The organism is Streptomyces megasporus (genome assembly GCF_000718985.1).
Taxonomy (GTDB): domain Bacteria; phylum Actinomycetota; class Actinomycetes; order Streptomycetales; family Streptomycetaceae; genus Streptomyces; species Streptomyces megasporus.
On the sequence record NZ_JODL01000030.1, the window covers coordinates 1 to 107,916 of the forward strand.

A 107,916-nucleotide genomic window follows, 5' to 3' on the forward strand; every position below is an offset into this window, starting at 1 on the left:
GTGTGGGGGTGGGTGTGGGGGTGGGGGGTTGTGGTGTGGGGGTTCACATCATGTCTTCGATTTCGGCGGCGATGGGGTCGGCGTCGGTGCCGATGACGACCTGGATGGCGGTTCCCATTTTGACGACGCCGTGGGCGCCGGCGGCTTTGAGGGCGGTTTCGTCGATGAGGGAGGGGTCTTCGACTTCGGTGCGGAGGCGGGTGATGCAGCCTTCGATTTCGATGATGTTGTCGATGCCTCCGAGTCCGGCGACGATGTTCTCCGCTTTGTCGGTCATCTTCGCTCCTCCGTTTTCCTGGTCGCCGCTGCTGTTCGTGCGATGTCTCGTGTGCCGTCTCGGCGACGGCTTCCCCTGTCCGACCGGAATGGCACATTAACCTACGGTATGCCCATCTCGCGAGAGGGCGTCCAGACGGGTTCGAACCGTTCCGACGGGTGGTTCGCGCGGCCCCACCGTTCCATGGCTCCACAGGAGGAAGCTGATGTCCACGGCCGATGTTCCGATGTCCACCGACAGTGGAAGTGGCGGTTCGGGCCGCGGTTCGAAGGCGATGGCGGTGGCTCAGCGCATCGGGCGGAGTCTGATGCTGCCGATCGCCACGTTGCCCGCGGCGGCTCTGATGGTCCGTTTGGGGCAGCAGGACATGCTCGGCCGGGAGGGTTTTCCGTCCGTGGCCAATCGGGTGGCCGAGTTTCTGGCGGCGGGTGGCGGGGCGTTGTTGGACAATCTGCCGCTGCTGTTCGCCGTCGGTATCGCGGTGGGGTTCGCCAAGCGGGCCGATGGGTCGACGGGGTTGGCGGCCGTGGTGGGTTATTTGGTCTTCCGGCAGGTGATGGCCACGTTCGTGGATCCCAATCTGCCGCCGGAGGAGGGTGTGCCGCGGCCCGCGGACGCGGGGGTCCTGGGTGGTGTGGTCATGGGGCTCGTGGTGGCCCTGTTGTATCAGCGGTACCACCGGAAGAAGCTGCCGGACTGGTTGGGGTTCTTCGGGGGGCGCCGGTTGGTGCCGATTCTGTCGTCGTTCGCGGGGTTGGGTCTGGGGGTCGTCTTCGGGTATGCCTGGCCGGTGCTGGGGGCCGGGATTCACGGTTTCGGCGAGTGGTTGGTGGGGTCCGGGGCGGTGGGCGCGGGGATTTTCGGGGTGGCGAACCGTGCGTTGATCCCGGTCGGCATGCACCACTTGCTGAATTCGTTCCCGTGGTTTCAGGCCGGTTCCTACGAGGACGACGGGGTGCGGTATCAGGGTGACATCGCCCGGTTTCTGCACGGGGATCCGACGGCGGGGCAGTTCATGACCGGTTTCTTTCCGATCATGATGTTCGCGCTTCCGGCGGCTTGTCTGGCGATCTACCACTGTGCTCGGCCGGAGCGTCGGAAGGTGGTGGGCGGGATGATGCTCTCCGTGGCGCTCACCGCCTTTGTCACCGGTGTGACCGAGCCGATCGAGTTCACGTTCATGTTCGTCGCGCCGGTGTTGTACGCGGTCCATGCGTTGTTGACGGGTGTGTCGATGGCGTTGAGTTGGGCGTTGGGGGCGCGGGACGGTTTCGGTTTCTCGGCCGGTGCGATCGATTTTCTGTTGAATCTGGGGATCGCGACCAGGCCCTGGTTGTTGGTGGTGTTGGGGTTGTGTTTCGCGGTGGTGTACTACGCCGTCTTCCGGTTCGCGATCGTCAGGTTCGATCTGCCGACGCCGGGTCGGGAGTCGCGGGAGGAGGCGGAGGAGCTGGAGAAGGCTCAGTACCGGGCGTAGGGGGTGTGGTGTGGGAGGACGTGCGACGGCCGCCCGCGGGGCGTGGGTTTCCGTGGGCGGCCGTCGTGTGTCCGGTTACCCGTTTCAGAGTTCGTACACGGCTCCGGGGCGGGCCAGTTCGATCGGGCCTTTGAAGGCGGTCCGGGCGTCGCGGAGGTTGACGTGGGGGTCGGTCCACGGCGGGATGTGGGTGAGGATCAGGCGTTTCGCTCCGGCTTTCTCGGCGAACTCTCCGGCTTCTCGTCCGTTGAGGTGGAGTTCGGGGAGGTCTTCCTTGCCGTGGGTGAAGGAGGCTTCGCAGAGGAAGAGGTCGGCGTGGCGGGCCAGGCCGGTGAGGGCTTCGGTGGGGCCGGTGTCGCCGGAGTAGGCGATGGTCTTGCCCTTGTGTTCGACGCGGAATCCGTAGGCTTCCACCGGGTGCCGGACGAGGTCGGCGTGGATGGTCAGCGGTCCGAGGCGGAAGGTGCTCGCGGGGGCCAGGTCGTGGAAGTCGAACACCTCGCTCATGGAGGTGTCGGACGGGGTGTCGGCGTAGGCGGCGGTCAGTCGCTGTTCGGTGCCTTTGGGGCCGTGGACGGGGATGGCCTCGCAGCGTCCTCCCTCGAAGCGGTAGTACCGAGCCACGAAGTACGCGCACATGTCGATGCAGTGGTCGGCGTGGAGGTGGCTGAGGAGGATGGCGTCGAGGTCGTAGAGGCCGCAGTGGCGTTGCAGTTCGCCGAGGGCACCGTTTCCCATGTCGATCAGGAGCCGGTAGCCGTCGGCCTCGACGAGGTAGCTCGAGCAGGCCGATTCCGCGGACGGGAACGATCCCGAGCAGCCGACGACGGTGAGCTTCATGGGGAAGGAACCTCCGTGGCCCGGGAAGAGGGGTTACCTGAGCGTAAGACGCGTGGGGGCCGGCGGCTCCTCCGTCGGGCTCCGTTGTGGGCGGAATCACCAGGGCGGGGTAGGGCCGCGTGGGTGTGGACGGTGCCGTGTCCGGGGTGTTGTGGCTGGTCGTTCCGGGGGTGTGCGGGCCGTGGAGGGTGGTGCCGTGGGTGGGGTGTTCCGGGTGTCGGTGGGTGGGGGCGCGCCGCCGCTCCCGGCCGCGCGGGGGCGGCGGGGAGCGTGGCGGTGGGGCGGGTGCGCCGTGCGGGGGTGGCGCGGTCGCTCGGGGTGCGCGGTCCTGTGTGGGGTGTCGCGCGGGTGTCGCGTGGGGGGTGTCGTCCGTGGGGCCGGGGGCGTCGTGCTCGGAGCTATGCCCAGAGCTGGCCTTGGAGTGCTTCGACGGCGGCTTCGGTGGAGGGTGCGGTGTAGATGCCGGTGGAGAGGTATTTCCAGCCGCCGTCGGCGACGATGAAGACGATGTCGGCGGTTTCGCCCGCTTTCATGGCCTTGCGGCCGACGCCGATGGCGGCGTGGAGGGCCGCTCCGGTGGAGACGCCCGCGAAGATGCCTTCTTGGGCGAGGAGTTCGCGGGTGCGGGTGACGGCGTCCTCGGAGCCGACGGAGTAGCGGGTGGTGAGGACGGTCTCGTCGTACAGTTCGGGCACGAAGCCTTCGTCGAGGTTGCGGAGGCCGTAGACGAGGTCGTCGTAGCGTGGTTCGGCGGCGACGATCTGGATGTCGGGGACCTTTTCGCGCAGGTAGCGGCCGGCGCCCATCAGGGTGCCGGTGGTGCCGAGGCCGGCGACGAAGTGGGTGATGGAGGGGAGGTCGGCGTAGATCTCGGGGCCGGTGCCGCTGTAGTGGGCGCCGGCGTTGTCGGGGTTGCCGTACTGGTAGAGCATGACCCAGTCGGGGTGCTCGGCGGCCAGTTCCTTGGCGACGCGCACGGCGGTGTTGGAGCCGCCGGCGGCCGGGGAGGAGATGATCTCGGCGCCCCACATGGCCAGCAGTTGGCGGCGTTCCTCGCTGGTGTTCTCCGGCATGACGCACACCATGCGGTAGCCCTTGAGTTTGGCCGCCATGGCCAGCGAGATGCCGGTGTTGCCGGAGGTGGGTTCGAGGATGGTGCGGCCGGGGGTGAGTCGGCCGTCCTTCTCCGCTTGCTCGATCATGTGGAGGGCCGGGCGGTCCTTGATCGAGCCGGTGGGGTTGCGGTCCTCCAGTTTGGCCCAGATGCGGACGTCTTCGGAGGGGGAGAGCCGCGGTAGGAGTACCAGGGGGGTGTTGCCCACCGCGGCGATCGGCGAGTCGTAGCGCATCAGCGCATGCCCTTCCGCTGTCCGACCGCCGTCTCGGTCGCTCCGCCGGCCACGGCGGGGAGGATGGTGACGCTGTCGCCGTCGCTGAGCTTGGTGGAGATGCCGTCGAGGAAGCGGACGTCTTCGTCGTTGAGGTAGACGTTGACGAAGCGGCGCAGTTCGCCGCCCTCGACCAGCCTTTCCCGGATGCCGTTGTGGCGGGTCTCCAGGTCCTCGATGAGTTCGGCGAGGGTGCCGCCGTTGCCCTCGACGACCTTCTGGCCGTCGGTGTGGGTGCGGAGGATGGTCGGGATGCGGACCTCGATGGCCATGGGTGTGCTCCTGTGGGAGTGGCGGGGTTTTGGAAAGTGTGTGCCGTGCGGACGTGCGCGGGTGCGGCCGGTGGGGCCGCGCGGGGGCGCCCGGTCAGTGGTGGGCGCGGTCGCGGCGCCGACAGGCGGCGCTGGTGAGGCGGCACAGGTCCACGTGTAGGCGTGCCACGAGCAGCGCGCCCGGGGCGTTGCCCGAGGAGTTTTCGCTCACATCGTGGTTAACCATGGGCTCATCGTAACGATTCCCCGTCCGGGACTCGGATGGGCGTGTCACGATGCGGACCGTGCCGTCTCACCTGTTGTCCCGCGCGGTTTTCACCGGCTGGTGTCAGTCGTCGTAGGCGGGGACGATCCTGACTTCTTCCTCCGTGACCTCGCCGTCGACGATGCGGAAGGAGCGGAAGGAGAAGGGGCCTTCGTCGTTGCCGCACTCGGCGGTGGAGACCAGCACGTAGTGGGCGCCGGGCTCGCTCGCGAGGTCGATGTCGGTGCGCGAGGGGTAGGCCTCGGTGGCCGTGTGCGAGTGGTAGATGACGACGGGTTCCTCGTCGCGGTCGTCCATCTCGCGGTAGAGCTTGAGGAGGTCGCCGGAGTCGAATTCGTAGAACGTCGGGGAGCGGGCGGCGTTCAGCATGGGGATGAAGCGTTCGGGCCGGCCGCTGCCGGCCGGGCCCGCGACGACGCCGCACGCCTCGTCGGGGTGGTCCTGTCGAGCGTGCGCGACGATCTTGTCGTGCAGCTCTTGGGTGATGGTCAGCATGAGCGACAGCATAGGCAGGCCGGGTGGGCGGGGCCCCGCCCGTACCGGTGTGCGGTACGGGCGGGGCCCCGGTGGTGCGGTGTGGGTCTCCTCGCCGGTGGGTGGGGGTCACTTGGCGAGTGAGGTGGCCTCTCCGGTGGGGTCGGCCTCGTCGGCTTCGATCTGCTCCTCGGTTTCGCCGGCGTCCCGGCGGCGGGTGTACTCCAGGACCTTCCGCAGTTCCTTCTTGACGACGGGGGCCAGCAGGTACAGGCCGATGATGTTGAACAGTGCCGCCAGGAAGAGGGCCGCGTCCGCCAGGTCGACCAGGACGCCCAGGGAGAGCAGGGCGCCGCTGATGATGACGGTGCAGAAGACGATCTTGTAGATGAGGTCCGTGGTCCTGTTGTGGCCGAAGAGGAAGCCCCAGCACTTGAGGCCGTAGTAGCCCCAGGTGATGACCGTGGAGAAGGCGAACAGGATCACCGCGATCGTCAGCAGGTAGGGGAACCAGGGCAGCGCGGTGTCGAAGGCGTCGGAGGTGATGGAGATGCCGGCGCTGGTGCTGGTGTCGATCGCCTCGCCCGTCATGGCCGCGTCGCGGGTCTGCTGGTAGAGGGGGCCGCCCGCGATGACGATGGTCAGGGCGGTCATGGTGCAGATGACGACGGTGTCGATGAAGGGTTCGAGCATCGCGACGACGCCTTCGGTGGCGGGGCGCTTGGTCTTCACCGCGGAGTGGGCGATGGGGGCGGAGCCGATGCCGGCCTCGTTGGAGAAGGTGGCTCGCCGGAAGCCCTGGATCAGGGCGCCGAGGAGGCCGCCGGCCACGCCTTCGGGGGCGAACGCCTCGGTGAAGATGGTGACGATGGCGTCCGGCACCGCGTCGATGTTGAAGCCGATGACGAGGAGGCAGGCGGTGACGTAGAGGATCGCCATGGACGGCACCAGTCGGCTGGTGACGGCGCCGATGGAGCGCATGCCGCCGATGAGGACCAAGGAGACCAGGACGGCGATCAGGACGCCGAAGAGGAGTGCGCCGCCGGAGGTGCTGAAGAAGCTGTTCTCCTTGCCGGTGACGGACTGGAGCTGTTCCAGGCTCTGGTTGACCTGGAAGAGGTTGCCGCCGAAGAAGGTGAAGAACAGCAGCATCACGGCGGACAGGACGGCGAGGACCTTGCCCAGGCCCGCCAGGCCGCGTTCCGCCAGGCCTTTGCGCAGGTAGAGCATCGGGCCGCCGGAGACGGTGCCGTCGGCGTGGATTTCGCGGTACTTCACGCCGAGGGTGCACTCGACGAACTTGGTGGCCATGCCGAGGAAGCCGCACAGGATCATCCAGAAGGTGGCTCCGGGGCCGCCGATGGAGATCGCGATGGCCACGCCGGCGATGTTGCCGAGGCCGACCGTGCCGGAGACGGCGGAGGTGAGGGCCTGGAAGTGGCTGACCTCGCCGGGTGCGTTCTTCTGCTCGTACTTTCCGCGGACCAGGCGCAGGGCCAGTCTGAAGTGTCTGACCTGGGCGAATCCGAAGTAGGCGGTGAAGATGGCGCCGGCTACGACCAGCCAGCCCACGATGAGGGGGAATTCCGTTCCGAGGACGTCGACGGTGTGGAAGACGATGTCGCCCAGGAATTCCGCCACCGGTTCGAAGACGCCGTTTACGGCTTCTTCCACCGAGTCGGTCCAAGAGGTTGCGGTGTCTGCCATGGGGTACCTCTGGCGGGTGCGGCTGCGGGGGCATGCGGCGACGGTGGTCGCCGGTGATGCGGTGGACGGGGTGGGGGGGGGTTGGTTGTCCAGAAGGCCGAGCACGATTCCGCCCGAGTTTCCGAGGGGGTCGCCCTCCTGACGGAAAATCGGGTTGGGTGTTCCTACCACGCTGCGCCATCAGCAGGGTGTGACCCACATCACACGCTCATATTACGGTCACATCACGGGGCTCGATACGCGAACAAACCGGATGCTTTCTCCGAGGAAAGAACGCGCGACTCCGATAATCGAACGCCGGCCGGCCACGGAACGTGATCGGCGTGCTCCGCTCAGGCCGTCAGCGTCTCCACCAGCGACTCCTGCAGGGCGCCCAACCACAGGTAGGCCATCGCCATCGGCTTGCGCGGATCGCCGTCCGGCAGGTCGTACAGCTTGTCGCCGTCCTTGTCGTCGGCGAGCTCCAGGCGCGCGCCGATCGCCAGCCGCAGGTCGTTGAGCGCGCCGAGCCACTGCCGTGACTGCTCGGGGGTGAGGGTGAGCACCGCGCCCCCGTCTCCGCCGGGGGTGAGGGCGTCCAGGGAACGCACCAGGGCGAGGCCGTCCTCGCGCTTGCGGGCGCGCAGTTCGTTCTCGGTGTAGCGGCGGAACTCCGCGGAGGCCGCCCGTGCCTGCTCGTCGGGTTCGGCTCCGGGGTCGCCGTAGGCGTCCGGGAAGAGGCGGGCCAGCGCCGGGTCGGCGGGGGGTTCGCTGGGGCCGTCGGCCATCAGCGCGGCCAGCGGGTCCCGTTCCGCGGCCTCGGCCGCGTCGCCGCCCGGTCCGGGGCCGATCAGTTCCAGCAGTTGGACGGCGAGGCTGCGCAGGATGGAGATCTCGACCTCGTCGAGCGCGACGGCGGCCCCTCCGGGCACGGTGGCTGCGGGTTCGAAGAGTCCGGGCATCAGCGGTCCTGCTGGAGTGTCGCCCACAGGCCGTAGCCGTGCATGGCCTGGACGTCGCGCTCCATCTCCTCGCGGGTGCCGCTGGAGACGACCGCGCGGCCCTTGTGGTGGACGTCCAGCATCAGCTTCCTGGCCTTCTCCTTGGGGTAACCGAAGTAGGTCTGGAACACGTAGGTCACATAACTCATCAGGTTCACCGGGTCGTTGTGGACGACCGTGACCCAGGGGACGTCCGGTTCGGACACCGCCCAGGGCGCCTCGTCGGACTCCGGGCGGGTGATCTCGGTGGGTTCGCTGGGGGCGACCGACACGAGGGCCCCGCGGGCGGCCCCGGTCGCCCTGCCCCGTCCGGCGGCGCGGCCCGCGGCGGGGTGCGCCACGGGCGCGACGAGGGGCATCGGTGTCCGGCGTGTGTCGTCGCTCACGGGTTCCATGCTGCCACCCGTACCGGGTGGACATGCAAACGGGCCGGCCGTGGGCGTCGCCACGCTCCTCGAACAGATATCGTCAGTTTGACGAGATTAGGGGTAGCATCCATCGTATGAACACAGCAGACCTGGGCCTGCCGGTCGCCGTGCCGTCGACTGCGCTCTTCACCGACCACTACGAACTCACCATGGTGCAGGCCGCGTTGCGCGGCGGGACCGCCAACCGGCGCTCCGTCTTCGAGGTCTTCACCCGCCGACTGCCCGAGGGCCGTCGCTACGGCGTGGTGGCGGGCACCGGACGGGTGCTGGACGCGGTGGAGAACTTCCGCTTCGAGCCGGAGATCCTGGAGTTCCTGCGCGAACGGGGCGTCGTCGACGAGCCCACCCTCGCCTGGCTGGCCGACTACCGCTTCCGCGGCGACATCAAGGGCTACCCCGAGGGGGAGGTGTACTTCCCCGGTTCGCCGATCATGCGCGTCACGGGCACCTTCGCCGAGTGCGTGCTGTTGGAGACCGTCATCCTGTCGATCCTCAACCACGACTCCGCCGTCGCCGCCGCCGCGTCCCGGATGGCCGTCGCCGCGCAGGGGCGTCCGCTGTTGGAGATGGGCGCCCGGCGCACCCACGAGCTGTCGGCGGTGGCCGCGGCGCGGGCCGCGTACGTCGGCGGCTTCTCCTCCACCTCCGACCTGGCCGCCGGATACCGCTACGACATCCCCACCGTCGGCACCAGCGCCCACGCCTTCACGCTGCTGCACGACACCGAGCGGGACGCCTTCACCGCGCAGGTGAAGTCCATGGGCCGCGACACCACCCTCCTGGTGGACACCTACGACGTGGCCGAGGCCGTGCGCGCCGCCGTGGAGGTGGCCGGGCCCGAGCTGGGCGCCGTCCGCATCGACTCCGGCGACCTGCTGCTGCTCGCCCACCGGGTGCGGCAGCAGCTCGACGAGCTGGGGGCGCGGGACACCAAGATCATCGTGACCAGCGACCTGGACGAGTACGCCATCGCCTCCCTCGCCGCCGCCCCGGTGGACGCCTACGGGGTGGGCACCCAGCTCGTCACCGGCAGCGGCCACCCGACCGCGTCGATGGTCTACAAGCTGGTGGCCCGCGCGGACTCCGAGGACCCCGACGCGCCGCTGCGGCCGGTGGCCAAGAAGTCCATGGGCGGGAAGATGTCGCTCGCCGGCGTCAAGTGGGCCGCGCGGCGGCCGGACGAGAGCGGCGTGGCGGAGGCCGAGGTCGTCGGCACCGGCGAGGTGCCCGAGGAGCTGCGGGACCGGCTGCTGCTGGTGGACCTGATCCGCGGTGGCGAGATCGTGGCCCGCGAACGGCTGGACGTGGCCCGCGAACGGCACGTCCGGGCCCGTGACGGGCTGCCGCTGTCGGCGACGCAGCTCTCGCGCGGCGAGCCGGTCCTGCCGACCGAGTACGTCTGAGCGGTGTGTCCGGGCGACTCCGGGTACCCCGTGGGGGAGGGGCACGGACCGTCCGCACGGTCCGCGGTCGTCCGGCGCGCCCGCGGGCCCCCGGGCGTTCCCGTGGCGGGCGCCGAGTGTCTAAGGTCGGACACGTTCCGCCCGCCCCCACCGGGCTCCCCGGCGTCCCCACGGATCCATCCTCGTTCCCACCACTCCGTCCCACCGTTCCGCTTCCACTGCTCCGTTCCATTTGCTCCGTTCCACCACTCCATCCGACTCCAGCCGAAAGGTGTGCACCATGCACCGGGCCCTGATCGTCGTAGACGTCCAGAACGACTTCTGCGAAGGCGGCAGTCTCGCGGTCGCGGGCGGTTCCGACGTGGCCGCGGCCATCACCGATCTGATCGGGCAGGCGACCGCCGGTTACGACCACGTCGTCGCCACCCGTGACCACCACGTCGCCCCGGGCGACCACTTCTCCGACCACCCGGACTTCCGCCGCTCCTGGCCCCCGCACTGCGTGGCCGGGACCGAGGGCGCGAGCTTCCACCCGAACTTCGCCCCCGCCGTCGCCTCCGGGGCGATCGACGCGGTCTTCGACAAGGGCGCGTACGCGGCGGCCTACAGCGGCTTCGAGGGGGTGGACGAGAACGGCGTCACGCCGGCCGAGTGGCTGCGCTCCCGCGAGGTGGCGGAGGTGGACGTGGTCGGCATCGCCACCGACCACTGCGTCCGCGCGACCGCCCTGGACGCGGTCCGTGAGGGTTTCCGCACGCGGGTGCTGCTGGGCCTGACGGCCGGGGTGGCGGCGGAGACGACCGAGAAGGCCCTCCGGGAGCTGCGTGAGGCCGGGGTGGAGCTGACCGGCGAGCCGGTGGTCCCGGGGGCCTGAGAGGGGCCCCCGAGGCCCCTCGGCGCTCCCCGGACGCCTGCCCGGGCGGCTCGGCGCCTCGGTGCGCCGGGGCCGCCGGGGCGGGACCGCGCGGGGCGATCCGGCCGTCGGGTCATCGGGGCGCCCCGGTCATCGGGGCGTCCCGGTCATCCGACGGCGGGCCGCCGGAGGAGGGCGCCCACCGGTCTCCACGGGTCGGCCCCGGTCTCGCAGGGCGTCGCCGGGCGCCAGACCAGGCCGTCGGGGTGGTGGAGCACCGCGCTGATCTCGTCGGGCGTGGGCGGCTCGGCGTTGCCGCGCAGGTAGACCGCGCGCAGGCCGAGGTTCCGCAGCCGGGTCAGGGCGCGGGCGCGGTTGGCGGAGTGGACCAGGAAGCGGACGCGCTGCCCGCCGGCCCCCGGCCCGGCCAGCGAGATCGCCACCACCACGCTGCCGTCCGGCAGCCGGGTCCAGCCACCACCTGCCATGCTCACCACTCCCCCGTTATACAACACGTCAGCAAAGGGTCTCGTCGACGCATTCTTGACACGATCGGCCGCCGCCCGCCAGGGGCGACGGCCGATCTTTCTCCGTCTTACCGCAGTGACCTGCGGAAACGTGGTGTCACTTCTTGCCGGAGGGTCCGACCTTGACGGTGATCGTCTTGCCGTTCAGCGGCTGGTTCACGATCGTGATGCGCGTGTTGGTGTCGGGCACCTTCACACTGCCGGTCGGGTTGGAAGCGTCCCAGTACGTACCCTTGCGGTCGTCGAAGACCGGGTTGCCCAGCTTCCAGCCGACCTTGGCGGATTCGCCGTTCTTGTGAAGGGTCATCCCCTTCGTCGGCCACCAACTGAAGGTGGAGTCGTAGGACTGGATGCGGTTGCGCATCAGCGTGCCGTCCGACCACTTCTCGGCCTTCGGGTGGGCGTCGATCGGCAGGATCAGGCCCTCGCCCGGGTGGACGCTGGTGTTGTTGTTCAACTGTGAGGTGTCCCACAGCCAGATCAGCAGACCGGTCTGGTACGGGTAGCGCTCGGTCCAGTCCGGGCGGCTGTTCTGCCAGCCGAAGTTGTACGGGCCGACCTTCAGGGTCTCGTCGTAGGAGACGTACTGCCGGTTCTCGGCGATGTAGAACTGCGGGTAGGAGCTGGTGAACGACCCCCCGATGCGGGAGAAGCCGTTCGCGGTCCACCCGTTGTCGTCACCCTCGGCACCGTCGGTGAGGAGCGTCTCGCCGTCGGCGGTGATGGTGATCTCGTCCGCCGCGAAGCCCTTCTCGGCGACACCACCGTCGGTGCGGTAGTGGAAGCGGAGCAGGACCTCCTGGCCCACGTACTCGTCCAGCGCGTAGGACAGGTCCACCCAGCCGCCGGACTCGCCGTCCAGCGCGGGGGTGTCGGAGGCGTCGCGGCCGATCGGCTCGCCGTTCCGCGTGCCGTCCAGGGCGGTCCAGGTGGCGCCGTCGTCGGTGGAGACCTGGGTGTAGAGGTAGTCGTAGCCGGTCTCGATCTCCCACCAGCCCTTGAGGTCGAGCGACGCGGTGGAGACACCGGTCAGGTCGACGGTACGGGTCAGGGAGTTGCGCAGGTCGTCACCGCTGCCGCTCCACCACTGCTTGTCGCCCGCGGCGGGGTCCACGATCGCGGTCGTGACCTCCTTCTCGGGCAGCTCGACGATCAGCGCCTGCGGGTTCTTGCCCTGCTTCGCCGAAACGCCCAGCTTGTGGGTGGAGTGGGTGGCGGCCTTGGCGGTGTCGTAGTCCAGCCAACCCATCATCAGCTTGTCCCAGGCGGTCATCTCGCCCGCGGAGTCGCCGATGGCGGTCTTGCCCTTGCTCAGCCAGGAGCCGGAGGACATCAGGGTCCAGAAACCGGTGGAGTTCTCGCCGCCGGAGGTGTCGTACAGGTCCGGCAGGCCGAGGTCGTGGCCGTACTCGTGGGCGAAGACGCCCAGGCCGCCGTTCTCGGGCTGCACGGTGTAGTCGCCGACCCAGATGCCGGTGTCGCCGATCTCGGTGCCGCCGGCCCTGTTGAACTCCGGACCGGTGCGGCCGTAGTCGGTGCCGTAGGCGTACCAGCGGTGGGCCCAGATGGCGTCCTCGCCCTGCGCGCCGCCGCCGGCCGACTCGTCCTCGCCGGCGTGGACGAACTGGAAGTGGTCGATGTAGCCGTCGGACTCGTTGAAGTCGCCGTCACCGTCGAAGTCGTAACGGTCCCACTGGTCGTACTCGGCCAGTTGGGCCTTGATCTCCTCGTTGGTGCGGCCGGCGGCCTTCTGGTCCTCGACCCACTGGTTCACACCGTCGCGGACGGCGTCCCAGACGGTGTTGCAGACGTTGTCGCCACAGGCGTTGGTGCCGTAACGGGCCTCGTTGTACTCGACCTTGACCCAGTCGGAGACCGTGCCGTCCACGGAGTACTTGCCGGAGGACTGCGTCTCGTAGTACGTCTTCAGCGAGTTCTCGCCGTCGCCGAAGTAGATGTCCTCGAAGTGCTCGCGGTTGAAGTCCTCCTCCCAGTAAGTGGAGTTGTCCTTCTTCCGGTCGGGCTCGGCTATCTGGTTGTGCAGCGGACCGGGCGTGCCGCCGTACCGCGGGTCGATCTTGTCGCCGAACTCCAGCAGGATCGTGAAGATCTTGTCGGTCTTGGTCTGCTCCATCTCGACGTACTTCTCGTCGTCGAGCTTCATGACCTTGGAGCCGTTCTTGGTCACGGGCTTCTCGCCCGAAGCCAGGCGCTCCAGGGCCGCGAGGCGCTGGGCGCGCTGCTTCTCGGTGAGAGGGCCCGGCAGATCGTGGGCCACGTGCTCACCGTGGCCGCCCTTGCCACCCTTGTGCCCCTTGCCCTTGACCTGGGCCGCGGCCGGGTCACGGCCGTCGGGCGCGGTGCCCTCGTGGGCGTAGGCGGCGCCGGCGGTCAGAAAGGTCGCCCCGATGACGGCGACCGTCGTGGCCAGTGCGGCGGATCTGATCGTCCTCCGTTGGCTCTTCACTAGGTATTGCCCTCCCCATGCATGGCCATGGCACGTGTGTGCACACGCGTGGAGGCATTCGACATGAGTGGCGGCCGAAAAAACAGACCTTGATTTGAACACGCCAGGCAAGTACGGTGCCCGACCATCGTGTCGCGGAATCCGGACAGTTGGGGCCGGCGGGGGCCGGGTGCCGGGGACGCGGCATGACTCCGTGCGCCCCTTGTGCATCGGCCTGGTGGCGACCGTGTGTCAGGTCACGCTTACCCCTCGCACCGCACGGGCATTCGGCATCGTAGAGTCGTTCGACGGATCGCGACCACCGTCGTGCGACACCGACTCCCGACACCCGAGGACGGATTCCGTCATGCCGCGTCCGAATCCCGCACAGCTCGCCTACGGTTCGGCCACCGTCATCCTCTCGGCGCTCGTGATGCTGCTCGTGACGCAGGCGCGTTCGGGAGCCGGGATCGTGGTCGTCGCGAGCGCGGCGCTCGCACTCGGGCTGACCGTCGCGGTCACGGTGCCCGCCAAACGCGCGGCGCACCGTGCCCGTCCGGTGGCGGCAGGGGTGCCCGGACGGCGCGGCGCGGAGGGCGCCGAGGCCGAACGGCGCCTCGCGCAGCCCTCGTTGCGCCGCTGACCCTCTCAACTCCTTTGCCCGCGGCCCCGGTTCGGGGCCGGCGCGCGCCCGGCCGCGGCGACCTCTTCGGCCGCCCTCGGCCCTTCGACCGCCGCGGGGAGCGCGGCGCGGCTGTCGCGTTCTCATGACCCGAGTGCACCGCGCCGCCGCGCGCCGCGCATCCGACGTGTGCCGTTCGGGCGACGGGCCGCCGGGGCCGGACGGGCCGCGCCGGGTCACTCCGAGGCGCCCGCCACGAAGGTGCGCGCCGCCTTGTCGTGCCAGCACTGCCGCCACGGCTTGTCGACGACGCACCAGAAGGCGTTCACCACCCCGACCCCCACCAGGGACAGCGGGCCGTACACCAGCCAGCGGCGCAGCGCGGCGCCGAACGACGGGGTGTCCTGCTCCTCGATGTCGAGCACCGTCAGGCCGAACAGCTTCTTGCCGAGCGTGCGGCCCCACCGGGCGGTGGGCAGCACCTCGTAGAGGAGGCCGAGGAGGAGGAAGGCGGCGAGCACGATCGCGAGGTAGACCCCGGTGGTGCCGTCGATCAGCCAGACCTGGCGGGTCACACCGGCCTGTTCGACCTCCTCGATCCGCCCCCTGATGTGGTCGACGCTCGGGCCGACGAACGGGAAGGCCACCGCGCCGGTCACCGCCGTGACGACGATCCCGTCGACGAGTCGGGCCGCCAGCCGCCGTCCGAGCCCGGCGGGGCGGGCCTGCCGCTGGGCGGCCTGGAGGAAGGGGTCGACGGTGGGCGGCTTCCAGGGCACGACCCGCTCGGGGCCGCCCGGTGTCCCGCCCGCGGGCTGCCGCGCCGGCACGGGGGAGGCCGGATTCGGCGCGGCGGCGTTCGGTGCGGAGGCGTTCGGTGCGGAGGTGTTGGGCGCGGGGATGTTGGGTGTTGGAGTGTTGGGCGCCGGGGCGGGCGCGGGGGCGCGTTGGGCCAGTTCCTGCACCTGCCGCGTCCAGGAGGGCTGTTCGGGCGCGGGAGCGGCAGGCTGCACGGGCGCGGGCGCGGCCGGCGCGGGCATGGGGGCGGCGGGCGCGGGCATCGGGGCGCTCGGCGCGGGCGCGGGAGCGGCCGGGGGCGTCGGCCGGGCGGCGACGGGGCCGCGCAGCCCGACGGTGTCCTGTCGTCCGGCGTTCGGGGCGCCGGCGCCCTCCGGGCGTACGGGCCGCATCCGCACGGTGCCCTCCGTGTGGGGCGGGGCCTCCTCGCCGCCCGTCGGCCCGGTCTCCACCCGCCTCCAGCCGCCGCGCGGGTCGGAGCCGGGCTCCAGCGCGTGCGGGGCGCGGCCCGCTCCCAGGGCCGGGGCGCCGCCCGCGGGGGGCGTGCCCCAGGAGACGCGGCCGTCCCGCTCCCCGTCGAAGCCGGACTGGCGGGAGGCGTCGGCCTGCCAGGCGGAGGCGGGCTCGGGCCGCCCCCCGTGCGGGCGGGACGGGTCGACCCGGGCGGTCGCCCGGTCGCCGGGGCGGATGTCCACCTCGCCGCGTCCGCGCACCTCCGGGAGCGCGCCGCCCCCGGACGGCGTCGAGGAGGCGGCGGCCCCATCACCCCCGGAGCCGTCCTCCTCGTCCAGGAAGACCGGGCCCGTCTCCTCGCGCGCCGACTCCTCCCGCGCGGCCGGAGCGGTGGGCTCGGCCTGCGCGGGCGGGGCGGCCTGCGTCGGGACGATCGCCGCTCCGGGGGGCGCGGCGGGCATCGGCTCGCCCTCGGGGGGCGCGGGCCGGCTGGTGCCGGGTACCCACGCGGCGCCGTTCCAGTAGCGGATGTACCCCGGGATGGACGGGTCCGGGTAGTAGCCCGGACCCGGGGTGCCGTGGGCGGATGCTGACGGAGGGGCGCTCATGTGTCCGGTCCCGTATCTGCTCGGCCGTTGCTTGGCGTGTGCCGCACCCCGCCCGCCGACGCGGCCGGGGAAACGCTGGGTCCACTATCTACCAGAGAGAGCCGACTCCTCGCCCCGAGCACCGCTGCCCGCCCCTCCATCCGGCGACGGGAGGACCGGCCCCACCGTGCCCGGAAGGACGTGAGGGAGGGGTGGGGGCGGACGAGGTCGCACGGGGGCGCGCGGACGCATCCGACGTGCCGGGAACGCCGAGGGGACGTCAGCCCGCTTCCCGGGCCGCCTGGCGCACCAGCGGGACGATCCGCAGCGGTACGGGGTTCTCCATGACGATGGTCGTCGAGGCCCGCACGATGCCCTCGAACCCCACCACCTTGTCGATCACCCGCTGGAGGTCGGCGTTGGAACGGGCCACCAGGCGGCAGAGCATGTCGCCGTGGCCGGTGATGGTGTGCAGTTCCAGCACCTCGGGAACGGATGCCAGGTGGGCCCGTACGTCGTTGCCCTGTCCCTGTCTGATCTCCAGTGTGGCGAAGGCGGTGACCGGGTAGCCGATGGCCGCCGGGTCCACGTCGGGGCCGAAGCCGCGGATCACCCCTCTGCTCCGGAGCCGGTCCAGCCGCGCCTGCACGGTGCCCCGGGCCACGCCGAGGCGGCGGGACGCCTCCAGCACCCCGATGCGGGGTTCCCCGGCGAGGAGTTCCAGCAACCGGCCGTCCAGTTCGTCGATGCCCACGCCCCTGCCTCCCCATGGTCAACCTGTACAGATCGCCCGGTGTGATCGGGCCTTCGCCGGGCACATTGCCCAGTGGATGCATGAACTATTGCGCACCTTGTGGTTCAGCGGGAGTCTGCCGCCATGACTGAGACCATCCACCACACCCCCGGCACCGCCCGGCAGGCCGATCCCTTCCCGGTGAAGGGGATGGATGCGGTCGTCTTCGCCGTGGGCAACGCCAAGCAGGCGGCGCACTACTACTCCACGGCCTTCGGCATGCGGCTCGTGGCCTACTCCGGCCCCGAGACCGGCAGTCGGGAGACCACCGGTTACGTCCTGGAGTCCGGTTCGGCCCGCTTCGTCCTCACCTCGGTCGTCAAGGCCACCACCGACCGCGGGCGGTGGCTGGCCGAGCACGTCGCAACGCACGGCGACGGCGTGATCGACCTCGCCATCGAGGTGCCGGACGCCCGGGCCGCCTACGAGTACGCCCTCGCCCACGGCGCCACCGGCCTGGAGGAGCCCCACGAGCTGAAGGACGAGCACGGCACAGTGGTGCTCGCCGCCATCGCCACCTACGGCCAGACCCGCCACACCCTGGTGGAGCGCTCCGGCTACGAGGGCCCCTACCTGCCCGGCTTCGTCGCCGCCTCCCCGATCGTCGAGCCCCCGGCCCACCGCTTCTTCCAGGCCATCGACCACTGCGTGGGCAACGTCGAGCTCGGGAAGATGGACGAGTGGGTGGCCTTCTACAACAAGGTCATGGGCTTCACCAACATGAAGGAGTTCGTCGGCGACGACATCGCCACCGAGTACTCCGCGCTGATGTCGAAGGTCGTCGCCGACGGCAAGCGCAAGGTGAAGTTCCCGCTCAACGAGCCCGCCATCGGCAAGAAGAAGTCGCAGATCGACGAGTACCTGGAGTTCTACGGCGGTCCGGGTGTGCAGCACATCGCGCTCGCCACCAACGACATCGTCGCCTCGGTGCGGGCCATGCGCGCCGCCGGTGTGGAGTTCCTGGACACCCCCGACTCCTACTACGACACCCTCGGCGACTGGGTCGGCGAGACCCGGGTGCCGATCGAGGAGCTGCGCGAGCTGAAGATCCTCGCCGACCGGGACGAGGACGGCTACCTGCTGCAGATCTTCACCAAGCCCGTGCAGGACCGGCCGACGGTGTTCTTCGAGATGATCGAGCGCCACGGCTCGATGGGCTTCGGCAAGGGCAACTTCAAGGCCCTGTTCGAGGCGATCGAGCGCGAGCAGGCCAAGCGCGGCAACCTCTGACCCACCTCCCCTCGACCGCCCGCCCCGCCACCGTGGCCCCGCCGCCCCGGTGGCGGGGCCACGGCCTGTTCCCGGCGCCGTCCGCCCCGTTGCCGGGGCGGCGCGCCGGTGCCAGGCTGACGCCATGAACGCGCTGATCGAACGGCTGCGAGACGGTCTGCCCGAGGACGCGGTCCTCACCGACCCCGACGTGACGGGCTCCTACGCCCACGACATGGCGAGCTTCTGCCCGGCGGGCACGCCGGCGGTCGTCGTCCTGCCGCGCACGGTCGAGCAGGTGCGGCACGTGATGCGCACCGCGACGGCGCTGCGGGTGCCCGTCGTGCCCCAGGGCGCCCGCACCGGACTGTCCGGCGGCGCCAACGCCGTCGACGGGTGCATCGTGCTGTCGCTGGTGCGCATGGACCGCGTCCTGGAGGTCGACCCGGTCGACCGGATCGCGGTCGTCGAGCCGGGCGTGGTCAACGCCGACCTCTCCCGGGCCGTCGCGGAGGCGGGTCTGTGCTACCCGCCGGACCCCTCCAGTTGGGAGCAGTGCACCATCGGCGGCAACATCGGCACGGCCTCCGGCGGCCTGTGCTGCGTGAAGTACGGGGTCACCGCCGAGTACGTCCTGGGCCTGGACGTGGTGCTGGCCGACGGGCGGCTGATGTCCACCGGGCGCCGGACCGCCAAGGGGGTGGCGGGCTACGACCTGACCCGGCTGTTCGTCGGCTCCGAGGGCACCCTGGGCGTCGTCGTCGGCGCCACCCTGGCCCTGCGTCCACGTCCGCCCCGGCAACTCGCGCTGGCCGCCGAGTTCCCCTCGGTCGCCGCCGCGGGCGACGCGGTGTGCCGGATCATGGCCGCCGGGCACACGCCGGCGCTGCTGGAGCTGATGGACCGCACCACGCTGCGCGCGGTCAACGAGCTGACGAGGATGGGGCTGCCGGAGAGCACCGAGGCGCTGCTGCTGGCCGCCTTCGACACCCCGGACCCGGCGGCCGACCTGGCCGCCGTCGGTGACCTGTGCTCGGCGGCCGGGGCGAGCGAGGTCGTCCCGGCCGAGGACGAGGCCGAGTCCGCGATGCTGCTCCAGGCGCGACGGTCGGCGCTGGTCGCCCTGGAGGCGATCAGGGGCACCATGCTGATCGACGACGTGTGCGTCCCCCGCAGCCGGCTCGCCGACATGCTCCAGGGCGTCGAGGCCATCGCCGAGAAGAACGACCTGACCATCGGGGTCTGCGCCCACGCGGGCGACGGCAACACCCACCCCGTGGTCTGTTTCGACGGGCGCGACCCACAGGAGGCGCGCCGGGCGCAGTCGTCGTTCGAGGAGATCATGGCGCTCGGTCTGGAGCTGGGCGGCACGATCACCGGCGAGCACGGGGTGGGCGTGCTCAAGAAGGAGTGGATGGCCCGCGAGCTGGGTCCGGTGGCCATGGAGGTGCAGCGCGGCATCAAGCAGGTCCTCGATCCGCTGGGCCTGCTCAATCCGGGGAAGCTGTTCTGACCGCCGGCCCCGGGGCTCGGGGCTCGGGGCTGTCCGGTCCGCCTGAGCCGGGGCCACCGGGCGCGGATCTCCACACCGGCTCCGCACACCGTCGCCGCGGGGTCCCGTCGTGCGCCGCCCGCGCGGACGCCGCGCGCACCCCGGTCAGGGCCGGCAGCTCGGCACCCGTCCGCCCTCCCGCAGCGCCTCGAGCGCGTCCAGGGCGCCGTCCAGGGTGGCGACGGGGACCAGGCGCAGCCCCTCGGGGAGTTCGGCCCGGGCCGCCTCGCACTCCGCCTCCGGGACCAGGAAGACGGTGGCGCCGTCGCGCTTGGCGGCCTGGGTCTTCAGCGGGACGCCACCGACCGGGCCGACCTTCCCGTCCGCGTCGATGGTCCCGGTGCCGGCGATCCTCCGGCCGCCGGTGAGGTCGTCGCCGTCGAGCTTGTCGACGATGCCGAGGGCGAAGAGCAGTCCGGCGCTGGGGCCTCCGACGTCCGCCAGCCGCAGGTTCACTTCCACGTCGTCCTCGGACAGGCCCAGTTCGCGCAGCGCGGCGGTGACGGCCACGTCCTGCGACTCCTCCATCTGGGCGGTGGTGTGCCGCTCGATCTCCTCCGGGTCGTCGCCGACCGGGTAGACCGCGTCGCGCGGCATCACCGCGCGGTCGGTGTCGAACCAACCGCCCAGCACGTCGCCCAGGCGCACGGTCGTCTCCGGGGCGGTCGCCGCGATCGTGGTCGCCAGCAGCGCGCCCTCGGAGGCGCCGTCGCCGCTCCTGGCGTCGCCGCCCTTGGAGTCACCGCCCTTGGAGTCGGCTCCCCCGGTGACGGTGATGACCGGCCTGCCCTTGTACTCGCCCAGGACGTTCGCGGTGACACCGGGCTGGGCGACCGAGAACGGCAACGGGGCGAGGGCGGCGACCGCGAGCAGCGCGGTGACGAGCGTCCCGCAGGCCGCGAGGGTCCGTGCGCGAGGGGTCGGAGCTGGCATGGGAGTGAATCTAGTTCACCGCGGCGACGGACGCGGCGGCGGCGCCCGGCCGTCCGGGTCGCGCGCCGTCCGGCACACGGGTGGTCACCGCAGGAAGTCGGCCACCTCCTGTGCCGCCTGGACGACCCTGGGCCCCACCTTCCGGGGCACCGACTCCGAGAGCATCACCACACCGACGCTGCCCTCGATGCCGTTCACCCCGAGCAGCGGGGCGGCGGCGCCGCAGGCGCCCGCCTCCAGTTCGCCGTGGGTGAGGACGTAGCCGTCGGTCAGCCCCTCCTCCGGGCGGCGGCCGGCGAGGATCGCGCGGCCGGCGGCCCCCCTGTCCAGGGGGTGACGGAAACCGGTGCGGTAGGCGACGTGGTAGTCGGTCCAGCTCGGTTCGACGACGGCGACGGCCAGGGCCTCGTTGCCGTCCACCAGGGTCAGGTGGGCGGTGGCGCCGACGTCCTCGGCCAGCGCCCGCAGCGCGGGCAGGGCCGCCTCCCGCACGAGCGGGTGCACCTGCCGGCCCAGCCGCAGCACGCCGAGTCCGACGCGGGCGCGGCCCCCCAGGTCCCGACGGACGAGGGAGTGCTGCTCCAGGGTGGCGAGCAGTCGGTAGACGACCGTGCGGTTGACCCCGAGCTTGTTGGACAGTTCGGTGACGGTCAGCCCGTGATCGGTGTCGGCGAGCAGCTTGAGGACGCGCAGCCCTCTGTCGAGCGTCTGAGAAGTCTCCGCGGTCACGACGCCCCCTCCTCGGGTGTGTCCCGTCGGTCCCGTCGACGGACACGAGTGCCTGGTTGCTCCCGGAAAGACCGCCGATTGGTCTGGCGGGTCGCACCGGCCGCGCTCCGGTGCGGGGATGCCACGGAGCGTGTGCGTGTCGGGAAACTTAGCGACCGTCAACACGCCTTCGAAAGACTCTGTCCAGAATCCGGTCATCGCTGCACTGGTTTATCCGCATTGCGTACACCAGCAGGTCACAGCGGTCCGGTCCATCCGGGTGACGCCGCTCGGCGTGTGGGTGTGCCGGCACGGTGGAACACGCGCCTCTCCCGTGTTCCACCGTGCCGCCGGGTCCGCGCCGTGAGGGGGGACGGCGGGCGGCCGCTCACCGCATCCGCGTCGCCCACTCCCGCACCTTGGCGATCCGCTGCTGCAACTGGCCGGCCGTGGCCTGCGCCGTGGGCGGGCCACCGCAGACCCGGCGCAGCTCGGTGTGGATCACGCCGTGCGGCTTGCCGCTCTGGTGGGCGTACGCGCCGACGAGCGAGTTGAGCTGCCGGCGCATCTCCAGCATCTCCTTGTGCGTGACCACCGGACGCCTCTCGGCGGGCGTCTCCAACAGGTCGGCCTCGCTGTCCGGCTTGCGGCGGCTGTGCGCGATCTGCCGCGCCTGCCGCTTCTGGAGCAGCAGTTGCACCTGGTCGGGCTCCAGCAGTCCGGGGATGCCCAGGTAGTCCTGCTCCTCCTGGCTGCCGGGGTGGGCCTGCATGCCGAACTCGGCGCCGTCGTACATCACCCGGTCGAAGACCGCCTCGGACTCCAGCGCCTCGAAGGGGAGTTGGTCCTGCTCCCCGGTGTCCTCGTCCTTCTGCTGCTCGGCCTCCTTCAGGAGGTCGGCCTCCTCCGCGTACGGGTCCTCGTCCTCCCCGCCCTTCTTGGGCTTGTCCAGGACGTGGTCGCGCTCGACCTCCATCTCGTGGGCGAACCCCAGCAGCATGGGGATGGTGGGCAGGAAGACGGACGCGGTCTCGCCGCGCCGTCTGGAGCGGACGAAGCGGCCGACGGCCTGGGCGAAGAACAGCGGCGTGGAGATCGTCGTGGCGTACACCCCGACCGCCAGGCGCGGCACGTCCACGCCCTCGGAGACCATCCGCACCGCCACCATCCAGCGGTCGTCGGACGCGCTGAACTCCTCGATCCGTTTGGAGGCGCCGGTGTCGTCGGAGAGCACGACGGTCGGCTTGGTGCCGGTGATCTCGCGGAGCAGCTTGGCGTAGGCCCGCGCCGAGTCCTGGTCGCTGGCGATGACCAGCCCGCCGGCGTCCGGGATCGACTTGCGGACCTCCGTCAGCCGGGTGTCGGCCGCGCGCAGCACGCTGGGCATCCAGTCGCCGCGCGGGTCGAGGGCGGTGCGCCACGCCTGGGAGATGGCGTCCTTGGTCATCGGCTCGCCGAGCTTGGCCTCCAGCTCGTCGCCGGCCTTGCTGCGCCACCGCATGTTGCCGCTGTAGGAGAGGAAGATCACCGGCCGCACGACGCCGTCGGCCAGTGCCTTGCCGTAGCCGTAGGTGTAGTCCGCCACCGAGCGGCGGATTCCCTCGGCGTCCTCGGCGTAGGTGACGAACGGGATCGGGTTGGTGTCGGAGCGGAACGGGGTGCCGGTCAGGGCCAGTCGGCGGGTGGCGGGCTCGAACGCCTCGAAGCACGCCTCGCCCCAGGACTTGGTGTCGCCGGCGTGGTGGATCTCGTCCAGGATGACCAGCGTCTTGCGCTGCTCGCAGCGGTTGCGGTGCAGCATCGGGCGCACGCCCACGCCCGCGTAGGTCACCGCGACCCCGTGGTACTCCCGCCCGAGGGGACCCGCGCTGTACTCGGGGTCCAGTCTGATGCCCACTCTCGCCGCGGCCTCGGCCCACTGCTTCTTCAGGTGCTCGGTCGGCGCGACGACGGTCACCTGCTGGACGACGTGGTGGTGCAGCAGCCAGGAGGCCAGCGTCAGCGCGAAGGTCGTCTTTCCCGCGCCCGGGGTCGCCACGGCGAGGAAGTCGCGCGGCTGCTTCTCCAGGTAGAGGTCCATCGCGGCCTGCTGCCAGGCGCGCAGCTTGCCCGCCGTGCCCCAGGGGGCACGGCCGGGGAAGGCCGGCGAGAGGTGGTGGGACGTGGTGGTGGTGGACACGGTCTCCGTCGTGCTGGGTCGGCGATGGGACCGCGTCAGCCTATCGGGACCGCCACCCCGCCATCCGGGGGACGCCCCGGAGCGCGGGGCGGGGTGCGATCAAGGTCACAGATCGGCGTGCAGAGCCCGCAGAGCACTCGCGATGAGGGGCACTTCCTCCACTACTCCCCCGGCCTTCGCAGCAGGTCCGCATGCTTGGACGCGTACTTGGCCCCCGGCTTGCGGACGGTCGCCCTGTCCGCCTCCTCCACCAGGTACCACTCGACGGCCTGGATCACCATGGCGCGCATGCTGCGCCCCTCCCCCTCGGCGCGCTGTTTGAGTGCCGCCTGAAGTTCCTCGGGCATGCGCAAGTTCATGGCCACACCAGGACGGAACCATCCATGGCCCCACAGCGGTACCGACTCACTTCGCGGCCGGCTCCTCCGGGCGCAGCCGTCCCGCCGCGAGGACGCCCACCAGGGCGACCGCCGCCGACGGGAGGTAGACGGCCAGGAACGCCGCCGGGTGGGAGGTGGCGGCCGCGGCCTCCCCCGCCTCGTGGCTCACGCTGACCGAGCCGCCGCCCAGGGCGGCGAAGATCGCGCCGCAGCCGGCGAGCAGCACGATGTTGGACAGGCCGTCGCTGAGCTGGAGGGCGGCGGAGTTGGCCCCCGCCTCCTCCGGCTTCGACAGCTTCAGCAGCAGCACGCTCGTGGAGGAGATCACCACGCCCATGCCGAAGCAGGCCGACGCCTGCGCGACGACCGCCATCCACACCGGCACCGTCTCCAGCAGCACCAGCGGGGTGGCCGCGATCCCGAGCGTCACCACCACCATGCCGATCCGCACCAACCGCTCGCGGTGCGGCTCCATGGCCGGACGGGACTGGACGAAGGAACCCAGCGCCCAGGTCGCGCCGCCGGCCGCGAGCGAGAGCCCGGCCATGGTCACCGACAACCCGCGCTGGGTGACGAGCATCAGCGGGATGAAACTCTCGGCGACGATGAACGAGCCGGCCGCGATACCGCGCATCAGCACCACCGTCGGCAGCCCGCGCGCCGCGCGGAACGTGCCGCGCGGCAGCAGCCCGAGCGCGGCCGGGACCATCAGGGCGGTGCCGATCACCGCCGGGACGAGCGAGAGCCAGCGCAGGTCCTGCCCGGCGTACTGGAGGAGTCCGGCGCCCAGCGCCACCCCCACCGCCAGCTTCATCCGCCGCCGGTCCACGGGCCGCACCTCGCCGGGCGGCGGGCCGGAGGCCGCGCGCCGCAGCGCCGGGAACATGACCGCGACCGGCAGGGCGACCAGGGCGGGGATGCCGAGGAACACCCAGCGCCAGCCGAACTGTTCGGTGACCGTCCCGGAGATCAGCGGGCCCACGACGGACGGGACCACCCAGGACGCGGCGAAGGCGGCCATCACCGTGGGCTGGAGGTGTCCCGGATAGGCGCGGCTGACGGTGACGTACAGCGCGACGATCACCAGCCCGCCGCCGACGCCCTGCACCGCGCGCCCGAGGATGAACACCCACATGGCCGTCGCCGTGCCCGACAGCAGCAGTCCCACCGCGAAGGACCCGATGCCGGCGGCGAGCGGCGGCAGGGGCCCGCTGCGGTCGCACCACTGGCCGGAGGCGACCATGCCCAGCAGGCTGGTGGTGAAGTACGCGGAGAAGGCGAACGCGTACAGCGCCACCCCGTCGAGCCGGTCGGCCGCGACGGGCATGGCCGTGCCGACGGCCGTCGCCTCGAAGGCGATCAGGAGGACGACGGTGACGATGCCCAGGGTCAGCGCCCGGTAGGAACGGCCGAGCACCCCGCCCTCATCCGCCGGGGACGCCGGAGGCGGGGGCGGGGGCGAAGACGGCGGTTCGGGGGCCGATGCGGCGGGGGCGACTCCGCCCGGGACGCCGCCGAGGTCGTCGTCGAGTGCGGTCATGCGGTTCAGCGTAAGGCCCGTCGCGGACACCGGCACCTGTCGCGAGTCGGTGCTCGGCTCGGCCGTCGGTCCTGGTTCTCCGGACGGATCGGCCGGCTCCGTCGCGTACGTGTCCGTGTTCACGGAGTGTGATGCGGCACCGAAGCGAGAAGCCTGGGCATACGGACCGATGAGGAGCCGGTGCGGGTGTGAGGGGGCACGGCATAGACGAACACGCTTGTGAAGGACGGGAGTCGGTGATGGTCGTCGAGTACGGCACCGAGCGGCACACGCACACGGGCATTCTGGCGGCGGCGGAGGCCGCGTCGCCGGTGGAGTCCGTGGACGTGGTCGCGCGCGAACTCAGGAGACGCTTCGGCGCCACCTCGGTGTCGTTTCTGATCACCGACATGACGGGACACGCCGTGGTGCGGCTGAGCACGACGGGCGAGGTCGGGTCCACCGAGAGCGCCGAGCGCGTCGAGCTGGCCGGCAGCGTCTACGGCGACGTGATCCGCACCCAACGGCTCCGGCTGGCGGACTCCGTGGACGGCGACGGCGGGCATCGGGTGATCGCCCCCGTCACCAACCGGGGCGACTCCATCGGTCTGCTGGAGGTCCGGGTGCCGGGCGGCCCCGACCCCAGGACGCTGCGGGAGATCAGCCGGGCCGCCCACACCCTGGCCTACATCGTCATCGCCAACCGCCGGTTCACCGACCTGTACCAGTGGGGACGGCGCACCACCCCGATGAGTCTGGCCGCCGAGATCCAGCACAACCTGTTGCCGTCGTCGCTGTCGTGCGAGGCCGCCCAGTTCGCGGTGGCCGGGGCCCTGGAGCCGGCGGGCAAGGTCGGCGGGGACACCTTCGACTACGCCCTGGACCGCGACGTCCTGCACCTGTCCGTCACCGACGCCATGGGGCACGACGTGCGGGCCGCCCTGATCGCCTCCGTGCTGATCGGCGCCCTGCGAGGGGCTCGACGCGCGCGCTGCGACCTGGCGGAGCAGGCCCGCCGCGCCCACCGGGCGATGCTCGACCACAGCGACAACGCGCTGGCGACCGGACTGCTGCTGCGCGTCCGGCTGCGCGACGGCCGGATCGAGCTGGTCAACGCCGGTCACCCCTGGCCCCTGTTGCTGCGGGACGGCGAGGTCCAGCAGATCCGGCCGGCCGTCGACCTGCCCTTCGGGGTGCGCTTCCCGCACGGCTACCGGGTCCAGCGGCTGGACCTCCTGCCGGGCGATCGGCTGGTCATCCTCACCGACGGCATGCTGGACCGCCACTCCGAGGTGGCCGACCTGCCCGCCCTGATCCGGGGCACCGAGGGACTCCACCCCCGCGAGACGGCCCAGGTCCTGACCACGGCGGTGCTGGACGCCAACGGCGGCGAGTTGGAGGACGACGCGACGGTGATGTGCCTGGACTGGTACGGGCCCCGGTCCGTGCGGCTGGACGCCGACACCGGCGCCGGTCTCGCCCAGGCCTCCCCCGCCACGCTCCCCTCCCGCCGACGCTGAGCCCGCCACACCGCGGAGCCCGCCCACCCACCGGGACGGCCCCGGCCCGACGGCCGCGCGCCCGGGTCGAGGACCCGGCGGCCGGGGCAGGGGCGACGGGACGCGGAGCGGCGGGACGGCGGACGGCGGGCCGCCGTCTAACGCCGGGTCATCACCGCGGCCTGGGGACGGATCGGCAGCCGGTTGACCGGGCGCCCGGTGGCCGCGCGCACCGCCGCGGCCACCGCCGCCGGGGAGACCACCACCGGGACCGCGCTCACCGACTTCGCCCCGAACGGGGCGACCACGTCACGCTCCTCGACCAGCTCGACGATCCGCACCTCCGGAGCGTCCAGCGCCGTCGGCAGTGGATAGGCCGTCAGGTCGGGGTGACGCACCACGCCCCTGGACACCCGCAGGTGCTCGGTGAGCGCCGCGCCCACGCCCTGGGTGACGCCCGCCTCGATCCGGGCGCGCACCTGCTGGGGGTTGAGGACGCGGCCCACGTCCTGGGCGACGGCCATCTCCACCACCCGGATCGCGCCCAGTTCCACGTCCACGTCCACCACGGCCCGGATCGCGGCGAAGGCCAGACCGACGAACGCGTCGCCCTGCCCGGTGTCGTCCAGCGGCTCGGTCGGGTGCGGGCGGCACTGGGCGGTGGCCCACAGTTCCTTGCCCTCCAGCGCCTCGGCCACGGTGGTGCTGAGCACCCCGTCATAGGAGGTGATCTTGCCGTCGGCGATGGTCAGCAGCTCGGTGGACATCCCGAACTTCGCGGCCAGCGGCTGGAGGAGCTGGGTGCGCACCATCTTCGCGGCCCGCTCCACCGCGCCGCCCGAGACCCAGGTGTGCCGGCCGCGCGCGCCGGGCCCGGCCGGGGGCTGGTCGGTGTCCACGGGAACGACGTGGACCTCCTCGACGCCCAGCACGTCCTGGACGATCTGCCGGGCGAGGGTGGAGAAGCCCTGACCGGTCTCCACCGCCGCGCACATCACCGTCGCCACGGGGCCGTTGACCTTCACCGTCGCCGTGGACACCTCGTCGGTGCCCTCCGCCCCCAGCATGTGGACCATGCCCAGCGCGTAGCCGACGCCGCGGCGCACCGCGCCCGGCTCCCCCGCGCCCTCCGGGCCGCCCGGCAGCAGCCACTCCTCCTCGGGGCTGTCCTTGGGCAGCGGCGGCAGCGGCGCGTCCCGCACGGCGGTCAGCAGTTCGGCCACGGGCGCCGGGCAGGTGACGGTCTGTCCGGTGGGCAGCAGGTCGCCGGTCGCCATGACGTTGCGCATCCGCAGCTCGACCGGGTCCATGCCCAGCTTCGCCGCGAGCTTGTCCATCTGGCCCTCGTAGGCCGCGCAGACCTGCATCGCGCCCTCGCCGCGCAGGTGGCCCGACGGGGGGTTGTTGGTGCGGACGGCCCAGCCGTCGACGACCGCGTGCGGCACGACGTAGGGGCCGGCGGCGAAGGCGACGGCGGCGGCCAGCGCGTCGGAGGAGTCGTCGGCGTAGGCGCCCGCGTCCAGCAGGATCTGCGCCTCGACCTTCACCAGCCGGCCCTCGGCGTCGGCGTGGTGCCGGTAGCGCAGCAGGGTGGGGTGGCGGTGGGCGTGGCCGAGGAAGGACTCCTCGCGGTTGGCGGCGAGCTTGACCGGGCAGCCCGTCCGCATCGCCAGCAGCCCGAGGGCGAGTTGGACGCTCAGGTCCTCGCGGTCGGCCATGGCGCCGGGGACGCCGGTGACGACGACCTTGACCTGCTCGGGGAGCAGGCCCAGGCAGGCGGCGGCCAGATCGCGGTCGGTGTGCGGGTCGGTGGAGGCGGTGTAGATCTCCACCCCGCCGTCGGTGCGCGGCACGGCGAGCCCGGCCTCGGCGCCGATGGGGGCCGGGTCCTGACGGCCGATCCGGTACAACCCCTCGACGATCACCTCGCCGGTGACGGTCTCGTCGCCGAAGCGCAGCGGGATGTGCCGGATCACGTTGCCGTCGGGGTGGATGGGCTCGGTCTCGAAGGCCTTCTCCGGGTCGGTGACCGGCTCCAGCACCTCGTACTCGACCGCGATGGCGGCGGCGGCCATCCGCGCGGTGTCGGGGTGGTCGGCGGCGACGGCGGCGATCGGCTCGCCGTGGTGGCGCACCACGTCACGGGCGAAGGCCGGCCGGTCGGCGACGCGGCGGCCGTGGGTGTCCTGGCCGGGCACGTCCTGGTGGGTGACGACCGTCCGGACACCGGGCATGGCCACGGCCTGCGAGGTGTCGATGGAGACGATGCGCGCGTGCGGGTGCGGGGAGCGCAGGACGGCGGCCCACAGCAGTCCCTCGGCCCACAGGTCGGCGGCGTACGGGAAGGTGCCCTGGGTCTTGGCGAGCGCGTCGGCGGGCGGGAGCGAGGAGCCCAGCCCGTGCTGCGGCTCGGCCGCGCTCGCCGGGTTCACCGTCCCCGTGGTGGTGCCGGTGAGGGGGACTCCCCCGGCCGGGGTGGCGGTCGCCGCGTCGCTGGTCACTGCGCGCCTCCGTCCTGCGGCAGGTGGTGGTCGTGGGGCGGCTGTCCTCCCGGCGCGTGGCCGCCCTGGTGGGGAATGCGGACCTGGGCGCCGCCCTCCTCCGGGCCCCGGTCCCCCGCCTCCCGGGACTCGGCGAGCGCGGTGGCCGCGGCCTCCCGCTCGGCGACGACCGTCCGCACGGCGTCGAGCACGCCCCGGTAGCCGGAGCAGCGGCAGAGGTTGCCGCTGATGGCCTGGCGGGCCTCCAACTCCGTCGGACTGTGGTTGCCTTCGAGCAGGTCGTGCAGGGTCATCGCCATGCCCGGGACGCAGAAGCCGCACTGCACGGCGCCGCAGGCGGTCAGCGCCCGCTGCACGTCGCAGGGCCTGCCGTCCTCGGCCAGCCCCTCGACGGTGCGGACCTCCGCCCCGGCGGTGGTCGCGGCGGGCACCAGGCAGGAGGCGACGAGCCGTCCGTCGACCTGGACGGAACAGGCGCCGCACTCCCCCTGCGAGCAGCCGTCCTTGGCCCCGGCCAGGCCGAGGCGCTCGCGCAGCACGTACAGCAGGGACTCGCCGATCCAGGCGTCCGTCACGGGCCGGTCGACCCCGTTGACGCGCAGGACGTACGAGACGTGCGGGTGTTCGCCGGCGACCGCGGAGGCCTCCGGGACGGACCCGTTCCCGGCGCCCGTGCCGGTCTCCTCGTCCTCCCCGGCGCCCCGGGCCGGGGCGTCCCCGGCGGGGGCGTCCGGCACGTCCACCGGGTCCGGCACGTCCACCGCGTCCGGCGCCTCGGGCTCCTGCGGGGGCGGCGGTTCGGGGGCCGGCTCGGGTGTCGGTGCGGGCGTCGGTCCGGCCGCGGGGGCCAGGTACTCGCCGGAGTCGTCCGGGCTCCCCGCCGCCGCGAACGGGATCGACCACTGGCCGGTCGTGCCGGGCGCGGGCGCCGCGTTCCAGTCCGCGCCGGAGGCGGACGGCGCCATGGGGTCGCCGTGCGTCCCCACGTGCGTCCCCTCGTATGTCCCCCTGTCGTCGGCCGGCTCCGGCCGCGCGGGACCGTCGCCCAACGGACGGCGCGCCCGGGCCTCGTGCGACCCCGCCAGGGCCGCGGCGGCGCCCTGTCCGAGGGCGGCGGCGACCGACGGCGAGCCGTCCGACGACTCCGACTGCTCGGGCGGCTCGGGCGCCGGGTCCGTCGGGCCGGAGGCGAACGGCATCGTCCACTGCCCCGGGACGGCCGGGTCGGTGGTGGCCGTCGGGGTCACGGGCGGCTGCGGTTCGATGGGGGGCGGGGCCCAGCCCTGCCCGGTGCCCGGCGCGGCGAGCGGGTCGTGGGCGCCGTCGGCCCCGGGGTGGAACTGCCCGGGCAACTCCCCGGGAAGCTGTATGAACGCGGTGGCGTCACCGTCGTACTCACCGCCCCAGCCGCCCTGCGGCGCGGGCGGTGGGACGGGCCGGTCCGGCTGGATCGGCTGCTGTTCGTTGCTCATGCGAGTGCCCTCCCGAGTCCCCGGCGGGCCAGTGTGGCAACCGTACGCCGCACATGCAGCGCCGCGGGCGGAAGTACGGGAGTTTCCCCCCCGTCCACCGGTGCCGGTGGGTCGGGGATGCAGGCCATGGCGACGTAGTCCCCGAAGGCGGTGAGGACCTCGGGGGCCAGGGCCCGCTGTCCGTCCCAGTCGATGAGCGAGGCCACCCACTGCTCGGCCTCCAGCGGGCGCAGCGGCATCGGGGCGACCGCGCCGACCGCGCAGCGGACCCCGCGCCGGGCGGGGTCGAGCACGACGGCGACGGACGCCAGGGCGCGCCCGGGGCCGGTCCGTCCGGTGGCCTTGAGGAAGGTCTGCGGGGCGTGCAGCAGCGGAACCCGGACATAGCCGACGAGTTCGCCCGGTCCGAGCATCTCCATGCCGGTGAGCAGGTGGCTCACCGGGACCTCGCGGCGCGCCCCTTTCGGTCCGGCGATCAGCAGCGTGGCCTCCAGCGCGGCCAGGACGGGCAGGGCGTCACCGGTCGGGGAGGCGGTGACGATGTTGCCGCCGAGCGTTCCGGCGTTGCGGATCTGCGGCGGGCCGGCGGCGCGCGCCGCCGCGGCGAGGGCGGGGATGAGGGCGGCGAAGTCGGGGCGGCCCATCCGGGCGTGGGTGAGGCCGGCGCCGAGCAGCGCGTGGCCGTCCTGGTACTCCCAGCCCCGGATCTCGCTGATCCGCCCCAGGCCGACGAGCGCGGCCGGTCTCAGCAGACCGGAGTTGACCTCCGTCATCAGGTCGGTGCCGCCCGCGACGGGCACGGCGGCAGGCGTGGCCTCCAGCGCGGCCACGGCCTCGTCGAGCGTGGCCGGCAGCATGACCGGCTGCGCCGCCCGTGGTGCGTGCGGTGCGTGCGTGCTCAATCCAGCGCCCCTTCCCCGGTCGTCCCGGCTGCCAGCCGTACCGTACGTGCTGGGAACCCGGACGTGGCAACTCTGGCACATCTCGGAGGGCCGTCGGTGCGGGGGCCCGGACGGGACGATCCGCCCCTGACCTGGCCGGTGGCCCGCTTTCGGCGGTGGTCACCGGCGAGAGCGGCGTGCCACCCCTGGGAGACCTCGTATTACTTTAAGCGCCCGCTCCGGGGGAATTCCCGCGTTCGCTCAGAGGTTCGCCCATCCCCCGCCGGAGGGACGTCCCGGGATGCCGGGGCGACGCTGCCAGGGGCGCGGACCGGACGGCGGACGGTAGGCCACCCCGAGCGCGTCGAGGCGGGCGTAGTGGGCGCCGGTCATCCGCCGCTCGAACCCCTCCCAGTCGCGCGCCTCCGGCGGCGACCACACCACCTCGGCGAAGGCGGCCAGCCGGGGGAACGCCTGGTAGTCGGCGCGCTGCCGGTCCTCCACGACCTCGGTCCACAGGTTGGCCTGCGCGCCCAGGACGTGCTTCTCCGCCTCGGTGCCCGCCAACTCCGCCGGCACGGGGTCGAAGTCGTGGACGTCGCGCAGGGTGCGCGGGTCCCCGATGGGGATCGGCTCGTCCTCGCCGGCGTCCTGGCGGTAGTCGAGGTAGACGTGTTCCTCGGGACACATCACCACGTCGTGTCCGGCCCGCGCGGCGGCGATCCCCCCGGCGTAGCCGCGCCAGGAGAAGACCACGGCTCCGGGGCTCGGCCGCGGCCCCCCGGCCGTGCCCTTCCCCGGGGTCTCGTCCAGGATCTCGTCCCAGCCGACGAGGCGTCGGCCGCGCTCGGCGAGCCACGTGTCGAAGTGCCGTGTGAACCAGGCCTGGAGCGCGTCCGCGCCGGCGAGGCCCAACTCCGCGGCCCGCGCCCGCGCGGTCGGGGAGCGCCGCCACTGGTCCGTGACGCACTCGTCGCCGCCGATGTGCACGAACTCGCCGGGGAAGAGTTCCAGCACCTCCTCGAAGACCCCCTCGTAGAACCGCAGGACGGCCTCGGTGGGGGCCAGGACGTGGGGGCTGATCCCCCAGTCCGTCCAGACCTCCGGAGGGTCGGTGTCCGCGGCGTCCCCGGGGAGGTCCGTGTTGCCCAGCTCCGGGTAGGCGGCGATGGCCGCCTGGGAGTGGCCGGGCACGTCGATCTCGGGGACGACGGTGATGTGCCGTTCGGCGGCGTACGCGACGATCTCGCGGACGTCGTCCTGGGTGTAGAAGCCGCCGTGCGGGCGCTCGTCCCACAGCGGGGAGGCGCGGTGGCCGAGCCGGCTCCGCCGACGCCAGGAGGCGACCTCGGTGAGCCGGGGGAAGCGCCGGATCTCCAGGCGCCAGCCCTGGTCGTCGGTGAGGTGCAGGTGCAGGACGTTCAGTTTGTGCGCGGCGAGCAGGTCGATCCAGCGCAGCACGTCGTCCTTGGGCGCGAAGTGCCGTGCCACGTCGAGCAGGAAGCCCCGCCAGGGGAAGCGGGGCGCGTCCTCGATCTCCACGTACGGCAGCGACCGGGCGCGGCCGGGCAGCGGGGCGCGCCGGTGGGCGTCGGGGCCGAGGAGCTGGCGGAGCGTCTGGGCGCCCCAGAAGACGCCGGGGGCCGCGCCGCCGGACAGGTCCACGCCGTCGGCGGTGACGCGCAGGCGGTAGCCCTCGGGCCCGAGTTCGGCGGCGACCCGGTCGTCCACGCGCAGCCGCAGGGTCCCGCCGTCCGTCCCGTCCCGTGCGGGGTCCGGCGGGAGCAGCGGCAGGCCGCAGGCGGCGCCGAGCGCGGCGCGCAGCCACCGCGCGGTCCCCTCGGTGCCGGGGCCGGCGTCGAGCGCCGTCGCGGGGCCGAGGTCGAACCGCGGGCCGGCGGCGGGGACGGTGACGGACCTCGGGGCGGGAACCAGGTTCGTCCCGCAGCCCGTTCCACGGCCGGGCTCGGACATGCTCAACCCCCCTGTCGGGCACGGGTGTCGGAGACGTCCTCCGTCCCCGCGACTCCGCAGGAGCGTAGGGACGGGCGCACACCCCGGCAAGGGGGCGCACCCCGGCCCGGGGAAGGCGCGCGACGGCCCCCGGAGCGCGTCGTGGCGCGTTCCGGAGGCCGTCGAGGAGAGGTCCGTGAGAGCCCTACGCGGGGGGATCGCAGCGGACCGGACGGTCGGTGGGCCTCGGGCGAGGCGGCGTCACTTCTTGCCGCCGTCCTTGCCCTTGTCGCCGCCGGCCCCCAGGGACTCGTAGATCTCCTTGCACATCGGGCAGACCGGGTACTTCTTGGGGTCGCGCCCCGGTACCCAGACCTTCCCGCACAGCGCGACGACGGGGGTGCCGTCGAGCGCGCTGGCCATGATCTTGTCCTTCTGGACGTAGTGGGCGAAGCGCTCGTGGTCGCCATCGCCGTGGGACACCTGCGGGGTGGGCTCGACGAGGGTGCCGGTGCCCGTCCCGCGCTCGGGCTCAGGAGTGCTCATGGGGCCAGCGTACTGCGGTACGCCTCCGAGCGACCCGCTGCCCGTTCCGTCCCCGTCGCCTCCCCGGTCAGTTCAGGGAAGGGTCGTCCGGGTACGTGGCCACCATCGCCAGTTCGTTGCGCTGGCGGCGCAACACGGCCCGCCACAGCCGCTGCGGCTCGGGCGCGTAGACGTCGCCGGGCTCGGACTCCACGACGTACCAGGCGCCCTCCTCCAGTTCGCTCTCCAACTGGCCGGGACCCCATCCGGAGTAACCGGCGAAGATCCGCAGCGAGCCCAGCTCGGCGGCGAGCAGTTCGGGAGGCGCCTCCAGGTCCACCAGACCGATCGCCCCGTGCACGCGTCTCCACCCCAGGGGGCCCTCGCCGCCGGGGACGACGGCGACGCCGAGCGCCGCGTCCAGCGAGACGGGACCGCCCTGGAAGACCACACCCGGCTCCCCGGCCAGGGCGGCCCAGGGCTCCAGGACGTCCTTGACGTCGACGGGGGTGGGACGGTTGAGGACGATGCCGAGTGAGCCCTCCTCGTCGTGGTCGAGGAGCAGCACCACCGCACGGTCGAAGTTCGGGTCGGTCAGTGCCGGCGTCGCGACGAGCAGCCGCCCGGTGAGCGAGGTCACCTCGGTCATGCCCCAATGATCCCGCACATCGGCCTCCGGCGGGGACCCAACCCCCCTATGACGTTGTGGAACGGCGCGAAGACGGTGTGTGCCGCGCGGCTCTCCGCGCGGGTCTCGGGAGCTCCCCAAAGGTCCCAGGCGGACACGGGGGCGGCTGAGCGGCCATTACCATTCCCAGTGCCCCTGCTCTTTTGATCCTGGAACGCGAGGCCCATGACCGGCACTGACGACGTACTCCTTGTCCACGGCGGGACCCCGCTGGAGGGCGAGATCAGAGTCCGCGGCGCGAAGAACCTCGTGCCCAAGGCCATGGTCGCCGCACTGCTCGGCAGCGAACCGAGCCGACTGCGCAACGTCCCCGACATCCGCGACGTCCGTGTCGTCCGCGGCCTGCTGGAACTGCACGGCGTCACCGTGCGCGGCGGCGAGGAGCCGGGGGAGCTGGTGCTCGACCCCTCGCACGTGGAGAGCGCCAACGTCGCCGACATCGACGCCCACGCGGGCTCGTCCCGCATCCCGATCCTCTTCTGCGGCCCGCTGCTGCACCGGCTGGGCCACGCCTTCATACCGGGCCTGGGCGGCTGCGACATCGGCGGGCGGCCGGTGAACTTCCACTTCGACGTGTTGCGCGAGTTCGGCGCCGTCATCGAGAAGCGCGCCGACGGCCAGTACCTGGAGGCCCCGCGGGGTCTGCGCGGCTGCAAGATCCGGCTGCCCTATCCGTCGGTCGGCTCCACCGAGCAGGTGCTGCTGACGGCCGTGCTGGCCGAGGGCGTGACCGAGCTGTCCAACGCCGCCGTCGAGCCGGAGATCGAGGACCTCATCTGCGTGCTGCAGAAGATGGGCGCGATCATCTCCATGGACACCGACCGCACGATCCGCGTCACCGGCGTGGAGAAGCTGAGCGGTTACAACCACCGCGCCCTGCCGGACCGCCTGGAGGCGGCCTCCTGGGCGAGCGCGGCGCTGGCGACCGAGGGCAGCGTGTACGTCCGCGGGGCCAGTCAGCGCGAGATGATGACGTTCCTCAACACCTACCGCAAGGTCGGCGGCGCGTTCGAGGTGGACGACGAGGGCATCCGCTTCTGGCACCCGGGCGGCGCGCTCAACGCCATCGCCCTGGAGACGGACGTCCACCCCGGCTTCCAGACCGACTGGCAGCAGCCGCTGGTCGTGGCGCTGACCCAGGCGTCGGGCCTGTCGATCGTGCACGAGACGGTGTACGAGTCCCGGCTGGGCTTCACGTCCGCCCTGAACCAGATGGGCGCGCACATCCAGCTCTACCGCGAGTGCCTGGGCGGCATGCCGTGCCGCTTCGGGCAGCGCAACTTCCTCCACTCCGCGGTCGTCTCCGGCCCGACGAAGCTCCAGGGCTCCGACCTGGTCATCCCCGACCTCCGCGGCGGCTTCTCGTACCTGATCGCGGCCCTGGCGGCCCAGGGCACCTCCCGGGTGCACGGCATCAGCCTGATCAACCGGGGTTACGAGAACTTCATGGAGAAGCTGCCCGCGCTGGGCGCGCGGGTGGACGTCCCCGCCTGAGCGCCCGAGAGCACCGCGCCACGGTCGTGGTGCGCCCCCGCGCGGGGGCGCACCACGACGAGAGGGCGGTCACCCCGGTCGGGGTGGCCGCCCTCGTGCGTGCGTCCGTGGTGCCGCGCGCCAGGGGGTCACTTCCCCTTGGCGGCCTCCTTCAGCTTGGAGCCCGCGGAGACCTTCACGCTGTACCCGGCCGGGATCTCGATGGGGTCGCCGGTCTGCGGGTTGCGCGCGGTGCGAGCCGCGCGGTGGGTGCGCTCGAAGGTCAGGAAGCCGGGGATGGTGACCTTCTCGTCGCCTTTGGCGACGACCTCGCCGACCGTCTCGGCGAACGCGGCCAGCACGGCGTCGGCGTCCTTGCGGGTCACCTGGGCGCGCTCGGCAAGCGCGGCGACCAGCTCACTGCGGTTCATATTTCGTACTCCCGTGTCTTTCTTGCCTGTGAGGCGTGAGATCGAAGCCGATGCTGCCAGGGCCCTCGGACAGTTCCCGGACCCGGGTCTGCTTCCAGACCCTCGCGCCCCTGGGGGCGCCCCAGGACGCGGTCCCCGGAGGAGCATCCTGCCTCCACACGTGGGGGTAAAGCCAATCCGGGGCCCTGTGACGTCACACGAAGAGCGCCCGTGACACGCTGCGATGACGCTCCGTAGCCACTCCCGGTGCTGTTTCCGCCACCCTAAGGGGCCATCCGGGTGCCGTGCCCCCGACGCGCCGATCGGCGTCCGCTACGCGGGCGTGGCGGACGTCACGGACTCGCCGGTCGCCTTGACGGCCTCCCGCACCGCGTCGGCGACGGCTCCCGCGACCCTGTCGTTGAAGACACTGGGGATGACGTAGTTCGCGTTCAGCTCGTCCTCGTGCACCACGTCGGCCAGCGCCCGCGCGGCGGCCAGCATCATCTCCTCGTTGACGGTGCGGGCCTGGGCGTCGAGGAGGCCGCGGAACACGCCGGGGAAGACCAGCACGTTGTTGATCTGGTTGGGGAAGTCCGAACGGCCGGTGGCCACGACCGCCGCGGTCTGGCGGGCGATCGCCGGGTCCACCTCCGGCTCCGGGTTGGCGAGCGCGAAGACGATCGCGCCCTCGGCCATCTCCGCCACGTCCTCGCCGGAGAGGACGTCCGGGGCGGAGACGCCGATGAAGACGTCGGCGCCGACGACGGCCTCCTTGAGGGTGCCGGTCAGGCCCTCGGGGTTGGTGTTCTCCGCGATCCAGCGCAGCGGCGAGTCGGGGGCGGTGTCCACCAGGTCGGGGCGCCCGGCGTGCACCACGCCGTGGATGTCGGCGACCACCGCGTGCTTGACGCCGGCGGCCAGCAGCAGTCTGAGGATGGCGGTGCCGGCCGCGCCCGCGCCGGACATCACGACCCGCACGTCGCCGATGTCCTTGCCGACCACGCGCAGCGCGTTGGTCAGGGCCGCGAGCACCACGATGGCGGTGCCGTGCTGGTCGTCGTGGAAGACGGGGATGTCCAGGGCCTCGCGCAGCCGCGCCTCGATCTCGAAGCAGCGGGGGGCGGAGATGTCCTCCAGGTTGATGCCCGCGAAGCCGGGGGCGACGGCCTTGACGATCTCGACGATGGCGTCGGTGTCCTGGGTGTCCAGGCACAGCGGCCAGGCGTCGATGCCCGCGAAGCGCTTGAAGAGGGCCGCCTTGCCCTCCATGACCGGCAGGGCGGCCTTCGGTCCGATGTTGCCCAGGCCCAGCACGGCCGAGCCGTCGGTGACGACGGCGACGGCGTTGCGTTTGATGGTCAGGCGGCGGGCGTCCTCGGGGTTGGCCGCGATCTGGGTGCAGACCCGGGCGACGCCCGGCGTGTAGATCATGGACAGGTCGTCACGGTTGCGAATGGGGTGCTTCGACGCCATTTCGATCTTGCCGCCGAGATGCATCAGGAAGGTCCGGTCGGAGACCTTGCCGATGGCGATGCCCTCGATGTTCCGCAGCTTGGCGACGATCTCGTCCGCGTGCCCGGTGGAGGACGCGGCGATGGTGACGTCGATGCGCAGGCGCTCGTGTCCGGAGGCGGTGACGTCGAGACCGATGACCGAGCCGCCGGAGGACTCCACGGCCGTGGTGAGCTGGCTGACCGCCGATCCTCCGGCGGGCACCTCCAGGCGGATGGTCATCGAGTACGAGACACTGGGCGCCGTTGCCATGTCCGGTTTCCTCTACTTTCCGTGGTGCAGTGACGTGGTTCCGACCACCGAGCCGGGTCACGTCACCCGATCGTCGCACTTACCGCCGGGTACGCGGTAACCGGTCTCCCAGGGCGGAAAGTGCTTTCCGTCATATGGGATCTCCTCCGGGGGCGGAAACGCGAGAAGGGTCCGCCCCGCCGGTCGGCGGGACGGACCCTTCCACTTCTCACGTCGTGCGACACCGACCCGCCATGCTCGCCTCGCGGCAAGTGGTCGCTCGAAGCGACGAAGGTTGGGCCCGGGGGCTTGGATCGGGCCGGTGCCACTGCCAGGCTAACAAACGATCGACGGTGGCGATTCCCCTCGACTCCCCCTCGACCGGGACCCGTCCGGGCGGCCCGCCCGGCCTCACTCCCTCAGCAGGTCCGGGACGCCGTCCGCGTCCGGCAGGTCCCTCTCCCCCGACAGGACCGTCAGCCGCTGTGTGGCCCTGGTCAGCGCCACGTAGAGCACCCGAAGCCCGGCCGGGGACTCGTCGGCGATCTCCGCGGGCGAGACCACGAGCGTCGCGTCGTACTCCAGGCCCTTGGCCTCCAGGCTGCCCAGCGGCACCACACGGTCCCCCAGCCCGGCCAGCCAGGCACGCGCCTCCTCGCGGCGGCTCATCGCCACCACCACGCCGACCGTGCCCTCCACCTCGTCCAGCAGCCGCCGCGCCTCCTCGCGCACGGCCCCGCCCGGGTCGCCGTCGGGCAGGACGGCGAAGCGCGGCACCAGGCCCGTGGAGCGCACCGCCGTGGGCGGACGCACGCCCGGCATGGCCAGGGCCAGCACCCGAGCGGACAGCTCGGCGACCTCGGCCGGGTTGCGGTAGTTCACGGTCAACTCGAAACGGCGGCGCGGACGGGTGCCCAGCGCCTCGTCGCGGGCAGCGGACGCCTCCTCCGGGTCGGACCAGGAGCTCTGCGCCGGATCGCCGACGACCGTCCACGTCGCCTGACGGCCCCGGCGGCCGACCATCCGCCACTGCATCGGGGTGAGGTCCTGGGCCTCGTCCACGATGACGTGCGCGTAGTCGGTGCGCTCCTCCTGCCCGGCGGTCGCGGCCCGCTCACCGCGGCCGGGACGGCCCGCGAGGCGGTCGGCGTAGGTGGTCAGCTCCTCCAGGCCGGTGAGCTGGTCCAGCGGGTCCGCCTCCCTCACCCGGGGACGGGCCGGCGCGCCGAGCAGCACCCGCAGCTCGTCCAGGAGCGCCACGTCGTGGACGGACAGCGGGCCGGCGCCGTCGGCGTCCAGCCGCGCCAGCGAGCGCGCCAGCCTGCGCGCCTCACGCGGCTGGAGGATCCGACGGGACCAGCGGCCGAGCCGCTTCTCGTCGCCCATCGCGGCGAGCACCCGCCGCGGGGTCAGCTCGGGCCACCAGGCGTCGAGGAAGTCGGTGAAGACGGTCTCGGTGGAGACGTCCTCGTCGAACCCCTGCCGCGCCTCGGCCGCCAGCTCGGGATCGGTGTACCGTCGGCCGGCGCCGGACTTCTGCCAGAGGGCGTCCAGCAGGAGCCGTCGGGCGCGCGGCCGGAGCAGGTTGACGGGCGCGGTGCCGCCCAGCGCCTGGGCGCGGATTCTTCGCAGGTCCTCGGCGTCCAGCTCGATCCGCGAGCCGAAGGCGACCACCCGCAGGCTCTCCGGCACCCCGTCCGCTCCCGGCGCGCCCAGGTCCAGCGCGCCGCGCACCGCGCGGCGCAGCACCTTCACCATGCGGGAGGAGCCCTTGATCCGGGCGACGGCCTGCTCGTCGTGGGTGTCGGCCTCGGCGCCCTCCACCAGGGAGCCCAGCGCGCGGACGGCGACCTGGCCCTCCTCGCCCAGGGAGGGCAGCACGCCCTCGGTGTACGACACCAGCAGCGGGGTGGGGCTGACGACCAGGATGCCGCCCGCGTACCGCCGCCGATCCTGGTAGAGCAGGTAGGCGGCACGGTGCAGGGCGACGGCCGTCTTGCCGGTGCCGGGGCCGCCCTCGACCTCGGTGACGGAGACGGCGGGGGCCCGGATGACCTCGTCCTGCTCGGCCTGGATGGAGGCCACGATGTCGCGCATGGAGTGGCCGCGGGCCCGGCCCAGCGCCGCCATCAGGGCGCCGTCGCCGACCACCGCCAGCTCCTCGCCGTCCAGGCGGGCGGTCAGCTCCGGGCGCAGCAGGTCGTCCTCCACGCTCAGCACCCTCCGGCCCTTGCTGCGGATCACCCGCCGCCGCACCACTCGACCGGGCGCCACCGGAGTGGCCCGGTAGAAGGGTGCGGCGGCGGGGGCCCGCCAGTCGATGACCAGGGGGGTGTAGTCGGCGTCGAGCACGCCGAGCCGCCCGATGTGCAGGGTCTCGGCGATGTCCGCCACGGCGCCGCCGGCGTCGTCGGTGCGCACCGCGTCGTCGGCGGGCTCCACGGAGGTGTACGCGCCGTCCGGTCCGCGCTCGCCGTCCTTGCCGAGCAGCAGGTCGACACGGCCGAAGAGGAAGTCCTCGAACTCGCTGTTGAGCCGGTTGAGGTGCACCCCGGCGCGGAAGACCTGCGCGTCCCGCTCGGCGAGCGCGCCGGGCGTGCCGACCTGGGCCCGCTTGGCGGCGTCGGCCATGAGGAACTCCGCCTCGTGGATCTTCTCCTCCAGGCGCCGGTAGACCGCGTCGAGGTGCCGCTGCTCCCCGCGGATCTCCCGCTCCCGGACGCCGTCGCGGCCGTCGCGGCCGCCGCGTCCCTCCTCGCCGCGGTCCTCGTCGGTGGTTCGCCGCACCGATGGCACTGTCTCCTGCGCTCCCAACGCACGGGCCCCCTTCTGGTGGACTCAGGGCAGCCGTCCACCGTACGCGACACGGGGTGTGCCGCGCACGCGGCGGCGCCTCACAGCCAGCCCCGTTCCAGGGCTATGCGGGCGGCGTCGAACCGGTTGCGTCCCTCCAGTTTCTTGATGGCCGCGGACGTCAGGTTGCGGACCGTTCCACTCGCCAGGTACAGCTCCTGGGCTATCTCCTTGATGGACGCGCCGGTCGCGGTCAGTCGCAGGATCTCCACCTCGCGCTCGTTGAGCGAGTGCTTGCCCCTCTTGTCGGGCCTGCTCACCAGTCCGGGGTCGACCGTCAGGCATCCGGCGGCGGCCCCGCGGATGGCGCCGATCAGGTAGGGCAGCTTGGAGTGCCGGGGGACGATGCCGAGCACCCCGGCCTCGATCGCGCGCGCCACGTGCGCCCGGGTGGGCTCGACGACGATGAGGGTGATCTTGCAGGTCGGGACGGACCGGATGAGTTCGGCGACCCGGCACAGTCCGCCGGGGCCGCTCACCCTCCCGCCCAGCACGGCCACGCACGGCGCCGCCTTCCGGGCCATGGGAAGGACCTGCTCGCCCTCGTGGGCGACTCCCACCACCTCGAAGTCCTCGACCCGATCGAGCGCCTCGGCGAGCGCTTCCGAGAACAGGACATGGTCGTCGGCGACCATGATGCGAATGGTCATTCGGTTTTCCCCCGCAGTGCATCCGACAGGATCGGAACGGAGGATCGCCCGCGTGGGGCCGGACGGTGGGTCCGGACGTTCCCCCTGGGCGGGCCACACTCGTCTCCGTGCCCGGCGCGACCGGCCCGAGGGCCGGCCGGCGGACGGAGCCGATCCCCGTTCCCGGCGTGAAGCGTGAAGAGTTGTTGCTGGTCGCGACTGCCTCTTCGGCGTGACGGCGGTGGTGCGGCGGCACCGGAGACGTCATTGATGCGCGCGCGACTGAATCCGGCGTATCGCCGGTAAACGCGGTATTCCCATGAGTTCCTCCCGGGCCCGGTTCACTGACCCGGAGTCAATCTTTGGTCGAGGAACGCGGGTTGTGAAGGACCGGCAAGGATTCGAGTCCTGTTCTTCACAACGGCCGTCCGCACCCGAGCATGGACGAGGGCTGGTCGGCGGGGCGAAGATCGGGTTGGCTGCTCCTCCATGAGCACGCGTGAGCACGTAACCCCCCATCGCGACGGCACCCGGGGCGCCGCCCTGATCATGACGGTTTTCGGCACGGTGTGGTGGCTGTCGGGCGCGACCGCCCTGAGCGGCGCCCCGGGGACCGCCGCCGTGGCAGGCGGCGCGGCGGCCGGCGCGGCGCTGCTGGTGCTCGCCCTGCGCCGGCTGAACGGTGTGGGCGAGCAGGAGGCGTACGAGCGGGCCGCACGCCGCTTCGGGGTGGTCAACCTGATTCAGGCGATCGCCGTCGCGGCAGTGATCGTGGTCGCGGTACGCGCCGGGGAACCCGCGTGGATACCCGGGCTGATCGCGGTGGTGGTGGGCGCACACTTCCTCCCTCTGGCACCGCTGTTCGCGATGCCCGAGTACCGGTGGGCCGGCGTCCTGCTGATCTGCGCGGGGCTCGCCGGCTGCGGGGCGGCACTGGCGGGTGCCGGCACGGACACCGTACGGGCCCTGGTGTGCCCGGCCTGTGCCGTGGTCCTGTGGGGGGTGGTGGCCCGCTTCCTGCGGGCCGGCGGCGCGGCCTCGGGATGAGACCGCGCCGCCGGCCCGTCCGTGCGGCGTCGTGGGCGTCGCGGGCGTCGCGACGGACGGTTCAGCGCACGACTTCCATCTGTCCCATCATCCCCATGTCCACGTGGTTCATCATGTGGCAGTGGTACATGAACAGCCCGGTGTAGTCGGTGAACTTCACCGCGAACCGGAGGGTCTCCCCCGGAGCCACCGTGACGGTGTCCTTCAGTCCCGCCTCGGTGGGGCCGGGGGGCCGCCCGTTGCGGTCGAGGATCCGGAACTGCGCCAGGTGCGGGTGCATGGAGTGCGGGAGGCCCATCTCCACGTCCTCGTTGACCACCCTCCACACCTCGGTCTTGCCGAGCCGGGACCGGAAGTCGACCCGGTGCATGTCGAAGACCCTGTCGTTGATCAGGTGCCGGCCCGTCTGCGGGTCGAACCGCATGCGGAACTCCCGCTCCAGCACGGGTGTTCCCAGGTCGGGCGCCGGACGCAGTTCGCCGGGCACCCTGCTGGGGTCGTCGGCCTTCCGCACCACGTCGAAGCGCATCACGTCCGGCGTCTCCCCGGGGAACGAGGCCAGGCTCTCCAGCACCACCTGTGAACCGACCGGGTAGTTCGAGAAGTCGACGACGACGTCGATGCGCTCGCCGGGCCACAGCGGCACCGCCCACACCTGGGCCGGGGCGGGGAGCAGGCCGCCGTCCGAGGCGATCTGCGTCATCGGGGCGCCGTCCCGCAGCCGCAGCAGGAAGAAGCGGTCGTTGGCGGTGTTCATCAGCCGCAGCCGGTACTTGCGGGCCGCGACCTCGAAGTACGGCCGGGGGCGTCCGTTGACCAGGAAGGTCGGGCGGTCGGCGAAGCCCTGCGGGTCGTAGCTCAGGGTGCCGTCGTCCTCGAACTTCGCGTCGCGGATCTGGAGCGGGACGTCGTAGCGGCCCTTGGGCAGCGGCAGGGCGTCCTCGAAGCCGTCGGTCAGCACGTAGGTGGCGGCCAGGCCGCGGTAGATGCTCTCCGCGCTGTCCGAGTGCTCGTGGCCGTGGCCGTCCCCGTGCGAGTGGTCGTGCAACCACAGCGTGGAGGCGCGTTGCTTGTTCGGGTAGTGGTAGTACCGGACGTCGCCCGGTTCGGCCTGGTACATCGGGTGGCCGTCGAACCGCTGCGGAACGTGCCCGCCGTGCAGGTGCATCGCGAACGGCACGTCCATCCGGTTCACCTGCCGGATGAGCACCGGGCGGCCCCGGCGGGCCACGATCAGCGGGGCGAACTGCCCGTTGTAGCCGCGTATCGGGGTGGGAGCGCCCGGCAGCAGCTCGACGCGGGACTCCGCGGTGGTCAGTTGGTGGAAGTCGTGGCCGATCATGCGGCGGGGGCGCAGCGGCACCGGGACGTGCAGCGGCACGGTGAAGGGCTCGGTGGCGGAGGTCCGCGGCGAGGGCGCCTTGCCCCGGCGCCGGGACGGGGCGGGCCGCTGCGGCGGCGGGGTGGCCGCCCAGGAGGAACCGGCCGCGGGCAGCACGGCGGCGGTGCCGAGCACGGCCGCGTTCCTGACGAGGTGTCTTCGGGAGAGGGTCACGATGGCGCTTTCCTTTTCGGTTCGGGGACGACGGGCCTGTGGCGGGCGGGCCGGTGTCAGACGCGAGTCATGGCGGCCTGCCAGGCCCGTACGGTGCCCGGGGAGAAGGCGACTTCGAGGTCGGCCGGTTCGAGGGAGTCGACACGCCAGCCGTCCGCGAAGGCGGTCCTGATGTCGCTCTCGGAGATCCGGTGGGGACCCCATTCACCGGGTTCGCGGTCGCTCCAGCACATCAGGAAGTACCGGCCGCCGGTCGGGACCACCGCGCCGAGGGACCTCACCAGCGCCGGACGGTCGTCCGGCGCGAAGCAGTGGAAGAAACCGACGTCGACGACGGTGTCGAACCGCTCCCCCAGTTCGGGCAGCCTCGTCCCGTCCCAGACCAGGAAGCGGACGTCCAGTCCGCGTTCGCGCGCCTTCCGCCGAGCGAGCTCGATGCCGCTCGGCGCGGCGTCGACCCCCGTGGTCTCCAGACCGTGCTCCGCGATCATCAGGGCGTTGTCCCCGCTGCCGCAGCCCACGTCCAGCACCCTGCCGCGCAGGGCTCCGTCACGTGCGAGCCGCACCAGAGCGCTCTGGGGACGGCCGATCTCCCAGCCCGCGCCGGGTTCACCGGCGTAGTGCGCCTCGAAGATCTCCACTCCGCTGCCCGTCGGCAAGCCCCCCGTGGGCGTCCGACCAGTTGTACCGGTCATATCTGCCTCCTGTCGGCCCGCCCATACGATCGGGACGGGCCCAGCCGAAGAACCACGGCTAAGTCGCCGTCACCTTACTCGCTCATTTGTCACGGACAGATATCAATGATCGATGTCACATGGATTCGTGACACATGTCAGGTAACCGTTCCACGCCCGTTGTCCCGGACGGATGAACCATGCAAGATGATCAGCAAATTCCACAGGGTCGGCAAATCTCTGGCCCGGCCCACCGAAGCCGCAGACGACCGAGCCGGCTTTTCTTCCGCTTTCCCGACCATTCCCGAGCACGCGCCTTCCGCCCACCGAACGGAGTCGGCGGGGCACGGCCGGACCTTCGACCGCGAACAGGTGGATGAGTGTGACCGTTGGTGCAGCGACCGCCACCGGGGCGGACACCGGTCAGGCGGCGGGGCTCCGCCTGTACACCCGGACCCCGGTGACCCCGCAGTGGCTGGCCCGCACGGTGGTGCCCGCCGCCCGCGCCCTCCGCGACGACCACGGGGCTTCCCTGGTGTACCTGCGGCGCGGCTGGCTGCACGGCCCCCACGTGGAACTCCACGGCCGGGCCGACCGGGGCGGCGAACTGCCCTGGGACATGATCGGCCGGCTCCTGGACGCCGGGCCGGAACCGCGGTCGGGCGCGCTCACCGAGGAGGAGTACCTGGCCCAGGCGCGTGAACTGGGGCGCCTGGAGCGGGTTCCCCCGCCCTACCTGCCGATGCGGCCGCACGGAACGGTCGAGCCGATCCCCGTCGACGACGCCGCTCGGTGGCCCCAGCCCCTGGACAGTCTGCGTGAAATGGCGCTGGGCCGGATGTGCGTACCACTGATGGACATGCTCGAAGAAATCACCCGGGATCGCTCGAAGGCCTCCCTGCGGCTGGCCGAGGCATTTACCGCACTGGCCGATTCGCATCATTCCGGGGCCGCTTACGGGACTTTCTCCCTGCGTTCCCATTCCGAGGCTTTCATGGCCTGGGCGTCCGCTCGGAAGGATCCACGCCCGGCGTTCAACAAACGTTTGAACAATGATTCCCCGCAGTTTCGCGAAACAGTGGGCAAGGCCCTCGCGGGCGAATACGGACCGCACGGCGCGGCCTGGCGCTCCGCGTTCGCGTACTGCATGGGCCTGTTCGACTCCGCGGTGGCCGCCGGAACGCTGACGCTGGCGGGGCTGGAGTCGCTGGGCGCCGGGTCCGACGACGCGCCGACGGGCCCGCCGGGCGCGGCCGACGGCTCCGAGGGCCGGCCCAGCGAGTTCCACCGCACCGTCGCCGCCACCGGGCTCGTCGACGACCCGCCCGAGTGGTTCGCCTCCTACCGCCTGTTGGTCAACCTCTTCTACCAGCAGCTCCCGCTGCTGGGGGTCTCCCCGATGCAGCGCTACTACATGTGCCACGCCATCGCCGAGACCGTGGACGAGGTCCTGGGCGCCTCCTGGCAGGAGCGGCTGCGTCGCATGCGGGACGGGGGCGGGGCACGATGAACACGACGGTGCCCGACGAGCCGGTGTGGATGCTCCGCGTCAACCCGCTGCGCCGCTCCCGCCTCGGCGACCGGCGGCTCACCGGTCTCCTCGCGGACCTGGTGGACGCCGAACGCGCGGTGCGGGCGGCGGCCGACACCTGCTCGGACGTCCTGTACGAACTGGTCGCCGCGGCCGACGACCCCGACGAGCGCGGGCGGCTCATCGCCCTGCGCCGCGACATCCACAACGACCGGCGCCCCCGTGCCGCGCTCGACCCCGAGCCCGCCGCCGTCGCCCACTGGCGGCAGGTCCGCGAGCACCGCGACGGGCTGCGGAGCCGGATCGCACAGGAGTACCCGGAGGCGGCCGACCGCGAGCGGACGCGCCTGGCCGAGGTGCTGGGCGACGACGACCTCCGGCGCGCGCTGGCCCTGGTCGCCCCCGAGGTGGCCGGGTCCGCCGAGCGCTACCGCAGGGCCGCCGCCGGACGGGTGCCGGCCCGGATCCGCAAGACCGAACGGGGCCTGCTCCAGTACGTCACCCGGGCCATGCTCCGCACCAGCCCGCTGTCCCGGTTCACCGCCGTCGGTCTCGCCCTGCCCGACGAGGACGGCATCGCCCCCGACGCGGTGCGGTTCGACGGCGCGACCGCCTTCATGGGCCTGGACCGGGTGATGCTCGACTACGTGCTGGGCGGTCTGGAGGCCCGGCCGGGCGACCTGGACCCGCGGACGTGGGTGCAACTGCCGCCCACCTCGACCGTCGACCCGGGCAGCGGCAGGCTGTACTTCCTCCGCACCACCGAGCAGGGCGTAAAACGCCTGGCCGCCCCCCTGAACGGTTCCGTCCGGCCGCTGGTCGAGGCCACCGCCCTGGGACCGCGCCGGGCCGCCGCGGTGGCGGCGGACTTCGCCGCCCGCGCCGGCTGCTCCCCCCAGGAGGCGCTGAGGGCGGTGGCGAAGTCCGTGAGCGCCGGAATCCTGTGCGTCTGTCACGGCCCCGAGGACGGCGGCGCCGACTTCGAGGACCTGCTCCACCGACCGGCGTCCGCCGCGGCTCCCCTCCTGGAGGAGATCCGCGGCCTGCTGCCGGCACCGGCGGACGCGCCGCCCGCCGACCGCGAACGCGACCTGGCCCGGCTGAACTCCGCCCTGAGCCGGCTGAGCCTGGCGGCGGGGCGTCCCGCGCAGATCCTGGTGGAGGAGGACTACGTCGTCCCGCCCGTCCGGGTCGCCACCTCGGCCTGGCGGACCCGGTTGGACGACCTGGCCGCCGGGGTCGGGCTCCTCTCCGTCTTCGACCGGATGCACGACGTGCGGGCGCTGCTGAGCGCGGTGTTCACCGAGCGGTTCGGCGCGGGCGCCGAGGTGTCCCTGATCGAACACGCGGCGGACCTCGTCGGCGAGGTGTACCGCAGGGGCGGCGACTACGACGGCACGGTCGCGGCCGGCACCGGCCCCGCCGACGGGTCCCTGGACCGGCTGCAGGACCTGCGGCGCCGGATCACCGAGGCCCTGGGCGCCGAACTGGACCGGGCCGCCGAGCGCGGCGAGGACCTCGTCCTCACCGCCGCCGACGCCGCCGACCTCACCGCCGGCCTGCCCGACCGCTTCCGGCAGGGTCCGCTGGCGTACGGCGTGCTGGTCCAGCCGTGGCGGGACCGGCTGGTCTTCAACGACGCGTACGCCGGGCACGGCATGCTCTACGGCCGGTTCCTCGGCTACGACCGCGCGCTCGGCGGCGACGCCCTGGACCACACGGCGCGGCGGCTCACCGCCCAGTACGGCGCGGACGGCGCCCGGGTCGCCGAGGACCTCGGTCTGCACCGGCTCAACGTCAACGCCCACGTCCCGGTCCTCGCCGACGGGCTCCGGCCGGACGACTGGTTCCCCCTCCGGCTGGCGCACGATCCCGACACCGACGGCCTCACCATCCGCGACGCGGACGGCCGTGACCTGCGGGTGCTCACCCTGGGCGCGGGCCACCCCGAGCTGTTCCCGCCGCCGGTGCGGCTGGCGAGCTGGCTGCTCAGCGGCGGCCGGCTGTACGAGGACCTGGTCGGCCGCTGGTACGCCGCCGCCGGACGGGACGACCGGCACACCCACCGCTGCCCCCGGCTGTCGGTCGGCTCGGCGGTGCTCGCCCGGCGCCGCTGGTACGGCGGCCGGGAACTGGCGGACGCCGTGGCGGCCGGTCCCGGCGAACACGACCGGCTGCTGGCCCTCACCGCCTGGCGCGCCCGCCACGGCGTGCCCGAGGAGGTCGTGCTCAAGACGCCGTTCGACGACGACTACCGGCAGGAGGCCGACACCTCCGGCGAGGACGCGCGGGAGCACCGCCGTCGCCAGAAGCCGCAGTACGTCGACCTCGCCGGCGCGCTGAACGTCCGCGTGCTGCCCCGGCTGATGGAGCGCCGCAGCGCCGGCTACGTGGAGGAGGCACTGCCCGGCGTCTCCGACGGCGACCACGCCGTCGAGTGGGTCGTCGAGATCGGCCGTGCTCCCGGCGGCCCGTTCGAGTACGGAGGGAAGACCGGATGAGGATGAAGGCACGGCCGTACCTCCACTACGCGCCGGTACCGGGCGGGGTGTACCTCAGCGGGGCGGGCGCGCAGTTCGCCATGAAGGGCCCGGAGCTGCTGTTCAAGATCGTCGACGTGTGCGTGCCCCTGCTGGAGGACGGCGCCACCGAGGACGAACTCGTCGCCGCCCTGGGGTCCGAGCGCGCCCGTCCGGCGGTGCGGAAGGTGACCGACGGGCTGCGCGGCCACGGCATGCTGCTGGACCTGGAACGGCTGACCGTGCCGGAGCCGCCGCGGGAGGTGCGCGAGAGGCACCCCGAGGCGCTGGCCTGGCTGGAGTCGGTCTCCGACGATCCCTACGCCCTCTTCGAGCGCTTCCGCGACGCGCGGATCCTGCTGTGCGGGCCGTCCCGGGTCGTGCTGCCCGCCGCCCGCGGCCTGGCCCGGGCGGGCGCCCGGCGGCTGAGGCTGGCGGCGCCCGACGCGGACGCCGTCTCCGCGACCGCGCTGCGGCTGGGCGCCGAGGTGCTGCCCGTCTCCCCGGAGAGCCTGGTCCGGGCGGCCGGGGACGCCGACGCCGTGCTGTACCACCGGGAGGAGACCGGGGCGGACGGGGAGTTCGGGACGGACTGGCTGCCGGAGGGCGTTCCGGTGGTGGCGGTCCGGGCGGTCGGCCCGCTGGTCCTGGCCGGCCCGGTCGTCCGCGATCGGGGCGCGCGCCGCCTGTGGGCCGACCTGGACGGGCGGGCCCGGCAGTGGGCGACGGCCGAGGACGCCGAGGGCGCCGCCCCGGCCGCGCGGCCCGCGGCGGACGCGCTGGCCGGGGCACTCGCCGGCCAGGCACTGTTCGAGGCCCTGACCGAGGGTGCGGTGCCCGGCGAGGCCCACGTCCTGCACGGCGCGGAGGTCGCGGCCGAGCGGGTGCTCGTCCCGTCCCCCGTGGAGCCCGAGCACCCCCTGCGGGACCTGGCGGACGCCGAGCCCGCCGCCCTGCCGACACCGGAGGAAGCGGTACGGGCCGTCACCGCCGCCGCGGCTCCCTGGACCGGGCTGTTCGTCCTCGCGGGCGGCGCCGACCTGCCCCAGATGCCGCTCGCGCTGCGGGAGACGGAGTACCGCGCCGGGCGCACCGGAGGCGTCGCCTCCTGGGGACGGGACCAGCGGGCCGCGACCGTCGCCACCGCGCTGGAGACGCTGCGCGGCCTGGTGCCTTCGGGGTCCGGGGTCCCCGCCGCGGGCCTGACCGAGGAGCGCTGGCTGCTCGACGGGGTGCTGCGCCTGCTCGTGGCCGACGCCCGCCCCGTGGACGCCGCCCCGCCGGAGCCGGGGCCGGAGGCGGTCCTCGTCCGGAAGGGCCTGGCGGAGTACGGGGCCGGGGACGTCCGCACCCTGCTGCTGCACGTCCCCGGTGTGGACTGGCGGCTGTGTCGCGCCGAAGTCGACGGGGCACGGCCGGTCCTGGCCTGGGGCCGGGACGGCGCCGAGGCCGTGCGCGCCGCGCTCGGCACCGCCCTGGCGGCCGCCCAGGTGCGGCACCTGCGGGGCACGGGCGAGGGCGGCACGGTCCCCCGTGCGGTCCCGGAGGTCCACACGGACGTGCTGGCCACGGCCGACGGCGCGGCGATCTCCTCGTTGCGCGAGCAGGTCGCCGCGTACGCCGCCGCGACCGGGGTGCGCTACCGGGGCCACTGCCACCGCGCCGACCCCGTCCTGGGCGAACTCCCGGTCCACTACGGGCCGGTGCGGGTGTACTCCACCGGACGGGAGCGGGCCGATGGCTGACCACCCGCCGGCCGCCGAGGCCGCCGAAACCACCGCCGTCGCCACCGCTGTCACCACCGCCGCCGTCGCCGCTGTCGCCGACGGCCTCGACGGTGCGTGGTCCGAGGCGCTCGAACCGCTGCTCCGCACCGCTTCGGGCGGGGTGTCCCTGGGCCACGGCTGGGACCTGGAACGGGAACGCGACCACTGGCGGCGCGCCGCCGAGGGACGCACCGAGCACCTGTCGGTGCGGATCCACGACGACGAGGTGCTCGTCGGGCCGCGCTGGGTCCCGGACACCGACGCGGGCTGCGCGGGCTGCGCCGAGGTACGGGCCCGCGTGGCCGTGACCCACCCGTTGGTGGCCGACCTGACGGAGCCCTGCTCCCGGCCCGCCCCCCGCCGTCCGGCGCTGCTCCCGATGCTGACCGCCGCCGCGGAGCACTTGGCCGAACGCCCACTGCGCCCCGGTGAGCTGTACGCCGTCGGGCGGCGGACCGTCCGCCGCCACCGGGTGGTGCGCGCCTTCGACTGTCCGGTGTGCGCCCCGGCGCCGGCCGCGCGGGAGGCCGCCGGGCCGGTCCCCTCCCCGCTTCCCCCGCCGCTCCCGGAACCGCTGGTGCTGCGCGACCGTCCCGCGTCCCCCCAGGACCCCGTCCGGGGCACCGGCGGCAGCCGCCTGCTGCGGCCGGGCGCGCTCCGCGAGAAGCTGGTCGACCCCCGCTTCGGGCCGGTGCTGGAGGTGGTCCGCGAGTCCCGCGCCCCGTTCGCGATGAGCATGGCCGCCGCGCTGGAGTCCATCGCCATGGGGTACGGGCGGGCGTTCACCTTCGCCGAGGCCGAGCCGGTCGCCATCCTGGAGGCGTACGAGCGGATGGCCGGCTTCCCGCACGCCGCCCCGGTCCTCACCGACCTGGCCCACCGGGACATTCGCGACATCGCGCTGGACCCGCGGACGCTGGGCCGGTACACGCCCGAGCAGCTCGCGCATCCGAGCTGCCGGGTGATGCCCAGTGACCTCGACACCCCGATGGACTGGGTGTGGGGCCACGACCTGGACACCGGGGAACCGCTGCTCGTCCCGGCCGACATCGGCTTCTACCAGTACGACTACCGCTACCGGAAGGACCGTTGGGCCGCCCGGGCCGAGGGCGCCGCGCCCAGACGGCACTTCTTCCACGAGTCCTCCAGCGGCTGCGCGCTGGGCTCCTCCCTGGAGGAGGCGGCCCTCCACTCGCTGCTGGAACTCGCCGAGCGCGACGCCTTCCTGATCTCCTGGCACCGTGCCCTGCCCCTGCCGTCGATCGACCCGGCCACGGTGACCGATCCGGTCTCCCGCCGACTGCTGGCACTGGTGGAGTCCCGCGGTTTTGACGTCCACCTGCTGGTCGCCACACAGGACATCGGGGTGCCGGTGGTCTGGGCGCTGGGGGTCAACCGCACCGGAGGCTTCCCCGCCACGTTCTCCGCCGCGGGGTCCGGGATCCGCCCGGAGTCCGTGGTGCGCGCCGCCCTGTGGGAGCTGGGGCAGATCGTCACCGATCCCGTCGAGTGGAGCCGGGCGGAGGCGGAGGCGATGCTGGACGACCCGTGGCGGATCGAGGTGCTCGACGACCACCTCCGGCTCTACACGCTGCCGGAGAGGCGGGACCGGGTCACCACCGTGCTCGGCGGCCCCCGGATCGCCCTGGCCGACGCCTTCCCGGGCTGGCCCGAGACGTTGGAGCGGGCCGCGGCGGGCGACGTGCGCGGCGCGCTGGAGTACGTGCGGGGGCTGTACGCCGCCGCCGGGCTGGACCGCATCGTGCTCGTCGACCAGACCACCCGCGACCACGCCGACCTGGGCACCGCCGTCGCCAAGGCCGTCGTCCCCGGAATCCTCCCGATGTGCTTCGGCCACGCGCACCAGCGGCTGGTGGGCCTGCCCCGGCTGACCTCCGCGCTGGTCGGCACCCCCTCGGAGCACGGAAGCGCCCCCTTCGACCCGCATCCGTTCCCCTGACCCCGCCCGGACCCGGCCCGCCCCGACCACACCAGCACCAGCACCAGCACGGAGAGCGCATGGAGACCGCACCCGCCCGCAGTGAACGCGCCGGCAGCCCGCTGCCCGACGACGCGGACTTCATGACGCGCGACATGATGTGGTTCGCCTACGGCAACGGCGCCGACCGGCCGCGCCCGCCCGTCCAGCCCACCGGCCCGCTGTCGGAGACCGAGGTGGACCCCGGGCTGCCGGACGCCGCCCGGTCCGGCGCCCCGACCGCGCTGCCGCACGGCACGGTCGACCTGCTGGAGGGGATGCCCTTCCCCCACGGCCGGTTCTCCGGCGGCGCGGGCGCGGACCGGCTGGGGCACGCGCTGGTCGCCGCCTTCGGGGTGCACCGGCGCGAGCCGGAGAACCCGTTCAACGACCACCGCGGCTATCCGTCGGTCCGCGGCAAGTTCCCCGTCCAGGTCCTCGTCGGCGAGCGGGGGCGCCGGCGGGCGCTCGACGTCTACCGGCACGCCCTGGTCGACCTGGACACGGCGGAGCGGCCGGCGCGTGCGGCCGGCTCCGGGGTCGAGATCGCGCTGGCCGGCCGCTACACCCGGCTGCCGCCCGTCTACAAGTGGTTCCGCGGCTCGCTGGTCCACCTCGAACTCGGCATCAACCTGCGCATGCTGTGCCTGGGCCTGGAACTCTTCGGGCTGCGGGGCCGGCTGCGGCTGCCGGACGCGTCCGCCGAGGAGGCCCTCACCGCGCTCGGGCTGACCCCGTCGTGGCAGTGGTCGCTGCCGCTCACCGTCGAACTGGACACGGACACGGACCCAGGCGCGGAGGCAGGCACGGGCACGAGCACGGACACGGGCACGGACGCGGGCCCGGCCCGGTCCGCGTCCGACAGCGCCGGCGCCGCGACGGGCGGCCCCGACCACGTCCTGGCCGAGGCCCTGGCCGTCAACCGCGCCCAGGACTTCCGCGAGCCGCCCGCTCCCTTGGGCCCCGCGGTCCCCGCCGCGACGGGCGGACGGGAGCTCTCCTGGGCGGAGCTGCTGTGGCGCCGCACCTCGGGGCGGATGCCGCGCGGCCTGTACGGGATGAACGGCAGACGGCGGCGGCTGCCCGCCGCGGCCCTGCGCGACGCCGTGGACTGGCTGGCCCTCCCGCCGCCCGGCGGAACACTGCGCGCCGTGTACGAGTCCCTCCGGATCAGCGGCGTGGTGCAGGCGGTCGACGGCTTCGCCGACGGCGTCCACCGGCTCGTCGACGGGGAGCTGTCCCCGTACTCCGAGGACCCGACGGCCGCGGCCCGCCTGGAGGAGCACTACGGCTACCCGCTGGCCCCGGGCAACGGCTGCGACGTGCGGCACGCCGCCACGATCTGGTTCCTGTCGGTGCGCCCCCGCGAGGTGATGGAACGGTTCGGCCCCGGAGCCTGGTGCGCCGCGCAGTACGCGGCCGGCTGGGCCGCGCAGGGCCTGTGCCTGGCCGCCGCCGCGCACGGCCTCTACGCCCGTCCCGTGCGGGCGTTCCAGGAGGTGCCGACCCGCCGGATCCTCGGCCTCGACCCCGACGAAATGATCGTTTTCTCCGTGATCACCGGAACTCCGCGCTACACCGGACCCCTGCTGGACGTGAGACTGTGACGGACCCCGAACGGACACCACCCACCCCGCCTTCCGGTGCCGCCGCCCGCTGGCACGCGTGGCACCTGCACCTGGGCTCCGCCGCGCGGTCGCTGCACGACCGCGTGATCGAGGACGTGATCCGGCCGACGGTGGCCGAGACCGCGTCGGACCGGCCCTGGTTCTTCATCCGCTACTGGCAGGGCGGCCCTCACCTGCGGCTGCGCGTGGGCGACCTGGACGACGCCGGACTCCGGCGGACCGAGCGGCTGCTGCGGGAGCGGCTGGAGACCGCCGGGAAGCTCGCGCCGGACGAGGCGCCGGTGGACCCGGAGGACTACCGCCGCGAGGCGGAACGGCTGGCGGCGGCCGGGGAGTTGGAGGCCGGCACGCCCGTGGAGGACCTGACGCCGCCCGGGGTCCACCGGCGCTCCTACGAGCCCGAGTACGAACGCTACGGCGGCCGGGACCTGATGCCCGCCGCGGAACGGCTGTTCCAGCTCTCCAGCGAACTGGTCGCCGGGCTGCTGCCGCGCCTGCCCGACCAGCGGTCGCGGGTGCTCGCCGCCCTCCGGGCCACCATGGCCGCCGCGGCCGCCCTGGGCGACGCCGGGGAACAGGCGGCGTACTACGCGCACGCGTACCTGATCTGGCGGCAGTGGGGGGCCGCGTTCGGCTACGGCCGGGAACAGCTCGACCAGTTGTGCGGCGTCGGCCGCGGCGGCACGGTCCGCATCCGGATGCCGGACGACCACGGCCCGTTCGCCGGCTGGCACCGGGCGCTGGCCGAGCACGCGCGGGACGTGCGGCGCGACACCGACACGCACCCCGGGCGCCTGGTGTTCTCGCACGTCCACATGTTCCACAACCGACTGGGCCTGACCCTGGTGGAGGAGCTCCAGACGTACGCCCGGCTGACCCGGGCCTTTCCCGCCTCCGAACTTCCCGCCCCCGAATCCTCCGGCCCCGCACCCTCCGGCTCTCCGACATCCCGGCCCGCCGCCGAAGCGGCATCGTAAGGAGCGAACATGACACAGACTTCCCTCGCCTCGCCGGAGTTGTCCTCCCCGGCCGCGGCCCCGGCGGTGCTGGCCCGCGCCTCGGGCGTCACCCGCCGGTACGGCGACCACACCGCCCTGGACGCCGTCGACTTCGAGATCCGCCAGGGCGAGCTGCTCGGCCTGCTGGGCCCCAACGGTGCCGGAAAGTCCACGTTGGTCAGCCTGTTGACCGGGTTGAAGCAGGTGACGTCGGGCCGCTGCGAGCTGTTCGGCGGCGACCCGCGCCGCCCGGAGAACCGGCTGCGGATCGGCGTCACCCCGCAGGAGACCGGCCTGCCGGAGACCCTGCGGGTGGCCGAGGTGGTCGACTTCGTGGCGGCCCACTACCCGGACCCGGAGAACCGCGACGAGCTGCTGGAGCGGTTCGGCCTCTCCGCCCTGGCCCGCCGTCAGACCGGCGGCATGTCGGGGGGCGAGAAGCGCCGTCTGGCCGTGGCGCTGGCCTTCGTGGGCCGCCCGCGGCTGGTGTTCCTCGACGAGCCGACGACCGGCCTGGACGTGGAGTCGCGCAAGGCGCTGTGGGACCGGGTGGCCGAGTTCCACGCCGACGGCGGCACCGTCCTGCTGACCAGCCACTACCTGGAGGAGATCGAGGCGCTGGCCGAGCGCGTGGTGGTGCTGGGCCGAGGCCGGGTGCTCGCCGACGACTCGGTCGACGCGATCCGCGGGCTGGTCCGCGTGCACCGGGTCAGCCTGACGGCGGGCGACCTGCCGGAGCTGCCCGGGGTCGTCGGCGAGCACCGCGAGGACGGCCGCGTCCATCTGATGACCGGCGACCCGGACCAGTTGGTGCGGGAGCTGGTGAAGCGGGAGGTCGCCTTCTCCGGCCTGGAGATCCGGCCCACATCGCTCGAAGAAGCCTTCCTGACCATCACCGGATCCTGACGAAAGCCGTGACCATGGCACTGACCCTCGTCCACACCCGCTACCAGTTGCTGCGGACCATCCGCATCCCGATCGCGTTGGTCGGTTCGGCGTTCTTCCCGGCCGCGTCGATGATCTTCTTCGTGGTGCCGGCGGCCGGCAAGGACCCGACGGGCGCCGTCTACGCGACCGCGTCGATGGTCGTCTTCGCCTCCATCATCAGCAACCTCTTCGGGCACGGCATCGGCGTCGCCGAGGACCGCGCCCAGCCGTGGGACCCCTACACCCGCACCCTGCCGGTCGGGCTGTTCCCGAACTTCGCCGGGCGGATCATCACCGGGTTGGCGATGATGCTGCTCTCGATGCTGCCCGTGGTCGTCATCGCGGCGGTGTTCACCGAGGCGTCCGTCAGCCTCTGGCAGTTCCTCGCCGGACTGGTGGTGCTGATCGTCGCCTCGCTGCCGTTCATGCTGATGGGCCTGGCGATCGGCTACCTGCTGTCCACGAAGGCCGCGCTGGCCGTGGTGCAGATCATCTTCTTCCCCCTGGCCTTCGCCGGCGGTCTGCTGTCGGCGCCCGACTCCGCCCCCGGCTTCGTGAAGGCCATCGCCCCGTACGTGCCCAGCCGGGGCGCGGTCGAGCTGATGTGGGGCGCGGTGGGGGACTTCGACGTCAACCCCACCGCGGTGGTGTCCCTGGTGGTGTGGACGGTGGCCGTCGGGGCCGTGGCCGTCTACGCCTACCGCCGGGACGAGGGGCGTCGCTACCGCTGACGCCCCCGTCGCCCCGTCGTCCCGGCCGTACCGAGCGGGCTCAGCGCCCGGGCGGTACGGCCGCGGTCGTCCCGCGGAGCCCGTCGACCGCCGCGCGCAGCAGCTCCCCCGTCTCCGCGCGGTCGCGGGCGGCGCCGAAGACGTGGAAGTCGGGGCGCACCAGGACCGTGCGGACCCCCCGGGACGCCAGCCACCGGTGGTAGACGCCCTCGGTGTCCACCACGGCGTCCCCACGGGCGTCCCCGGCCGCGGTGCCGGGCGGCAGCAGCCGGACCGGGCGGGCTCCCAGCGGGCTCAGCGCCGCGCGGAGACCGTCGCCGTACGCCGCCGGGTCGTCCAGGGTGAGCAGCACGAAGCCGCCCCCGGCGATCTCGTCGAACGGCCCGTGGCCGCCGGCGCCCGCGACCGGCGCCTGCGGGAGGAGCACACCGGCCGGGTCGTCCGGGCCGCCCTCGCCGGTGTCCGGGCCGCGACGCAGGTAGCCGTCGGCGAGGGCGTCGGTGCGGGGCCCGCCGCCGGGGCCGTGGCTCCGGTCGCCGAGCATCCTCCGGTCGCGCTCGGCCGCCGCGGCCGGATCGGTCTCGCAGATGAGGCGGCCCAGACCGACGGACATGCCGACGATCTGCCGCACGTGCGGGCGACGCTCCCGCTCGTAGGTGTCGAGGAGCTCCTCCCCGGCGACCCCCGCCAGCACCAGGTCGAGTTTCCAGGCCAGGTTCGCCGCGTCCCGGATGCCCGAGCACATCCCCTGCCCGGCGAACGGGGGCATCTGGTGCGCGGCGTCGCCCGCGATGAGCGTCCGGCCCCGCCGCCAGTGCCGGGCGACACGGCCCCGGAAGGTGTAGACGGCGTGCCGCTCCAGGACCGCGTTCCGGCTGTGGACCCCGAACCCGGCCAGGAGCCGCCAGGCGTTCTCGGTGGTGCCGAACTCCTCGGCCGGTTCGTGGGGCATCCTCATGAACTCCCAGCGGCGGTGCCCCGGTCCGGCGGAGACGGCCACCCTCGGCCGGGCCGGGTCGGCGATCTGGAGGTTGAGCGGGGGGAAGTCCTCCGGCCGGTGCGGCACCACGTCGCAGGCCATCCAGTCCAGGGCGAACCCCGAGTCGTCGCTCTCGGTCCGCAGCCCGTGGTCGCGGACGAAGCTGTTGGCGCCGTCGCAGCCCACCACCCAGCGGGCCGTCAGCACCCGACGCTCACCGGACTCGACGTTCTCGGCGACGACGTCCACCACCCCGTCGCGCTCGGCGAGGCCCACGGCCCGGTGCCCGCGCAGCACCCGCAGTTCCGGCAGTTCCTCGCCCCGGCGGGCCAGCGCCTCCTCCAGGCCCGGCTGGTACATGGAGGTGGAGTCGGGCCAGCCGTACGGGCCCGACGGGCGCAGCGGCACGCGCAGCAGTTCCTCGCCCGTCGCGTTCTCCACCACGTAGTCCCGGGACGGTTCGCCGATCCGCCGGATGGCGTCGGCGATGCCCGCGGACGCCAGGACGCGGGCGCTCGGACCGTCGAACGCGACCGCCCGCGGCATCGGGTACGGCCGCGGCCACCGCTCGACGACGGTGACCCGGCGGCCCCGCCCGGCGAGGAGCACGGCGAGGGTCTGGCCGACCGGTCCGCAGCCGACGACGAGTACGTCGGCCGTGTCGCCGGGCCTTCCGGGGGCGGATGCGGACGAAGAGTTCATTCCTTCTCCCGAAGACGACATCCGGTGAACCGGCCAAGGTTATGCCGGTGACCGCCGCACGCATCGGACAAATCCTCCGCCGCTCCCCACAAGGTGACCCACGTAAGCGGAATCGTGATAAATGTCAGCCGACGCCCCGGAAGTGCTGCACGGAACAGGAATACCCTCCAGCATTACCACGCCGGCCATTCGGCCGGTGTCAATCATTGAAGGGAATTCGACATGAGCCCCGTTGCCGAGACCGAGATCTTCGACTCCTTCGACGTCGAGGAGCTCGAGGTGCTCGAGGTCTCCGACAGCGTCGCCCTCCCACGCGGGGGGAAGTCCGTCCGCACCCCCGGACAAGGGCGGCGAGGTTGTCAAGGCCGGCAAGGGCGCCAGGGGGTGTCAAGGGGGCGGCGCCGGAACCCCTGCCGCCCGCGGAGTGACCTGTGTAAGCGGAATCGTGATAAATGTCAGTCGACGCAACCGGAATACTGCGCGGCGCGGAAATCTGACTCAGCATTACCACGCCGGTCAATCGGCCGGTGTCCACCGCTGAAAGGAATTCGACATGAGCCCCGTTGCCGAGACCGAGATCTTCGACTCCTTCGACGTCGAGGAGCTCGAGGTGCTCGAGGTCTCCGACAGCGTCGCCCTCCCCCCCGTGGCACGCGCTTTCCCGATCCATGTCCCCCCGTCGTGGGCACGGCACGAGCACTACGCACGCAGAATCCTCCACGCCCTGTCGCGGAACCCGGACCGCGTGGTCCTGCGGTGGCGCGAGGAGACGGTGACGGGTGCCGAGCTGGCCGCCCGCGTGCACGCCGCGGCGAGGACGCTGGACGCCCTGGGCGCGGGACGCGGCACCACGGTGGCGATCCTGACGGAGACCAACCACCCGGCCATGCTGGTCGCCCGCTACGCGGCGCACCTGCTGGGCGCCGGAACCGTCCACGTCCGCTCCCACAACCCCCGCTCGGACGCCGTGGAACTCCCCCGGGCCGTCCAGGCCGACATGCTCCGGGAGAGCGACGCGCGGTTCCTGGTGTGCGACGGCGCCCACCTGGCCAGGGCCCGCGGACTCGCCCGCGACCTGGGCGGACGACTGTCGCTCGTGGGAGCGGACACCGGCGGCGCGGACCTCGCCGCCCGGCTGGACGCCCCACCGGGGCCCCACCCCTCCCCGACCTCCGGGGAGACGCCCCCGCACGCCCCCTACGAACCGGACGACCGCGCGGTCGTGGCCCACACCAGCGGGAGCACCGGCAGGCCCAAGGGCGTCGAGCAGACGTTCCGCACCTGGAACGCCATCGTCGGCGCGTTCCCCGGCAGTCCCGACCCGGACAGCCCCTCCCGCATGCTCGTCGCCCTCCCCCTCAGCCACACCGTCGGCTCGATGGCGGACGCCGTGCTCGCCGAGGGCGGACGCGTCCTGCTGCACGAGGGGTTCGACGCCGCCGCCGTCCTGGACGCCTTCGCCGCCGAGCGCGTCACCGACACCTACCTCGCGGTGCCCCACCTGTACCGGCTCACCGAGCTGGCCCGCTCCGGCGGCGCCGACCTGTCGTCCCTGCGCCGCCTGGTCTACAGCGGCACCCCCGCCTCGCCCCGACGGATCGCCGAGGCGCACCGGGTGCTGGGCGACTCGCTCGTGCAGCTCTACGGCTCCACGGAGGCCGGCGGCATCTCCAACCTCACTCCGCTGGACCACTGCGAGCCCGAGCTGCTGCCCACCGTGGGGCGTCCCTTCCCCTGGGTCCGGCTGAGGATCGCCGACCCCGAGACCGGCGAGGAGGTGCCGCGGGGCCGGCCCGGGGAGGTCTGCGTGGCGTCCCCCACCGTCATGGACGGCTACCTCGGCGACCCCGACACGACCGCCCGTGTCCTGCGCGACGGCCTGCTGCGCACCGGCGACCTGGGCCTGATCGACCAATACGGGTACCTGCGGCTGGTCGGCCGTGTCGGCGACGTCGTCAAGAGCGGCGGCCTGAAGATCCACCCCACCACCGTCGAGCGGGCCCTGCTGTCCCACCCCGACGTCGCGAACGCCGCCGTCTACGGGGTGGCCGACGACGACCGGGTCGAGCGCGTGCACGCCACGGTGTCGCTGCGCGACGGCGCCCGCTGCACCCCGGACCTGCTCCGCGAGCACGTCGCCGAGCTGCTCACCCCCGAACACGCGCCCGTCGAGGTGACGTTCCGAGACGACCTCCCGCTCACCGAACACGGCAAACCCGACAAGGCGTACCTGCGCACCCTCGCGGGCCGGAAGAACTCCCTCCCGCTCCGCTGAACTCGCCGAAAGGGGTCCACGATGACCGCCCACCACTTCGCACGAGCACTGCGGTTGCGCAGGCTGTTCCGGCACAGCGACTCGCGGTTGATGGTCGTGCCGCTCGACCACTCCATCAGCGACGGGCCGGTCGTCCCGCGCGGCAGCACCATCGACCGGCTCGCCGGCCGGATCGCGGCCGGCGGGGCGGACGCGATCGTGGTCCACAAGGGCAGCCTGCGGCACATCCGGCCCGCCCGCTTCGCGGACATGTCGCTGATCCTCCACCTCAACGCGAGCACCGCGCACGCGCCCGACCCGGACGCGAAGCACCTCGTCACCGGCGTCGAGGACGCCGTGCGGCTGGGCGCGGACGCGGTGAGCGTGCACATCAACCTCGGCTCGCGGGAGGAGCACCGGCAGATCGGCGACCTCGGACGGGTCGCCGACCTGTGTGATCGCTGGAACCTGCCCCTGATGGCGATGGTCTACCCGCGCGGCCCGCAGATCGCCGACCCCCACGACCCGCGGCTGGTCGCCCACGCCGTGACCCTGGCGGCGGACCTGGGCGCCGACGTCGTCAAGACCGCGTGGGCCGGCTCGGCCGCCGCCATGCTCGACGTGACCGCCGCCTGCCCGATCCCGGTGCTGGTGGCCGGCGGCCCGCCGCGCGGCACCGAGGAGGAGGTCCTCGGCTTCGTCCGGGACGCGCTGCTCGGCGGCGCGGCCGGGGTGGCGATGGGGCGGAACGTCTTCCAGGCCCCCGATCCGCAGGCCATGACCGCCGCCGTCGCCCGGCTCGTCCACGAGGGGCCGCGGGAGTCCTACGACCACCTGACAGGAGAGCACCGGAGTGAGCGCGAACAAGCTGTGCTGGCTTGACATCCGTTCGGCAGGGCGGGAGAAGAAGGCGATCGTCGAGGAGGCGCTGCACCAGCGCGTCGACGGCATCGTGGCCGCGGACCCCGCGGACCTGGAGACGCTGCCGCCGTCCGTGACCCGGGTGCTGCTGCCCGGCGGCGGCGAGGTCCCGGAGAAGGGGTTCGGGGCGGCGGACGTCGTCGTCCTCCCCCTCACCCCCGCCGAGCGCGCCGAACTGGCCCGGGCCCACCCGGACGTGGAGTTCGGACGGTACGTGGAGATCGCGGACGCGGCCGGCCTGGACGAGGCGTGCCTCGCGGCCCGCACCGAGAAGTGGAGCGTGCTGGAGTTCCGGGACCCGACGAAGATCCCCCTGGAAATCGTGATCGCCGCCGCGGCGGGCGCGCAGGGCTCGATCGTCACCGCCGTCGCCGACGTCGAGGAGGCGCGGGTCGTCTTCGGCTGCCTCGAACTCGGCTCCGACGGCGTGATGATGACCGCGCGCGCCGTCGGCGACGCCACCGCTGTCAAGCAGGCCGCCGCCTCCCCCACCGGTGAACTGGCGCTGACCGAACTGGAGATCACCGCCACCGCCCACATCGGCATGGGCGACCGGGCCTGTGTGGACACCTGCTCCCACCTGCGGCAGGACGAGGGCATCCTCGTCGGCTCGCACTCCAAGGGCATGATCCTGTGCGTCAGCGAGACGCACCCGCTGCCGTACATGCCCACCAGGCCGTTCCGCGTCAACGCCGGCGCGATCCACTCCTACACCCTGGTGGAGAACGGCCGGACGAACTACCTCAGCGAACTGCGCACCGGCGGCAAGGTCCTGGCCGTGGACGTCGAGGGGCGGACGCGCGTGGTGGCGGTGGGCCGGGTCAAGATCGAGACCAGGCCGCTGATCTCCATCGACGCGGTCGCGCCGGACGGCCGGACGGTCAACCTCATCCTCCAGGACGACTGGCACGTCCGGGTGCTGGGGCCGGGGGGCGCCGTGCTGAACAGCACCCATCTGAAGCCGGGCGACAAGGTGCTCGGGTACCTGCCCACCGCCGACCGGCACGTGGGCTACCCCATCGACGAGTTCTGCCTGGAGCAGTGACCCCCGCGAGGACGGGCGGGGGCCCGGAGACCGGGACGCCGCGAGGAGGTGCGGGGCCATCGAACCCCTGAGGGTCGCCGTGGTCGGCGCGGGCATCGGCGGACTGGCGCTGGCCGCCGCCCTGCGCCGGGCCGGCGTGCGGTGCGAGGTGTACGAGCAGGCGAGCCGGCTGTCCGAGGTGGGCGCCGGCCTGCAGCTCGCCCCGAACGCCGTGCGTCTGCTGCACCGGCTGGGACTGGCGGACCGGCTGCGGGCCTTCGCCGTCCGTCCGGAGGCGATGGAGATCCGGCGCTGGGACGACGGCCGGTTGCTGTCCGGCACCGAGTTGGGCGCCGCGTGCGAGGCGATGTACGGAGCGCCGTACTACACCGTGCACCGCGCGCACCTCCACGAGGCGCTGCTGGAGGCGGCCGGGCGCGACACGGTCCGGCTCGGCCGGCGGGTGACCGGCCTCCGGCGGGGGGACGGCGAGGTGCTGCTCGGCTTCGACGGCGGCGAGCGGCGGGCCGCCGACGTGGTGGTCGGCGCCGACGGCATCCACTCCGCGGTCCGCGCGTGCCTGGTGAGGGACGCGCCGGTCTGGTCGGGCGAGACCGTCTACCGGGGTCTGGTGCCCGGCGAGGCACTGCCGGAACTGGTCCGCGACCCCCGCGTGAGGGTGTGGATGGGGCCGGGGCGGCACTGTGTGTGCTACCCCGTCTCCGCGGGGCGCTGGATCAGCTTCGCGGCGACCGTGCGGTCCGACACCTCCGACGGTCTGCCGCCGGAGTCGTGGTCGGCCGCCGGGGACCCCGCCGACCTGGTACGGGCCTACCGGGGTTGGGAGGCGACCGTGGAGCGGCTGGTGCGGGCCGCCTGCGACGTCCCCGTGCGGCGCTGGGCGCTGCACGACCGGGAGCCGCTCGCCCGCTGGTCCGCCGGCCGGGTGACGCTGCTCGGCGACGCGGCCCATCCGATGCTGCCGTTCCGCGCCCAGGGCGCCAACCAGGCGGTGGAGGACGCGCTGTCCCTCGCGGTCTGCCTGGCCGACGCGGACGCGGCGACCGCACCGGCGGCGCTGCGCCGCTACGAGGCGCTGCGGGTGCCGCGCACCACCGCCGTCCAGCAGGGCTCGCGCGGCAGCGCCCGGGTGATGCACCTCGACGACGGCGAGGAGCAGCGGCGACGGGACGGGGCGATGGGCGCCGCCACCGCGCTGCGCGCCATGGCCTGGCTGTACGGCCACGACGCCGAACACGCCGCCCGGCGCGCCGGCGGACGGTCGGAGGGGACCCGAGGGGAGTGACCCGCGGGGCCGTCCACGCGTTCGGCCGGGGGCCGGACGGTCAGCCGCCGGCGGCGCGCTCCGGTTCCGCGCCGAGGACGCGGACGTCGGGTTCGGGGAGCCAGGAGCCCTCCGGACGCTCCAGCCAGCGCCGCTCGCCGGCCAGTCGTCGGGCGGCGGCCAGGAGGGCGTCCAGCCCCGGATGGCGCAGGCCGTGCCGCCACACCATGGAGATCGGCGAGAGCGGCACGGGGTCGACCAGCGGGCGCAGGACGGTACCGGGCATCGCGATGAAGACGTCACTGGCCAGCACCGACCACTTCCGCGCTCGCACGACCCGGACGAACTCCGCCTCCCCCTCGATCCTGGGGAAGGGCGGGACGAGTTCGATGCCGCGGCCCGCGAAGAGTCGGCGGGCGTAGTCGGTCCACTCGGCGGTCTCCTCGTTGCCCGCCCCCGCGTACAACGCCTCCCCCGCCAGCGCGTCCAGCGGCACCCGGGGCAGTCGGGCCAGCCGGTGGTCCTCCAGGAGCAGCACGGCGATCCGCTCGTACCGGATCAGCAGGTGGCCCAGCCCGGCGAGCACGGCCGGGTCCAGTCCGGCGACGCGGCCGAAGGAGACGTCGAGCCGTCCGGCGAGGATCTCCGCGGCGGCGCCGGTCAGGCCGGTGCGGTAGCGGGCGACGAACTCCACCGCGGGCGCCAGGCGTCGGGCCTCGTCCAGCACCACCTGGCCGGTGGCGACCGGTGCGCCCACGTCGACGGTCAGGGGGCGCTCGTCGCGCGCGGTGGCGGCGACGAGTTCGTCGTGCGCGGCCAGCGCGCGCCGGGCGTACGGCAGCAGCCGCTCGCCCTCGGGCGTCAGGGCGACGTGGCGGGTGGTGCGGACGAACAGCGCGGCGCCGCACCGCTCCTCCAGTCGCCGGACGTCCCGGCTCAGTGCCTGCTGCGCGACGTACAGCCGGACGGCGGCACGGGTGAAGTGCAGTTCGTCGGCGACGGTGACGAAGGCGCGCAGCAGCCGGGGCTCGATGTCTCGGGGCACACTCCATGGTCCCCTCGCGCGAAAGCGTTGACAACGAGTATGTGTGAATGGCCTCCGAGCAGGTGTTGGACGCGCTCCGGACCGCTGCCCGACGGTGTGTACATGCCGCATCCCACCTCCGGCCCCACCCGTGCGCGCCCCCGCGAGGCGCCCGTCTCCTCCCCGCTGTTCGCCCTGACCGGCGAGACCCCGGTCGCCGTCCCGCGAAACGCGGCGGCCCGACCCCGACGGGGCGGTCGCGCCGCCCCCTCCCTGTTCGGCCCGTACGCGCGGCTGTTCGCGGCGCCCGGAACGACCGCCTTCACCCTGGCGAGCCTGCTCGCCCGGCTCCCGATGGGCATGTTCGGCATCAGCGCGATCATCATGATCGCCGGCACGCGCGGCTCCTACGCCCTCGCCGGGGCCGTCACCGCCACCGGCATGGCCGTGACCGCCGTCGTGGCTCCGCTGATCGCTCGTCTGGTGGACCGGTACGGGCAGGCCCGCGTCGCCGTGCCCGCCGTGTCGCTCTCCGCCGCGGGCTCGCTGGCGCTGGTGCTGTGCGTGCGGTCCGGCGCCCCCGACTGGACGCTGTTCGCCGCCGAGGTGGTCGCCGTCACCGCCCCCAACACCGGGGGCATGGCGCGGGCCCGCTGGGCGCACCTGCACCGCGGTTCCGCGCCCGAGGCCGAGGCCGCGCGGCACACCGCCAACTCCTTCGAGCAGGCCCTGGACGAGCTGTGCTTCACGCTCGGTCCGGTCCTGGCCACCGTCCTGTGCGTCTCGCTCTTCCCCGAGGCGGGCACCCTCGCCGCCACGGCCCTGCTGCTGGTCGGCACCCTGTCGTTCGCCGCCCAGCGCCGCACCGAACCGCCCGTCGAGCCGCGCGGCGGCGACACCCGCGCGACCGCGCTCCTGCGGACTCCCGGCCTGCCTCCGCTGCTGCTCGTCTTCCTCGCCACCGGAGCGGTCTTCGGCGGACTGGAGGTGGTGACGGTGGCGTACGCCGACGGGCTGGGCCACAAGGCCGCGGCGGGAGCGGTGCTGGCCCTCCAGGCCCTGGGGTCGGGGGTGGCCGGACTGGTCTTCGGAACCCTGCGCTTCCACGGCCGGGCGGGGTCGGCGCAGTGGCGTCTGGCGCTGTGTGTGGGCGCGATGGCCGTCCTGATGACGCTGCCGCTGCTCGCCTCGACCACCGGCGATCTGCTGGTGCTGGCCCCCGCGCTGCTGGTCGCCGGGATGGCGACGGCCCCGGCGATGGTCACCGGGATGACGCTGGTCCAGCGGCTCGCCCCGCCCGACCGGCTGAACGAGGGCATGACCCTGGCCGTCACCGCGCTGCTGGGCGGCATCGCCGCCGGTTCGGCGGCGGGCGGCTGGGCGGCGGAGCACCTGGGCGGCTCGTGGGGGTACGTCGTGCCGCCCACCGCCGCGGCGCTCGCGACGGCGGCTGCCCTGGCGGCGGCCGTGAGGCGACGGAGCCCGTGACACGACGAGGAGGGGGGTGCGGGTGGCGCAGCCCCCGCCCCGCGCGGCACAGCCGCGCACACACGACAAGGGCGACGTGGTTCACGCCCCCCACGTCACCCCGCCCACCCCGTCACCACCCGACGGGGAAGGGGGGTGCGGGTGGCGCAGCCCCCGCCCCGCGCGGCACAGCCGCGCACACACGACCAGGGCGACGCGGTTCACGCCCCCCACGTCACCCCGCCCACCCCGTCACCACCCGGCGGGGAAGGGGGGTGCGGGTGGCGCAGCCCCCGCCCCGCGCGGCACAGCCGCGCACATACGACAAGGGCGACGTGGTTCACGCTTTCCGTGAACACACGTCGCCCTCGACCTTGTGGAGATGGCGGGAATCGAACCCGCGTCCAACGGTGCAGAACCAGGGCTTCTCCGAGCGCAGTCCGCTCTGCTTTTCTCAGCCCCGGCGGTCACGCGGACAAGCCGCCGACGGGCTCAGTCACTGTTTGATGTCCCACACACCCCCGTGACCGGGATGCGTGGTGAGTTCCCTAGCTGATGCCAGGATCCAGGGCGGGAACGCACCTGGGCTGACACTTCACCAGTCGCTGATCAGGCAGCGAGGGCGAAGGAATCGCGCTTGTTGTTGGCGATTATTTTTTCGCGGCACATGGTTAACGAGATCATTGCCGCGTTCCTCGGCTCGCTTCCCCTGCTTCAACAGCCGTTGTCGAAACCGATCATCCCCATGTTGAGTTGACAAGCACGTCCGGCCGGAGCCGCACGGCGCTGTTGCCATTCTACGGGATCAACGCGAGGACCTGCCAGCGTATTCCCCCGGCCGGGGACCGCCCGGACGACTCGCGTCGGTCGCCGTACGCCTGGTGCAACCGGCACGGCCGCGGGTTTGTTCCCGCACCGGCGGGACGGGCCGGCTCCGGTGCGCGCCGGAGCCGTACAGGGGTGCCTACGCCCGCTGCCGCCGCCGTGCGGCGGACACCGCGCGCTCGGCCTCGCGGCGGTCCTGCTTCTCTCGCAGGGCCTGCCGTTTGTCGTACTCCTTCTTGCCTCGCGCCAGCGCGATCTCGACCTTGGCCCGCCCCTCCTTGAAGTACAACTGGAGCGGCACCAGCGTCAGGCCCGTCTCCTGGAGCTTGCCGATCAGCTTGTCGATCTCCGCGCGGTGCATCAGCAGCTTCCGCTTGCGCCGCGCGCTGTGGTTGGTCCACGTCCCCTGGGCGTACTCGGGGATGTGGACGTTGTGCAGCCACGCCTCGCCACCGTCGATCTGGGCGAACCCGTCCACCAGCGAAGCCCGGCCCTGCCGCAGCGACTTCACCTCGGTGCCGGTCAGCACCAGCCCGCACTCGTAGGTGTCGAGGATGAGGTAGTCGTGCCGCGCCTTCTTGTTCTGCGCGATGAGTTTGCGACCCGTCTCTTTAGCCATAGCCGAGTCATTGTCCCACTACGACCGGGTGCCGAGGCCACTCAATACCGTGCGCGCCTCGTCCAGCGCGTTCTCGCCCGCGCGTACCTCCAGGTCGGGGGTGATGCCCTCCTCCTCGACCGTCCGGCCGGCGGGGGTGGTGTACTCGCCGACGGTCATCTCGGCCACCGATCCATCCGGTTGTCTCCGGGGCACCTGCACCGTCCCCTTGCCGAAGGTGCGGGTGCCGACCACGACCGCGCGGCCACGGTCCTGCAGGGCGCCGGTCAGCAGTTCGGCGGCGCTCATCGTGCCCCCGTCGACCAGCACCACCAGGGGCGATTCGGTGTTGCCGCCGGGATCGGCGTGGAGGACGTGCCGGGTGTCGCCGTCGCCGTAGGTGGCGACGAGGCCGCCGTCGAGGAAGGCGGAGGCGGCGTCGGTGGCCTCGGCGACCAGGCCGCCGGAGTTGCCTCGCAGGTCGAGCAGGATTCCCTCGTTCGGCGGAAGGCGGTCGGCCACGCGCCGCACCTCGTCGCCGGAGCCCTTGGTGAACGAGTCGATCCGGATGCGGGTGACGTCCTCGCCGAGGGAGGAGACGGTGACGGTCTCGACGCTCAGCCGGGCCCGTCTGAGCCTCTCGCTCCACGCACGGCCGTCGCGTTCGAGGCCGAGGACGACCTCGCTGCCGGGTGAGGAGCCCTCTCCGGGGGGACCGCCGCGCAGCAGGGCCACGATGTCGGTGACCGGACGGCCGGCGGTCTCGGCCCCGTCGACGGTCAGCAGCAGGTCTCCGGCACGGACGCCCGCCTCCTCGGCGGGACCGCCGGGCCGGACGCGGGCGACCTCGATCCGGCCGGCGTCCGTGCCGCGGACCGTCATGCCGACGCCCACGTACTCGCCGTTCAGGGCCCTGCGCAGTCCTTCGTACTCGCGGGCGGTGTACGCGGCGGACCAGCGGTCGCCGCTGCGGCTGACGAGTTCCTCGGCGTCGTGTGCGCCGCCCCCCTCGCCCTGCGGACCGTCCTCGTCGCCGTCCCGCGCGCGTGGGTCCCCACCGGACCCGAGGGGGCGGGGGCTCACGGGAGCGGCGTCACCGTGGGTCACGCCACCCCATGAATCGGTGACGGCTCCGGTGGCCAGGACGGTCACGAAGATCAGGGTCAGCCCGGCCCCGCGGAGGATGCGGTGTGGCCGGTGCTCGCCGTCCGCGGACCCGTTCACGGTCCGGGCGGAGCCACGTGGAGCGAACATCGACGGACCCGACATGCTGCGGAGTCTAGGACACGGACGGGCGTCGCACGGAAGGTCGCACGCCCGCTCGCCGCGTCCTTCGTCACATCCCGGATGTGCCGGGGGGCGCCCGAATCGCCCTCGGACGCCCCCGAATCGTGCTTCTGTCAGACCTTCAAATACTTACGGAGGGTGAAGAAGGCGGCCAGCGCGGGCATCAGCACGCCGACCACGAAGACCAGCGGGAGCACCTTGAACAGCGCGTCCCAGCCGATGAAGTTGATCAGCGGCATCTGCTCGGCCAGCGAGAGGCCGGCGTCGATCAGGAAGTAACGGCCGACCACCAGCAGCACCGTGGCCCCGACGGCGCCCAGCAGGCCCGCGAAGGCGGCCTCCGCGATGAACGGCATCTGGATGTAGAAGCTGGACGCGCCGACCAGCCGCATGATGCCCGTCTCCCGGCGTCGGCTGAACGCCGCCACCCGCACGGTGTTGACGATCAGCAGCAGGGCGACGACCAGCATCAGGCCCATCAGCCCCAGAGCCGCCCAGTTCATGCCGTTGAGCATCCGGAAGAGGTTCTCCAGGAGGTTCCTCTGGTCCTGGACCTCGTAGACGCCCTCACGGCCGGAGAAGGCGGTGCTGATGACCTCGAACTTGGTCGGGTCCTTCAGCTTGACGCGGTAGGACTCCTGCATCTGATCCGGGGTCAGCGAATCGGCGAGCGGGGAGTCCTTGAACTGTTCCTGGTAGTGCTTGTACGCCTCTTCGGCGGTCTCGTGGTAGACCTTCTCGACGATGCCGAGCTTCTCGAGGTCCGCTTTGATCTGACGTTTCTGCTGCGCGCTGACCGCTCCCTTGGTGCAGTTGGAGCCGGTCTCGGCGTCGTTCTCGTTGCAGAGGTAGATCGACACCTGGACCTTGTCGTACCAGTACCCCTTCATGCTGTTGACCTGCTCACGGGCGAGCAGCGCACCGCCGAGCAGGGCCAGCGAGAGGGCGACGGAGACGATCACCGCGAAGGTCATCGTGAGGTTGCGGCGGAGACCGACGCCGATCTCCGACAGGACGAACTGGGCGCGCATGGCGTCCTTTCAGTGCTGGTAGCCGTAGACACCGCGCGACTGGTCGCGCACGAGACGGCCCTTCTCTAGTTCGATCACGCGCTTGCGCATCTGGTCGACGATCTGCTGGTCGTGGGTGGCCATGACCACGGTCGCCCCGGTGCGGTTGATCCGGTCCAGCAACTTCATGATGCCGACGGAGGTCTGCGGGTCGAGGTTGCCGGTCGGCTCGTCGGCGATGAGCAGCTTCGGCTTGTTGACGAACGCGCGGGCGATGGCGACGCGCTGCTGCTCACCACCGGACAGCTCGCCGGGCATGCGGTCCTCCTTGCCCGCCAAGCCGACCAGATCGAGCACCTGGGGAACGGACTTGCGGATGTCGCCGCGTGATCTGCCGATCACCTCCAGGGCGAAGGCCACGTTCTCCCCGACGGTCTTGTTGGGGAGCAGGCGGAAGTCCTGGAAGACCGTGCCGATCTGGCGGCGCATGTGCGGCACTTTCCAGTTGGACAGGCGGGCGAGGTCCTTGCCGAGGACGTGCACCTGCCCGTGGCTGGCGCGCTCTTCCCGGAGGATCAGCCGCAGGAAGGTGGACTTGCCCGAGCCGGATGAGCCCACCAGGAAGACGAACTCGCCGCGCTCCACTTCCAGCGATACGTCGCGGAGGGCGGGGCGGTTCTGCTTGGGGTAGAACTTCGAGACGTTGTCGAATCGGATCACGGATTTACACCACGTCGACCTGGGTAGGGGCAGCGGGAGCCGCGGAGTGGTCCCCCGTCGGTGTGGTGACACTACGCGATGCGGGGCGAGGGCCGCAGTCGGCGTCCGATGTTGGTGGTTCCACTCACGAGAACATCGGGCACAATCCAGGCATTGCCCGCCACCCTCTGCGCTCCGGGCCCGTCCCTGGCACAGTGGAGGCTGTGGAAGCATTCCTTCCGGGACGTCCGGAAGCGGCCTCGGAGACGGACCGGGAAACGGGCCGGAAAACGCTCCGGCGGGACAAGCCGGGAACGATCCGGGGAACGATTCGGGAACTTCGGGAACAGAGCGCCGCCCGGCGGCGTTGGCGCTACATAAGGAGGACATCGCATGACGTGCGACCGACTGGTGTGCGCCAACTGCGCAGGGCCGGTGAGCGAGGGTCGTTGCAGGGTGTGCCGAGCACACCGTGAGCAGATCCACCAGGAGAACGGACTGTTCTCGCTGCTGGGCTCCCTCTCTCCGGCGGCGCTGGCCGCCTTGCTGCTCACCCTGATCGCGGTGGCTCTGCTGGCGCGCCAGGCGGCGGCGTAGGCGCCGCGAGCGGCCGGTACGGGCCCTGAGCCCGTCGCCTCGTTCGTTCCCCGCCGACGGACGCCACACCACGACGACAGACGACGACAGGAACACCACCAACGGCCACGAGGGCCCGGGACTCGCGCGCGTCCCGGGCCCTCGTTCGGCTTCTCGACGTTCTCTCGCCGTGTTCTCTCACCGTTCCGTCACCGGCTGTGACGGAACGCGTGCCGTGGGGTCGCTCAGGCGACCGTACGGCGGTTGGCCATGCGCGGCATCAGCCGGAAGGCGACACCGCCCGCGATCATCGTCGCGGCACCGAGCAGGAGGAAGGTCGTCTCGGCGGCACCGGTCTCGGCCAGCTCCTCCTTCGGCTTCTCCTGGCTGATCGGCTTGGTGCCGGCGGCGTCGGTGTCCGGGCCGCCGCAGTTCACGGAGTCCTCGTCCAGCACGCAGGTGCCGGGGTCGTCCTCGTCGGTGTCGTCACCCGGCGTGGTGGGCTTCGGCCCCGGCTTGGTGGGGTCCGGCCCCGGCTTGGTGGGCTCGGGCTCCGGGTCGGTGGGCTCCGGCTCCGGACCCGGGTCCGTCGGCTCGGGCTCGGTGGGCTCCGGCTCCGGGCCCGGGGTCGTCGGCTCGGGCTCGGGGTCGGTCCCGCCCTGCTGGCCCTCGGTCAGACCTCGAACGATGCCCTCGATGGCGTTGCCGTCGGTGGTGCCCTCGGAGGCGCCGTCGGTGGAACCGTCAGTGGTGCCCTCGGAGGCGCCGTCGGTGGAACCGTCGGTGGAGCCCTCGTCGGTGTTCAGGATGGTGACGCTCGGCGCGACCGCCGAGGCAGCGCCGGCCGCGGTCAGCGAAGCGCCCGCGGCGAACACCGCCGCCGCGGCGATCCGCGCGACACGCAACCGCGTCGTGGACTGTGTCATATGCCAACTACCCCCAGTAGTGGTCATCGTCAATGGGGCAGCCGTGCGGAGCTTCCTGCGTGCCGGGGTGTCATGCGCCGAGCCGGCGATCGTCGATCCGGGCTCTGCCCGCCCCCGTGTCTACGCGCCCCGAACACGCGCGTGCCAGCTTGAATGCTTTCCCAGTTGTCACGCCGACGTCAAGCCGGACCAGACCGAAATGTCCGTGCTGTGGGGGCAGTTGAGGTCTCTTCGGACCAGGTTGTGACCGAACCGACACAATGGGACGGTCGTGGATCAGCCGACGTTCTGCTTCTCTTCCTGCTCCTGCCGCTTGCGCCAGCGAATCCCGGCCTCCAGGAAGCCGTCGATGTCGCCGTCGAGGACGGACTGGGGGTTGCCGACCTCGTACTCGGTGCGCAGGTCCTTGACCATCTGGTACGGCTGGAGGACGTAGGAACGCATCTGGTTGCCCCAGGAGTTGCCGCCGTCGCCCTTGAGGGCGTCCATCTTGGCCTGCTCCTCCGCCCGGCGGTGCGCCAGGAGTCGGGCCTGGAGGACGCGCATGGCCGCGGCGCGGTTCTGGATCTGGGACTTCTCGTTCTGGCAGGAGACGACGATGCCGGTCGGCAGGTGCGTCATCCGGACCGCGGAGTCGGTGGTGTTCACCGACTGGCCGCCGGGGCCGGAGGAGCGGAAGACGTCGACGCGGATCTCGTTCTCCGGGATCTCGATGTGGTCGGTCTGCTCCACGACCGGCAGCACCTCGACGCCCGCGAAGGACGTCTGACGGCGGCCCTGGTTGTCGAAGGGCGAGATGCGCACCATGCGGTGGGTGCCCTGCTCGACGGAGAGGGTGCCGTAGGCGTACGGGGCCTTGATGGCGAAGGTGGCGGACTTGATGCCCGCCTCCTCGGCGTAGGAGGTGTCCAGGACCTCCGTCGGGTAGCCCTTGCGCTCGGCCCACCGCAGGTACATCCGCATGAGCTGCTCGGCGAAGTCGGCGGCGTCCACGCCACCCGCCTCGGCGCGGATGTTGATCATGGCCTCGCGGGAGTCGTACTCGCCGGAGAGGAGGGTGCGGACCTCGAGTTCGTCCACGGCCTTCCGGACCGCCTCCAGCTCGGCCTCGGCCTCGGCCCGGGTGTCGGCGTCGTCCTCGGCCTCGGCCAGTTCGAACAGCACCTCCAGGTCGTCGATCCGGCCGTGCAGCTCCTCCACCTTGCGGAGGTGCCCCTGGAGGAAGGAGAGCCTGCTGGTGACCTGCTGGGCGTTCTCGGGGTCGTCCCAGAGGGAGGGGGCCGCCGCCTGCTCTTCGAGCGCGGCGATGTCGGCCTTCATCTTGTCGAGGTCCAGGACGGCCTCGATCGACTCCATGGTCGAGGTGAGGGACTTCAGTGTTTCGGATACGTCGACGACTGCCACGCATCCAGACTAACGGCTGGAAGGAGCGTTGCTTCCGTATCGGCGCCCGCCGCCCGCCCGGCCGGTGGCCGGGCGGATGCCCCGTGGGGGCATCCGCCCTGGTCAGGGCTGTTCCGGCTGGTCGTCGAAGCGATCGCGCTCCGTTGGAGAGGGAATCGCGGGGCCGCCCTCCTCGCCGCCGTCGCCCAGGGCCAGCCAGCCGCCCACCCCCAGCGCCGCGGCGACGGCCGTGGCCGTGACGCCCAGCCTGATCCGACGGCGCCGCTCGGCGGCCCGGTGCCGCGCGGAACCGGCGCGCGGGGTGCCCGGAGCGCGGGGCGTGCGAGCGGTGCCGTGGGCGCCGCCCGCCAGCTCGTCCGCGCCGGGGACGCGCATGCTGGTGTGGGTGTCGCGGGTGGAGTCGGGCACCGAGCCGTGCACGAGCGGGACGGCTCCGCGCGCGGGGACGTCGTACGGCTCGGCGTCGTACCGGGCGCTCTCGTAGGCGCCGTACCCCTCGTACGACTCCGGCTCGGGCTCCGGCTCGTCGATGTCGAGCGGCGGCAGACCGGCCAGCACCGGGAGCTGTTCCCGCAGCCGCGCGGCCAGCTCCGAGGCGCGCAGCCGGGAGGCGGGGGCCTTCGCCAGGCACTGGTGGACGATCCGCCACAGCTCGTCCGGGATGCCCGGCAGCGGGGCGACGCGCTCGGTGACGTGCCGGCGCAGGACGGCGCCGGGGTGGCCGCCGCCGAAGGGCGTGAACCCGGCCAGCAGTTCGTAGAGGACGGTGGCCAGGGCGTAGACGTCGACGGAGGCGCGCGGCGGCAGACCCTCGACGATCTCGGGGGCCACGTAGTCGGGGGTGCCGACCACCCGGCTGCCGTTGCCGCGGCTGGGCGCGTCGATCAGCTTGGCGACGCCGAAGTCGGTGAGCAGCGCGGGCGGCGCGCCGCCGGGCCCGGCCGGGCCGTGGACGTCCAGCAGGACGTTCTCGGGTTTGACGTCGCGGTGCACGATCCCCGCCGCGTGGGCGGCGGCCAGCGCGTCGGCGACGTCGGCGGCGATGGCGACCGCCACCTGTGGCGCGAGGCGGCGCTCGCGCTCCAGTCGGGTGCGCAGGTCCGTGCCGCGCACGAGGTCCATGACGAGGGCGAGGTCGTTGCCGTCCACCACCAGGTCGCGCACACCGACGACGCGCGGATGGTGCAGGCCGAGCAGCGCGGTGCGCTCCTGCACGAAGCGGCCCACCAACTCCTGGTCCGCGGCCAGGTCCTCGCGCAGCAGCTTGATGGCGACGGGGCCCTGCGGCCCCTCGCCCAGCCACACCGTGCCGGCGCTGCCGCGACCCAGGATCTGGTGAGCGGTGTACCGACTGCCGATCTTCCGTGACATGGCGACAAAGCTACGCGGCGCGAGGGGTGTCGCGCCCCTCGGATGGCGTCAACCACCGTCTCGGGGAAGGAAATCCACCCGCGAAAGTCGACAAACCTCCTCCGCGGCCCGGTCGGTGCCCCCGTCGTCCCGCCGTCGGTCGGTCTCAGCCGTTGTTCGCCGGAAGCTCCGGGAGGTTGTCCCGGACGTCCTGGATGTCGTTCTGGACGTCCTTGACGTTGTCGGCGGCCTCCTGGCCGGCGCCCACGAGTTCCTCCAGCCACGTCCAGGCGTCGCCGAACCAGTTCTTGGTGTCCTCCCAGAACTGCCTGCCCTGGTCCCACCACTCGGGCAGCGGCGTGAAGTTCCACACCAGGACGCAGATCAGCACGATGATCAACACCATGAACAGGCACCCCTTGAGGCAGCCGAGCCCCGGGATGCGCATGGGGTTGGCGCTGCGCTGCCGCGGTTCCCGGGGAGCGCGTCGGGGCGTGGGCGGCCGGGGCTCGTGCCTTTGCGGCTGCGGCTCGGGCCGTCTCGCCGGCGTGGGCGGCGCGTACGGCTGCGGCTGCGGTCGGGGGTGCCGTGGGGGCTGCTGAAGTTGCCGGGGCTGTTGAGGTTGCTGAGGCTGCGGAGCGGGGCGGCGCTGGGGACGGCGGCGCAGCGGGTCCGACTCCGGGTCGAGCGGCTGGAGCTGGGTCTGCTCGTTGCGGTCCCGGGCGGCGCGGAGCTGAGTCTGCCAGGGGTGGGGGTCCTCCGGTCGGGGACCGCCGTCCTGTCCGGGCGGGCCGCCCGGCATGGGCGGCATGACGCGGGTGGCGTCGGCGTCCGCGCCGCCCTGACTCCCGCCCTGCCCGAGGCCCTGTCCCGGACCGCCCGTCTGCGGCAGGACGCTGGTGGCGGCGTTGGGGTCGTAGGCAGGGCCGTCCCCGGCGGCGCCCGAGGTCGGCAGCACCTGGGTGGGGTCCGAGGCGCCGGCCGGGGTGGGCGACGGGTCCGGGCCCAGCAACGCGGCGACGCCCATCGCCGCCTCGGCCTGCGCGGGTGTGGCGTGCACCCCGATGCCCGCGGCGACCGTCCGCAGGGCGCGGGCGAGGCTCTCCGCGTCGGGGCGCTCGTCGGGGTTCTTGCGCAGACAGCGCTCGATGACGGTCCACAGCGGCAGGGGCACGTTGCCCGGGCGCTGCGGCTCCTCGGTCACGTGCCGCTGGATGACCTCCAGGGAGGTGCCGCCGCCGAACGGCGGCCGGCCGGTGACCAGCTCGTACAGCAGGATGCCCGCGCCGTAGACGTCCACGGCGGAGGTCTGCGGCCGTCCCTCGGCTGACTCGGGCGCGACGTACGCCGGGGTGCCCACGAACTCGTGGGTGCGGGTCAGGCCCGGCGAGTCGGCGAGGCGGGCGATGCCGAAGTCGGTGAGCATCGGCCGCAGGCCGGCGGGGTCGTCCTCGGAACCGGCGAGCAGCACGTTGGCCGGTTTCAGGTCCCGGTGGACGATGCCGTCGGCGTGGCCGGCGGCCAGCGCGTCGGCGATCTGCGCGGTCAGCAGCGCGGCGGCGACCGGCGAGAGGGGGCCGTTGTCGTGCAGGTAGCGGTGGAGATCCGGACCGTCGATCAGGTCCATGACGAGGGCGAGGAGGTCGCCCTCGACCACCAGGTCGCGGGTACGGACGATGTTGGGGTGGGTGAGGCGGAGCAGGACGGAGCGCTCCCGCAGGAAGCGCATCACCACGTCCGGATCGTGTGCCAACTCCTCCTTGAGCACCTTGATCGCGACCATTTCGCCGGGGTGCCCGGCCACGGCCGCCTCGGCGCCCGCCGCTTCCCTCTGACGCGCGCGCCAGACGGTGCCCGTCGCGCCGCGTCCGAGCGGCTCCTCGAGCAGGTACTTGCTGCCTACCGGCCGCACGTCATGCGCTCCCTGATCGTGATCGGTACTGCCGGGGCGGCCTCGGTCGGCGCCCCGTCGGCCCACTGTAATGCCGCGGGGAGGAAGGGCCTACGGGCCAGGACACACCGGACGGGGTCGATCCGTCCGGCGCCGGTCCCGCCCGCTCCCCGTTCTCCCCGGCTTCCACCGTGTTCCGGTGTGTCCCCTCCCGTCCCGGCCCGCCTGCCGTATCGGACGCGCCGCGCCGGCGGACGGTTGCCGTGGGGTGCCGGCCCGAGCCCCTTCGGCGGTGTTCCACATCGGAGCGAAACGCACGGTGGACGGGCAATTACCGGCCACATTTGCACGCGGAGCGGACCAATCAAGATCATTCGCCGGAGGACCGCGGGCGCGGTGACAGCGGACGGTGCGAGGATGCACCCAGCATCACGGGACTGAAGGGGCCGATGTCATGCAGATCCGGCTGACCGTCCTCGGACCGCGTGGCGGTTCCGCGGAACAGACCGCGAGCGGGTGCGACGTACTGGTGACCGCCCCTCCCGGTACCACCCTCTCCGCCGTGACCGGCGCTCTCGCCGCTGCCGCCGCCTCGGCGGGCGTCGCCCCCGCCGCCGGATCCGGGGACGCGGTGCCGGTGTTCGCCGGAACCCAGCGACTGGACCCGACGCGCCAGATACTCGGTGTGCCGCCGTTGGTGGACGGCGCGGTGGTGTCCCTGTACGGACCGAGCGCCCCCTGGGGCCACGGCCCGGCGCCCGGCGGCGCCCTCGCCCGGCTGCACGTGGTCGCCGGACCGGACGCGGGCGGCGTCCACCTGCTGCGGGGCGGGCAGGTGCGCGTCGGCCGCTCCGCCGACGCCGACGTGCCGCTGGACGACCCGGACGTCTCCCGGCTGCACTGCATGGTCACCGTGGCCGACACGGGCGCGGTGACCGTCGCCGACCTGGCCTCCACCAACGGCACCACGGTGGACGGCGTCGCCGTCCACGACCGTCCGGTCCCCCTGCCGCCGGGGGCGACGCTGCGGCTGGGCGAGTCCGCCGTGCGGCTGCGGGCCGAGCCCGGTGCGGCCGGCATACCCGGCGCCCCGTCCGCCCTGCCCACCGTTCCGGACGGCGAGGGCCGGCTGCGGATCGTTCCGAGCACCGCCACCACGGGCGGGACGGGCACCGCCTTCCTGCGCCCCGCCCCGACTCCGGCGCCCACCGCCGAGACGGTCACCGGACTGGGCCGCGCGACGCTGCCGGCCGCGCCGCGCGGCACAACCACCCCGTACGTGCCCGGCCCCGGCGGGACGCCCGAGGCGCTCGACCACGGGCGTGCCGGCCACCATCCCTTCCCGGACGGCGGCGGCACCCACGGCGCCGGGTTCGTCCGCCCGCGCGGCGGCGCCGGGGGCGACCGTCGCGGACGCGGCGGTCTGGGCGCCTGGACGAGGTGGCTCACCGGGGGCCGGACGGAGCAGGACGACCCGGCGGGAGTCCCGGGGGCGGGCCGGACGACGGATCCGTCGTCCGCCGTGCCGCCGCCGGACGACGAGCGGTGGCCCGACCCGTCGGAGATCCTGCTCACCGCGCTCGGGCCGGGTCCCCGGCTGTGGGAGCGCGGCCCCGGCCACCCCGACGCGCTGACCGTCCGGATCGGCACCGTCCGCGGCGCCGGCGGGGGCGTCGCCCCGGTCACCGTCGACCTGCGGGAGAGCGGTTCGCTGGGGCTGGCCGGCCCCCGGAACCGGCTGCTGCCGCCGGCGCGTTCGGTGCTCGCCCAACTCGCCGCGCTGCACGGACCGGGCGCCCTGGAGATCGTGCTGCTGGCCACCGACCGGGCGCCCGGCGACGGGATCCGCGGGGAGTGGTCCTGGCTCGGCTGGCTGCCGCACCTGCGCCCGACGCGCGGCCAGGACTGCCGCCTGCTCCTGGCGTACGACCACGAACAGGCCGCCGCCCGCGTCGAGGAGCTGCTCCGGCGGCTGGACGGGCGGGGCGCGGAGTCGGGCCCGCCGACGGTGGTCGTGGTCGACGGCGACCCGGGCTCGGCCGAACTGCGCGAGGCCGTGGAGCGGCTGGCGGCGCGCGGACCGGCGGCCGGCATCCACCTGCTGTGTCTGGCCGAGGCCCCGGCCGCCACTCCCGCCTCCCCGCTCGCCGTCACCCTGGACGCCGCGGCGACCGCCTCCCCCGCCTTCCGCGTCTGCGGCACCGTCGGCCTGCTCAGCGGGGCCGTGGCCACGGCGATCCGGGTGGTCCGCCGTGGCACGGACCCGGCGAACGCCCCCATAGCGACCGTCGACGGGGTGTCGGACGCCTGGGCCGAGCGCTTCGCGCGGGCTCTGGCGCCGCTGTGCGAGGCGGACGGGGAGCGCGGCCCGTCCTCGTCCCGCCCGGCGCCGCTGCCCACCAGCTCCCGCCTCCTGGAGGAGTTGGGCCTGGCCCGGGCCACGCCCGCGGCGCTGCTCGCCCGCTGGACCGAGCCGGGGGGCCCGACCGGTCCCGACGAGTTCGGCGGCGCGCGGGCCGGCGCGGTCCTCGGCGCCGGCCCGCACGGCCCGGTGACCGCCGATCTCGTGACCGCCGCCGGTCCCGTGCTGATCAGCGGCGCGTCCGGCTCCGGCAAGACGGAGCTGCTGCGGTCGCTGGCCGCCTCGCTGGCCGCCGGGGAGCGGCCCGACCGGCTCTCCCTGGTCCTCGTGGACGGCGACGGCGACGGCCTGCGGGTCTGCGGCGACCTGCCGCACGCCGCGACGTACCTGGCCGCCGGAGACCCGGTGCGGATGCGGGAGTTCGCCCAGGCCCTCAGCGGCGAGCTGAAGCGCCGCGCGGAACTGCTCGACGACCGCGCCCGGGGGACGGCCCGGGGGACGTACCCGGCCCACGAGGCGTACCCGGCGCGGGAGTACCCGGCACGGGAGGCACGGCGGGACACCGTCGCCCGGGTCGTCCCGCAGCGGCAGGCCGGCGACGGCGTCGACACGTTCCCGGCCGCGGCTCCGCGTCCCGACGCCGGCCCCGGCGCCCCCGGCGCCCTCAAGCTCCGGGCGCGCGGTCGGGCGCCGGCGGCGCCCGCCGTGCCCGACCCGCTGCCGCGGCTGGTGGTCCTCGTCGACGACTTCGACATACTGGTCGATCCCGCCCTGGGCAACCCCGGGCGTCCCGCGGCCGGTTCCGTGGTCCGGGCGCTGGAGGCCGTGGCCCGGGGCGGCGCCCGGCTGGGGATGCACCTGGTGGTCGCGACCGGACGCCCGGACCGCACCGCGCGGACCGTGGCCGACGGAGGGGCGGCCATGCGGATCTCCCTGGGCTCCGACGACCCCGACGCGGGCCCGCTGCCCGGACGCGGGAAGCTGCACCGGCCGGACGGCTCGTCCACCGCCTTCCAGGCGGGTCGGGTCACGGGCCGCATACCGCGGACCGCGACGCTGCGGCCCACGGTGGTGCCCCTGGACTGGGCCCGGGCCGGTGATCCGCCCACCCGCAGGCCGGTCCGCGAACTCGGCAACGGCCCCACCGACCTGGCCCTGCTGGCCAGCGCGATCGAGCGGGCGGCGCGCGAGGCCGGGGCTCCCGCCGCCCCGTCCCTCCTCTGAGCCCCCGTCCCTCTTCTGATCCCCACCGCGCCCGGGTGGGCCGGAAACGGTGAAGGGGGCGGCCGGTCGGCCGCCCCCTTCACCGTTCGCGTGCCTCGGCGGTGTGCCTCAGCGGTTGCTGCGCAGCAGCGTGCGCATGGTGCGCATGGCCACCGAGAGGTTCGCCAGGTCGAACGTCTCGGACCTGCGGATCTCCTCCAGCGTGGCGCGGGCCCGGCCCAGGACGGCGGCGTTCCTCTCCTCCCACGCCTTGAAGCGCTGCTCGGGCGTGGCGCCGCCGTCCCCGGCCGCCAGCACGTCGGCCGTGAGGAGCTGGTGGGCGGCGTAGAGGTCCTCGCGGATCGACGCGCGGGCCATGGACTGCCAACGGTCGGCCCGCGGCAGCTCGCTCACCCGGTCCTGGAGCTCGGTGATGCCCAGCCGGTCGGCGAGGTCGTAGAACACCTCGGCGACGTCCAGCAGCTCGCGGCCCGTGCGGTCGGCGACGGCCACCACGTCCAGGGCCGGGAAGGCCGAGGAGAAGCCCGCCACCCGCAGCGCCAGGTCACCGGGGACCCCGGCGTCGGTCAGCTCGTCGTTCACGCTCTGGAACCACTCCAGGTCGGTGCCCTTGAGCAGCTTGGGCAGCTCGGACCAGACCACCTCCACCCGGTCCCGGAAGACCTCGACGGTCTCGGCGATCCGCAGCGGCTGCGGCCGGTTGTTCAGCAGCCAGCGGGTGCCACGCTCGACCAGGCGCCGCGCGTGCAGCCGGACACGGGTCTGGACGTCGGCGGCGACGCTGTTGTCCAACGCCTCCACCTCGTCCCAGACGCGGGCCAGGCCGAAGATCTCGCGGGCCGCGACGTGCGCCCGGACGATCTCCTCCGCCGACGCCCCGGACTCCTCCTTCATCCGGTGCACCATGGTCGAACCACCGGTGTTGACCGTGTCGTTGACCAGGACGGTCGTGATGATCTCCCGGCGCAGCGCGTGGTCCTCCACCCGCTTGGGGAAGCGCTCGCGCAGCGCGGTCGGGAAGTACACGTGCGCCAACCGCTGGAGGTACGGGTCGTCCGGCAGGTCGGTGTCCGCCAACTCCTCGGAGAGGGCGATCTTGGCGTACGCGAGCAGGACGGCCAGCTCGGGCTGGGTGAGGCCGCGGCCGTGCGTCAGTCGATCGCGGACCTGCCGGTCCGTGGGCAGGAACTCCAGCTCCCGGTTCAGCCTGCCCGCGCGTTCCAGGGTCCGCATGAACCGCTGGTGGGCGTTGAGGAGGCCGGACGCCTGCGCCATCCCGTTGGCCAGCGCGACGTTCTGCGCGTAGTTGGTGCGCAGCACCAGCTCGGCGACCTCGTCGGTCATCTCGGCGAGCAGGGCGTTGCGCTGCTTGACCGCCAGATCACCGTCGGCGACGACCGAGTTGAGCAGGATCTTGATGTTCACCTCCAGGTCGGAGGAGTTCACGCCCGCGCTGTTGTCGATGGCGTCGGTGTTGATCCGTCCGCCCTTCATCGCGAACTCGATCCGGCCCAGTTGGGTGAAGCCCAGGTTGCCGCCCTCGCCGACGACCCTGGCCCGCAGGTCCCGGCCGTCCACGCGGATCGCGTCGTTGCCCTTGTCGCCGACATCGGCGTGCGTCTCGGTGGACGCCTTCACATACGTGCCGATGCCCCCGTTCCACAGCAGGTCCACCGGTGCCCTCAGGACCGCCTTCATCAGCTCGGCCGGGGTCATCTTGGTGACGCCGTCCTCGATGCCCAGCGCCTCGCGCACCTGCGCGTTGATCGGGATGGACTTGGCGGTGCGGGGGTGGACGCCGCCGCCGGGCGACAGCAGCGAGGTGTCGTAGTCGGCCCAGGACGAGCGCGGCAGCTCGAACAGCCGGCGGCGCTCGGCGTAGGAGACGGCCGGGTCCGGGTTCGGGTCGATGAAGATGTGCCGGTGGTCGAAGGCGGCCACCAGCCTGATGTGCTCGCTGAGCAGCATGCCGTTGCCGAAGACGTCACCGGACATGTCGCCGATGCCGACGGCCGTGAAGTCCTGGGTCTGGGTGTCGTGGCCCAGTTCGCGGAAGTGCCGCTTGACCGACTCCCAGGCGCCGCGGGCGGTGATGCCCATGCCCTTGTGGTCGTAGCCGGCCGAACCGCCGGAGGCGAACGCGTCGCCCAGCCAGAAGCCGTAGGTGGTGGCGACCTCGTTGGCGATGTCGGAGAAGGCCGCGGTGCCCTTGTCGGCCGCGACGACCAGGTAGGTGTCGTCCCCGTCGTGCCGCACCACGTCCTTGGGCGGCACGACCTGACCGCCCACGAGGTTGTCGGTGATGTCGAGCATGCCGGAGATGAAGGTCTTGTAGCAGGCGATGCCCTCGGCCAGCCAGGCGTCGCGGTCCACCGAGGGGTTGGGCAGCCGCTTGCCGACGAAGCCGCCCTTGGCGCCCACCGGCACGATCACCGTGTTCTTGACCTCCTGGGCCTTCACCAGGCCGAGGATCTCGGTGCGGAAGTCCTCGCGCCGGTCGGACCAGCGCAGGCCTCCGCGGGCGACCTTGCCGAACCGCAGGTGCACGCCCTCCACGCGCGGCGAGTACACCCAGATCTCGTACGCCGGGCGGGGCTCGGGCAGGTCCGGGATGGCCTGCGGGTCGAACTTCATCGACACGTAGGCGTGCGGCCTCCCCGACTCGTCGCGGGACTGGAAGTAGTTCGTGCGCAGGGTGGCCTTGATCAGGGTGAGGAACGAGCGCAGGATGCGGTCCTCGTCCAGCGAGGCGACCTGGTCCAGCGCCCCGTCCAGCTCCTCCAGCAGGCCGTCGGTCAGTTCGTGGCCCGCGTCCGCGCGCTCCGGGGAGAACCGGGCCTCGAAGAGGTTGACCAGCAGCCGGGTGGTGTGGACGTTGCGACGGAGGGTGTCCTCCATGTAGTCCTGGCTGAACGGCGAGCCGGCCTGCCGCAGGTACTTGGCGTAGGCGCGCAGCATCATCGCCTGACGCCACGTCAGTCCGGTGGAGAGCACCAGCGCGTTGAAGCCGTCGCTCTCGGCTTCGCCGCGCCAGACGGCGGCGAAGGCCTCCTGGAAGCGTTCACGGGCGTCGCCGTCCAGGTTCTGATCCTGCTCGACGGGCACGCGCAGCCCGAAGTCGTAGATCCACGCCCGGGAGCGGTCGGCGCAGCGCAGCTCGTAGGGGCGCTCGTCGACGACCTCGACGCCCAGTGCCTGGAGGACCGGCAGCACCGTGGAGAGCGAGACCGGCTCACCGGTGCGGTAGATCTTGAAGCGGCGTTCCCCGGGGCCCGCCCCGACCGGCTCGTACAGGCTGAGCGCGAAGTCGTCGGCGTCCTCCCCGCTCTCCAGTCCTTCGAGGTGCTGGAGGTCGGCGACCGCCGCGCGGGGCGGGAAATCGGCCTTGTAGGCCTCGGGGAAGGCGTCGGCGTAGCGGTGCGCCAGCCGGGACGCCTGTTCCTCGCCCACCTCGGCGACCAGTGCGTCGGAGAAGCCGTCGTCCCAGGAGCGGGCGGCCTCGGCGAGCCGGGCCTCGATGCGCTCGACGTCGGCGTCGGTCGGCTCGACCAGCTCCGTGCCCTGCGGGACGCGGATGACGAAGTGCAGCCGGGCCAGGACCGATTCGGTGTTCCAGGCGGTGAAGTCGACGTTGGTGCCGCCCAGTTCCTCGGTGAGGATGTCGATCAGCCGCATCCGCACGGCGGTGGTGTAGCGGTCGCGCGGCAGGTAGACCAGCGCGGAGTAGTACCGGCCGTACTCGTCCTGGCGCAGGTAGAGGCGGAGCTTGCGGCGCTCCTGGAGGTACAGGACGGAGGTGACGATGCCGCGGAGTTCGTCGGCCGGGATCTGGAAGAGCTCGTCGCGCGGGTACGTCTCCAGGATCTGGAGCAGGTCGCGACCGCCGTGGCTGTCGGGGGTGAAGCCCGAGGAGGCGATGACCTCCTCGACCTTGCGGCGGATCACGGGCACGCGGCGCACCGACTCGGTGTAGGCGGTCGACGAGAACAGGCCGAGGAAGCGGCGCTCGCCCACCACGTTGCCCGCCTCGTCGAACTTCTTCACCCCGATGTAGTCCAGGTACGAGGGGCGGTGCACGGTGGCGCGGCTGTTGGCCTTGGTGAGCACCAGCAGGCGGGGCTCGCGGGCCTTGGCGCGGACGCCCGCGGTGAGCCGGTTGAAGGCGGGGGAACCGCCGTGCGCGCGGCGCTCCCCGTCCTCGCCGCCGGCCTCCCCGTCGCCCCCTTCGACGTCGCCGCTCTGGCGCGGGTCGGAGCGCAGGATGCCCAGGCCGGTGCCGGGGACGGCGTTGAGCAGCAGCTCCTCGGTGCCGTCGACGGTCTCCGAGGACAGCTCGTACTCGCGGTAGCCGAGGAAGGTGAAGTGGTCGTCGGCGAGCCAGCGCAGCAGCTCGCGGGCCTCCTCGATCTCCTTGTCGGACACGGCGTCGGCGATCGGCTCGTCGGGCAGCCCGTCGGCGATCCGCAGGGCGGCGGCGCGCATCTTCTGCCAGTCCTCGACCGCCTCGCGGACGTCGGACAGCACGCGCCGCAGGGCGTCGGTGATCCGCCGCAGGGCGTCGTGGTCGGTCTCCCGGTCGATCTCGACGTGGATCCACGATTCGACGACCGCGTCGTGCGGGAGGCCGTGCGTCTCGGAGGCGGCGGCCCTGTCCGAGAGCTGCGGGTCGGGGTTGGCGTCCGGCAGCACCTCCAGCAGTCTGCCGGTGACGTCGCGGCGGACGACCACCTGGGGGTGGACCACCAGGTGGATGCCGCAGCCCTGCCGGGTGAGCTCGTTGGTGACCGAGTTCACCAGGAAGGGCATGTCGTCGGTGACGACCTCGACGACGGAGTGGGTGCAGGTCCAGCCGTTCTCCTCGACCGACGGCGTGTGGACGCGGACCTTGGCGGTGCCCTGGGGCCGCTCCTGGGCCAGTCGGTGGTGGGAGACCGCGGCCCCGTAGACGTCGACCGGGTCGCGGCCGACGAGGTCCTCGGGGGCGGTGTGCAGGTAGTAGCGCTGGAGATACGGGACGAGTGCCTCGGAGTCCAGGCCCAGGGCCGGTTGGCTCCCGGCCGGGCCGTGCTCGGCCACTCGCGCGGCTCGTTCGAGCAGCTCGGCCTTATCCTCGTCCAGCTTGGTCTGCATGTCGTCTGGCTCCTGTCGCGCGCCGTTGCGTGACGTCAAGGTGGTGGAGGCGTGACGCCGACACACACAGTGTCCGCCGGAGCGGGGCGTCATGCCGGTCGGAGGCGTGATCGACGATGGTCCGGGCGGTGTCACCCGGACGGTTCGGGGCGGAGGCGACGTTGCCTTCCGCCGGTATCGTGCTGATCACACGGCCAGGCTATCTCCCCCCGCCCCGGGGGTGTCTCTGCTCTTCGGCAGCAAAAAAGGTGCCTCGAATTAGCCAAAGTGGACAGTTTCCGAGCCGGTGAGGACGTCGGACGCGGAGACGCCCCCGCGGCGGCGCTCCCGCCGAGGGGCGAACCCTCGGAAGGCGACACGAGCGGGGCGAACCTCGGCTGACGCGGCACTAGTCCCCCGCGACCATGCTCTCGGCCACCTCGACGGCCTCGGCGAGACTGTCGACCACCGGCACCCCGGCCGTCTCCAGGCTGGCCCGGCTGTGCGAACCCCCGGTGTACAGCACGGCCCGCGCGCCCACGTGGGCCGCCGCGAGCGCGTCGTCCACGGCGTCGCCGACCACCACGGTGCGACGCGGGTCGAAACCGTCGAGCGCCGCCACGTGCGCCGCCATCTGCAGCGCCTTGCCCTTGCTCGGCCCGTCGCGGCGGCTGCCGTCCACCCGGGCGAAGTGTTCCTCGATCCCGTGGCGGCGCACCAGTGGCACCAGGTGTTCGTGGGGCGCGAGGGAGCACAGCGACTGTGTCGTGCCGGCCGCCCGCAACTCCGCGAGCAGCCGCGCCGCCCCCTCGGCCAGCCCCGCGTCCTCGACGCGCGCGAAGTAGTGCCGGTGGAAGACCGTGTCCATCTCGGCCCACTCCGCCTCGGTGGGCAGCCGCCCCAGCAGCCGTTCGTAGAAGCGCGGCACCGGTACGCAGTACAGCTCCCGGTAGCGCGCCAGTGTGATGGGCGGCAGGCCGATCTCGGCGAACGCGGCGTTCGTCGCCTCGATCACCGCGTCGATGTCGTGCAGCAGTGTGCCGTTCCAGTCCCACACGATGTGGGATCTTCCCGTCCCCGAATGCATACCCACGACGGTACGGCCTCGCGGTGACAGTCGGGAGACGCGGCCGGCCGGGGGCCGGGCGGGGGCCGTCAGCCCAGCTCCTCCAGGAGGGCGCCGATCTCCTGGGTGGCGTACCACAGCAGTTCGTGGTCCTCCGCCCCGTCCACGACGAACCGGGCGTCGTCGTCGCCCTGGTCGGCCGCGCCCAGCGCGTCCGCCGCCGCGGCGACGTCCGCCTCGGCCTCCCGGGCGTCGATGTGCACGGCGGCGGCCTTGGACAGCGGCACGGGCCGCTCGATGCGCACCTCGCCGAGCGCGGACGGGTCCAGACTGCGGTCCGGGTCGGCGACCGCCTCGCGGTCGGGCACGTCGGCGGCCACCACCACCCTCAGCCGCGGGGCGTCCGGGTCGGCCGCCAGCCGCCGCAGGGACGCCTGCGCGGCCCGCCCCAGCGCCGCGTACTCCAGTTCCTCGACGTCGTCCGAGACGTACCACTCGCGCAGCCCGGGGGTGACCGCGTAGGCGATCAGCGGGCCGGGGCCCAGCTCGCCCTTCCCGTGCGCGTCCGCGAGGCCGGGCAGGGTCAGGGGGACATAGACGCGCATCGCTACCGCTTTCGTGTAAGGCCGGTCCGACTTGCCCCGACAGCATACGGCGGTCGGGACGCCCCGATCGCCTTGGGACTCCCCGCTCTCCCCGACGTCCCACACCTCGGCACCACAGGTCAGAGGCGTCCCGCGTCAGTCTCCGCGCGTCTCTTCCGTCGGATAGGTGAACCGCGCCGGGCCCGCCGCGGCCGGTCGTCGGTCGTTGCCGCCTTCGGGACGCCCCAGTAGAACCGGTGCCGAAAGCTACCGCTCAGTACGCACCGTTTCGGTGCGTGAGAGGCAACGGGGAGAGACCATGCCGACCACCAGCCGTACCGCTCCGCCCGGCCGCAGGGACTCCCGCCGGCCGACCCAGTCGGCCGTGCTCGCCGCCCGGCGGCGCGAACGCGACCGACAGCCGCACTACTGGTTCGCCCACCGACTGGTGCTCGTCCTCAGCGGCCAGCGGCCGGTCCACCTGCTGCTCGGCCACGCCCGCGACGAGGCGTACGAGCAGTTGGCACGGCTCGCCCCGCACGCCCCACTGCGCCCCGCGGCGAACGCTCCGGCCCCCGTGGTGCGAGAGGTCGGCTGGGCGCAGCCCCGGCCCGGCGCGGTCGAGGCGTTCGCCCGCGTCCGGTCCGGCGACCGACTCCGCGCCCTGGCCTTCCGCCTGGAACGGACCCGCGACCTGCGCTGGCAGTGCTCCGCCGTCGAACTCGACACGGTGTCCTGACCTCACGTGTCCCGGTCCGTCACGGCGTCCCGCCCGTCACGGCGTCCTCACCGCCTCAAACGGGCCTCGGGCGGCGTCGGACGGGCCCTGGCAGGCGTCGACGGTGCTCGGGCCCTCGGGCGCCCCCGAACGCGCCGGGGCCGGGCCCCCGGTGGGAACCCGGCCCCGGCCACGGCGATCGCCGTGTCACTTCTTGCGGCGGCGGCCCTTCTGGGCCTTGCGGCGCTCCGCCCGCGTCATGCCGTCCGCGGGCGAGCGGACCGGGCCCTCGCCGTCACCGGCGAACTCGCCCTCCACGACGCCGCCCTCGCCGTCCACCGTCGGCGCGGTGAAGCGCAGCCGGTCCGAGCGCTGCGGGGCCTCGAGACCCTTGGCCCTGATCGCCGGCCTGGCCCCGGCCGGAACGGCCGCCTCCCGGGGCTCCTTCTCCAGCGAGGGCGTGGGCTCGGCCTCCTCGACCGGCACCTCCTCGACCTGCTGCTCGACCTGGACCTCCAGGTTGAACAGGTAGCCGACGGACTCCTCCTTGATGCCGTCCATCATCGCGATGAACATGTCGTAGCCCTCGCGCTGGTACTCCACCAGCGGGTCGCGCTGCGCCATGGCCCGCAGGCCGATGCCCTCCTGGAGGTAGTCCATCTCGTAGAGGTGCTCACGCCACTTGCGGTCGAGCACGGAGAGGACCACGCGGCGCTCCAGCTCGCGCATGATCTCCGGGCCGAGCTGCTTCTCGCGCTCCTCGTACCGCTCGTGGATGTCGTCCTTGATGGCCTCCGCGATGAACTCCGCGGTGAGGGCCTCCCGACCGCCGGCGGCCTCCTCCAGGTCCTCGATGGTGACCGTCACCGGGTAGAGCTGCTTGAACGCGCCCCACAGGCGGTCCAGGTCCCACTCCTCGGCGAAGCCCTCGACCGTCTCGGCCTGGATGTAGGCGTCGATGGTGTCGTCCATGAAGTGGATGATCTGCTCGCGCAGGTCCTCGCCCTCCAGGACGCGGCGGCGCTCGCCGTAGATGACCTCGCGCTGCCGGTTGAGGACCTCGTCGTACTTCAGGACGTTCTTGCGGATCTCGAAGTTCTGCTGCTCGACCTGCGACTGCGCCGAGGCGATGGCGCGGGTGACCATCTTGTTCTCGATCGGGACGTCGTCGGGCACGTTGGCCATGGACATCACGCGCTCGACCATCTGCGCCTTGAACAGCCGCATCAGGTCGTCGCCGAGCGAGAGGTAGAAGCGGGACTCGCCCGGGTCGCCCTGCCGGCCGGAACGTCCGCGCAACTGGTTGTCGATGCGGCGCGACTCGTGCCGCTCGGTGCCCAGCACGTACAGACCGCCGATCTCGACGACCTCGTCGTGCTCCTCCGCGACCGCCTGCTCGGCGCGTTCCAGGGCGGCGGGCAGGGCGGCGGCCCACTCCTCGGCGTTCTCCACCGGGTCCAGGCCCTTGGCCCGCAGCTCCGCCTCGGCGAGGTCGTCGGGGTTGCCGCCGAGCTTGATGTCCGTACCGCGGCCGGCCATGTTGGTGGCGACCGTCACGGCGCCCTTGCGGCCCGCCTGGGAGACGATCGCGGCCTCACGCTCGTGGTTCTTGGCGTTGAGCACCTCGTGCGGCACGCCGCGCTTCTTCAACTGCTGCGACAGGTACTCGGACTTCTCGACCGAGGTGGTGCCCACCAGGACCGGCTGGCCCTTCTCGTGCCGCTCGACGATGTCCTCGACGACCGCCTCGAACTTCGCCACCTCGGTGCGGTAGATCAGGTCGGGCTGGTCCTTGCGGATCATCGGGCGGTGCGTCGGGATGGGCACCACGCCCAGCTTGTAGATCTGGTGGAACTCGGCGGCCTCGGTCATGGCCGTACCGGTCATGCCCGACAGCTTGTCGTAGAGGCGGAAGAAGTTCTGGAGGGTGATCGTGGCGAGCGTCTGGTTCTCGTCCTTGATCTCCACTCCCTCCTTCGCCTCGATCGCCTGGTGCATGCCCTCGTTGTAGCGACGCCCCGCGAGGATGCGGCCGGTGTGCTCGTCGACGATCATGACCTCGCCGTTCAGGACGACGTAGTCCTTGTCCTTCTTGTAGAGCTCCTTGGCCTTGATCGCGTTGTTGAGGTAACCGACCAGCGGGGTGTTGACCGACTCGTAGAGGTTGTCGATGCCCAGCCAGTCCTCGACCTTGGCGACACCGGACTCGTGGATGGCGACGGTGCGCTTCTTCTCGTCGACCTCGTAGTCGCCCGTCTCCGGCTGCTGCTTGAACGGGTTGGCGGGCTCACCGCGCTCCAGCCGCCTGACCAGCTTGGCGAAGTCGCTGTACCACTTGGTCGCCTGGTCGGCCGGACCGGAGATGATCAGCGGCGTACGGGCCTCGTCGATCAGGATGGAGTCGACCTCGTCGACGATCGCGAAGTTGTGGCCGCGCTGCACCAGCTCGTCCTTCGACCACGCCATGTTGTCGCGCAGGTAGTCGAAGCCGAACTCGTTGTTGGTGCCGTAGGTGATGTCGCAGGCGTACTGCTCGCGCCGCTGCGCCGGGCTCATGTTCGCCACGATGCAACCCACCGACAGGCCCAGGAACTTGTGGACCCGGCCCATCAGCTCGGAGTCGCGCTGCGCCAGGTAGTCGTTGACCGTGATGAGGTGGACGCCCTTGCCGGAGAGCGCGTTGAGGTACGCGGGCAGGGTGCCGACGAGGGTCTTTCCCTCACCGGTCTTCATCTCCGCGACGTACCCCATGTGGAGCGCGGCGCCACCCATGATCTGCACGTCGTAGTGGCGCTGTCCGAGCACGCGCTTGGCGGCCTCGCGAACCGTGGCGAAGGCCTCGGGCAACAGGTCGTCCAGGGTCTCGCCGTCGGCGAGGCGCTCCTTGTACTCGTCCGTGAGCGCCCTCAGCTCGGCGTCGGAGAGGTTGACGAAATCCTCTTCGATCGACGACACCTGGTCCGCGATGCGGTGCAGCTTGCGCAGGATCTTGCCTTCACCTGCACGCATGATCTTGCCGAAGACGGACACGTAGGCTGGCTCCTTGCCGGTCGGGCCTGGCACGGGTCTGGTGCGCTGGCACGGTGGGCCTCTTCCTTGCCTCGGGCCCTTGCCGCACCGGCCATCGTATGCGAGGGGCCCCGGCCCCTGTACCCCCCAACGTGCGGGAGACCCGGAAGGTGCCGGATCCGCCCGATTGGATGACTGACAGAATTCCCCCCATGCGTACCGTCACGCTCGAAACCGAGCGCCTGCTCCTGCGCCCCTTCGAGCCTCGGGACGCCCCCGCGGTCCACGCCGCCTGTCAGGACCCGGACATCCTGCGCTGGACCACGCTCCCCGAGCCGTACCTGCCCGAGCACGCGCGGGCCTTTGTGACGGACGTCGCCCCGACCGGCTGGCGCGAGGACACCGCCTACAACTTCGGCGTCTTCACCCGCGCCGGAGAGCTGGTCGGCGCGATGGGACTGGTGCGGATCACCCCGCCGGGACCGGAGGGACGCCTCGCGGAGCTGGGCTACTGGACCGCGCGGGAACAGCGCGGCCGCGGCCACACCGTGGAGGCCGCGCGGGCGGTGGTCGACTGGGCCTTCGCGGAGCTGGACGTGGCGCGGTTGGAGTGGTTCGCCGAGGTCGGGAACGCCGGTTCGCGCGCGGTGGCGGAGCGGCTGGGCTTCGTCATGGAGGGCACCCTGCGGGCGCGCATACCCTTCCGAGGCACCCGACGGGACGCGTGGGTGGCCTCGCTGCTGCCGTCGGACCGGGGGCGGACGCCGGCCGTGCCGTACCTCCCGGCGCCATAGCGGGACACGGGCGGCAGAGCACGGGCGGCAGAGCACTCATCGGCCGAATCCGGCATCCGTTGTCGGTGGCGGCCTCTATCGTCGGCGCATGACCACCGTGACGCTCTCCCTCTCCGCCGACGAGGCACGCCGGATCGCGCTGCGCGCACAGGGGTTGCTGGGCTCCCCGGACCGCCGGGCCGGGGTGCGAGGCGTACTGCGGCGTCTGGGCGCCGTACAGTTGGACACCATCTCGGTGTTGGCCCGCTCACACGAACTGGTGCCGTACGCGCGGCTGGGCGCGGTCGGCCGCGAGAAGGTCGAGGCGGCGTACTGGACGGACGCGCACGCCTTTGAGTACTGGTCGCACGCCGCCTGTGTCCTGCCGATCGAGGAGTGGCCGTACTTCGCCTTCCGGCGCCGGGCGTTCCGCGCCCGGGGGCACCGCTGGCACCGCATGGAGGACTCGGAGCGCTCCTGTGCCGCCGTACGGGACAGGCTGAAGGCCGACGGCCCGCTGACCGCCTCCGAGCTGGGCGGCGCCAAGAACGGCGGCGAGTGGTACGACTGGTCCGAGACGAAGATCGCGGTCGAGTGGCTGTTGGACGTCGGCGAGGTGGTCTGCACCGAGCGGCGCGGCTGGAAACGGGTGTACGACCTGGCCGAGCGCGCCGTCCCCGACGACCTGCTGCACGACGACCTCACCGACCACGAGTGCCTGCGCCGGCTGGTCGCCCAGGCCGGGGCGGCCATGGGCGTGGCCACCCGGGCGGATCTGGCCGACTACCACCGGCTGAAGGGCGAGCAGGTCGACGCGGTGGTGGCGGAGACGGGCCTGGTCCCGGTGGAGGTCGAGGGCTGGGGGAGGCCGGCCTGGGCCCATCCCGCGGCGCTGGAGGCCGAGTCCGCCGCGGGCCGGGAGCGGCACCGCACCACGCTGCTGTCGCCGTTCGACTCGCTGATCTGGGACCGCAAGCGCACCGAGCGGATCTTCGGCTTCACCCACCGGCTGGAAGCATACGTGCCCCGAGCCAGGCGGACGCACGGCTACTTCGCGATGCCGCTGCTATCGAGGGGACGGCTGGTGGGCCGGGTCGACCCGGCTCGTGAGGGCCGGACTCTGGTGGCCCGACAGGTGTCGATGGCGGGGCGTGGGGCCGTGGAGCCGATGGCGCGGGCCCTGTGGGAGGCGGCGGGTTGGGTGGGCTGTGACACGGTCCGCGTCGAACGCTGCGACGACCCGGAGCTGGCCGCCGCCCTCACCGCGGCCCTCGCCTGACCGTCCGCCTCACCTGATCTCCAGGATCTTCTCCCGCATCGCGTAGACCACGGCCTCCATCCGGGAGTGGAGCTGGAGTTTCTCCAGGATGTTGCGGACGTGGTTCTTCACCGTGTTCTCGCTGATGAAGAGTTCCTTGGCGATGTCCCGGTTGTTCATGCCGGTGGCGACGAGCTTGAGCACCTCCAACTCCCGGTCTGTGAGGCGGGGTGCGGGCACCAGCCGCTTCTCGTCGGTGCGTTGGATCATCGACTTGAACTCGGTCAGCAGTTTCGCCGCCATCGACGGGCTGATCTGGGACTGCCCGTCGGCGACCGCGCGGATCGCGGTGGAGACCTCGTCGGTGGAGATCTCCTTGAGCAGGTAGCCGGTGGCCCCGGCCTTGATGGCGTCGTAGAGGTCGGCCTCCTCGTCGCTGATCGTCAGCATGATGATCTTCGCGCTGGGGGCCACCTCCTTGATCGAGGTGCACGCCTCGATGCCGCCGCGCCGGGGCATCCGCACGTCCATCAGGACGATGTCGGGCAGCAGGTCGGCGGCCTTCTCCACGGCCTCGGCGCCGTCGGCCGCCTCGCCGACGACCTCGATGTCCTCCTCCTGCGCCAGGACGATCTCCAACCCGCGCCGGAAGAGGGCGTGGTCGTCGACCACCAGGACCCGGATGGGCTCCTCGCGCGACGCGGCTCCCCGCGTGTCCGCGGGGGCGGTGCCACCGCCGTCGTGCGCGCCGGACCTCACGGGCCCGAAGCTGTCCGCCATCGTTCCTCCCCCTGCAGGCCGGGCTACGCGACACCAACCGGGCCTGGCGGAGCGCCGGTTGGGCGTGAAGCCATGATTCCATGCCCCGCCCCCGGCCGAATTCCTCGATCGGCCGGGGGCGGGATGGTTCACGGTGTCAGCGACTGTTCTCAGCCACCGAGAGCGCCTCCGACGCCCCGCGGCGGCTCCTGCGCGAACGGATCGGGTTCCAGATGGATGACGCCGTAGTCGTAGCCGTGACGCCGGTAGACGACGCTCGGCAACTTGGTCTCGGAGTCGACGAACAGGTAGAAGTCATGCCCGACCAGCTCCATCTCGTACAGGGCCTGGTCCAGTGACATCGGGGCCGCGGTGTGGGTCTTCTCCCGTACGACCAGCGGTCCTTCCCCTTGGACCTCCAGTGGTCCGATCCTGGTGGTGGGCGGCTCCTCCTGTTCCGCCGTCCGCCGGGGTTCCAGGTTGCCGTCCTCGCCGATGCTCGCCGCGTTCGGGACGGTCACGGCCACGTCGCGTGCCGGAATCCGGTTGTGGCCGTTGCCTCGCCGCGCACAGACCCGCTTGTCGTGCTGCTTGCGCAGCCGCGTTTCCAGCTTCTCCGTGGCGAGATCCAGTGCCGCGTACGGGTCGGCCGCCGACGCCTCGGCGCGGATCACCGGCCCCCTGGAGCGCATCGTGATCTCCACTCGGTCACGACGGTCGGCCTGACGGGGGTTGTGCTCCTTGGTCACCTCGACGTCGAGACGGATCGCCTTGGCATCGATCTTCTGGATCTTCTCCAGCTTGAGCTTGTCGACCACGTGCTTGCGGAAACGCTCCGGCACCTCTGTCTTGCGGCCCTTGACGACGATGTCCACGCAGAACTCCGTTCCCGGGCGGTTCCGCGGAACAGGGGCGGAACTCGCCCTTTGTGCACTGAGTCCGGATGGCTCCGATCACATACGGTCACCATCCGGCGCTACGTCGGGTTGCGACTTTCACCTCCTCCTCCCCTTGCGGGGAGATCACCATCCCTCTCGTACAGAGGCAATGGCCAGCAAAGCCGGGCAAACGCCTGATAGCGCACATGTCCCGCTGCAGGGAACAGCTTTCACCATTCCTCACAACCGAACCTACCCCCACTGGGGGAAGCTCGGCACCCCTTACCGGCACGTACCTCCGATCGGGTGCATTCTGCCTCTGTTATACATCTGTAACCCTCAACGAGCGGTTCCAATCGGCGGTTCCGCCACTTCCGGCCCCGCCGGGCGCCCGTGGCGCCTCCGGCTCCGCGACCGCGACCACCGCCGCGCCGATCACCCTGCCGCCCGCCCCGGTCAGCGCCCGCGTCGCCTCCGCGAGCGTGGCGCCCGTCGTGACCAGGTCGTCCACCACGACCACCGGGCCCTCCCCCAACAGCCTTCCGGCGCCGGCCGACGTCCCCAGCGCACCGGCCAGGTTGGCCGACCGCCGCGCGACGGTCAGCCCCGCCTGATCGGCCACGGAGCGCCGCTGCCGCAGCACGGCCGGCACCCGCGCGGACCACCCGGCGCGTCTCAGCGCCCCGGCCGCCGCCAGCGCCGTCCGCCGCACCGGGTCGTGGCCGCGCGCCGCCACCGCCCGACGCGCGGACGGCACCGGCACCAGCAGCAGCGGCCCACCGTCCGCGGCGGACCCCGCGGCGTCCGCCACCGCCCGCACCACCCCGGCCAGCACGACCCCCAACGGGGCGGCCAGCCCCAGCGCACCGCGCTCCTTGTGCGCCAGCAGCACGGCCCGCGCCTCGTCGACGTACGTCGGCCCCGCGAACACCGGCGGCCCGTCTCGGAACCCGGGCGGGCGCACCCGCCGCACCGCCGCCCCGTACAGCGCCGCCCGGCACCGCGCGCACAGGTCGGCGCGCGGCGCCCCGCATCCGGCACAGTCGGCCGGCAGCACCAAATCGGCCAATTCCCGCCACCATCCCCGCATGCGGGGATGCCTACCCCGGGTAAACCGGCATCGACCCCTCGTCCGTGACCAGTTCCCAGTCGCCGTCGCGCGAGAGCCGGGCGATGCCCTCCCGGGTGTCGGCCAGCAACGGCTTCTCCCCGTCCTCCGAGGCCGCCACACCCGTCACCTCGTTGAGTCCGGGAAGCGTGGACGGGCTCGCCGGCGAACCGTCCGTCGCCGCGTACCGCAACTGCTGCACGCCCCCGGCCTCCCGACCGACGACCACCAGCCTGCTGTCCCCCGCCCAGGACGCGTCCACCACGTTCTCCATCTGCGGGGCGATCGGCCGCAGGCCGTTCACGATCGCCCTGGACGCACCGTCGTCGGCCTCCTCCCGCTCGATGCGCCCGAGCCGGAGCGTCGTACGGCCCTCCTCGCTGATCAGCAACGCCATGCGCACACCGTCCGAGGAGACCCGCAGCGCCTCGATCCGGCCCTTGCCGAGACCGATCACCTCGACCGTCTCCGCCTCCTCCTGGCCCCCGCGCAGCCGCAGCAGCCCGGGCCCGTCCGGGTCCCGGTCGGCCACCCACAGATCGCCGAGCCCGTCCCAGCTCGGGGCCGTCAGCCGATCCGCCTCCCGCTCGGCCCCACTGGTCAGAAGAGGATCGCCCAGCTCGGTGTCGGTGGTCAGCGGGGCGACGTACAGCGCCCTGCCGTCCAGCGACACGCCCGCGCCGCGCTGCTCGTCCCGGCTCACCGAGACCGCGCTCCACGGGACCCGCCCGGCGCCGAACGGCCCGTCGACCGGGACGGCCCGGTCGGTGCCCTCCTCCACCATGGACAGTCGATTGCCGTCGTCGACGAGGTACCCCGCGTCCGGGTCGGCGTTCAGCCGTCCCGGCGCGTACGCCCCGGCCTCCTCACGGCTCTGCTCGCACAGCTCCTCGCCGCCCCGCCCGACGGTCAACCGGACGCGGCCGACCTTGCTCGACACCTGACCGCTCACCGTGTACAGCACCTGCGCCGCCATCCGGGCGCACTGGGCCTCGTCCACCAGGATCGGACGCTCGTGCCCGCCGGCCTTCCCCCTGGTCAGGGGGACGGTCAACGTCCCGGAGTCGTCCGGGGCGAGCGGCGCGCCGCCGGCGAGCCGCACGTCCTCGGGGAAGGCCGAGGACACCACCGGTTCCAGCCAGTCGGTCGGCCCGTCCAGCACCGCCCTGACCGCCGCGGTCACCGGGTCTATTCGCTCCCGGAGGTGGACCGGGTCGGCGACCAGGACGTCCCCGCCCCGCGTCACCGCGCCGGTGTCCGGGCCCAGGTCCGCGTAGTGGTAGACGTTGACCGGCTCGTAGTTGCGCTGGAAGTCGGACTGGGCCACCACCAGCCCGTCCGGCAGCCGGTCTATCCGCCACTGCCCGTCGACCTTGACCAGGTGGAACGTCTCCCGGTACGTCCCCTCACCCGGCCGGTAGGAGTGCTCGCCGTCCACCAGGGCGATCCTGGCGCCGGTCACCTCCAGCATGACGCCCCTGGTCTCCCGGCCGACGAGGTCGTTGCGCGAGGAGAGCACGCGGGGCGCGTCGTCGAGCACCGTCGTGCGGGCGAAGGGATCCCAGGTCTCGGCCGTCCGGTCGGTCAGGTACTCGCGAGCCGTCCGGAAATCCGGTTCGTCGCTGGTCGTGGCCTCCAGGAAGCCGCGGACGATCTCCCAGGGCGACGCGCCGTTGCGCGGGCTCACCCCGAACACCCGCACCTGCGAATCGGTGCCGGCACGAGGGGATGCGGCGACCCGGCGCACGTCCCCCTCGTCGGGCATCGACGCGCAACCGGCGAGCAGCAGGGCCACGGCTCCCAGCGCCGCCGTGGCCCGGCGGCGTCTCGGACGACCCGCGAGGCCCCCGAGACGCTCAGTCACCATGTCGCTCGCCATGCCGTCCGCGCTCCTCCGTCGTCCCCGTCCGTGCACCGGGCCCGTTCCCCTCCGCGCCGCCCGTGCCCCGCGGCGGCGCCGCCACCGTGCCGGCCGCCGGGCCCCGCCCGTCCTCGGTGCCCCCGCCCGACCCCGACACGGACGCGCGGGCGCCGCCGGCCGGGCCGCTCGCCTGGGCCCGCCGACGGCGGGAGTCCGCGGGTTCCAGGGGGATGGGCGAGCCGCGCAGGGGTCCGCCCGCGGTCTGCGGAATGGTCAGCCGGAACTGCGAGCCGCCGCCCGGCTCGCCCCAGGCCTGGAGCCAGCCGCCGTGCAGCCTGGCGTCCTCCACCGCGATGGACAGCCCCAGACCGGTGCCGCCCGTGGTGCGGGCCCGGGCGGGGTCGGCGCGCCAGAAGCGGTTGAAGACCCGGCCGGCCTCGCCCGGCTTGAGCCCGACGCCGTAGTCGCGGACGGCCACGGCCACCGCCCCGTCGCCCGTGGCGAGCCGGATCACGATGTCGCGCCCCTCCCCGTGCTCGACGGCGTTGACGACGAGGTTGCGCAGCACGCGCTCGACCCGGCGGGCGTCGGCCTCCGCCACCACCGGCCGGTCGTCGCCGTGCACCAGGAAACGACTGCCCTTGCGTTCGGCGAGCGGCTCGGCCCCTTCCAGGACGCGCCTGACCACATCGCGCAGATCGGTCGGCTCGGCCTCCAAGGCGGCGGCGCCAGCGTCGAAGCGGCTGATCTCCAACAGGTCGGCGAGCAGCGACTCGAAGCGGTCGAGCTGCCCCAACAGCAGTTCGGCCGAACGGGCCGTCACCGGATCGAATTCCTCGCGCGCCTCGTAGATGACGTCCGCCGCCATCCGCACCGTGGTCACCGGGGTGCGCAGTTCGTGCGAGACGTCCGAGACGAAACGCCTCTGCATCCGGGACAGCTCCTCCAACTGCTGAATCTTCAACTGGAGGTTCTTCGCCATCTTGTTGAACGACTCGCCCAACCGCGCGATGTCGTCCTCGCCGGTGACCTTCATCCGCTCCTGGAGGCGCCCGGCGGCCAGCCGCTCGGAGATCCTGGCGGCCATCCGCACGGGGGTGACGACCTGGCGCACCACCAGCCAGGCGATGGCGCCCAGCAGCACCACCACGAAGACCCCGGCGGTGGCGAGGGTGCCCTTCACCAGGCTGAGGGACTTCTCCTCCTGGGTGAACGGGAAGAGGTAGTAGAGCTGGTACGGGTCGCCGTTGGGGTCGTTGAGCCGCTTCCCCACGATCAGCGCGGCCTCGGTCCGGCCGTCCTGCAGCACGATCCTGCCGTACTGCTCGTGGGTGTCCGGGCTCTGGTCCAGCGCCTCGCGCAGCTCCACCGGCACGCTCTCCTCGTGCTGCACCGTGCCGGAGGCGCGCGGTCCGTGCCTGCCCGTGCTCCCGTTGACGCCGAAGGTTCCCGTGTCCTCCTCCGAGCTGAGCGCCACCAGGTAGTAGACGCCCTGCCCGCCGCTGGCGAGCTGCGCCACCAGGTCGGTCAACCAGATACCGGTGTCCCGGACCCCTCGACGGCCGTTCCCGGCGTCCCCCTCGATCTCCCCGTCGGCCGCGTCGTCGGCCATCTGCTCGGCCACCGCGAAGCCCCCGGCGGCCTGGCTCTGCGCCGCCTGCCGTTTGGCCTCCAGCAGACCGTTGCGGACCTGCCCGATGACGACCACACCGAGCAGCAGGACGACGGCGAGCGACATCAGCAGGGTGGCGGCCACCACCCGCAACTGGATGTTGCGCCGCCACAGCCGTGCCACGGCCAGCAGCGGACGACGCACCCAACGGACGAACATCCGGAAGACGGGATGCGCCCGGCTGCCCGTCGCCCCCTCGGACAGCAGTCCGTCAGGGAGGAAACGACCGCCGTGCCACATGTCAGCTAGGTCCGGCCTTGTACCCCACGCCGCGCACGGTCACCACGATCTCGGGACGCTCCGGGTCCTTCTCCACCTTGGAACGCAGCCGCTGCACATGGACGTTGACCAGACGGGTGTCCGCCGCGTGGCGGTAGCCCCACACCTGCTCCAGCAGCACCTCGCGGGTGAAGACCTGCCACGGCTTGCGGGCCAGCGCCACCAGCAGGTCGAACTCCAGGGGGGTCAGCGCGATCGACTGCCCGTCCCGCTTCACGGAGTGACCCGCCACGTCGATGACCAGGTCGCCGATGGTGAGCTGCTCGGGCGCGGGCTCCTCCGAACGACGCAGCCGCGCCCGGATCCGGGCCACCAGCTCCTTGGGCTTGAACGGCTTGACGACGTAGTCGTCGGCGCCGGACTCCAGCCCCACCACCACGTCGACGGTGTCGCTCTTGGCGGTGAGCATGACGATCGGCACCCCGGACTCGGCGCGGATCAGCCGGCACACCTCGATGCCGTCCCGCCCCGGCAGCATCAGGTCGAGCAGGACCAGATCGGGTTTGGTCTCCCGGAAAGCGGCGAGCGCCTTGTCGCCGTCGGACACGAACGACGGTTCAAAGCCTTCGCCGCGGAGCACGATGCCGAGCATCTCCGCCAGTGCGGTGTCGTCGTCGACGACCAGGACTCGTCCCTTCATGCTCCCATCATCCCATTACCCGATCGTGACGTTTCCGTGGGTGACGGTGACCGCGAACACAACTCGGCCAACGCGTCGCCGGTGACCGGCGAGACCACACCGCGATCGGTGACGATCGCCGTGACCAACTCCGCCGGAGTGACGTCGAAGGCCGGGTTGTACGCCTGCGCGCCCAGCGGGGCCACCGGGATGCCGCTGCCCGCCTCGGTCCCGGCGCCCGGCGCGGACGGCGCCGCGAACTCCGTGACCTCGTGGCCCGGCCGCTGTTCCACCTCGATCGACGCGCCGTCCGGCGTCCGGAGGTCCACCGTGGTCACGGGCGCCACCACCACGAACGGCACGTGGTGGTAGCGGGCCAGCACCGCCAGCGGATAGCTGCCCACCTTGTTCGCCACCGAGCCGTCGGCCGCGATCCGGTCCGCGCCGACCAGCACCGCGTCGACCTCCCCGGCCGCGAACAGCGAACCGGCCGCGTTGTCCGTCAGCAGCGTGTACGCCATGCCCTCACGGGCCGCCTCGTACGCCGTCAGCCTCGCACCCTGGAGCAGCGGCCGGGTCTCGTCCACCCACAGCCTGCGCAGCTCCCCGGCGCGGTGGGCGGCCCGTACGACCCCGAACGCCGTGCCCCCTCCGCCGGACACCAGCGTTCCCGTGTTGCAGTGAGTGAGGAAACGGTAACCGCCACCCGGCAGCAGTTCGCCCAGCAGCGCCAGGCCGTGCTCGGCCATCCGCTCGCTCGCCTCGGCGTCCTCCCGGTGCAGCTCCCGGGCCTCGGCGAGCACCGCGGCCGCCGCCCGCTCCTCGTCCGCCCCGCCCTCGACCGCCTCGCGGTACGCCCGCTCGGCCCGCCGCACCCCGTACTCGAGGTTGACCGCCGTCGGCCGGGCGTGCCTGAGCTGCTCGACGGCGTTGGCCACGTCGTACCCGCGGGCGGCGGCCAGCGCGACGCCGTACGCGCCTGCCAACCCCAGCAACGGCGCCCCCCGCACGGAGAGCGAACGGATCGCCTCCACCAGGGCGGGCACGTCCGTGCAGACGAGTTCGACCTCCTCGACGGGCAGCCGGGTCTGGTCGAGCAACACCACCACCGGGCCCTCCGGAGGTTCCTCCCAGCGCAGGGCGGGAACGGGGACCGGTGCGTCGCCAGGGGCCGGTACCGTGGCCCCGCTCTCTGTCTGGTCAACCATTCGAACAGTCTGCCCTTTCTCCGACCGTCAGTCGACGGCGACCGGGAGCCGCAGGGGCCGCCACGTTCCACGGCGGCCCGTGGCACGATGGCTGCCAGACCAGCCGACACATCCCACGGACAGGCCGCGAGAACACGAGGTGAACTGCAGTGAGTGACTCTCCGGGCTGGGCCTCGCCCGGATCCTCCCCCTCCGATCCGCCCCCTGCCTCCGGTGGAAAAGCACCCGGCGGCGACGGTACCGATCGGACGCCCGCGGAACAGCCGCCCACGAACTGGTCGGCGCAGCAGCCGCCCCCCGCTCCTCAGGGTTGGGGCGCGCCCCCTCCCCCGCCGCAGGGGCCTCCCGACTGGGGGAACTGGGGCCCGCCGCCCGCGGCCAAACCGGGCGTCATTCCGCTCCGTCCCCTGGGCGTCGGCGAGATCCTGGACGGCGCGGTGTCCACCGCGCGAGCCCACTGGCGCACGGTGCTGGGCATCTCCCTCGCCGTCGCGGTCATGATCCAGCTCGTGTCCACCGTCGCCACCGGCATCTGGCTCCGCGACAACAGCGGCTTCGAGGCCCTGCAGACCGGGGAAACCCCCACCAACGAGGAACTGCGGGACGCCCTCAGCGGCACGACGAACGCCCTGGGCTTCGAGATGCTGGCCACCCTGGTGGGCACCGTCATCGCCACCGCGATGCTCACCGTGGTGGTCAGCCGTGCCGTCCTGGGCCGCCAGGTCTCCCTCGGGGAAGCCTGGCGGGACTCCCGCGGCCTGCTTCCGCGTCTGCTCGGCCTGACCCTGCTGGTGGGATTGATCGTGACCGCCGCGGTCACCGTGGGCGTCCTCCCCGGCATCCTGCTGAGCGCGACGGGGTCGCTCCCGGCGGGGATAGGCCTCTTCTTCCTCGGAGGCCTCGCGGGCACCGTGGTCGCCGTCTGGCTGTGGGTCCGCTACTGCCTCTCCGCGCCCGCGCTGATGTTGGAACGACAGGGCGTGATCGCCGCCATGCGCCGCTCCGCCAGGCTCGTACGGGGCTCCTGGTGGCGCATCTTCGGCATCCAGCTCCTCACGTTCGTGCTGGTCATGATGGTCGGAATGATCATCCAGCTCCCCGCCTCCCTGCTGGCCCCCGTACTCGGCGGCAACGGCCTCGACAGTTTCGTCTCCGGGGGCCCCGTCGAGATGTCCTGGACGTATCTGGCCGTCGTCGGCATCGGCGCGGTACTGGCCTCCACCATCACCCTCCCCCTCAGCGCGGGCGTCACCGCGCTCCTCTACATGGACCAGCGCATTCGCCGCGAGGCACTCGACCTGGAGCTCGCCCGCGCCGCGGGCGTCCCCGGCTACGAGCAGCACACCGGCGACACCGCCTCGGGGAACTGATCCGGTGAGGAGTGCCACGGGGAGGAGCGCGGCGATCGGGGACGTACCGTTCGCCGCGCGCCCCGACGACGAGGTGCCGGTGACGGTCCCGCGCGACCCGGCGCGCGAGGCCGCGGAGGACGAACTGTCCAAGCCGATGTACCACGAGAACGACCCGGGTCTGCTGCGGCGCCTGCTCGACTGGGTGTGGGAGAAGGTCGGCGACCTCCTCGACGCGGCCGCCGGAGCCACCCCCGGCGGCTGGGTGGGCCTCGTGGTCGTCGCCGCGCTCGTCGTCCTGCTGCTGGTCGCCCTGCGCCTGCGCATGGGCGCGCTGCGCCGGACTGCCACCACGGGTGGCCACGCCGAACTCTTCGACCATCGCCCCCGCAGTGCCTCGGAACACCGCGCCGCGGCCGAACGGCACGCGGCCGACAGCCGCTGGAGCGAGGCCCTCCAGGAGCGGATGAGGGCTCTCGTCCGCTCCCTGGAGGAACGCGCCCTGCTCGACCCGCGGCCCGGCCGCACCGCCGACGAGGCCGCCCGGGAGGCCGCCCGCGTCCTCCCGGAGCACACCGCTGCCCTACGCGCCGCCGCCGTCGCGTTCGACGAGGTCACATACGCCGGACGCCCGGCCGACCGGAGCGCGTACGACCGGCTCCGCGACCTCGACGACGCCGTCCTGCGCAGCAAGCCCCGGCTCGACGGGGCGCGGCTCGGCACCACCACCCACGGCGGAGGCACCACATGACGACCGCTCCGCCCTCCATCCCCGCCCCGACGACCTCGGTCTCCCCCACCCTCGGCCGGGTGTGGGGGCGCGCCCGAGGCCTGCTGCTGGCAGCGGCGATCCTGGCCCTGGCCGGGGTGATCATCGCCGCCCTGCGCTCCGGCGACCAGTACGGCCGGCTCGACCCCCGCTCCGCCGACCGCTACGGCAGTCGCGCCGCCGCCGAACTCCTCGCCGACCGCGGCGTGGACACCACCGTCGCCACCACCCTCGACGAGGCGGTCTCGGCGGTGGGCCCCGACACCACACTGCTGGTGACCAACCCCGACCTGTTGAACGCCCGCCGGCAGGCCGAACTCCGCGCCGCCACCTCCGGCAGCGGCGGTCGCACCGTCCTGCTGGCCCCCGGCCCCGCCTCGCTGGAGACCCTGGCCCCCGACGTCCGCGCCGTGGAGCCCACCTCGGTACGGCCACTCCCGCCATCCTGCGACGCCTCCTACGCCCGGCGGGCCGGCGACGCCGAGCTCGGCGGCATCACCTACACCACCTCCGCCGACGACGTCGACGCCTGCTACCTCAGTGGCGAGCTGCCCACCCTGCTCCGACTGCCGGACGGCTCCGGCGACGGCGACACCGTGCTGTTGGGCGCCCCCGACCCGCTCTACAACGACCGCCTCGACGAACACGGCAACGCCTCGCTCGCCCTGCAACTCCTCGGTTCCCGTCCCCATCTGGTCTGGTACCTCCCCTCCCTGGACGACGCCACCGCCGGCGACGGTGACGAGAGCTTCTTCGACCTCATCCCTCCGGGCTGGAAATGGGGCGCGCTCCAACTCGCCGTCGCCGCCGCCCTCGCCGCCCTGTGGCGAGCCCGACGGCTCGGCCCTCTCGTTCCGGAACGGCTGCCCGTCGCCGTTCCGGCCTCCGAGGCCACCGAAGGCCGCGCTCGTCTCTACCGCCAGGCGGACGCGCGCGACCGTGCCGCCGACGCGCTGCGCTCGGCAGCCCGTGCCCGGCTCGCCCCTCTTGTCGGGGTCCCCGCCTCACGGGCCCACGATCCCGAGGGCCTCGTCCCGGCCGTCGCCGCTCACCTCGGCGGTGACGACGCTCCCCACGTGCACGCCCTCCTCTTCGGGCCGGCCCCCGCCGACGACGACGCGCTCGTCCGGCTGGCCGACGAACTCGATCTCCTCGAAAGCCGCATCACCCCATCTCCGAGAGACAAGGACCACACCTCGTGAGCGCCCCCTCCGCAGACAGCGCCCGCGCCGCCCTCGAAGCCGTGCGCAGTGAGATCTCCAAGGCCGTGGTCGGGCAGGACGCCGCCGTCACCGGACTCGTCGTGGCCCTGCTCTGCCGCGGGCACGTGCTGCTGGAGGGCGTTCCGGGTGTCGCCAAGACCCTCCTCGTCCGGGCCTTGGCCGCCACGCTCGAACTCGACACCAAGCGCGTCCAGTTCACTCCGGACCTGATGCCGAGCGACGTCACCGGCTCCCTCATCTACGACAACCGCACCGCCGAGTTCTCCTTCCAGCCCGGACCGGTCTTCACCAACCTCCTCCTCGCCGACGAGATCAACCGCACTCCGCCCAAGACCCAGGCGTCCCTGTTGGAGGCCATGGAGGAACGGCAGGTCTCGGTCGAGGGCACCGCACGCAAGCTCCCCGACCCCTTCCTGGTGGCCGCCACCCAGAACCCCGTCGAGTACGAGGGCACCTATCCTCTCCCCGAAGCCCAACTTGACCGTTTCCTGCTGAAGTTGCAGATTCCGCTGCCCTCGCGGGAGGAGGAGGTCACAGTCCTCACCCGCCACGCCGAGGGCTTCGACCCTCGTGATCTCGCCGCGGCCGGGGTGCGGCGCGTCGCCGGGCCCGCCGAGCTCGACGCGGCCCGCGCCGCGGTCGCCGGGACGTCCGTCTCGGCCGAAGTGGCCGGCTACGTCGTGGATATCTGTCGTGCCACCCGTGAGTCCCCCTCTCTCTCCCTGGGCGCCTCCCCCCGTGGCGCCACCGCACTGCTCTCGGCCGCCCGCGCCTGGGCCTGGCTCACCGGGCGCGACTACGTGACCCCCGACGACGTGAAGGCCCTGGCCCTGCCCACCCTGCGCCACCGCGTCCAACTGCGACCCGAGGCCGAGATGGAGGGCGTCACCGCGGACAGCGTGATCTCCTCGATCCTCGCCCACGTCCCCGTACCCCGCTGAGACGACGTGAACTGACCGATGGCCATCACCGGACGAACAGCTCTCATCGCCGCCCTCGGCGCGCTCCTCGTCGGCTTCCTGCTCCCCGGCTGGACCGGACTGCTCGCCGTCGAACTCCCCCTGCTGTTCGCAATTCTGTACGACCTCGGGCGAGCGGCACCAGTCCGAAAGCTCCTTTTCACCCGTTCCGGTGATACATCAGTTCGACTCGGTGAGTCTGCCCAGGTGCACCTCACCATCACCAATCCCTCGGGACGCCGGCTCCGTGCCGACCTCCGCGATGCCTGGCCGCCCAGTGTCTGGGCCCCAGGAACGGAGTTCTCCGCCTCCCGGCACCGGCTGGTCGTCCCCGCGGGCGAGCGCCGTCGCCTCACCACCCGTCTGCATCCGACCCGTCGGGGCGACCACCAGGCCGCCCGTGTCACCGTCCGCTCCTACGGCCCCCTCGGGCTCGCCGCCCGACAGGGCAGCCACTCCGTTCCCTGGACGGTACGGGTCCTGCCTCCCTTCACCAGCCGCAAGCACCTGCCCGCACGCCTCTCCCGCCTCCGCGAACTCGACGGTCGCACCAGCGTCCTCACCCGAGGGGAAGGCACCGAATTCGACAGCCTCCGCGAATACATCCCCGGGGACGACACCCGCTCCATCGACTGGCGCGCCACCGCCCGTCAGAGCACCGTCGCCGTCCGCACCTGGCGGCCCGAGCGCGATCGCCGCATCCTCACCGTCCTCGACACCGGCCGCACCTCGGCCGGCCGGGTCGGCGACGTTCCCCGCCTGGACGCGGCGATGGACGCCGCCCTGCTGCTGGCCGCCCTGGCCGCCCGCGCGGGCGACCGCTTCGACCTCCTGGCCTACGACCGCCGGGTACGCACCACCGTGCGGGGCCGCACCGCCCACGACCTTCTGCCGTCGCTGGTCACGGCGATGGCTCCGCTCGAACCGGCGCTGATCGAGTCCGACGCCCGGGGTATGGCCTCCGCCATCCTCCGCAACGCCCCGCAGCACTCGCTGGTCGTCCTGCTCACCGGTCTGGACCCCTCCCCCGTGGAGGAGGGCCTGCTTCCGGTGCTTCCTCTCCTCACGCAGCGCCACACGGTCGTGGTGGCCTCCGTCGCGGACCCCCGCATCGAGGAGATGGCGGCCTCCCGCGGCACGCTCGACAGCGTCTACCAGGCCGCTGCCGCCGCTCGGACCCAGTCCGAACGTCTGCACACGGCGGCCCGGCTCCGCCGTCACGGGGTCACGGTCGTGGACGCGACTCCCGCGGAGCTGGCCCCGGCCCTGGCCGACACCTACCTGGCCCTCAAGGCCGCAGGCCGTCTCTGATTCCTCCCCTGGCTCGACGGGCTGTGCTCGCGTGCTTGGCGACTCGACCGCCCGCGCCTTCGGAAGCACTCGGGACCATTCCGACGGCCTCTTCGAAACTCTGCTGCGCCGGCTCGGTTCCCACTCCACCGCCGCCCACAGGGAGTTCATCGGCGGAGAGCCGGGGGACGGACGCTGTCCCGTCCCGCCCTCCGCTTCCTGCCTCGGCCACCACACTCTCCGGTACTGGTGTCGGCCGGGTACGCGGCGGTTGCCTTATGGCGCCAGAAGAAAGCCCACAGGCCCACAGACTCGGCAAGGGCCCAGCCTCACTTGCTCGACTCAAGGCATTTCTCGCCACACACAGTCCCGAATCAACGGGGCAGAAATGCAGGAAGGCTCCGGCCCCCGAATCCTTCGACTCGGAAACCGGAACCCCCCTTATAACAAAGGCCCCAAAACGCGAAGAGGCCCCGTCGGAACCTGCCCGACGGGGCCTCCACAACAACTCGTTCGGCGGCGTCCTACTCTCCCACACGGTCCCCCGTGCAGTACCATCGGCG

General features: G+C 72.8%; 83 protein-coding genes and 1 other RNA gene. 32 read left to right on the forward strand and 52 right to left on the reverse strand.

The genetic code is table 11. The features are described 5' to 3' along the window. Window positions 1-43: 43 nt before the first annotated feature. Entirely contained in the window at window positions 44-277 is a 234-nt protein-coding gene (locus tag IF47_RS0122190; RefSeq protein ID WP_031510681.1) for a PTS sugar transporter subunit IIB, read from the reverse strand. A gap of 226 nt (window positions 278-503) precedes the next feature. On the opposite strand from IF47_RS0122190, the gene IF47_RS0122195 reads away from it, so the two are divergent. Continuing rightward, window positions 504-1,754 (forward strand): PTS transporter subunit EIIC, encoded by a 1,251-nt coding sequence (locus IF47_RS0122195; protein WP_106982627.1) that lies wholly within the window; start codon window positions 504-506, stop codon window positions 1,752-1,754. An 84-nt stretch (window positions 1,755-1,838) separates the two neighbouring features. Here the strand turns inward: IF47_RS0122195 and IF47_RS0122200 are convergent, their stop codons facing one another. The 8 genes from IF47_RS0122200 to clpS all read right to left on the reverse strand — a co-directional run bounded on the left by IF47_RS0122200 (window position 1,839) and on the right by clpS (window position 7,952). Next, window positions 1,839-2,594 carry an MBL fold metallo-hydrolase gene (locus IF47_RS0122200; protein WP_031510683.1) on the reverse strand — a complete coding sequence of 252 codons (756 nt, stop codon included), beginning with the start codon at window positions 2,592-2,594 and terminating at the stop codon, window positions 1,839-1,841. 398 nt (window positions 2,595-2,992) lie between these two features. After that, window positions 2,993-3,943 carry a PLP-dependent cysteine synthase family protein gene (locus IF47_RS0122205; protein WP_031510684.1) on the reverse strand — a complete coding sequence of 317 codons (951 nt, stop codon included), beginning with the start codon at window positions 3,941-3,943 and terminating at the stop codon, window positions 2,993-2,995. Next, window positions 3,943-4,254, reverse strand: a complete 312-nt coding sequence (locus IF47_RS0122210; RefSeq protein ID WP_031510685.1) for a MoaD/ThiS family protein — start codon at window positions 4,252-4,254, stop codon at window positions 3,943-3,945. The genes IF47_RS0122205 and IF47_RS0122210 overlap by 1 nt, the downstream gene beginning before the upstream one ends. A gap of 94 nt (window positions 4,255-4,348) precedes the next feature. Further along, window positions 4,349-4,480 (reverse strand): putative leader peptide, encoded by a 132-nt coding sequence (locus IF47_RS31655; protein ID WP_342667284.1) that lies wholly within the window; start codon window positions 4,478-4,480, stop codon window positions 4,349-4,351. Window positions 4,481-4,582: 102 nt separating this feature from the next. Then, window positions 4,583-5,014 carry a M67 family metallopeptidase gene (locus IF47_RS0122215; protein WP_031510686.1) on the reverse strand — a complete coding sequence of 144 codons (432 nt, stop codon included), beginning with the start codon at window positions 5,012-5,014 and terminating at the stop codon, window positions 4,583-4,585. Window positions 5,015-5,122: 108 nt separating this feature from the next. Beyond that, complete coding sequence (locus tag IF47_RS0122220; RefSeq protein WP_031510687.1) at window positions 5,123-6,700, reverse strand: alanine/glycine:cation symporter family protein; 1,578 nt, start codon at window positions 6,698-6,700, stop codon at window positions 5,123-5,125. A 332-nt stretch (window positions 6,701-7,032) separates the two neighbouring features. After that, a complete protein-coding gene (locus IF47_RS0122225; RefSeq protein ID WP_031510688.1) occupies window positions 7,033-7,641 on the reverse strand; it encodes a DUF2017 domain-containing protein in 609 nt (202 codons plus the stop codon). Next, window positions 7,641-7,952 carry an ATP-dependent Clp protease adapter ClpS gene (clpS, locus tag IF47_RS0122230; RefSeq protein ID WP_031510690.1) on the reverse strand — a complete coding sequence of 104 codons (312 nt, stop codon included), beginning with the start codon at window positions 7,950-7,952 and terminating at the stop codon, window positions 7,641-7,643. The genes IF47_RS0122225 and clpS overlap by 1 nt, the downstream gene beginning before the upstream one ends. Window positions 7,953-8,182: 230 nt before the next feature. Between clpS and IF47_RS0122235 the strand changes: the two genes are divergently transcribed. Continuing rightward, window positions 8,183-9,511 carry a nicotinate phosphoribosyltransferase gene (locus IF47_RS0122235; protein WP_031510691.1) on the forward strand — a complete coding sequence of 443 codons (1,329 nt, stop codon included), beginning with the start codon at window positions 8,183-8,185 and terminating at the stop codon, window positions 9,509-9,511. A gap of 280 nt (window positions 9,512-9,791) precedes the next feature. Continuing rightward, window positions 9,792-10,385, forward strand: coding sequence for an isochorismatase family protein (locus IF47_RS0122240; protein ID WP_031510692.1), 594 nt, complete (start codon window positions 9,792-9,794; stop codon window positions 10,383-10,385). 146 nt (window positions 10,386-10,531) lie between these two features. Here IF47_RS0122240 and IF47_RS0122245 read toward each other — a convergent pair whose 3' ends face one another. Continuing rightward, the gene (locus IF47_RS0122245; protein WP_031510693.1) at window positions 10,532-10,852 is read right to left on the reverse strand and encodes a hypothetical protein; all 321 of its coding nucleotides are present in this window, start codon (window positions 10,850-10,852) and stop codon (window positions 10,532-10,534) included. Between the two features lie 136 nt (window positions 10,853-10,988). Further along, window positions 10,989-13,358 carry an immune inhibitor A domain-containing protein gene (locus IF47_RS0122250; protein ID WP_031510694.1) on the reverse strand — a complete coding sequence of 790 codons (2,370 nt, stop codon included), beginning with the start codon at window positions 13,356-13,358 and terminating at the stop codon, window positions 10,989-10,991. A 346-nt stretch (window positions 13,359-13,704) separates the two neighbouring features. On the opposite strand from IF47_RS0122250, the gene IF47_RS0122255 reads away from it, so the two are divergent. Beyond that, window positions 13,705-13,980 (forward strand): hypothetical protein, encoded by a 276-nt coding sequence (locus IF47_RS0122255; RefSeq protein WP_031510696.1) that lies wholly within the window; start codon window positions 13,705-13,707, stop codon window positions 13,978-13,980. A 215-nt stretch (window positions 13,981-14,195) separates the two neighbouring features. Here the strand turns inward: IF47_RS0122255 and IF47_RS0122260 are convergent, their stop codons facing one another. Both IF47_RS0122260 and IF47_RS0122265 read right to left on the reverse strand, forming a co-directional pair. Then, window positions 14,196-15,818, reverse strand: a complete 1,623-nt coding sequence (locus IF47_RS0122260) for an RDD family protein (protein WP_031510697.1) — start codon at window positions 15,816-15,818, stop codon at window positions 14,196-14,198. Window positions 15,819-16,077: 259 nt separating this feature from the next. Further along, window positions 16,078-16,551: an Lrp/AsnC family transcriptional regulator gene (locus IF47_RS0122265; RefSeq protein WP_031510698.1), complete on the reverse strand. Its 474-nt coding sequence runs from the start codon at window positions 16,549-16,551 to the stop codon at window positions 16,078-16,080. A gap of 123 nt (window positions 16,552-16,674) precedes the next feature. Between IF47_RS0122265 and hppD the strand changes: the two genes are divergently transcribed. Both hppD and IF47_RS0122275 read left to right on the forward strand, forming a co-directional pair. Next, window positions 16,675-17,820: a 4-hydroxyphenylpyruvate dioxygenase gene (hppD, locus tag IF47_RS0122270; protein ID WP_031510699.1), complete on the forward strand. Its 1,146-nt coding sequence runs from the start codon at window positions 16,675-16,677 to the stop codon at window positions 17,818-17,820. Between the two features lie 124 nt (window positions 17,821-17,944). After that, window positions 17,945-19,312 carry an FAD-binding oxidoreductase gene (locus IF47_RS0122275; RefSeq protein WP_031510701.1) on the forward strand — a complete coding sequence of 456 codons (1,368 nt, stop codon included), beginning with the start codon at window positions 17,945-17,947 and terminating at the stop codon, window positions 19,310-19,312. A 144-nt stretch (window positions 19,313-19,456) separates the two neighbouring features. Here IF47_RS0122275 and IF47_RS0122280 read toward each other — a convergent pair whose 3' ends face one another. From IF47_RS0122280 to IF47_RS0122300, 5 genes are all read right to left on the reverse strand, one after another. After that, window positions 19,457-20,284 carry a S16 family serine protease gene (locus tag IF47_RS0122280; RefSeq protein ID WP_031510702.1) on the reverse strand — a complete coding sequence of 276 codons (828 nt, stop codon included), beginning with the start codon at window positions 20,282-20,284 and terminating at the stop codon, window positions 19,457-19,459. 84 nt (window positions 20,285-20,368) lie between these two features. Continuing rightward, window positions 20,369-21,013, reverse strand: a complete 645-nt coding sequence (locus IF47_RS0122285) for an IclR family transcriptional regulator (RefSeq protein ID WP_031510703.1) — start codon at window positions 21,011-21,013, stop codon at window positions 20,369-20,371. 367 nt (window positions 21,014-21,380) lie between these two features. Continuing rightward, window positions 21,381-23,171: a DEAD/DEAH box helicase gene (locus IF47_RS0122290; protein ID WP_031510704.1), complete on the reverse strand. Its 1,791-nt coding sequence runs from the start codon at window positions 23,169-23,171 to the stop codon at window positions 21,381-21,383. Window positions 23,172-23,332: 161 nt separating this feature from the next. Further along, window positions 23,333-23,518: an Arc family DNA-binding protein gene (locus IF47_RS0122295; protein WP_245641191.1), complete on the reverse strand. Its 186-nt coding sequence runs from the start codon at window positions 23,516-23,518 to the stop codon at window positions 23,333-23,335. Window positions 23,519-23,576: 58 nt separating this feature from the next. Continuing rightward, complete coding sequence (locus IF47_RS0122300; protein WP_031510706.1) at window positions 23,577-25,091, reverse strand: MFS transporter; 1,515 nt, start codon at window positions 25,089-25,091, stop codon at window positions 23,577-23,579. A gap of 239 nt (window positions 25,092-25,330) precedes the next feature. Here IF47_RS0122300 and IF47_RS0122305 point away from each other — a divergent pair, with 239 nt between their 5' ends. Continuing rightward, the gene (locus tag IF47_RS0122305; RefSeq protein WP_051718079.1) at window positions 25,331-26,590 is read left to right on the forward strand and encodes a PP2C family protein-serine/threonine phosphatase; all 1,260 of its coding nucleotides are present in this window, start codon (window positions 25,331-25,333) and stop codon (window positions 26,588-26,590) included. Between the two features lie 137 nt (window positions 26,591-26,727). Here the strand turns inward: IF47_RS0122305 and IF47_RS0122310 are convergent, their stop codons facing one another. The 6 genes from IF47_RS0122310 to IF47_RS0122335 form a co-directional block, all read right to left on the reverse strand. Next, window positions 26,728-29,070, reverse strand: coding sequence for a xanthine dehydrogenase family protein molybdopterin-binding subunit (locus IF47_RS0122310; protein ID WP_031510708.1), 2,343 nt, complete (start codon window positions 29,068-29,070; stop codon window positions 26,728-26,730). Further along, a complete protein-coding gene (locus tag IF47_RS0122315) occupies window positions 29,067-30,542 on the reverse strand; it encodes a (2Fe-2S)-binding protein (RefSeq protein ID WP_051718081.1) in 1,476 nt (491 codons plus the stop codon). The genes IF47_RS0122310 and IF47_RS0122315 overlap by 4 nt, the downstream gene beginning before the upstream one ends. Then, complete coding sequence (locus IF47_RS0122320; RefSeq protein WP_051718083.1) at window positions 30,539-31,399, reverse strand: FAD binding domain-containing protein; 861 nt, start codon at window positions 31,397-31,399, stop codon at window positions 30,539-30,541. Before IF47_RS0122320 ends, IF47_RS0122315 begins: the two co-directional genes overlap by 4 nt. Before the next feature lie 285 nt (window positions 31,400-31,684). Next, the gene (locus IF47_RS0122325) at window positions 31,685-33,397 is read right to left on the reverse strand and encodes a beta-N-acetylhexosaminidase (protein WP_031510711.1); all 1,713 of its coding nucleotides are present in this window, start codon (window positions 33,395-33,397) and stop codon (window positions 31,685-31,687) included. A 240-nt stretch (window positions 33,398-33,637) separates the two neighbouring features. Beyond that, complete coding sequence (locus IF47_RS0122330; RefSeq protein WP_031510712.1) at window positions 33,638-33,922, reverse strand: DUF3039 domain-containing protein; 285 nt, start codon at window positions 33,920-33,922, stop codon at window positions 33,638-33,640. A gap of 67 nt (window positions 33,923-33,989) precedes the next feature. Beyond that, the gene (locus tag IF47_RS0122335) at window positions 33,990-34,550 is read right to left on the reverse strand and encodes a YqgE/AlgH family protein (RefSeq protein ID WP_031510713.1); all 561 of its coding nucleotides are present in this window, start codon (window positions 34,548-34,550) and stop codon (window positions 33,990-33,992) included. 204 nt (window positions 34,551-34,754) lie between these two features. On the opposite strand from IF47_RS0122335, the gene murA reads away from it, so the two are divergent. Continuing rightward, window positions 34,755-36,083, forward strand: coding sequence for a UDP-N-acetylglucosamine 1-carboxyvinyltransferase (murA, locus tag IF47_RS0122340; protein WP_031510714.1), 1,329 nt, complete (start codon window positions 34,755-34,757; stop codon window positions 36,081-36,083). 128 nt (window positions 36,084-36,211) lie between these two features. Here murA and IF47_RS0122345 read toward each other — a convergent pair whose 3' ends face one another. The 4 genes from IF47_RS0122345 to IF47_RS0122360 form a co-directional block, all read right to left on the reverse strand. Continuing rightward, window positions 36,212-36,493, reverse strand: coding sequence for an HU family DNA-binding protein (locus IF47_RS0122345; RefSeq protein ID WP_031510715.1), 282 nt, complete (start codon window positions 36,491-36,493; stop codon window positions 36,212-36,214). A gap of 312 nt (window positions 36,494-36,805) precedes the next feature. Next, window positions 36,806-38,239 carry an NAD-dependent malic enzyme gene (locus tag IF47_RS0122350; protein WP_031510716.1) on the reverse strand — a complete coding sequence of 478 codons (1,434 nt, stop codon included), beginning with the start codon at window positions 38,237-38,239 and terminating at the stop codon, window positions 36,806-36,808. 390 nt (window positions 38,240-38,629) lie between these two features. Beyond that, a complete protein-coding gene (locus tag IF47_RS0122355) occupies window positions 38,630-41,005 on the reverse strand; it encodes a HelD family protein (protein WP_031510717.1) in 2,376 nt (791 codons plus the stop codon). 107 nt (window positions 41,006-41,112) lie between these two features. Then, window positions 41,113-41,721 (reverse strand): response regulator transcription factor, encoded by a 609-nt coding sequence (locus IF47_RS0122360; RefSeq protein WP_031510718.1) that lies wholly within the window; start codon window positions 41,719-41,721, stop codon window positions 41,113-41,115. Between the two features lie 468 nt (window positions 41,722-42,189). On the opposite strand from IF47_RS0122360, the gene IF47_RS28900 reads away from it, so the two are divergent. Then, entirely contained in the window at window positions 42,190-42,747 is a 558-nt protein-coding gene (locus IF47_RS28900) for a hypothetical protein (protein ID WP_051718085.1), read from the forward strand. A 61-nt stretch (window positions 42,748-42,808) separates the two neighbouring features. On the opposite strand, the gene IF47_RS0122370 is transcribed toward IF47_RS28900, so the two are convergent. Together IF47_RS0122370 and IF47_RS0122375 are read right to left on the reverse strand one after the other, a co-directional pair. Next, window positions 42,809-44,302, reverse strand: a complete 1,494-nt coding sequence (locus IF47_RS0122370; protein WP_031510720.1) for a multicopper oxidase family protein — start codon at window positions 44,300-44,302, stop codon at window positions 42,809-42,811. 56 nt (window positions 44,303-44,358) lie between these two features. Then, complete coding sequence (locus IF47_RS0122375; RefSeq protein ID WP_031510721.1) at window positions 44,359-44,997, reverse strand: class I SAM-dependent methyltransferase; 639 nt, start codon at window positions 44,995-44,997, stop codon at window positions 44,359-44,361. Between the two features lie 355 nt (window positions 44,998-45,352). Between IF47_RS0122375 and IF47_RS0122380 the strand changes: the two genes are divergently transcribed. The 8 genes from IF47_RS0122380 to IF47_RS0122415 are packed head-to-tail and all read left to right on the forward strand — an operon-like array spanning window position 45,353 to window position 57,054. Then, window positions 45,353-46,486: a hypothetical protein gene (locus tag IF47_RS0122380; RefSeq protein ID WP_425423635.1), complete on the forward strand. Its 1,134-nt coding sequence runs from the start codon at window positions 45,353-45,355 to the stop codon at window positions 46,484-46,486. Further along, window positions 46,483-49,008: a lantibiotic dehydratase family protein gene (locus IF47_RS0122385; protein ID WP_031510724.1), complete on the forward strand. Its 2,526-nt coding sequence runs from the start codon at window positions 46,483-46,485 to the stop codon at window positions 49,006-49,008. Before IF47_RS0122380 ends, IF47_RS0122385 begins: the two co-directional genes overlap by 4 nt. Further along, window positions 49,005-50,771, forward strand: coding sequence for a hypothetical protein (locus IF47_RS0122390; RefSeq protein WP_157840019.1), 1,767 nt, complete (start codon window positions 49,005-49,007; stop codon window positions 50,769-50,771). Before IF47_RS0122385 ends, IF47_RS0122390 begins: the two co-directional genes overlap by 4 nt. Continuing rightward, on the forward strand, window positions 50,764-52,752 hold the full coding sequence (locus IF47_RS0122395; RefSeq protein ID WP_031510726.1) for a TOMM precursor leader peptide-binding protein: 1,989 nt from the start codon (window positions 50,764-50,766) through the stop codon (window positions 52,750-52,752). Before IF47_RS0122390 ends, IF47_RS0122395 begins: the two co-directional genes overlap by 8 nt. A 59-nt stretch (window positions 52,753-52,811) precedes the next feature. After that, window positions 52,812-54,377 (forward strand): nitroreductase family protein, encoded by a 1,566-nt coding sequence (locus tag IF47_RS0122400; RefSeq protein ID WP_031510727.1) that lies wholly within the window; start codon window positions 52,812-52,814, stop codon window positions 54,375-54,377. Next, complete coding sequence (locus IF47_RS0122405) at window positions 54,374-55,375, forward strand: thiopeptide-type bacteriocin biosynthesis protein (RefSeq protein ID WP_051718087.1); 1,002 nt, start codon at window positions 54,374-54,376, stop codon at window positions 55,373-55,375. Before IF47_RS0122400 ends, IF47_RS0122405 begins: the two co-directional genes overlap by 4 nt. Window positions 55,376-55,384: 9 nt before the next feature. Next, the gene (locus IF47_RS0122410; protein ID WP_051718089.1) at window positions 55,385-56,302 is read left to right on the forward strand and encodes an ABC transporter ATP-binding protein; all 918 of its coding nucleotides are present in this window, start codon (window positions 55,385-55,387) and stop codon (window positions 56,300-56,302) included. Window positions 56,303-56,316: 14 nt separating this feature from the next. Further along, window positions 56,317-57,054: an ABC transporter permease gene (locus IF47_RS0122415; RefSeq protein ID WP_031510730.1), complete on the forward strand. Its 738-nt coding sequence runs from the start codon at window positions 56,317-56,319 to the stop codon at window positions 57,052-57,054. Window positions 57,055-57,094: 40 nt separating this feature from the next. On the opposite strand, the gene mhpA is transcribed toward IF47_RS0122415, so the two are convergent. Continuing rightward, window positions 57,095-58,735, reverse strand: coding sequence for a bifunctional 3-(3-hydroxy-phenyl)propionate/3-hydroxycinnamic acid hydroxylase MhpA (gene mhpA / locus IF47_RS0122420; protein ID WP_031510731.1), 1,641 nt, complete (start codon window positions 58,733-58,735; stop codon window positions 57,095-57,097). 553 nt (window positions 58,736-59,288) lie between these two features. On the opposite strand from mhpA, the gene IF47_RS0122425 reads away from it, so the two are divergent. The 4 genes from IF47_RS0122425 (at window position 59,289) to IF47_RS0122440 (ending at window position 64,240) form a co-directional block, all read left to right on the forward strand. Next, a complete protein-coding gene (locus IF47_RS0122425) occupies window positions 59,289-61,010 on the forward strand; it encodes a class I adenylate-forming enzyme family protein (RefSeq protein ID WP_051718091.1) in 1,722 nt (573 codons plus the stop codon). A 21-nt stretch (window positions 61,011-61,031) separates the two neighbouring features. Beyond that, on the forward strand, window positions 61,032-61,871 hold the full coding sequence (locus tag IF47_RS0122430; RefSeq protein ID WP_031510734.1) for a 2-amino-3,7-dideoxy-D-threo-hept-6-ulosonate synthase: 840 nt from the start codon (window positions 61,032-61,034) through the stop codon (window positions 61,869-61,871). Beyond that, window positions 61,843-62,955 (forward strand): 3-dehydroquinate synthase II, encoded by a 1,113-nt coding sequence (locus IF47_RS0122435; protein ID WP_031510735.1) that lies wholly within the window; start codon window positions 61,843-61,845, stop codon window positions 62,953-62,955. The genes IF47_RS0122430 and IF47_RS0122435 overlap by 29 nt, the downstream gene beginning before the upstream one ends. Before the next feature lie 79 nt (window positions 62,956-63,034). Beyond that, window positions 63,035-64,240 carry an FAD-dependent monooxygenase gene (locus IF47_RS0122440; protein ID WP_078592036.1) on the forward strand — a complete coding sequence of 402 codons (1,206 nt, stop codon included), beginning with the start codon at window positions 63,035-63,037 and terminating at the stop codon, window positions 64,238-64,240. Window positions 64,241-64,280: 40 nt separating this feature from the next. Here the strand turns inward: IF47_RS0122440 and IF47_RS0122445 are convergent, their stop codons facing one another. After that, entirely contained in the window at window positions 64,281-65,264 is a 984-nt protein-coding gene (locus IF47_RS0122445; RefSeq protein WP_031510738.1) for a LysR family transcriptional regulator, read from the reverse strand. 102 nt (window positions 65,265-65,366) lie between these two features. Between IF47_RS0122445 and IF47_RS0122450 the strand changes: the two genes are divergently transcribed. Further along, a complete protein-coding gene (locus IF47_RS0122450) occupies window positions 65,367-66,731 on the forward strand; it encodes an MFS transporter (protein ID WP_037733145.1) in 1,365 nt (454 codons plus the stop codon). Window positions 66,732-67,084: 353 nt separating this feature from the next. Here IF47_RS0122450 and ssrA read toward each other — a convergent pair. The 5 genes from ssrA to ftsE form a co-directional block, all read right to left on the reverse strand. Next, window positions 67,085-67,455: a transfer-messenger RNA gene (gene ssrA / locus IF47_RS29720) on the reverse strand. 219 nt (window positions 67,456-67,674) lie between these two features. Continuing rightward, window positions 67,675-68,154, reverse strand: a complete 480-nt coding sequence (smpB, locus tag IF47_RS0122460) for an SsrA-binding protein SmpB (RefSeq protein ID WP_031510740.1) — start codon at window positions 68,152-68,154, stop codon at window positions 67,675-67,677. Between the two features lie 18 nt (window positions 68,155-68,172). Beyond that, the gene (locus IF47_RS0122465; RefSeq protein WP_078592037.1) at window positions 68,173-69,402 is read right to left on the reverse strand and encodes a S41 family peptidase; all 1,230 of its coding nucleotides are present in this window, start codon (window positions 69,400-69,402) and stop codon (window positions 68,173-68,175) included. 131 nt (window positions 69,403-69,533) lie between these two features. Continuing rightward, window positions 69,534-70,451, reverse strand: coding sequence for a permease-like cell division protein FtsX (ftsX, locus tag IF47_RS0122470; protein WP_031510743.1), 918 nt, complete (start codon window positions 70,449-70,451; stop codon window positions 69,534-69,536). 9 nt (window positions 70,452-70,460) lie between these two features. Continuing rightward, window positions 70,461-71,150 carry a cell division ATP-binding protein FtsE gene (gene ftsE / locus IF47_RS0122475; RefSeq protein ID WP_031510745.1) on the reverse strand — a complete coding sequence of 230 codons (690 nt, stop codon included), beginning with the start codon at window positions 71,148-71,150 and terminating at the stop codon, window positions 70,461-70,463. A 372-nt stretch (window positions 71,151-71,522) separates the two neighbouring features. On the opposite strand from ftsE, the gene IF47_RS0122480 reads away from it, so the two are divergent. Beyond that, entirely contained in the window at window positions 71,523-71,726 is a 204-nt protein-coding gene (locus IF47_RS0122480) for a hypothetical protein (RefSeq protein WP_031510746.1), read from the forward strand. 224 nt (window positions 71,727-71,950) lie between these two features. Here the strand turns inward: IF47_RS0122480 and IF47_RS0122485 are convergent, their stop codons facing one another. From IF47_RS0122485 to IF47_RS0122500, 4 genes are all read right to left on the reverse strand, one after another. After that, a complete protein-coding gene (locus tag IF47_RS0122485) occupies window positions 71,951-72,631 on the reverse strand; it encodes a hypothetical protein (RefSeq protein ID WP_031510747.1) in 681 nt (226 codons plus the stop codon). Window positions 72,632-72,907: 276 nt separating this feature from the next. Beyond that, window positions 72,908-74,035 carry a peptide chain release factor 2 gene (gene prfB / locus IF47_RS0122490; protein ID WP_031510749.1) on the reverse strand — a complete coding sequence of 376 codons (1,128 nt, stop codon included), beginning with the start codon at window positions 74,033-74,035 and terminating at the stop codon, window positions 72,908-72,910. A gap of 102 nt (window positions 74,036-74,137) precedes the next feature. Then, a complete protein-coding gene (locus tag IF47_RS0122495) occupies window positions 74,138-75,406 on the reverse strand; it encodes a serine/threonine-protein kinase (RefSeq protein WP_051718097.1) in 1,269 nt (422 codons plus the stop codon). A 145-nt stretch (window positions 75,407-75,551) separates the two neighbouring features. Further along, the gene (locus IF47_RS0122500) at window positions 75,552-77,297 is read right to left on the reverse strand and encodes a serine/threonine-protein kinase (RefSeq protein WP_078592038.1); all 1,746 of its coding nucleotides are present in this window, start codon (window positions 77,295-77,297) and stop codon (window positions 75,552-75,554) included. 433 nt (window positions 77,298-77,730) lie between these two features. Between IF47_RS0122500 and IF47_RS0122505 the strand changes: the two genes are divergently transcribed. After that, window positions 77,731-80,862, forward strand: coding sequence for an FtsK/SpoIIIE domain-containing protein (locus IF47_RS0122505; protein WP_031510753.1), 3,132 nt, complete (start codon window positions 77,731-77,733; stop codon window positions 80,860-80,862). 108 nt (window positions 80,863-80,970) lie between these two features. Here IF47_RS0122505 and IF47_RS0122510 read toward each other — a convergent pair whose 3' ends face one another. The 3 genes from IF47_RS0122510 to IF47_RS0122520 all read right to left on the reverse strand — a co-directional run bounded on the left by IF47_RS0122510 (window position 80,971) and on the right by IF47_RS0122520 (window position 87,642). Further along, window positions 80,971-85,992: an NAD-glutamate dehydrogenase gene (locus IF47_RS0122510; protein WP_031510754.1), complete on the reverse strand. Its 5,022-nt coding sequence runs from the start codon at window positions 85,990-85,992 to the stop codon at window positions 80,971-80,973. Between the two features lie 388 nt (window positions 85,993-86,380). Beyond that, on the reverse strand, window positions 86,381-87,058 hold the full coding sequence (locus IF47_RS0122515) for an HAD family hydrolase (RefSeq protein WP_031510756.1): 678 nt from the start codon (window positions 87,056-87,058) through the stop codon (window positions 86,381-86,383). A 68-nt stretch (window positions 87,059-87,126) separates the two neighbouring features. Beyond that, window positions 87,127-87,642: a DUF6912 family protein gene (locus IF47_RS0122520; RefSeq protein ID WP_031510757.1), complete on the reverse strand. Its 516-nt coding sequence runs from the start codon at window positions 87,640-87,642 to the stop codon at window positions 87,127-87,129. A gap of 298 nt (window positions 87,643-87,940) precedes the next feature. Between IF47_RS0122520 and IF47_RS0122525 the strand changes: the two genes are divergently transcribed. Continuing rightward, on the forward strand, window positions 87,941-88,360 hold the full coding sequence (locus IF47_RS0122525; RefSeq protein WP_031510758.1) for an Rv3235 family protein: 420 nt from the start codon (window positions 87,941-87,943) through the stop codon (window positions 88,358-88,360). 186 nt (window positions 88,361-88,546) lie between these two features. On the opposite strand, the gene secA is transcribed toward IF47_RS0122525, so the two are convergent. Then, window positions 88,547-91,369 (reverse strand): preprotein translocase subunit SecA, encoded by a 2,823-nt coding sequence (gene secA / locus IF47_RS0122530; protein WP_031510759.1) that lies wholly within the window; start codon window positions 91,367-91,369, stop codon window positions 88,547-88,549. A gap of 191 nt (window positions 91,370-91,560) precedes the next feature. Between secA and IF47_RS0122535 the strand changes: the two genes are divergently transcribed. Both IF47_RS0122535 and IF47_RS0122540 read left to right on the forward strand, forming a co-directional pair. Beyond that, window positions 91,561-92,142, forward strand: coding sequence for a GNAT family N-acetyltransferase (locus tag IF47_RS0122535; protein WP_031510760.1), 582 nt, complete (start codon window positions 91,561-91,563; stop codon window positions 92,140-92,142). 88 nt (window positions 92,143-92,230) lie between these two features. After that, window positions 92,231-93,400 carry a winged helix-turn-helix domain-containing protein gene (locus tag IF47_RS0122540; RefSeq protein WP_031510761.1) on the forward strand — a complete coding sequence of 390 codons (1,170 nt, stop codon included), beginning with the start codon at window positions 92,231-92,233 and terminating at the stop codon, window positions 93,398-93,400. 9 nt (window positions 93,401-93,409) lie between these two features. On the opposite strand, the gene IF47_RS0122545 is transcribed toward IF47_RS0122540, so the two are convergent. From IF47_RS0122545 to mtnA, 7 genes are all read right to left on the reverse strand, one after another. Further along, window positions 93,410-94,159, reverse strand: a complete 750-nt coding sequence (locus tag IF47_RS0122545) for a response regulator (RefSeq protein WP_031510762.1) — start codon at window positions 94,157-94,159, stop codon at window positions 93,410-93,412. 149 nt (window positions 94,160-94,308) lie between these two features. Then, window positions 94,309-95,013, reverse strand: coding sequence for a ribosome hibernation-promoting factor, HPF/YfiA family (hpf, locus tag IF47_RS0122550; RefSeq protein ID WP_031510763.1), 705 nt, complete (start codon window positions 95,011-95,013; stop codon window positions 94,309-94,311). Between the two features lie 325 nt (window positions 95,014-95,338). Further along, on the reverse strand, window positions 95,339-96,106 hold the full coding sequence (locus tag IF47_RS0122555; protein ID WP_051718099.1) for a ComF family protein: 768 nt from the start codon (window positions 96,104-96,106) through the stop codon (window positions 95,339-95,341). 10 nt (window positions 96,107-96,116) lie between these two features. After that, complete coding sequence (locus IF47_RS0122560) at window positions 96,117-98,003, reverse strand: LpqB family beta-propeller domain-containing protein (RefSeq protein WP_031510765.1); 1,887 nt, start codon at window positions 98,001-98,003, stop codon at window positions 96,117-96,119. Further along, window positions 97,981-99,897 carry an MtrAB system histidine kinase MtrB gene (gene mtrB, locus IF47_RS0122565; RefSeq protein ID WP_078592039.1) on the reverse strand — a complete coding sequence of 639 codons (1,917 nt, stop codon included), beginning with the start codon at window positions 99,895-99,897 and terminating at the stop codon, window positions 97,981-97,983. Before mtrB ends, IF47_RS0122560 begins: the two co-directional genes overlap by 23 nt. 1 nt (window position 99,898) lies before the next feature. Continuing rightward, window positions 99,899-100,576, reverse strand: coding sequence for a two-component system response regulator MtrA (gene mtrA / locus IF47_RS0122570; protein ID WP_031510767.1), 678 nt, complete (start codon window positions 100,574-100,576; stop codon window positions 99,899-99,901). Then, complete coding sequence (mtnA, locus tag IF47_RS0122575; RefSeq protein WP_031510768.1) at window positions 100,573-101,763, reverse strand: S-methyl-5-thioribose-1-phosphate isomerase; 1,191 nt, start codon at window positions 101,761-101,763, stop codon at window positions 100,573-100,575. The genes mtrA and mtnA overlap by 4 nt, the downstream gene beginning before the upstream one ends. A 437-nt stretch (window positions 101,764-102,200) precedes the next feature. On the opposite strand from mtnA, the gene IF47_RS0122580 reads away from it, so the two are divergent. From IF47_RS0122580 to IF47_RS0122600, 5 genes are read left to right on the forward strand one after another with little or no spacing between them, the layout of a single operon-like run. Beyond that, window positions 102,201-103,133: a DUF7847 domain-containing protein gene (locus tag IF47_RS0122580; RefSeq protein WP_245641193.1), complete on the forward strand. Its 933-nt coding sequence runs from the start codon at window positions 102,201-102,203 to the stop codon at window positions 103,131-103,133. Window positions 103,134-103,137: 4 nt separating this feature from the next. Continuing rightward, a complete protein-coding gene (locus tag IF47_RS0122585) occupies window positions 103,138-103,863 on the forward strand; it encodes a DUF4129 domain-containing protein (protein ID WP_245641194.1) in 726 nt (241 codons plus the stop codon). Further along, complete coding sequence (locus tag IF47_RS0122590; RefSeq protein WP_051718101.1) at window positions 103,860-105,083, forward strand: DUF4350 domain-containing protein; 1,224 nt, start codon at window positions 103,860-103,862, stop codon at window positions 105,081-105,083. The genes IF47_RS0122585 and IF47_RS0122590 overlap by 4 nt, the downstream gene beginning before the upstream one ends. Next, window positions 105,080-106,045 carry an AAA family ATPase gene (locus tag IF47_RS0122595; protein ID WP_106982626.1) on the forward strand — a complete coding sequence of 322 codons (966 nt, stop codon included), beginning with the start codon at window positions 105,080-105,082 and terminating at the stop codon, window positions 106,043-106,045. The genes IF47_RS0122590 and IF47_RS0122595 overlap by 4 nt, the downstream gene beginning before the upstream one ends. An 18-nt stretch (window positions 106,046-106,063) precedes the next feature. Further along, window positions 106,064-107,374, forward strand: coding sequence for a DUF58 domain-containing protein (locus tag IF47_RS0122600; protein WP_031510773.1), 1,311 nt, complete (start codon window positions 106,064-106,066; stop codon window positions 107,372-107,374). Window positions 107,375-107,916: the final 542 nt, after the last annotated feature.

What these genes read in the sequence shown, in the direction of transcription:
- IF47_RS0122410 (WP_051718089.1), top strand. Translation starts at nt 55,385, where the DNA reads ATGACACAGACTTCCCTCGCCTCGCCGGAGTTGTCCTCCCCGGCCGCG.
- IF47_RS0122205 (WP_031510684.1), bottom strand. Translation starts at nt 3,943, where the DNA reads ATGCGCTACGACTCGCCGATCGCCGCGGTGGGCAACACCCCCCTGGTA.
- IF47_RS0122200 (WP_031510683.1), bottom strand. Translation starts at nt 2,594, where the DNA reads ATGAAGCTCACCGTCGTCGGCTGCTCGGGATCGTTCCCGTCCGCGGAA.
- smpB (WP_031510740.1), bottom strand. Translation starts at nt 68,154, where the DNA reads ATGGCTAAAGAGACGGGTCGCAAACTCATCGCGCAGAACAAGAAGGCG.
- hppD (WP_031510699.1), top strand. Translation starts at nt 16,675, where the DNA reads ATGACTGAGACCATCCACCACACCCCCGGCACCGCCCGGCAGGCCGAT.
- mtnA (WP_031510768.1), bottom strand. Translation starts at nt 101,763, where the DNA reads ATGGTTGACCAGACAGAGAGCGGGGCCACGGTACCGGCCCCTGGCGAC.
- murA (WP_031510714.1), top strand. Translation starts at nt 34,755, where the DNA reads ATGACCGGCACTGACGACGTACTCCTTGTCCACGGCGGGACCCCGCTG.
- IF47_RS0122350 (WP_031510716.1), bottom strand. Translation starts at nt 38,239, where the DNA reads ATGGCAACGGCGCCCAGTGTCTCGTACTCGATGACCATCCGCCTGGAG.
- IF47_RS0122235 (WP_031510691.1), top strand. Translation starts at nt 8,183, where the DNA reads ATGAACACAGCAGACCTGGGCCTGCCGGTCGCCGTGCCGTCGACTGCG.
- IF47_RS0122395 (WP_031510726.1), top strand. Translation starts at nt 50,764, where the DNA reads ATGGCTGACCACCCGCCGGCCGCCGAGGCCGCCGAAACCACCGCCGTC.
- IF47_RS0122485 (WP_031510747.1), bottom strand. Translation starts at nt 72,631, where the DNA reads ATGACACAGTCCACGACGCGGTTGCGTGTCGCGCGGATCGCCGCGGCG.
- IF47_RS0122375 (WP_031510721.1), bottom strand. Translation starts at nt 44,997, where the DNA reads ATGACCGGTACAACTGGTCGGACGCCCACGGGGGGCTTGCCGACGGGC.
- IF47_RS0122415 (WP_031510730.1), top strand. Translation starts at nt 56,317, where the DNA reads ATGGCACTGACCCTCGTCCACACCCGCTACCAGTTGCTGCGGACCATC.
- IF47_RS0122245 (WP_031510693.1), bottom strand. Translation starts at nt 10,852, where the DNA reads ATGGCAGGTGGTGGCTGGACCCGGCTGCCGGACGGCAGCGTGGTGGTG.
- IF47_RS0122225 (WP_031510688.1), bottom strand. Translation starts at nt 7,641, where the DNA reads ATGCCCGGACTCTTCGAACCCGCAGCCACCGTGCCCGGAGGGGCCGCC.
- IF47_RS0122280 (WP_031510702.1), bottom strand. Translation starts at nt 20,284, where the DNA reads ATGCCAGCTCCGACCCCTCGCGCACGGACCCTCGCGGCCTGCGGGACG.
- IF47_RS0122300 (WP_031510706.1), bottom strand. Translation starts at nt 25,091, where the DNA reads ATGACCGCACTCGACGACGACCTCGGCGGCGTCCCGGGCGGAGTCGCC.
- IF47_RS0122320 (WP_051718083.1), bottom strand. Translation starts at nt 31,399, where the DNA reads ATGCTGCCGGCCACGCTCGACGAGGCCGTGGCCGCGCTGGAGGCCACG.
- IF47_RS28900 (WP_051718085.1), top strand. Translation starts at nt 42,190, where the DNA reads ATGAGCACGCGTGAGCACGTAACCCCCCATCGCGACGGCACCCGGGGC.
- IF47_RS0122260 (WP_031510697.1), bottom strand. Translation starts at nt 15,818, where the DNA reads ATGAGCGCCCCTCCGTCAGCATCCGCCCACGGCACCCCGGGTCCGGGC.
- IF47_RS0122275 (WP_031510701.1), top strand. Translation starts at nt 17,945, where the DNA reads ATGAACGCGCTGATCGAACGGCTGCGAGACGGTCTGCCCGAGGACGCG.
- IF47_RS0122540 (WP_031510761.1), top strand. Translation starts at nt 92,231, where the DNA reads ATGACCACCGTGACGCTCTCCCTCTCCGCCGACGAGGCACGCCGGATC.
- IF47_RS0122425 (WP_051718091.1), top strand. Translation starts at nt 59,289, where the DNA reads ATGAGCCCCGTTGCCGAGACCGAGATCTTCGACTCCTTCGACGTCGAG.
- ftsX (WP_031510743.1), bottom strand. Translation starts at nt 70,451, where the DNA reads ATGCGCGCCCAGTTCGTCCTGTCGGAGATCGGCGTCGGTCTCCGCCGC.
- IF47_RS0122450 (WP_037733145.1), top strand. Translation starts at nt 65,367, where the DNA reads ATGCCGCATCCCACCTCCGGCCCCACCCGTGCGCGCCCCCGCGAGGCG.
- mtrB (WP_078592039.1), bottom strand. Translation starts at nt 99,897, where the DNA reads ATGTGGCACGGCGGTCGTTTCCTCCCTGACGGACTGCTGTCCGAGGGG.
- IF47_RS0122345 (WP_031510715.1), bottom strand. Translation starts at nt 36,493, where the DNA reads ATGAACCGCAGTGAGCTGGTCGCCGCGCTTGCCGAGCGCGCCCAGGTG.
- IF47_RS0122600 (WP_031510773.1), top strand. Translation starts at nt 106,064, where the DNA reads ATGGCCATCACCGGACGAACAGCTCTCATCGCCGCCCTCGGCGCGCTC.
- IF47_RS0122190 (WP_031510681.1), bottom strand. Translation starts at nt 277, where the DNA reads ATGACCGACAAAGCGGAGAACATCGTCGCCGGACTCGGAGGCATCGAC.
- IF47_RS0122195 (WP_106982627.1), top strand. Translation starts at nt 504, where the DNA reads ATGTCCACCGACAGTGGAAGTGGCGGTTCGGGCCGCGGTTCGAAGGCG.
- IF47_RS0122535 (WP_031510760.1), top strand. Translation starts at nt 91,561, where the DNA reads ATGCGTACCGTCACGCTCGAAACCGAGCGCCTGCTCCTGCGCCCCTTC.
- IF47_RS0122240 (WP_031510692.1), top strand. Translation starts at nt 9,792, where the DNA reads ATGCACCGGGCCCTGATCGTCGTAGACGTCCAGAACGACTTCTGCGAA.
- IF47_RS0122505 (WP_031510753.1), top strand. Translation starts at nt 77,731, where the DNA reads ATGCAGATCCGGCTGACCGTCCTCGGACCGCGTGGCGGTTCCGCGGAA.
- IF47_RS0122430 (WP_031510734.1), top strand. Translation starts at nt 61,032, where the DNA reads ATGACCGCCCACCACTTCGCACGAGCACTGCGGTTGCGCAGGCTGTTC.
- IF47_RS0122360 (WP_031510718.1), bottom strand. Translation starts at nt 41,721, where the DNA reads ATGACCATTCGCATCATGGTCGCCGACGACCATGTCCTGTTCTCGGAA.
- IF47_RS0122220 (WP_031510687.1), bottom strand. Translation starts at nt 6,700, where the DNA reads ATGGCAGACACCGCAACCTCTTGGACCGACTCGGTGGAAGAAGCCGTA.
- IF47_RS0122465 (WP_078592037.1), bottom strand. Translation starts at nt 69,402, where the DNA reads ATGTCGGGTCCGTCGATGTTCGCTCCACGTGGCTCCGCCCGGACCGTG.
- IF47_RS0122325 (WP_031510711.1), bottom strand. Translation starts at nt 33,397, where the DNA reads ATGTCCGAGCCCGGCCGTGGAACGGGCTGCGGGACGAACCTGGTTCCC.
- IF47_RS0122515 (WP_031510756.1), bottom strand. Translation starts at nt 87,058, where the DNA reads ATGCATTCGGGGACGGGAAGATCCCACATCGTGTGGGACTGGAACGGC.
- IF47_RS0122315 (WP_051718081.1), bottom strand. Translation starts at nt 30,542, where the DNA reads ATGAGCAACGAACAGCAGCCGATCCAGCCGGACCGGCCCGTCCCACCG.
- IF47_RS0122385 (WP_031510724.1), top strand. Translation starts at nt 46,483, where the DNA reads ATGAACACGACGGTGCCCGACGAGCCGGTGTGGATGCTCCGCGTCAAC.
- IF47_RS0122330 (WP_031510712.1), bottom strand. Translation starts at nt 33,922, where the DNA reads ATGAGCACTCCTGAGCCCGAGCGCGGGACGGGCACCGGCACCCTCGTC.
- IF47_RS0122545 (WP_031510762.1), bottom strand. Translation starts at nt 94,159, where the DNA reads ATGGCGGACAGCTTCGGGCCCGTGAGGTCCGGCGCGCACGACGGCGGT.
- IF47_RS0122255 (WP_031510696.1), top strand. Translation starts at nt 13,705, where the DNA reads ATGCCGCGTCCGAATCCCGCACAGCTCGCCTACGGTTCGGCCACCGTC.
- IF47_RS0122560 (WP_031510765.1), bottom strand. Translation starts at nt 98,003, where the DNA reads ATGGCGAGCGACATGGTGACTGAGCGTCTCGGGGGCCTCGCGGGTCGT.
- IF47_RS0122555 (WP_051718099.1), bottom strand. Translation starts at nt 96,106, where the DNA reads ATGCGGGGATGGTGGCGGGAATTGGCCGATTTGGTGCTGCCGGCCGAC.
- IF47_RS0122335 (WP_031510713.1), bottom strand. Translation starts at nt 34,550, where the DNA reads ATGACCGAGGTGACCTCGCTCACCGGGCGGCTGCTCGTCGCGACGCCG.
- IF47_RS0122510 (WP_031510754.1), bottom strand. Translation starts at nt 85,992, where the DNA reads ATGCAGACCAAGCTGGACGAGGATAAGGCCGAGCTGCTCGAACGAGCC.
- IF47_RS0122295 (WP_245641191.1), bottom strand. Translation starts at nt 23,518, where the DNA reads ATGCCCGAGGAACTTCAGGCGGCACTCAAACAGCGCGCCGAGGGGGAG.
- IF47_RS0122495 (WP_051718097.1), bottom strand. Translation starts at nt 75,406, where the DNA reads ATGTCACGGAAGATCGGCAGTCGGTACACCGCTCACCAGATCCTGGGT.
- IF47_RS0122525 (WP_031510758.1), top strand. Translation starts at nt 87,941, where the DNA reads ATGCCGACCACCAGCCGTACCGCTCCGCCCGGCCGCAGGGACTCCCGC.
- mhpA (WP_031510731.1), bottom strand. Translation starts at nt 58,735, where the DNA reads ATGAACTCTTCGTCCGCATCCGCCCCCGGAAGGCCCGGCGACACGGCC.
- IF47_RS0122390 (WP_157840019.1), top strand. Translation starts at nt 49,005, where the DNA reads ATGAGGATGAAGGCACGGCCGTACCTCCACTACGCGCCGGTACCGGGC.
- IF47_RS31655 (WP_342667284.1), bottom strand. Translation starts at nt 4,480, where the DNA reads ATGGTTAACCACGATGTGAGCGAAAACTCCTCGGGCAACGCCCCGGGC.
- IF47_RS0122590 (WP_051718101.1), top strand. Translation starts at nt 103,860, where the DNA reads ATGACGACCGCTCCGCCCTCCATCCCCGCCCCGACGACCTCGGTCTCC.
- IF47_RS0122210 (WP_031510685.1), bottom strand. Translation starts at nt 4,254, where the DNA reads ATGGCCATCGAGGTCCGCATCCCGACCATCCTCCGCACCCACACCGAC.
- IF47_RS0122400 (WP_031510727.1), top strand. Translation starts at nt 52,812, where the DNA reads ATGGAGACCGCACCCGCCCGCAGTGAACGCGCCGGCAGCCCGCTGCCC.
- IF47_RS0122520 (WP_031510757.1), bottom strand. Translation starts at nt 87,642, where the DNA reads ATGCGCGTCTATGTCCCCCTGACCCTGCCCGGCCTCGCGGACGCGCAC.
- IF47_RS0122380 (WP_425423635.1), top strand. Translation starts at nt 45,353, where the DNA reads ATGAGTGTGACCGTTGGTGCAGCGACCGCCACCGGGGCGGACACCGGT.
- mtrA (WP_031510767.1), bottom strand. Translation starts at nt 100,576, where the DNA reads ATGAAGGGACGAGTCCTGGTCGTCGACGACGACACCGCACTGGCGGAG.
- IF47_RS0122305 (WP_051718079.1), top strand. Translation starts at nt 25,331, where the DNA reads ATGGTCGTCGAGTACGGCACCGAGCGGCACACGCACACGGGCATTCTG.
- IF47_RS0122480 (WP_031510746.1), top strand. Translation starts at nt 71,523, where the DNA reads ATGACGTGCGACCGACTGGTGTGCGCCAACTGCGCAGGGCCGGTGAGC.
- IF47_RS0122215 (WP_031510686.1), bottom strand. Translation starts at nt 5,014, where the DNA reads ATGCTGACCATCACCCAAGAGCTGCACGACAAGATCGTCGCGCACGCT.